This is a genomic window from Streptomyces sp. NPDC001536 (assembly GCF_042894505.1).
Lineage (GTDB): Bacteria > Actinomycetota > Actinomycetes > Streptomycetales > Streptomycetaceae > Streptomyces.
The window spans coordinates 1-90,322 of record NZ_JBIAVQ010000025.1 but is presented as its reverse complement, the minus strand read 5'-3'; the positions used below and the strand labels follow the sequence as shown (position 1 = coordinate 90,322).

Annotated in this window: 89 protein-coding genes, 1 rRNA gene, 2 pseudogenes and 1 riboswitch; of the genes and pseudogenes, 40 read left to right on the top strand and 52 right to left on the bottom strand. The window is 70.7% G+C overall.

All coding sequences use genetic code 11. From position 1 onward, the window contains the following. Positions 1-182: 182 nt before the first annotated feature. The 4 genes from ACFY0U_RS43005 to ACFY0U_RS42990 form a co-directional block, all read right to left on the bottom strand. A complete protein-coding gene (locus tag ACFY0U_RS43005; RefSeq protein ID WP_388645606.1) occupies positions 183-827 on the bottom strand; it encodes a DedA family protein in 645 nt (214 codons plus the stop codon). A gap of 65 nt (positions 828-892) precedes the next feature. Continuing rightward, positions 893-2,455 (bottom strand): carboxylesterase/lipase family protein, encoded by a 1,563-nt coding sequence (locus tag ACFY0U_RS43000; protein ID WP_388645604.1) that lies wholly within the window; start codon positions 2,453-2,455, stop codon positions 893-895. Positions 2,456-2,605: 150 nt separating this feature from the next. After that, the gene (locus tag ACFY0U_RS42995; RefSeq protein ID WP_388645603.1) at positions 2,606-4,447 is read right to left on the bottom strand and encodes an RICIN domain-containing protein; all 1,842 of its coding nucleotides are present in this window, start codon (positions 4,445-4,447) and stop codon (positions 2,606-2,608) included. Positions 4,448-5,112: 665 nt separating this feature from the next. Next, positions 5,113-5,550, bottom strand: a complete 438-nt coding sequence (locus tag ACFY0U_RS42990) for a DUF4442 domain-containing protein (protein ID WP_388645609.1) — start codon at positions 5,548-5,550, stop codon at positions 5,113-5,115. Positions 5,551-5,636: 86 nt separating this feature from the next. Here ACFY0U_RS42990 and ACFY0U_RS42985 point away from each other — a divergent pair, with 86 nt between their 5' ends. The 4 genes from ACFY0U_RS42985 (at position 5,637) to ACFY0U_RS42970 (ending at position 10,045) form a co-directional block, all read left to right on the top strand. Beyond that, positions 5,637-6,533 (top strand): hypothetical protein, encoded by an 897-nt coding sequence (locus ACFY0U_RS42985; protein WP_388645601.1) that lies wholly within the window; start codon positions 5,637-5,639, stop codon positions 6,531-6,533. 66 nt (positions 6,534-6,599) lie between these two features. After that, positions 6,600-7,619: a hypothetical protein gene (locus ACFY0U_RS42980; protein ID WP_388645599.1), complete on the top strand. Its 1,020-nt coding sequence runs from the start codon at positions 6,600-6,602 to the stop codon at positions 7,617-7,619. Positions 7,620-7,690: 71 nt separating this feature from the next. Then, positions 7,691-8,668, top strand: a complete 978-nt coding sequence (locus ACFY0U_RS42975) for a hypothetical protein (RefSeq protein WP_388645597.1) — start codon at positions 7,691-7,693, stop codon at positions 8,666-8,668. Between the two features lie 78 nt (positions 8,669-8,746). Further along, on the top strand, positions 8,747-10,045 hold the full coding sequence (locus ACFY0U_RS42970; RefSeq protein ID WP_388645596.1) for an MFS transporter: 1,299 nt from the start codon (positions 8,747-8,749) through the stop codon (positions 10,043-10,045). On the opposite strand, the gene ACFY0U_RS42965 is transcribed toward ACFY0U_RS42970, so the two are convergent. The 3 genes from ACFY0U_RS42965 to ACFY0U_RS42955 all read right to left on the bottom strand — a co-directional run bounded on the left by ACFY0U_RS42965 (position 10,007) and on the right by ACFY0U_RS42955 (position 13,097). After that, positions 10,007-10,852: a spermidine synthase gene (locus tag ACFY0U_RS42965; protein WP_388645594.1), complete on the bottom strand. Its 846-nt coding sequence runs from the start codon at positions 10,850-10,852 to the stop codon at positions 10,007-10,009. The genes ACFY0U_RS42970 and ACFY0U_RS42965 overlap by 39 nt on opposite strands. A gap of 98 nt (positions 10,853-10,950) precedes the next feature. Beyond that, entirely contained in the window at positions 10,951-12,120 is a 1,170-nt protein-coding gene (tuf, locus tag ACFY0U_RS42960) for an elongation factor Tu (protein WP_388645593.1), read from the bottom strand. A gap of 254 nt (positions 12,121-12,374) precedes the next feature. Further along, entirely contained in the window at positions 12,375-13,097 is a 723-nt protein-coding gene (locus ACFY0U_RS42955) for a DNA alkylation repair protein (RefSeq protein ID WP_388645592.1), read from the bottom strand. Between the two features lie 49 nt (positions 13,098-13,146). Between ACFY0U_RS42955 and ACFY0U_RS42950 the strand changes: the two genes are divergently transcribed. Then, the gene (locus tag ACFY0U_RS42950) at positions 13,147-13,914 is read left to right on the top strand and encodes a TVP38/TMEM64 family protein (protein WP_388645590.1); all 768 of its coding nucleotides are present in this window, start codon (positions 13,147-13,149) and stop codon (positions 13,912-13,914) included. A 90-nt stretch (positions 13,915-14,004) separates the two neighbouring features. Here ACFY0U_RS42950 and ACFY0U_RS42945 read toward each other — a convergent pair whose 3' ends face one another. Further along, on the bottom strand, positions 14,005-15,174 hold the full coding sequence (locus ACFY0U_RS42945) for a thiolase family protein (protein WP_388645588.1): 1,170 nt from the start codon (positions 15,172-15,174) through the stop codon (positions 14,005-14,007). Between the two features lie 109 nt (positions 15,175-15,283). Between ACFY0U_RS42945 and ACFY0U_RS42940 the strand changes: the two genes are divergently transcribed. Further along, the gene (locus ACFY0U_RS42940; RefSeq protein WP_388645586.1) at positions 15,284-15,754 is read left to right on the top strand and encodes a winged helix-turn-helix transcriptional regulator; all 471 of its coding nucleotides are present in this window, start codon (positions 15,284-15,286) and stop codon (positions 15,752-15,754) included. Between the two features lie 13 nt (positions 15,755-15,767). Here ACFY0U_RS42940 and ACFY0U_RS42935 read toward each other — a convergent pair whose 3' ends face one another. Genes ACFY0U_RS42935 through ACFY0U_RS42920 form a run of 4 tightly spaced genes read right to left on the bottom strand, consistent with a single transcriptional unit; the run spans position 15,768 to position 19,410 of the window. Further along, positions 15,768-16,556 (bottom strand): alpha/beta fold hydrolase, encoded by a 789-nt coding sequence (locus tag ACFY0U_RS42935; RefSeq protein ID WP_388645584.1) that lies wholly within the window; start codon positions 16,554-16,556, stop codon positions 15,768-15,770. 52 nt (positions 16,557-16,608) lie between these two features. Beyond that, a complete protein-coding gene (locus ACFY0U_RS42930; RefSeq protein ID WP_388645582.1) occupies positions 16,609-17,316 on the bottom strand; it encodes a cupin domain-containing protein in 708 nt (235 codons plus the stop codon). A 25-nt stretch (positions 17,317-17,341) separates the two neighbouring features. Beyond that, the gene (locus ACFY0U_RS42925; RefSeq protein ID WP_388645580.1) at positions 17,342-18,268 is read right to left on the bottom strand and encodes a PmoA family protein; all 927 of its coding nucleotides are present in this window, start codon (positions 18,266-18,268) and stop codon (positions 17,342-17,344) included. Continuing rightward, positions 18,265-19,410 carry a Gfo/Idh/MocA family protein gene (locus ACFY0U_RS42920; protein WP_388645579.1) on the bottom strand — a complete coding sequence of 382 codons (1,146 nt, stop codon included), beginning with the start codon at positions 19,408-19,410 and terminating at the stop codon, positions 18,265-18,267. Before ACFY0U_RS42920 ends, ACFY0U_RS42925 begins: the two co-directional genes overlap by 4 nt. 271 nt (positions 19,411-19,681) lie before the next feature. On the opposite strand from ACFY0U_RS42920, the gene ACFY0U_RS42915 reads away from it, so the two are divergent. Next, positions 19,682-20,557 (top strand): undecaprenyl-diphosphate phosphatase, encoded by an 876-nt coding sequence (locus ACFY0U_RS42915; protein WP_388645577.1) that lies wholly within the window; start codon positions 19,682-19,684, stop codon positions 20,555-20,557. 114 nt (positions 20,558-20,671) lie between these two features. After that, positions 20,672-20,851 carry a hypothetical protein gene (locus ACFY0U_RS42910; RefSeq protein WP_388645575.1) on the top strand — a complete coding sequence of 60 codons (180 nt, stop codon included), beginning with the start codon at positions 20,672-20,674 and terminating at the stop codon, positions 20,849-20,851. A 15-nt stretch (positions 20,852-20,866) separates the two neighbouring features. Here ACFY0U_RS42910 and ACFY0U_RS42905 read toward each other — a convergent pair whose 3' ends face one another. Continuing rightward, entirely contained in the window at positions 20,867-21,448 is a 582-nt protein-coding gene (locus ACFY0U_RS42905) for a hypothetical protein (RefSeq protein WP_388645573.1), read from the bottom strand. 50 nt (positions 21,449-21,498) lie between these two features. On the opposite strand from ACFY0U_RS42905, the gene ACFY0U_RS42900 reads away from it, so the two are divergent. Beyond that, positions 21,499-22,068: a chloramphenicol phosphotransferase CPT family protein gene (locus tag ACFY0U_RS42900; protein WP_388645572.1), complete on the top strand. Its 570-nt coding sequence runs from the start codon at positions 21,499-21,501 to the stop codon at positions 22,066-22,068. 9 nt (positions 22,069-22,077) lie between these two features. Here ACFY0U_RS42900 and ACFY0U_RS42895 read toward each other — a convergent pair whose 3' ends face one another. Then, complete coding sequence (locus tag ACFY0U_RS42895; RefSeq protein WP_388645570.1) at positions 22,078-23,325, bottom strand: hypothetical protein; 1,248 nt, start codon at positions 23,323-23,325, stop codon at positions 22,078-22,080. Positions 23,326-23,534: 209 nt separating this feature from the next. On the opposite strand from ACFY0U_RS42895, the gene ACFY0U_RS42890 reads away from it, so the two are divergent. From ACFY0U_RS42890 to lnt, 3 genes are all read left to right on the top strand, one after another. Continuing rightward, on the top strand, positions 23,535-24,713 hold the full coding sequence (locus tag ACFY0U_RS42890) for an FAD-dependent monooxygenase (protein WP_388645569.1): 1,179 nt from the start codon (positions 23,535-23,537) through the stop codon (positions 24,711-24,713). Positions 24,714-24,774: 61 nt separating this feature from the next. After that, entirely contained in the window at positions 24,775-25,254 is a 480-nt protein-coding gene (locus ACFY0U_RS42885; RefSeq protein ID WP_388645568.1) for a nuclear transport factor 2 family protein, read from the top strand. A 78-nt stretch (positions 25,255-25,332) separates the two neighbouring features. Continuing rightward, a complete protein-coding gene (gene lnt, locus ACFY0U_RS42880; protein ID WP_388645566.1) occupies positions 25,333-26,898 on the top strand; it encodes an apolipoprotein N-acyltransferase in 1,566 nt (521 codons plus the stop codon). On the opposite strand, the gene ACFY0U_RS42875 is transcribed toward lnt, so the two are convergent. Both ACFY0U_RS42875 and ACFY0U_RS42870 read right to left on the bottom strand, forming a co-directional pair. After that, positions 26,822-27,727, bottom strand: coding sequence for a Gfo/Idh/MocA family protein (locus ACFY0U_RS42875; protein WP_388645564.1), 906 nt, complete (start codon positions 27,725-27,727; stop codon positions 26,822-26,824). The genes lnt and ACFY0U_RS42875 overlap by 77 nt on opposite strands. A 12-nt stretch (positions 27,728-27,739) precedes the next feature. Further along, entirely contained in the window at positions 27,740-28,921 is a 1,182-nt protein-coding gene (locus tag ACFY0U_RS42870; protein ID WP_388645563.1) for an FAD-dependent monooxygenase, read from the bottom strand. Positions 28,922-28,996: 75 nt separating this feature from the next. Here ACFY0U_RS42870 and ACFY0U_RS42865 point away from each other — a divergent pair, with 75 nt between their 5' ends. From ACFY0U_RS42865 to ACFY0U_RS42855, 3 genes are all read left to right on the top strand, one after another. Further along, positions 28,997-29,593 (top strand): TetR/AcrR family transcriptional regulator, encoded by a 597-nt coding sequence (locus ACFY0U_RS42865; protein WP_388645562.1) that lies wholly within the window; start codon positions 28,997-28,999, stop codon positions 29,591-29,593. 41 nt (positions 29,594-29,634) lie between these two features. Further along, entirely contained in the window at positions 29,635-30,147 is a 513-nt protein-coding gene (locus tag ACFY0U_RS42860; protein ID WP_388645560.1) for a DinB family protein, read from the top strand. 134 nt (positions 30,148-30,281) lie between these two features. Beyond that, positions 30,282-30,767, top strand: a complete 486-nt coding sequence (locus ACFY0U_RS42855) for a hypothetical protein (RefSeq protein WP_388645558.1) — start codon at positions 30,282-30,284, stop codon at positions 30,765-30,767. Between the two features lie 142 nt (positions 30,768-30,909). Here ACFY0U_RS42855 and ACFY0U_RS42850 read toward each other — a convergent pair whose 3' ends face one another. The 7 genes from ACFY0U_RS42850 to ACFY0U_RS42820 form a co-directional block, all read right to left on the bottom strand. Further along, positions 30,910-31,431 (bottom strand): hypothetical protein, encoded by a 522-nt coding sequence (locus ACFY0U_RS42850; RefSeq protein ID WP_388645607.1) that lies wholly within the window; start codon positions 31,429-31,431, stop codon positions 30,910-30,912. A gap of 111 nt (positions 31,432-31,542) precedes the next feature. Next, positions 31,543-32,226 (bottom strand): uracil-DNA glycosylase, encoded by a 684-nt coding sequence (locus ACFY0U_RS42845; protein ID WP_388645556.1) that lies wholly within the window; start codon positions 32,224-32,226, stop codon positions 31,543-31,545. 89 nt (positions 32,227-32,315) lie between these two features. Then, the gene (locus tag ACFY0U_RS42840; protein WP_388645554.1) at positions 32,316-33,899 is read right to left on the bottom strand and encodes an ABC transporter substrate-binding protein; all 1,584 of its coding nucleotides are present in this window, start codon (positions 33,897-33,899) and stop codon (positions 32,316-32,318) included. A 192-nt stretch (positions 33,900-34,091) separates the two neighbouring features. After that, on the bottom strand, positions 34,092-34,853 hold the full coding sequence (locus tag ACFY0U_RS42835; RefSeq protein ID WP_388645553.1) for an SDR family oxidoreductase: 762 nt from the start codon (positions 34,851-34,853) through the stop codon (positions 34,092-34,094). Positions 34,854-34,864: 11 nt separating this feature from the next. Continuing rightward, entirely contained in the window at positions 34,865-35,626 is a 762-nt protein-coding gene (gene fabG / locus ACFY0U_RS42830) for a 3-oxoacyl-ACP reductase FabG (protein ID WP_388645551.1), read from the bottom strand. Positions 35,627-35,754: 128 nt separating this feature from the next. Further along, positions 35,755-36,171 carry a DUF3037 domain-containing protein gene (locus ACFY0U_RS42825; protein WP_388645549.1) on the bottom strand — a complete coding sequence of 139 codons (417 nt, stop codon included), beginning with the start codon at positions 36,169-36,171 and terminating at the stop codon, positions 35,755-35,757. After that, positions 36,168-36,932 carry a HipA family kinase gene (locus tag ACFY0U_RS42820; protein ID WP_388645547.1) on the bottom strand — a complete coding sequence of 255 codons (765 nt, stop codon included), beginning with the start codon at positions 36,930-36,932 and terminating at the stop codon, positions 36,168-36,170. The genes ACFY0U_RS42825 and ACFY0U_RS42820 overlap by 4 nt, the downstream gene beginning before the upstream one ends. Before the next feature lie 93 nt (positions 36,933-37,025). On the opposite strand from ACFY0U_RS42820, the gene ACFY0U_RS42815 reads away from it, so the two are divergent. After that, entirely contained in the window at positions 37,026-37,445 is a 420-nt protein-coding gene (locus ACFY0U_RS42815) for a Rieske (2Fe-2S) protein (RefSeq protein ID WP_388645545.1), read from the top strand. Here the strand turns inward: ACFY0U_RS42815 and ACFY0U_RS42810 are convergent. Further along, positions 37,411-38,064 carry a cysteine hydrolase gene (locus ACFY0U_RS42810; protein WP_388645544.1) on the bottom strand — a complete coding sequence of 218 codons (654 nt, stop codon included), beginning with the start codon at positions 38,062-38,064 and terminating at the stop codon, positions 37,411-37,413. The genes ACFY0U_RS42815 and ACFY0U_RS42810 overlap by 35 nt on opposite strands. A gap of 139 nt (positions 38,065-38,203) precedes the next feature. On the opposite strand from ACFY0U_RS42810, the gene ACFY0U_RS42805 reads away from it, so the two are divergent. Next, positions 38,204-38,671 carry a pyridoxamine 5'-phosphate oxidase family protein gene (locus ACFY0U_RS42805; RefSeq protein WP_266832694.1) on the top strand — a complete coding sequence of 156 codons (468 nt, stop codon included), beginning with the start codon at positions 38,204-38,206 and terminating at the stop codon, positions 38,669-38,671. A 6-nt stretch (positions 38,672-38,677) separates the two neighbouring features. Here the strand turns inward: ACFY0U_RS42805 and ACFY0U_RS42800 are convergent, their stop codons facing one another. Then, a complete protein-coding gene (locus ACFY0U_RS42800) occupies positions 38,678-39,580 on the bottom strand; it encodes a LysR family transcriptional regulator (RefSeq protein WP_388645542.1) in 903 nt (300 codons plus the stop codon). 74 nt (positions 39,581-39,654) lie between these two features. Here ACFY0U_RS42800 and ACFY0U_RS42795 point away from each other — a divergent pair, with 74 nt between their 5' ends. Beyond that, positions 39,655-40,653 carry a DMT family transporter gene (locus ACFY0U_RS42795; protein WP_388645540.1) on the top strand — a complete coding sequence of 333 codons (999 nt, stop codon included), beginning with the start codon at positions 39,655-39,657 and terminating at the stop codon, positions 40,651-40,653. Here ACFY0U_RS42795 and ACFY0U_RS42790 read toward each other — a convergent pair. Next, the gene (locus tag ACFY0U_RS42790; RefSeq protein ID WP_388645539.1) at positions 40,650-41,981 is read right to left on the bottom strand and encodes an aminotransferase class I/II-fold pyridoxal phosphate-dependent enzyme; all 1,332 of its coding nucleotides are present in this window, start codon (positions 41,979-41,981) and stop codon (positions 40,650-40,652) included. The two genes, ACFY0U_RS42795 and ACFY0U_RS42790, sit on opposite strands and share 4 nt — an antisense overlap. A gap of 48 nt (positions 41,982-42,029) precedes the next feature. Between ACFY0U_RS42790 and ACFY0U_RS42785 the strand changes: the two genes are divergently transcribed. Both ACFY0U_RS42785 and ACFY0U_RS42780 read left to right on the top strand, forming a co-directional pair. Further along, a complete protein-coding gene (locus ACFY0U_RS42785; protein ID WP_388645537.1) occupies positions 42,030-42,713 on the top strand; it encodes a pyridoxamine 5'-phosphate oxidase family protein in 684 nt (227 codons plus the stop codon). Continuing rightward, positions 42,713-43,209 (top strand): annotated as a pseudogene (locus tag ACFY0U_RS42780) (FMN-binding negative transcriptional regulator). Before ACFY0U_RS42785 ends, ACFY0U_RS42780 begins: the two are co-directional and overlap by 1 nt. A 39-nt stretch (positions 43,210-43,248) precedes the next feature. Here the strand turns inward: ACFY0U_RS42780 and ACFY0U_RS42775 are convergent. The 3 genes from ACFY0U_RS42775 to ACFY0U_RS42765 form a co-directional block, all read right to left on the bottom strand. Further along, on the bottom strand, positions 43,249-44,184 hold the full coding sequence (locus ACFY0U_RS42775; protein WP_388645535.1) for a DMT family transporter: 936 nt from the start codon (positions 44,182-44,184) through the stop codon (positions 43,249-43,251). Between the two features lie 173 nt (positions 44,185-44,357). Beyond that, entirely contained in the window at positions 44,358-45,362 is a 1,005-nt protein-coding gene (locus tag ACFY0U_RS42770) for a DMT family transporter (RefSeq protein WP_388645534.1), read from the bottom strand. A gap of 115 nt (positions 45,363-45,477) precedes the next feature. Next, positions 45,478-46,008 carry a Clp protease N-terminal domain-containing protein gene (locus ACFY0U_RS42765; protein ID WP_388645533.1) on the bottom strand — a complete coding sequence of 177 codons (531 nt, stop codon included), beginning with the start codon at positions 46,006-46,008 and terminating at the stop codon, positions 45,478-45,480. A gap of 219 nt (positions 46,009-46,227) precedes the next feature. On the opposite strand from ACFY0U_RS42765, the gene ACFY0U_RS42760 reads away from it, so the two are divergent. Together ACFY0U_RS42760 and ACFY0U_RS42755 are read left to right on the top strand one after the other, a co-directional pair. Next, positions 46,228-46,395, top strand: coding sequence for a hypothetical protein (locus tag ACFY0U_RS42760; protein ID WP_388645531.1), 168 nt, complete (start codon positions 46,228-46,230; stop codon positions 46,393-46,395). Between the two features lie 113 nt (positions 46,396-46,508). Next, positions 46,509-46,937 carry an SRPBCC family protein gene (locus tag ACFY0U_RS42755; protein ID WP_388645529.1) on the top strand — a complete coding sequence of 143 codons (429 nt, stop codon included), beginning with the start codon at positions 46,509-46,511 and terminating at the stop codon, positions 46,935-46,937. A 74-nt stretch (positions 46,938-47,011) separates the two neighbouring features. On the opposite strand, the gene ACFY0U_RS42750 is transcribed toward ACFY0U_RS42755, so the two are convergent. Beyond that, entirely contained in the window at positions 47,012-47,638 is a 627-nt protein-coding gene (locus ACFY0U_RS42750) for a PadR family transcriptional regulator (RefSeq protein WP_095046469.1), read from the bottom strand. Between the two features lie 215 nt (positions 47,639-47,853). On the opposite strand from ACFY0U_RS42750, the gene ACFY0U_RS42745 reads away from it, so the two are divergent. The 3 genes from ACFY0U_RS42745 to ACFY0U_RS42735 all read left to right on the top strand — a co-directional run bounded on the left by ACFY0U_RS42745 (position 47,854) and on the right by ACFY0U_RS42735 (position 50,931). Then, positions 47,854-48,978 (top strand): ABC transporter substrate-binding protein, encoded by a 1,125-nt coding sequence (locus ACFY0U_RS42745; protein ID WP_388645528.1) that lies wholly within the window; start codon positions 47,854-47,856, stop codon positions 48,976-48,978. 100 nt (positions 48,979-49,078) lie between these two features. Continuing rightward, positions 49,079-50,302, top strand: coding sequence for a sensor histidine kinase (locus ACFY0U_RS42740; RefSeq protein ID WP_388645526.1), 1,224 nt, complete (start codon positions 49,079-49,081; stop codon positions 50,300-50,302). Further along, positions 50,299-50,931, top strand: coding sequence for a response regulator (locus tag ACFY0U_RS42735; RefSeq protein ID WP_388645525.1), 633 nt, complete (start codon positions 50,299-50,301; stop codon positions 50,929-50,931). Before ACFY0U_RS42740 ends, ACFY0U_RS42735 begins: the two co-directional genes overlap by 4 nt. 25 nt (positions 50,932-50,956) lie before the next feature. On the opposite strand, the gene ACFY0U_RS42730 is transcribed toward ACFY0U_RS42735, so the two are convergent. Then, the gene (locus ACFY0U_RS42730; RefSeq protein WP_388645523.1) at positions 50,957-52,585 is read right to left on the bottom strand and encodes a thiamine pyrophosphate-binding protein; all 1,629 of its coding nucleotides are present in this window, start codon (positions 52,583-52,585) and stop codon (positions 50,957-50,959) included. Next, positions 52,582-53,367, bottom strand: coding sequence for a cyclase family protein (locus tag ACFY0U_RS42725; RefSeq protein ID WP_388645521.1), 786 nt, complete (start codon positions 53,365-53,367; stop codon positions 52,582-52,584). The genes ACFY0U_RS42730 and ACFY0U_RS42725 overlap by 4 nt, the downstream gene beginning before the upstream one ends. Before the next feature lie 157 nt (positions 53,368-53,524). Here ACFY0U_RS42725 and ACFY0U_RS42720 point away from each other — a divergent pair, with 157 nt between their 5' ends. Continuing rightward, on the top strand, positions 53,525-54,334 hold the full coding sequence (locus tag ACFY0U_RS42720) for a PhzF family phenazine biosynthesis protein (RefSeq protein ID WP_388645520.1): 810 nt from the start codon (positions 53,525-53,527) through the stop codon (positions 54,332-54,334). A gap of 24 nt (positions 54,335-54,358) precedes the next feature. On the opposite strand, the gene ACFY0U_RS42715 is transcribed toward ACFY0U_RS42720, so the two are convergent. Continuing rightward, positions 54,359-55,159 (bottom strand): CPBP family intramembrane glutamic endopeptidase, encoded by an 801-nt coding sequence (locus tag ACFY0U_RS42715; RefSeq protein WP_388645518.1) that lies wholly within the window; start codon positions 55,157-55,159, stop codon positions 54,359-54,361. A gap of 186 nt (positions 55,160-55,345) precedes the next feature. Between ACFY0U_RS42715 and ACFY0U_RS42710 the strand changes: the two genes are divergently transcribed. Then, on the top strand, positions 55,346-57,118 hold the full coding sequence (locus ACFY0U_RS42710) for a substrate-binding and VWA domain-containing protein (RefSeq protein WP_388645516.1): 1,773 nt from the start codon (positions 55,346-55,348) through the stop codon (positions 57,116-57,118). 439 nt (positions 57,119-57,557) lie between these two features. Here the strand turns inward: ACFY0U_RS42710 and ACFY0U_RS42705 are convergent, their stop codons facing one another. Then, on the bottom strand, positions 57,558-59,078 hold the full coding sequence (locus ACFY0U_RS42705; RefSeq protein ID WP_388645514.1) for a glutamate-cysteine ligase family protein: 1,521 nt from the start codon (positions 59,076-59,078) through the stop codon (positions 57,558-57,560). A 127-nt stretch (positions 59,079-59,205) separates the two neighbouring features. Here ACFY0U_RS42705 and ACFY0U_RS42700 point away from each other — a divergent pair, with 127 nt between their 5' ends. The 4 genes from ACFY0U_RS42700 (at position 59,206) to ACFY0U_RS42685 (ending at position 61,959) form a co-directional block, all read left to right on the top strand. Continuing rightward, a complete protein-coding gene (locus tag ACFY0U_RS42700) occupies positions 59,206-59,379 on the top strand; it encodes a hypothetical protein (protein ID WP_388645512.1) in 174 nt (57 codons plus the stop codon). A gap of 253 nt (positions 59,380-59,632) precedes the next feature. Continuing rightward, positions 59,633-60,217 (top strand): hypothetical protein, encoded by a 585-nt coding sequence (locus ACFY0U_RS42695; protein ID WP_388645511.1) that lies wholly within the window; start codon positions 59,633-59,635, stop codon positions 60,215-60,217. Positions 60,218-60,494: 277 nt separating this feature from the next. After that, on the top strand, positions 60,495-60,701 hold the full coding sequence (locus tag ACFY0U_RS42690; RefSeq protein ID WP_388645509.1) for a DUF5999 family protein: 207 nt from the start codon (positions 60,495-60,497) through the stop codon (positions 60,699-60,701). Between the two features lie 211 nt (positions 60,702-60,912). Continuing rightward, a complete protein-coding gene (locus ACFY0U_RS42685; protein ID WP_388645507.1) occupies positions 60,913-61,959 on the top strand; it encodes a LacI family DNA-binding transcriptional regulator in 1,047 nt (348 codons plus the stop codon). 99 nt (positions 61,960-62,058) lie between these two features. Here the strand turns inward: ACFY0U_RS42685 and ACFY0U_RS42680 are convergent, their stop codons facing one another. The 5 genes from ACFY0U_RS42680 to ACFY0U_RS42660 form a co-directional block, all read right to left on the bottom strand. Continuing rightward, positions 62,059-63,102 (bottom strand): endo-1,4-beta-xylanase, encoded by a 1,044-nt coding sequence (locus tag ACFY0U_RS42680; RefSeq protein ID WP_388645506.1) that lies wholly within the window; start codon positions 63,100-63,102, stop codon positions 62,059-62,061. 51 nt (positions 63,103-63,153) lie between these two features. After that, positions 63,154-63,981, bottom strand: coding sequence for a carbohydrate ABC transporter permease (locus ACFY0U_RS42675; RefSeq protein ID WP_388645505.1), 828 nt, complete (start codon positions 63,979-63,981; stop codon positions 63,154-63,156). Then, positions 63,978-64,976 carry a carbohydrate ABC transporter permease gene (locus ACFY0U_RS42670; RefSeq protein WP_388645504.1) on the bottom strand — a complete coding sequence of 333 codons (999 nt, stop codon included), beginning with the start codon at positions 64,974-64,976 and terminating at the stop codon, positions 63,978-63,980. Before ACFY0U_RS42670 ends, ACFY0U_RS42675 begins: the two co-directional genes overlap by 4 nt. A 6-nt stretch (positions 64,977-64,982) precedes the next feature. Continuing rightward, a complete protein-coding gene (locus ACFY0U_RS42665; RefSeq protein WP_388645502.1) occupies positions 64,983-66,278 on the bottom strand; it encodes an extracellular solute-binding protein in 1,296 nt (431 codons plus the stop codon). Between the two features lie 217 nt (positions 66,279-66,495). Then, complete coding sequence (locus ACFY0U_RS42660; RefSeq protein WP_388645500.1) at positions 66,496-67,989, bottom strand: glycoside hydrolase family 43 protein; 1,494 nt, start codon at positions 67,987-67,989, stop codon at positions 66,496-66,498. Between the two features lie 135 nt (positions 67,990-68,124). Between ACFY0U_RS42660 and ACFY0U_RS42655 the strand changes: the two genes are divergently transcribed. The 3 genes from ACFY0U_RS42655 (at position 68,125) to ACFY0U_RS42645 (ending at position 71,480) form a co-directional block, all read left to right on the top strand. After that, positions 68,125-68,388 (top strand): hypothetical protein, encoded by a 264-nt coding sequence (locus ACFY0U_RS42655; protein ID WP_388645499.1) that lies wholly within the window; start codon positions 68,125-68,127, stop codon positions 68,386-68,388. A 278-nt stretch (positions 68,389-68,666) separates the two neighbouring features. Continuing rightward, the gene (locus ACFY0U_RS42650) at positions 68,667-70,625 is read left to right on the top strand and encodes an APC family permease (protein ID WP_388645497.1); all 1,959 of its coding nucleotides are present in this window, start codon (positions 68,667-68,669) and stop codon (positions 70,623-70,625) included. A gap of 327 nt (positions 70,626-70,952) precedes the next feature. Further along, positions 70,953-71,480 carry a hypothetical protein gene (locus ACFY0U_RS42645; protein WP_388645495.1) on the top strand — a complete coding sequence of 176 codons (528 nt, stop codon included), beginning with the start codon at positions 70,953-70,955 and terminating at the stop codon, positions 71,478-71,480. Here ACFY0U_RS42645 and ACFY0U_RS42640 read toward each other — a convergent pair. Further along, positions 71,458-72,054 (bottom strand): DUF1707 domain-containing protein, encoded by a 597-nt coding sequence (locus tag ACFY0U_RS42640; protein ID WP_388645493.1) that lies wholly within the window; start codon positions 72,052-72,054, stop codon positions 71,458-71,460. The two genes, ACFY0U_RS42645 and ACFY0U_RS42640, sit on opposite strands and share 23 nt — an antisense overlap. Positions 72,055-72,157: 103 nt before the next feature. Between ACFY0U_RS42640 and ACFY0U_RS42635 the strand changes: the two genes are divergently transcribed. From ACFY0U_RS42635 to ACFY0U_RS42615, 5 genes are all read left to right on the top strand, one after another. Next, positions 72,158-72,553, top strand: coding sequence for a molybdopterin-binding protein (locus ACFY0U_RS42635; protein ID WP_388645492.1), 396 nt, complete (start codon positions 72,158-72,160; stop codon positions 72,551-72,553). 376 nt (positions 72,554-72,929) lie between these two features. Next, complete coding sequence (gene modA, locus ACFY0U_RS42630; protein ID WP_388645490.1) at positions 72,930-73,754, top strand: molybdate ABC transporter substrate-binding protein; 825 nt, start codon at positions 72,930-72,932, stop codon at positions 73,752-73,754. After that, positions 73,751-74,605 carry an ABC transporter permease gene (locus ACFY0U_RS42625; RefSeq protein WP_388645488.1) on the top strand — a complete coding sequence of 285 codons (855 nt, stop codon included), beginning with the start codon at positions 73,751-73,753 and terminating at the stop codon, positions 74,603-74,605. Before modA ends, ACFY0U_RS42625 begins: the two co-directional genes overlap by 4 nt. A 169-nt stretch (positions 74,606-74,774) precedes the next feature. Next, entirely contained in the window at positions 74,775-75,839 is a 1,065-nt protein-coding gene (locus ACFY0U_RS42620) for an ABC transporter ATP-binding protein (protein WP_388645486.1), read from the top strand. A gap of 26 nt (positions 75,840-75,865) precedes the next feature. Then, positions 75,866-76,285 (top strand): molybdopterin-binding protein, encoded by a 420-nt coding sequence (locus ACFY0U_RS42615; RefSeq protein ID WP_388645485.1) that lies wholly within the window; start codon positions 75,866-75,868, stop codon positions 76,283-76,285. A 58-nt stretch (positions 76,286-76,343) separates the two neighbouring features. On the opposite strand, the gene gcvP is transcribed toward ACFY0U_RS42615, so the two are convergent. Next, on the bottom strand, positions 76,344-79,229 hold the full coding sequence (gcvP, locus tag ACFY0U_RS42610; protein ID WP_388645484.1) for an aminomethyl-transferring glycine dehydrogenase: 2,886 nt from the start codon (positions 79,227-79,229) through the stop codon (positions 76,344-76,346). Positions 79,230-79,403: 174 nt separating this feature from the next. After that, positions 79,404-79,500: riboswitch (glycine riboswitch) on the bottom strand. Between the two features lie 131 nt (positions 79,501-79,631). Here gcvP and ACFY0U_RS42605 point away from each other — a divergent pair. Further along, positions 79,632-80,009 carry a PRC-barrel domain-containing protein gene (locus ACFY0U_RS42605; protein ID WP_388645483.1) on the top strand — a complete coding sequence of 126 codons (378 nt, stop codon included), beginning with the start codon at positions 79,632-79,634 and terminating at the stop codon, positions 80,007-80,009. Here the strand turns inward: ACFY0U_RS42605 and ACFY0U_RS42600 are convergent. The 11 genes and pseudogenes from ACFY0U_RS42600 to rrf form a co-directional block, all read right to left on the bottom strand. Continuing rightward, positions 79,925-81,474 (bottom strand): annotated as a pseudogene (locus tag ACFY0U_RS42600) (DNA polymerase IV). The gene ACFY0U_RS42605 and the pseudogene ACFY0U_RS42600 sit on opposite strands and share 85 nt — an antisense overlap. 57 nt (positions 81,475-81,531) lie before the next feature. Then, a complete protein-coding gene (locus tag ACFY0U_RS42595) occupies positions 81,532-82,179 on the bottom strand; it encodes a MerR family transcriptional regulator (RefSeq protein WP_388645481.1) in 648 nt (215 codons plus the stop codon). Positions 82,180-82,428: 249 nt separating this feature from the next. Continuing rightward, a complete protein-coding gene (locus tag ACFY0U_RS42590) occupies positions 82,429-82,902 on the bottom strand; it encodes a bifunctional nuclease family protein (RefSeq protein WP_004002801.1) in 474 nt (157 codons plus the stop codon). Between the two features lie 78 nt (positions 82,903-82,980). Continuing rightward, positions 82,981-83,718, bottom strand: coding sequence for a MerR family transcriptional regulator (locus tag ACFY0U_RS42585; protein WP_388645479.1), 738 nt, complete (start codon positions 83,716-83,718; stop codon positions 82,981-82,983). 45 nt (positions 83,719-83,763) lie between these two features. After that, a complete protein-coding gene (locus ACFY0U_RS42580; protein WP_388645477.1) occupies positions 83,764-84,657 on the bottom strand; it encodes an FHA domain-containing protein in 894 nt (297 codons plus the stop codon). A gap of 61 nt (positions 84,658-84,718) precedes the next feature. Next, positions 84,719-85,552 carry a DUF881 domain-containing protein gene (locus tag ACFY0U_RS42575; protein WP_388645475.1) on the bottom strand — a complete coding sequence of 278 codons (834 nt, stop codon included), beginning with the start codon at positions 85,550-85,552 and terminating at the stop codon, positions 84,719-84,721. A gap of 5 nt (positions 85,553-85,557) precedes the next feature. Beyond that, entirely contained in the window at positions 85,558-85,890 is a 333-nt protein-coding gene (locus tag ACFY0U_RS42570) for a small basic family protein (RefSeq protein WP_003988855.1), read from the bottom strand. Further along, positions 85,887-86,732 carry a DUF881 domain-containing protein gene (locus ACFY0U_RS42565; protein ID WP_388645474.1) on the bottom strand — a complete coding sequence of 282 codons (846 nt, stop codon included), beginning with the start codon at positions 86,730-86,732 and terminating at the stop codon, positions 85,887-85,889. The genes ACFY0U_RS42570 and ACFY0U_RS42565 overlap by 4 nt, the downstream gene beginning before the upstream one ends. Positions 86,733-86,899: 167 nt before the next feature. Beyond that, positions 86,900-89,395: a sugar phosphate nucleotidyltransferase gene (locus ACFY0U_RS42560; RefSeq protein ID WP_388645472.1), complete on the bottom strand. Its 2,496-nt coding sequence runs from the start codon at positions 89,393-89,395 to the stop codon at positions 86,900-86,902. 115 nt (positions 89,396-89,510) lie between these two features. Continuing rightward, on the bottom strand, positions 89,511-90,119 hold the full coding sequence (locus ACFY0U_RS42555) for a CDP-alcohol phosphatidyltransferase family protein (RefSeq protein WP_388645471.1): 609 nt from the start codon (positions 90,117-90,119) through the stop codon (positions 89,511-89,513). A gap of 108 nt (positions 90,120-90,227) precedes the next feature. Next, positions 90,228-90,322, bottom strand: a 5S ribosomal RNA gene (gene rrf, locus ACFY0U_RS42550); the annotation flags it as partial.

The window sequence follows — 90,322 nt, the reverse complement described above, 5'->3', positions numbered from 1 at the left end:
GCAATACCGGCACGACCTGCTCGACGGCTTCATCGCCGAAACTCAGCTGATCACGACGCCGCCATGACGTCACCCCGAACCGAAAACCTCAGTAGCCAGACCCGCCTAGGGGCGCGGGGCTGTGTCGATGTGCGGCTACCGCCGCGTGGGCGCGACAAGCCACAGACCGCCCGCGCCCGAAATCACTCAGAAGCCCCGACGGTCTCAGCTTCCCGCACCGCACCCTGAGCCTTCGCAGCCTTGCGCTTCAGCACCAGCATCGACGTGAGCCCGATCAGCACGGCGAGCACCAGCCCCAGCCACGAGAACCTCTTCAGCCACGACTCCGCGACGATCCCCACGTAGTAGATGACGGCCGTCGTTCCGCCCGCCCAGAGGATCCCTCCGAGGACGTTGGCGGTGAGGAACTTCCAGTACGGCATCCGCAGCACACCCGCGAGCGGCCCCGCGAAGATCCGCAGCAGGGCGATGAACCGGCCGAAGAAGACGGCCCACATGCCCCACTTCTCGAAGGACCGCTCCGCCGTCGCGATGTGCCCCTCGCTGAAGTGTTTGGGGAACTTCTTGCCCAGCCAGGCGAGCAACGGCCGACCACCCTTGCGCCCGATCGCATAGCCGATCGAGTCACCGATGATCGCGCCCGCGGTGGCGCACGCGCCGAGGATGAACGGGTCGATCTCACCGTGCTGGGAGGCGAGCAGCGCGGACGAGACGAGGATGATCTCGCCCGGCAGCGGAATGCCCAGGCTCTCCAGGCCGATGACCAGGCCCACCAGCAGATAGATGCTGACCGCGGGTACGGACTCGAGCCACTCCTGGACGTGCACCGCCGGTTCCTCCCGTTGTCCTGTGTTCCCGGCGCACGCTCCACGCGAGCGTGCGCCGGGGCAGCCTACCCGTTGAGTGGGACGGCGGCGGAGTCCCACAGGTTGCACTGGTGCTCACGGTGCACGGTCGCACTCAGGGCGTTACCCCCGGCGGACGCCGTCCGCAGCGAGAGCACCGTCCCCGTACCGCTGGGCATCGGAGGCTGCCCGTCCGCCCGCGGCACCCCACCGCGCACAAAGGATCCCCAGTACTGGACCATCTGCCGCGCCAGCACCTTCTGCTCGCTGTTCAGCGGGGACTCGAGGCCGAAGTGCTTGAAGAGGTACTGCACCTCGTTCACATGGGTCGCGCCGAAGTCGAGGTCGGTCCCCAGATTGCGCAGTGAGGCGAACGGCGGGGAGGTGCGGTCGGCGAACTCGTACCCGTAGACCGGTCCGCGCCCGGCGAGCACGTCGTCGAGCCGCAGTGCGCTGCACGCGAAGAGCAGGTCGCCGAGGGCCGTGGCATAGCCGATCGTCGGTGTCGGGTACGCGGAGACCGGGTAGCGCCGCAGCGCCTGCTCGCCGAACTCGTCCCGCATGACCGTCGGATACCGCTCGGCCGTGAGGGGGTTCCCACTGAGGTCGAAGCGGGCGAAGGCGAAGAGCCGGCCCTCGTCCTGGTTGGCCCCGTTCATCACCGGCACCCCGGCGGCGGCCCCCTGGGCGAGGGCGTCCGAGGGCTGCGTGGGCAGGAAGCGCCCGCCGGTCACCGGTCCCCAGTCGAACTCCCCCTGTGCGGCGAGGACTTCGGCGGCGGACTTGCCGCGCAGGCACGCGACCGTCTCGCACCCGAGTGTCCGCGCGAACGCGGCTCCCTGGCTCACGGCCGTCCGCTGGGTGCGGGCGGCGCAGTCGTCGTACGCCCCGCTCTCGATGATGCCCGCCCGGAACAGCCCCTTCGCCGTGGGTGAGGCGAGCTGGGTGCAGACCGAGCGGCCGCCCGCGGACTCACCGGCGATGGTGACGCGGCCCGGGTCGCCGCCGAAGCGGCCGATGTTGGCGCGCACCCAGCGCAGTGCCGACTGCTGGTCGAGCATGCCGAAGTTGCCGGAGACCCCGTCGCGGGCCTCGTCGTCGAGTCCGGCGGTGGCGAGGAAACCCATGGCTCCCAGGCGGTAGTTGACGGTGACCACGACCGTGCCGGTCTGCCGGGCGAAGGTGTCGGGGACGATGTCCTGTCCGGCCCCCGCGGTGAGCCCGCCGCCGTGGAACCAGACCATGACCGCTCGGCGTCCGGCGCCCTCGGGAACGTACACATTGAGATCGAGGCAGTCCTCGGTGTGCGAGGGCCGCTCGTACCCCGGGTCCCAACTCGACGTCTGGACGCACTTTTTGCCGAAGTCCTGTGCCGTGCGCACGCCGTGCCACGGCCGGACCGATCTGGGTTCCCTCCAGCGCAGCGCGCCGACGGGCGGCTCGGCGTACGGGATGCCGAGGAACTGCCGTCCCTCTGCGGTGACTTCACCCCGTACCAGGCCCGCTTCCGTACGGACGACGGGGTCGGGCGAGCCGGTCGCCTGGGCGGGTGCGGGAGTCACGAGCGCGGCCGCGAGTGCCGTCAGGGCGACGGCGACGGTGCGTATCACTGGGTCTCCTCCGGTCGGAATCCAGAAACGCCATGGGCGCGGCGGGAAAGCTATGACCGTTGGTGACTCGTGTCAATGAAGTGAACACAAAGCGGCCGGATGCCGACAAGAACCGAGGGAGGGGGCCGCCTCGGCGAGGCGGCCCCTGGGTCAGTGGAGGACGGATCCGAGTGCGGTGACGACGCTCTCCGCGACCGGCACGTCCTGGAGGACGCCCGGGTCCTCGGGTTCGTCGCGGTGGTCGACCTGAGCCATCCGCGGCTCGTGCTCCTCCGGCTCACCCGGAGCGCGTCCGTCCGTCTCCTCGGAGCGCGGAGGCTCGGCGGTGGGTGACTTCGAGGCGGTGTCAGGGAGTTGGTGACCCCCGCCGTCCTCCTTCTCCCCCTTCTCCGTCGCCCCGCCCTTCTCCGTCCTCTCCTCCTTCCCTTGCTCTTCTTCCGTCTCGCCCTTCTTCCGCGTCTCCGCAGCGGGCGCGTCCGTCGTCTCGAACAGCCACCCCTGGTCCGTGGAGCCGTCGCGCTCGGCCACCACGACGTCGAGGTCCTTGTCGGGGGCGACGACCAGCCCCTTGCCCCAGCGAAGCAGGAGTTCGCCGCGGACGGTGAGGTCGTACTGGACCTCACCGGCGTGCACCAGACAGCCGGCGAGGCGGACCGAGCCCTTGCCGGTGTCGGCGCCGAGGCAGAGCGCGGGGTCGGCGAGGCTGCGCAGCAGACCGTCGTCCTGGTACGACCACTGCTGGGACAGCGCGGAGGAGCAGGCCGCGAGCACCGCCGCGGAGCCGGCCTCGACCCTGTTGCCGCGAATGTCGAGGCAGAGGCCGGCGGTGCGGCTGCGGAGCCTGCCCTGGCCGATCTCCACGGGGTCGCTCGCGGAGGCGGCCGACGGGGAACCATCGGACGTGGACGCCGGGCCGGGGCTGGGAACGACGTCGTTGCCGCTGGGCGCGCCCCAGGTGGCACGGGGGTCGGGGACACCGTTGTCATCGGACCAGCCCTTGGCGACGAGGACCGTCGCGAGCAGGGCGAGGGAGGTCAGGCCCACGACCATCGCCGCCCTGGTGTGGCGTCTGGGTGCGGCGAGCCGTGCGGGCCGGTGGCGGCCGCCGCGCGGACGGGCGGCCGGCGACTGGCTCGAACCGCCGCGGCCGGGCCGGGAGTCGAGATAGCGCCGGGCGCCCCAGCCGAGCACGGTCTCGGCGAGCAGTACCTCCAGGCCGCCCTCGAAATGGCTGAGCTGTTCGGCGGCGTGCCGGCAGTAGCGGCACTCCGTCAGATGCTGCTGCACATCGGGGAGCAGGGCGCCGCCACGGCGAATCGGGACGTCGAGGAGGCGGTTGTAGAAGCGGCAGTCCTTGGAGGGCGCGAGTTCCCGATGGGCCCGTGCACAGCCTTCCCGGAATTGGTCGCGTGCCCGTTCCAACCCGTCCGCCGCCTGAGGGATGTCGACTCCCAGCAGACCGGCGGGTACGGATATGTGCTCGGCTTCGACCTCGACATGCCACAACAGGCATTGCGAGGCACCCGGAAGGGCCTGGAATGCGCGCTCGGCGAGCTGTCGCCTTTCAGGGGTGGCGCTTCGCGCGGCGCGCAGTCCGCGACCGCCGGTCGTCTTGCCCAGTTCCGGCAGTACCGCGGAAATGCGGTCCTGTGCGGCCCACTCCTTCACCGTGTCCCGTACGGCGGACAGGAGTTGGGGCCGCACCGCGCCCCCGCCCGCGCGTCCGAGCACACGATGGAACGCCGCGGCGGCCACGAGCTCCGCCGAACCGGACGAGGAGGCCAGGCAGATGACGGCGTAGTCATGGGTGGCCCGCCAGTGCCGGGCCATCAGCAGCGCGACGGCACGGTCGCCGCCCTCGGCGCCTCCCAATTGGGCGACGAGATGCCGGTCGGTCTCCCCCGGAGTCGCTCCGGGCCGCGGCGGATAGGGGGGCCTTGGGGGGTAAGGGGATTGCACTGAACCATTTCCTTCCAAGCCGCAGGACGGCATGGCTATTGCGCGTCCGTCGGAAAGCAGGTGCGTGATTGGTGCATACCTATGCCGCGTCAGGTACGGTGCGGTCATTCGGGGCGGTCACTTTCGCACACGTGAATCACAGGAAACAAGAAGTTCGAGTGACCGAAGTTCAAAACGCAGCGAATTCAGATAAGTTACCGGCGGTATCCGCACCCGCATTCGAAGCCCCGGGCCAGCCGACCCCAAGTTGTGTGCGAGCAAAGACAGTTGGCACACGAAATCTCCAACTTTCGCGGCCCCACGCCCCACGCTTCCGGCCGCCCGTACGCAAGGCGGTCGTGGAGAAGGCGGCACCGGCCGGTCCCGACGGCGTCCTGATGATCACCGGTCGTCACGAGCGGGCCATCGGGGACCACGTCCACCACGCCTTCGAACTGGAGCAGACCTTGGGCGGCGAAGGGCGGCGCACGGGGTCGTCTTCGAGGGACTGCGCCACGACACCGGCGACAAGGCGGACTGTCTGCGCACGATGGTCCGACTGGCCTGCGACCGGCTCGACCCGGGGCCCGAATGCCACGCCTGGCTCAAGGAGTTCGTCACGGCAGCCGAGAACGGCGTAGCCGACGGCCGACGACTCGCGGCCTGACCACACACCGAAGCCCCGACCGACGGGCCGGGGCCTGGTCAGAACACGTGGCTCAGCCGTTGGGACGCAGCGTCCAGACCACGGTCATCTCACCGGTCACCGCGCCGTCGGCACGGCGGATCTCGATCGTCACCGGGAACTCGGGGCGCTCCCCCGCGTCCAGCTCGGCGACGACGTCGGCGGCGGGGCGGCCCAGGGTCGCGGTGGCGGTGACCGCGCCCATCGCGAGCTTCTTGTACGCGATCTCGGCCCTGACGGCGAGCGGCACGGCGCGGGAGAGCTGGTCCCCGAACGCGGCGAGGACGATGGAGCCGCTGGCGGTCTCGCCGAGCGTGAACATCGCGCCGGCGTGCGGGCCGCCCACGTGGTTGTGGTACTCGCCCTGGTCCGGCAGGGCCACCACGGCCTTCTCCGGCGTCGTCTCCAGGAACTCGAGGTTCAGGGTCCGGGCCATGGGCACGGTGGCGGACAGCATCTCGCCGATCGACATCTGGTCTGCGCTCATGACCGGCATGTTACCCACGAGTAGCCTCGCCTGGCCAGGTCGGTGTGATGATCGTCGTATCCTTACCGCCCATGTGGCCAGGAGAGCGGCCGCCGGGGGACGGAACCGATCCGCAGCAGGACGCGAACCCCTACCGGCAGCCCGGATATCAGCAGCCCAACCCGTACACCGCGCAGCCGGCACCGGCCGGCCCGAACCGACGTACGAGAACCGTCGCCCTCGCCGCGACCGCGGCCGTCGTGGTCGCCGCCCTGGTGACCGGCGCCGTACTCCTCGGAGGCGGCAGCGACGACGCGGCGGCACCGGACCCGACGCGTTCTTCGGCATCGCCGTCCGCGTCCGGCAATCCCCGCACCGCCGACGGACAGAAGCCGACCGTGGCCGGCTGGAAGGTCGTGGTCAACTCGGGCCTCGGCGTCGCCTTCGACGTACCGGCGGACTGGGCGCTGGAGTCGAGGGACTGGGTGTCCTACGTCGCCGAGGACGACGATCCGGACGAGACACCGCTGGTCGCCATGAAGGGCCCCGCCGTCCTCAAGGCGCGGTGGTGCACCTCGGACGACGACAAGGACGGCCAGAGCGACGACACGCCGTTGGCGAGCGTGGGTTCCCGCGGCAACAACGGCGCGCGCAGCACGGAGGAGATCGCCCGCGCGGACTCCGCGGCCTGGGTCTACGGCATGTACACCCAGCCCGACAAGAAGAAGGTCACCACCACGGCCGCCGCCTCCTTCACCACCGCGTCGGGCCTCACCGGCAGCGTCGCCACGTCGACGTCCTCCGGCGTCGAGCGGCAGGACAAGTGCGACACGGACGGCAGGGCGACGACCTTCGCCTTCAAGAACGCCGAGGGCGACTTCGCGTCCTGGTCGTTCTTCGGTGCCGCGGGCGTCGACGAGGAGGTTCCGCAGGCCACGGTCGAGGAGATCCTGAGCACGGTACGGGTGTTCACGCCCGAGGAGTCCTGACTTGCTACGTCCCTGACAAGGGGCGGTGACCGAATCGATGCACGGACGCCACTAAGGTGACTGCCCATGTGGCCAGGACAGCAGCCGCCCGGGGGCGAGCAGAACCCGCAGGACCAGCACAACCCGTACCAGCAGCCGGGGTACCAGCAACCCAATCCGTACCAACAGCCCGGCTATCAGCAGCCCAACCCCTACGGGCAGCAGCCCCAGTGGGACACGCCCCAGCCGCCGCAGCCCGGAGCTCCCGGTGGCGGCGGTGGCAACCGTACGAAGGTCACGGCGATCGTGGCCGCGCTGGCCGTCGTCGTGGCCGCCGGCGTGACCGGCTTCCTGGTCCTGGGCGGTGACAAGGACGACGAGGCGGACGGCGGCTCGGGCAAGCAGACCGGGCAGAGCGCGCCGGCGTCGAAGTCCGCCTCGACCGATCCGTCCGCGTCGGCCTCCGGCTCGGACGACAACCCGCGCGGCGGCGAGGCGGAGAAGGCGACGATCGACGGCTGGAAGGTCGTCATCAACCCCAAGTGGGGCACCGCCTTCGACGTCCCGGCGGACTGGCAGGTCGAGTCGCCGGGCATGATCATCGGGTTCGAGGAGGACGACGCCAAGGCCGGTGACAAGCCCATCATCACCATGTCGGCGCCGGCGTACCTCAAGGAACAGTGGTGCACCTCCGACGACGACAAGAACGGTGACAAGGAGGAGACCGCCCTCGCCACCGCGGGCACCAAGGGCGCGAACGGCGCCAAGAGCACCGACGAGGTCGCGGTCAACCAGGTCGCGTGGTGGGTGTACGGCGGCTACACGCAGCCGGACAAGAAGACCATCACGTTCGACGAGAAGGCCAAGGCGTTCACGACGACGTCGGGCGTCGAGGGCAGCATCGCCTGGGCCCGTTCGAAGAACACGCCCCAGAAGGGCAAGTGCGCGACCGACGGCAAGGCGGTCACGTTCGGGTTCAAGAACTCCAAGGGCGACTACGTGGCGTTCAGCCTGTACGGGGCCACGGGTGTCCCGGACGAGCTTCCGGACGCCACGATCACGAAGATCCTGAGCACGGTGCGGCTGCACGGCGAGCCGACGGGCTGACCCCGAGGGAGGCCGGCCGCTTGCCGGATGTGCCGGGCACCGGCCTCCCCGTCCCCCTAGGGTTACCGGCCATGTGGCCAGAACAGCAGCCGCCCGGGAGCAAGGGGAATCCGTACCAGCAGCCCGGGTACCAGCAGCCCGATCCGTACCAGCAGCCCGGCTATCAGCAGCCGGGTTATCCACAGCCTCCGTGGGACATACCCCAGCCGCCGCAGCCCGGAGGTCCTGGTGGCGGCGGTGGCGACCGCACGAAGATCACGGCGATCGTGGCCGCGCTGGCCGTCGTCGTGGCCGCCGGCGTGACCGGCTTCCTGGTCCTGGGCGGTGACAAGGACGACACGGCGGACGAGGGCGGCGACCCGACCCCGACCGCCACGAGCCCGGCGCCCACCTCGGCGAGCCCGAGCACGGACGACGACCCGCGGGGCGGTGACGGGGCGAAGGCGACCGTCGACGGCTGGAAGGTCGTGGTCAACCCGAAGTGGGGCACCGCCTTCGACGTCCCGGCGGAGTGGCAGGTCGAGTCGCCCGGTGTCTTCATCGGCTACGAGGACGAGAAGAAGGGCGACGGCTCGGCCCTCATCGGCATGTCCGCACCGGCTTACGTCCAGGAGAAGTGGTGCACCTCCGACTCCGACAAGGACGGCACCACCAGCGACAAGGCGCTCGGCACGGCCGGCACCAAGGGCCAGAACGGCGCCAAGAACACCGCCGAGGTCGCCCGCAACGACTCGGCCTGGTGGGTGTTCGGCGGGTACACCGACCAGAAGGACGCCTCCAAGAAGCTGCTCACCATCGGCAAGGCGCAGGCGTACACCACGGCCTCGGGCGTCGAGGGCAGCGTCGCCACGACGTACTCGACGGGCGTGACGAAGAAGGACAAGTGCGACACGAACGGCAAGGCGACGACGTTCGCGTTCAAGAACTCCGCGGGTGACTTCGTCTCCTGGACCTTCCACGGGGTCAAGGGGACCGAGGACGAGGTTCCGGACGCGACCGTCCAGAAGATCCTCGGCACGGTCCGGCTGCACGGCGAACCCACGGGCTGACCAGCGCGTCATGGGCCGGCAGGGCACAGGCCGGGAATCGGTTTGGCAAGTCGGGGGCGGTACGGGGATAGTCGGCCGGTGACCTCCGCCGATGCCCCGATACGCCGCCGCAGACCCGACTGGGCCGGCCGCAACTACAGCCTGCTGACCGCTTCGGCGGTCGTCACCAACCTGGGCAGCCACGGCGCGCTGATCGCCGCCGCGTTCGCCGTCCTGGAGAGCGGTGGCGACGGCGGTGACGTGGGGCTCGTGGCCGCCGCGCGGACGCTGCCGCTGGTGGTGTTCCTGCTGATCGGCGGCGCGGTCGCGGACCGGCTCCCCCGGCACCGGGTGATGGTCGCGGCGAACGCCCTCAACTGTGTGTCGCAGGGCGTCTTCGCGGTGCTCGTGCTCGCCGGGGACCCCCAGCTGTGGCAGATGATGCTGCTCACCGCGCTGGGCGGCACCGGCCAGGCGTTCTTCAGTCCGGCCGCCGAGGGCATGCTGATGTCCTCGGTCTCCGGCGAGCAGGTGAGCCGGGCCTTCGCGGTGTTCCGGATGGCGATGCAGGGTGCGACCGTGGGCGGGGCCGCGCTGGGCGGCGCGATGGTCGCCGCGATCGGCCCGGGCTGGGTGTTGGCGGCGGACGCGGTGGCGTTCGCGGTGGCCGCGGCCCTGCGCTCCTTCCTCGACGTGAGCCACATCGCGCCACGGACGCCGGGCGACGGTCTGCTCGCCGATCTCCGGGAGGGCTGGCAGGAGTTCAGCAGCCGGCCGTGGCTGTGGGGCATCGTCGTACAGTTCTCGATCGCGAACGCGGTGGTGGCGGCGGCCGACGCCGTCTACGGCCCGCTCGTCGCCCGCGACCATCTGGGCGGGGCGGGCCCCTGGGGTCTGGCCCTGGGCTTCTTCGGCGCGGGCACGGTCGCCGGCGCCCTGCTGATGACCCGCTGGAAGCCACGGCGCCTGCTGCTCTGGGGCACCCTCGGGGTCTTCCCCCTCGCCCTCCCCTCGGCCGCCCTCGCGGTGCCGACGTCGGCCGGGGTCCTGTGCGCGGTGATGTTCCTGACCGGTGTGACGGTGGAGGTCTTCGGAGTGAGCTGGATGACCGCACTCCATCAGGAGATCCCGGAGAACAAGCTCTCCCGGGTCTCGGCCTACGACTGGTTCGGCTCCGTCGCCATGGTGCCGCTGGCGACCGCGCTGGCCGGTCCGGCGGAGTCCGCGTTCGGCCGGTCCAACGCGCTGTGGGGCTGCGCGGCGCTGGTCGTGGTGGTGACCGCGGCGGTGCTGGGCGTCCCGGACGTGCGCAATCTCAGACGGCGGACCAAACCGGTGACGCGGTCCGCCGCGAGCGACTCAGCCGATGCCGAACGCCCCGTCGGGGGGCTCGGGTGACGGTACGGCGTCCTCGTCCCGCACGGGCCGAGCGCCGCCGGTGAAGTCCCGCAGGGCCGCCCCGTGCTCGACCCGGGCGGGGAAGGCGTCGGAGGCGGTGAGCCGGGCGAGCGCGGCCGTGTCGAAGGGCTCCCGGGCGGCGACCACCACGGCGTTCCCGAACCGCCGGCCCCGCAGCACCCCCGGCTCGGCGATCAGCGCGAGCTCCGGGAACACCGTGCCCAGGGTGGCCAGTTGGGACCGCAGGAAGGCGAAGGGCGCCGCGTCGGCCAGGTTCGCCAGGTAGACGCCCCCGGCGCGCAGCACCCGGTCGGCCTCCCGGACATACCCGAGGGACGTCAGGTGCGCGGGCACTCGCGAGCCCCCGAAGACATCGGCGACCAGCACGTCCGCGGAGTCGGCCGGAGCAGCCTCCAGCCACGCCCGGGCATCGGCGGCGTGCAGGGCGATGGAGGCCCCCTCGGGCAGCGGCAGATACTCCACGACCAGCCGCGACAGCTCCTGGTCGGCCTCCACGACATCCTGCCGGGACCCGGGCCGGGTGGCGGCGAGATACCGCGGCAGCGTGAGGGCGCCCCCGCCGAGATGCAGTACGTCGAGCGACTGCCCCGGCTCGGCGACGGTGTCCAGGACATGGCCCAGCCGCCGCGCGTACTCGAACTCCAGATGCGTCGGCTCGTCCAGATCGACGTACGACTGCGGCGCCCCGTCGACGGTGAGCAGCCAGGCCCGCGCACGGTCGACGTCGGGCATGAGCTTGGCGAACCCGTGATCGACGGCACGGGCGACGGGGAGGGACTCGGTCACCGTGTCATTGTGCCTGTACCGGAGCGCCCCGAAGGGGCGCGGGGAACCGCGCGACCAGCCACAACGGCCCCGCAGTCCCCCACACACATCAGCCACCCTCACTCGACGGCTGTCACGGTCCCCGCACCGACGGTCCGACCGCCCTCACGGATGGCGAACCCGAGCCCCGGCTCGAGCGGCACGTCCCGCCCCAGCTCGACGGTCATGGTCACCGTCTCCCCGGGTCGGGCGACCGCCACCTCACCGAGGTCGACGTCCCCCACCACATCCGCCGTACGGATGTAGAACTGCGGCCGGTACCCCGTCGAGACCGGCGTCGTACGACCCCCCTCACGCGAGGACAGCACATACACCTGCGCCGAGAACCGCCGTCGCGGCTCGACGCTGCCCGGCGCGGCCACCACGTGCCCACGCCGTACGGCGTCCCGCGGAACGCCCCGCAGCAGCAACGCCACGTTGTCCCCGGCCTGCGCCTCCTCCATGGGCTTGCCGAACGTCTCCACTCCGGTGACCACCGTGTCCACGGCGGCCCCGAGCACGTCGACCCGGTCGCCCACCCGGACCGTGCCCCGCTCCACCGCACCGGTGACGACCGTCCCACGGCCGGTGATGGTGAGCACGTTCTCCACCGGCAACAGGAACGGCGCGTCCAAGTACCGCTCCGGCATGGGCACATACGTGTCCACGGCGTCGAGCAGCGCGTCGATGGACGCCGTCCACCGCGGGTCGCCCTCCAGCGCCTTGAGCCCGGAGACCCGTACGACAGGCACCGCGTCGCCGCCGTACCCGTGCGTGGTGAGCAGGTCACGGACCTCCAGCTCGACGAGTTCCACGAGCTCGTCGTCCGCCGCGTCCGCCTTGTTCAGGGCGACGACCACGTGGTCCACGCCCACCTGGCGGGCGAGCAGCACGTGTTCGGCGGTCTGCGGCATGATCCCGTCGAGCGCGGAGACGACGAGGATCGCCCCGTCGAGCTGCGCGGCGCCGGTGACCATGTTCTTGACGTAGTCGGCGTGGCCCGGCATGTCCACGTGCGCGTAGTGCCGGGTGTCGGTCTCGTACTCGACGTGCGCGATGTTGATGGTGATGCCGCGCGCGGCCTCCTCGGGGGCCCGGTCGATGCGGTCGAACGGGACGAAGGTGCCGGCGCCGCGGTCGGCGAGGACCTTGGTGATGGCGGCGGTCAGGGTGGTCTTGCCGTGGTCGACGTGGCCCATGGTGCCGATGTTCAGATGCGGTTTGGTGCGCACGTATGCCGTCTTGGGCATGGCGATTCCTCGAAGCCTCTTCGTAGGTGATGGGGACCCCGGGGAACTGGCCGACCCTCCCCCTGCGGGGTCCGCCGGACAATCCGGAGAGGGTCAGCTTCGGGCGCCGTCGACAGCGGCCAGGAAGATCTCAACGGCAGCCTTCGGTGCATCCGCGACTGCGGATGCTGCGAAGAGGAAGGCGTGCCGGAACATGACGCCGATCATTGCCGACGCGGTGCCCGGCGTCGAACGATTTTCCGGGGCGGGGGAGTTCAGGCGCCGATGTTCTTGAGCGCTTCCCGCACCGACAGCGGCGCGAAGCGGCCCTTCTCCCGGGCGAGGAAGGCCCGTACGGCCTCCGGGTCGGTCTTGGCGTACTCGCGCAGCGCCCAGCCGATCGCCTTGCGGATGAAGAAATCGGGGTGCCCGGACTGACGCAGGCAGTAGGTGAACAGGCGGTCGGCGTCGGTGTGTTCTTTGTAACGCAGTTGGTGGAGCAGGGCGGTACGGGCGATCCACAGGTCGTCGTCGACGATCCAGGCGTCCATGTCGGCCGTGAGCTTCGGATCGGCGGCCACCATCGCGCCCACGACGTGCGCGGCCAGCAGGTCGACGGTGTCCCACCAGGGGACCGTGGAGACGAGGTGCCGGGCCACGGGCAGGAAGCCGGACGGGAGCACGCGCGCGTGGCGGCGCAGATAGTCGACGGCGAAGTACTGGTACTCGCGCTCGGGCAGTGCCCAGCAGCGCAGCGCGATCGCGGTGCAGTCGGCCTCGTCGGGACGGGGCGTGCCCTCCAGGACGGTGCGGGACAGGGCGCGGCGCACGGGCGTGGTGAGGCCGAGGAAGGGGGCCACGTCCTTCATGTACGCGCGCATGGGCCCGGCCCGCTCGGGGTCCGCCGCGCCGCCGTAGACGGCGGTGAGCCGCTCCAGCACGGTGTCCGCGAGAATGCTGTGCGGCAGTGAGGGAGATCCCACACCTGTGACGCTCATGAGACGAACCATACGGCGATCACACACATTGGTCGGTTAGTGTCACCGGATGCTCGATGCCACCACCCGCTCTGGGGGCACCGCCACGGCCACTCCCCCGGCCACCGCCACGGAGCTCGCCCTCGCCGCCCCCGTCCCGGCCGGTCTCGCCGCCCGCTGCTCCAGAGTGCTGCTCTCGCCCTGGTCGCGGCTCTCCCTGCTCGTGGCGCTGCTCGTGGCGGCCGGTTCGACCGTGCTGCTCCTGGAGCCACAGCGGCTGCTGGCCGACGGCTGGCCACCGGAGCTCGGCGGCGCGGCGGCCGCCCTGGTGTACGCGGTGGCGTACGGGCTGTGCGCGGTGGCGTTCGTGCCGCGCCCCCTGCTGAACCTGGCCGCGGGCGCCCTCTTCGGCTCGCAGCTGGGCATCGGGGCCGCGCTGGCGGGCACGGTGCTCGGCGCCGGCATCGCCTTCACGCTGGGCCGGGTGCTGGGCCAGGACGCCCTCCGCCCGCTGCTGCGCGGTCGCCTGCTCCAGGGGGCGGACGGCCAGCTCAGCCGCCACGGTTTCCGCTCGATGCTGGCGATCCGCCTGTTCCCCGGCGTCCCGTTCGCCGCCGCCAACTACTGCGCCGCGGTCTCACGGATGGGCTACCTGCCGTTCCTCCTGGCGACGGCGCTCGGCTCGATCCCGAACACCGCCGCGTACGTCGTGGCGGGCGCACGTGCCTCGACACCGACGTCCCCGGCGTTCCTGATCGCGATGGCGGCGATCGCGGTGCCGGCGCTGGTAGGGGCGGCGGTGGCGTGGCGCAAGCGGCACCATTTGAGAGGGCGGTGAGCTGAGCGGCCCCGTTAGGGGCGCGGGGCGGTGTCGATTTGCGGCTCCGCCGCGTGGGCGCGACCAGCCCCCACCGGCCCGCAGCCGCAATCAGACCCTTTCGAGCACCATCGCGTTGGCGAGCCCACCGGCCTCACACATCGTCTGCAACGCGTAACGCGCCCCACGCTCCTGCATGGCATGCACAAGTGTCGTCGTAAGACGCGTCCCACTCGCCCCCAGCGGATGCCCAATCGCAATGGCTCCCCCGTGCACGTTCACCTTGCCCAGATCCGCCCCCGTCTCCTGCTGCCAGGCCAGCACCACACTGGAGAACGCCTCGTTGACCTCGAACAGATCGATGTCATCAAGGGTCAACGAAGCCCTCCGCAACACCTTCTCCGTAGCCGGAATGACACCGGTGAGCATCAGCACCGGGTCAGACCCCGTGACGGCGAAACTGTGCAGCCGGGCCAGCGGCCGCAGGCCGAGACGAGCCGCGGTCTCACTCGACGTGATCAGCACAGCCGACGCCCCGTCGTTGATCGGGCTCGCATTCCCCGCGGTGACGTTCCACTCGATCTGCGGGAAGCGTTCGGCGAAGGCCGGGTCGTAGTACGCGGGCTTGAGGCCGCCCAGAATCTCGGCCGTGCTGGACGGCCGTACGCACTCGTCGCGCGCCACACCCTCCAGCGGCGCGACCTCCGCGTCGAACAGCCCCTTCTCCCAGGCCTCGGCCGCCTTGAGATGGGAGGACACCGCGAAGGTGTCCATCTGCTCGCGCGCGATCGACCACTTCGCCGAGATGAGCTCCGCGCTGATGCCCTGCGGGACGAGTCCCTCCGGGTAGCGCTCGGCGACTCCGGGGCCGAAGGGATCCTTGCCGGGCGGCACGTTGGACCACATCGGCACCCGGCTCATCGACTCGACGCCACAGGCCACGACGAGGTCGTAGGCGCCGGAGATGACGCCCTGGGCCGCGAAGTGCACGGCCTGCTGGGAGGAGCCGCACTGGCGGTCCACGGTGGTCGCCGGGACCGTCTCCGGGAAGCCCGCCGACAGGAGGGCGTAGCGGGTGGTGTTCATGGCCTGTTCGCCGACCTGGTCGACGGTGCCGCCGATGACGTCGTCGATGAGGGCCGGGTCGACGCCGGAGCGTTCGACGAGGGTGCGCAGGGTGTGGGCGAGGAGTTCGACGGGGTGCACGTGCGCGAGGGCACCGTTCGGCTTGCCCTTGCCTATCGGGGTGCGTACGGCTTCGACGATCACTGCGTCACGCATGGGATGCGGCCTCCAGCACTGGGAAAGCGACCCTACCGGTCAGTAGGAAATCCAAACTCACCATAACTCCGTGGGTTGGAAAATCAAACCCTCCCCTAGAATCGGCCCCATGGCCGCCACCAAAGATCCGCGCCCCTGTTCCATCGCCGACGCCCTGGCGCTCGTCGGCGAGAAGTACTCCTTCCTCGTCCTGCGCGAGGTCTGCCTCGGCAACGGTCGCTTCGACCAGCTGGTGCGCAACATCGGCGCCCCGCGCGACATCCTCGCTACACGTCTGCGCCGGCTCGTCGACGCCGGGATCCTCACCAAGCGGGCCTACAGCGAGCGGCCGCAGCGCTTCGAGTACCGGCCCACCGCCGCGGGGCTCGAACTGGAGCCGGTCCTGATCACCCTCATGGCCTGGGGCGACCGCCACCTCCGCACCGACGACGACCGTCCCATGGTGGTCGAGCACGTCTGCGGCAACGAGCTGGCCCCGGTCGTCACCTGCGCGGAGTGCGGCGAGCAGGTCCGGCACGAGGACCTCACGGCCCATCCGCAGACACCCGGCTGGACGGTGGCGGGGCCGTCGGCGGCGTAACCGCCCTCAGGGCTCAGGCGTGCGCGCGGCAGAACGCCCGGACCGCCTGGTTGAACTCCTGCGGACGCTCCAGGTTGCTGACATGCCCCGCGCCCGGGATGACCACCAGTTCGGCACCCGGAATCGCCGCATGGAACGCGTGGGCGACGCTCAGCGGTGAGCGCGCGTCCAGCTCTCCCCAGAGCAGCAGCGTCGGCACTGTGATGTCCGGCAGCAGGTCGTTCTGGTCGGTCTCGGCCATCATGAAGAGCTGTGCCCCGAGCGTCTGCGGACGCACGTCGCGCGCCATGGCGTCGAGCAGCGGCACGAACTCGGCGGGCGGGTCGCCGGCGAACAGCCCCGGCAGCGTCGGATCGAACTGGTCCCGGGGCGCGGCGAGCATCCGCCGTGTCCCTTCGACGCGGGCCGCCACCTCCTCCGGGGGCAGCGATCCCTTCCAGCCGGCATACGTGTCGACCAGGAGGAGTGTCCTGACGACCTCCGGATGACGGCGGTACAGCTCCAGCACGACCGTCCCACCCCAGGACAGACCGGCGACGTGGGCCGGCCCGAGCCGCAGCTCCTCGATCAGCGCGGCGAGGCAGTCGGCGTAGTCCGCGAGACCGAACCCGGCAGGGATGCCCGACGAACGCCCGGACCCCGGCTCGTCCCACGCCACGACCGTGAACTCGTCGGCCAGTCCGGAGAGTTGCGGCTGCCACATGCGGGCGTAGACGGCCGCGCCGTGCACCAGGACCAGAGGCGGTCCCTGCCCGACGCGCTCGTAGGCGATCTCGAGCCCGCCCACCTGCACCGTGGCCATGCCCCCAGGCTAGACGCACCCGCGAACGGTGTCCCCTCGACCGAGGCGCGGCTCAGTCGCCCGGGTAGACGTCCAGGCGCCCGCACATCCCGAACCTGCCGTGCTCCGAGGGCTGTTCGGAGCGCACGACGGCGTCGGCGAGGTGGGAGAAGTCGCCCTGTTCGAGACGGTCGAGCTGCTCCCCCGTCGCCGCGGCGGCGGCCGCCGCACCGTCGCGCCAGCGCTCCCGCCACTCGGCCAGTCGCGGCCGTACGAGCGCGGCGGCCGCGCGATGGAAGTCGGCCAGCCCCTCGGGAGCCTCCCGCAGCACCCGGTAGCCCTCCAGGGCGAGGTCGCGACGGGCCCGCGCGATCCGCTCCCGCTCCTCCTCGGGCGCGTGCGCGGGAACGGTGGTCACGGCGGCGTACGTCTCCGGGTCGGCCAGATACTCCGGGGGCAGCGTGAGCACCGCGTCCCCCGCCTCCGGCAGCCCGCTGTTCTGCATCAGGACGGTGATGCGCAGCTCGTCCTCGTTGACCAGCCGGTGGATGGTGCCCGGCGTGAACCGGGCGAGCGTGCCGGGCACGAGGGGCGTGACCTCGTACCCGGATGTCGTGAGGGTCTGCACCGAACCCCGGCCGCCGGTGACGACGTACGCCTCCGAACAGGTCAGGTGCATATGGGGGGTTCCGCCGGAGACGCCGTCGGCGGCGGGCCAGTCGTACACGCACAGGTGCGAGACGGCGACCCCGCCGGGGAGCCCTTCGAAGGCGGTCGTCACGGACGGGCCTCCCCGCGCTCGGCGGTCACCACGGGTGCGCCTCCAGGTACTTGGCGATCTCCTCCCGCTCCCAGGCGCCGTCGACGACGACGACGCGGTAGCGGCGGGTGAGGGTGTCTCCGGGGGCGAGGGCGAACTCGTCGTAGAAGGCCCAGGAGGGGGCCATGCCGGCGAAGGGCTCGTTGCGGACGAACCAGTGGGCCGGGTGGGTGCCCTCGGCGCCGAGGTGGTCGTTCTCCGGGGCGTGCTCGATGACGAGGGTGGCGTGGCCGTCCGTGCCGTCGTGCTCGCCGGAGAGGGCGAGCCAGGGCGCCTGTTCGCCCAGCAGGCCGGGGCCTTCGGCGTCCGGCGCGATGATGCGACCGTCGCGGAAGGCGCGCGGGCCGCGCCAGAACAGGCCCGTGTACCCGGCGAGTTCGCGTCCGGCGGTGGTGGGGCTGCCGAAGACCAGCGGCTCGTCGCGCCGGTTGGTGATCGCGCTGGTCCAGGTCAGCGCCCAGGAGCCGGACTCCTGGTCGACGTCGTGGATCTCGATCCGGCGCTCCTCGTCGGCCCACAGTTCCCCGCTGTACGGGTGCCAGGTGAGCCGCTCGGCGATGACGACCCGGTCGCCGTCCGCGGAGACCTCGTCGAAGCCGACGTGTGCCATCGAGCCGACGCGCTCGGGGAGTTCGAGGTAGCCCTCGCCGTGCACGTAGGAGTTGCCGCCCCACAGGTTGGCGCCCGACAGGTGCGAGGCGGTCAGGGACAGGCCCTTGTGCCAGCGGTGGTCGTTGGGCCGGTAGTCGGTGACGATGTCGCCGGCCAGGGTCCGCAGCGGGTGGATGTACGGCCTGGGCGCCTCCCAGGCCGCCTCGGGCCGGTACACGTAGGCGAGCAGCTCGACGCCGGTGGCCGGGTCGGTCACGGTGATGCGGTCGCCGTGCGCGTGGACGATGCGCAGCCCGGTCATACGGGCACCTCCTCGCTGACGACGGGGGCCCAGCCTGGCGCGTTCCCGTGCATGGCCGTGTAGAACGGGTCACCCGGGCCGATCTCGCCCGCCCGCACCGTGACATCCGTGAACGCCGACTTGTACAGCGCGGCGATCAGCTCCAGGCTGCCACGTCCGTCGGCACCGCTGCTGCGCGGCCGCTCCCCGGCGCGCATGCTGGCGACCAGCTCGCGCAGCTGCTCGGTGTGCGAACTGGGCACGTCCGCGCCGAAGTCCCGCCAGGCTGCGGCCTGTTCGTCCGGGACGCCGGGTGCCGGGGTGATGGCCCAGTTCTCGTTGCCGTGACCGTACAGATGAGTGAGTTCGACGGTCGCGCGCTCGCAGTCGATGCGGATACGGCTGACCTCGTCGGGGCTCAGCACGCTGTTGACGACGGTCGCCATCGCGCCGTTCTCGAAGCGGACCAGGGCGGTGGAGACGTCCTCGGTCTCGACGTCGTGCACCATCCGCCCGGCCATGGCGCGCACCTCGCTCCACGGGCCGAGCAGGTCCAGGAGGAGGTCCATCTGGTGGATGCCGTGGCCCATCGCCGGGCCGCCGCCCTCGGTCGCCCAGCGGCCGCGCCAGGGCACGGCGTAGTACGCGGTGTCGCGGTACCAGGTGGTCTGGCAGTGCGCGACGAGCGGGCGGCCCAGCTCCCGCCCGTCGAGCAGTCCGCGCACATGCCGGGTGCCGGAGCCGAAGCGGTGCTGGAAGACGATGGCGGCGTACGGGCCGCCGTCCTTGCCCTCCTGCGCCTCCACGGCGTCGAAGTCGGCGAGCGTGGGCACCGGCGGCTTCTCGCACCACACCCAGGCCCCGGCGCGCAGCGCGGCGACGGTCTGGTCGCGGTGCAGGGTCGGCGGGGTGCAGATGCTGACGAGGTCGGGGCGCTGCTCGCGCAGCATGCGGTCCAGGTCGGTGTAACCGTGCGGGACCCCGCCGGCCGCGCAGAACTCCTCGACGGCCCTGGCATCGATGTCAACCGCCGCGACCACCTCGACCTCGCCCTCCGCGGCGAGTGCGCGGAACGCGGTCAGGTGGGAGCCCCGGGCGATGGCGCCGGTACCGATGACGGCGACCCGGATGCGACGGCCGTCGTAGGGAGTGGTGGGTGACATGGACGCGATCAGCACTCCTCGAACGAACGGCGGTCAGCGCCGACACCCGCCATCGGAGCAGCAAGCGCTTTCTCTCCGCAGCAACCTAAGCGGCCGCACCCTGGCCGGTCAACAGCCCGCACACCCCGCTGACCACCGCTCGGCCCGCACCCTGTGGCAGGCCTGTCACCGGAGGCCGCTAGGCTGCCCTCCACACCTGTGATCACCGCGCCCGTACGGCTCGGTGTGCCCGTTACTCCTCCCCCGATCAGCGCTTGGACTCCCTACCTTCATGTCTTGGTTTGAATCCTTCATCCTCGGACTCGTCCAGGGGCTGACCGAGTTCCTCCCCGTCTCCTCCAGCGCGCATCTGCGGCTGACGGCGGCCTTCGCCGAATGGAAGGACCCCGGCGCGGCCTTCACCGCGATCACGCAGATCGGCACCGAGGCGGCCGTGCTGATCTACTTCCGCAAGGACATCGGGCGGATCATCTCGGCGTGGACCAGGTCGCTGTTCAACAAGGAGATGCGCAGCGACCACGACGCCCAGATGGGCTGGCTGGTGATCGTCGGCTCGATCCCGATCGGTGTGCTCGGCGTGACGCTCAAGGACCAGATCGAGGGACCGTTCCGCGATCTGCGGATCACGGCGACGATGCTGATCGTGGTGGGCATCATCATCGGCATCGCCGACCGGCTGGCGGCCCGCGACGAGAGCGGCGGCAAGCACCGGGCCGCCAAGCAGCGCAAGGGCCTGGAGGACCTGGGCGTACGGGACGGCCTGATCTTCGGCCTCTGCCAGGCCTGCGCCCTCATCCCGGGCGTCTCCCGCTCCGGCGCCACCATCAGCGGCGGCCTGTTCATGGGCTACAAGCGCGAGTCCGCGGCCCGCTACTCGTTCCTGCTCGCCATCCCCGCGGTCCTCGCGTCCGGTCTCTTCGAGACCAAGGACGCGATGGACGGCGGCCATGTGGACTGGCCCCAGACGATCTTCGCGACGATCATCGCGTTCATCGTCGGATACGTGGTCATCGCGTGGTTCATGAAGTTCATCTCGACCAAGAGCTTCATGCCGTTCGTCTGGTACCGCATCGCGCTCGGCATCGTGATCATCCTGCTGGTGACGTTCGGCGGGCTGAGCCCGCACGCGGCGGAGTCGGCCGGCTGACGCGTACGACGGCGAAGTCAACACGTTCACACAGCGAACTCCGTGACCCATCACATACGTTGTGTGTAGCCGTTCGGTAGCGCAGTGTCAGTTCCTGCCCTTAGGCTTGTCCGCATGCCCCCCTATTCCGTGGCCTCTGGTTCCGTGCGGTCTGCTGCCGAAGTGAACGAGCAGATCCGTGCGCTGTGGCTGCGGGCGGGCGGATCGCTGTCGGCCCAGGAGCGCGAGGAATACGAGTTGTTGGTGGTCGAGTGGGCCGCCGCGATCCGGGGCACCGTCATCAAGGCGGCCTGAACGACGGCCTGCGGCTCAGTCGTTGGCGGGGCCGTAGTGCAGGGCTCCCCCGCTCGGCACCAGATATCCGACGCCCCGCTTCTCGGGCAACTCACCGGCCAGTGACGCCGCGTCGATGCAACCGGAGACCTCCCAGCCGACGACGGCACAGCTGAAGGGCGCGCTGCGGAACGCCTCGGTGCCGATGGCGGCCAGCCAGTCGTCGATCAGCGCGGAGCGGTAGAAGGGCCGCCCGTCCCAGTAGGCGACACCGGCGGCGTCCAGCGCACTGTCCGGCACATAGAAGTCCAGCCAGTCACTGCTGTCGTCACCGCCGCGCACCGCCATCACCCCGCACACGACGAGATCCCCCGAGGGCAGCCGGACGCGGCCGTGGAGATGCCCGAACTCCTCCAGCGAGGCCACCGTGCACGGCACCGCCTCCTGCTCCTCCGGCTCCCGGTCCCCGTGCCCGTAGCACCCCTGCACATCTGCCGCGGCCCACACCGCGCCCAGCACGGCCTGAAGCCCGGCGTCGTCCGTCGAACCGACCTCGATGCCCAGCTCGTAGAAGCCGCCGGACCTGAACTGGTGGCGGAAGGAAGCGGCGTGTGTCATCGCACGATGATCGCTCACCGGTCGCCCAAACGCCTCCTAAGATCCACCCCATGGAGCGTCTCGAGAGCGTCCCCCCGCGCCAGGGGCTCATCATCTTCCTGAACGGCACCTCCAGTTCGGGCAGGTCGACCATCGCGGCCGAACTGCTCCAGATCCTCGACGAGCCGTACTTCCACATGCCCGTGGACGCGTTCCACGCGATGCGGTCGAGGGTCCACGTGCCGCCGGACCAGCTGGGCACCCTGCTGCACCGCACCTGGCAGGGCTTCCACCGGGCGGTCGCGGGGATGGCGGCCGCCGGGAACAACGTCGTCGTCGACCATGTGCTGAGCGCCGAATGGCGGCTCCACGACTGTCTCTCGCTGTTCGCACCCCGGGACGTGGTGTTCGTCGGAGTGCACTGCCCGCCCGTGGAGCTGGCGCGCCGGGAGCGTGAGCGGGGCGACCGGCCGCCCGGGCTCGCGGAGCGCCAGCTGGCGCAGGTGCATTCCCACGGGATCTACGACGTCGAGTGCGACACGGCCGACGCGACCCCGCGGGAATGCGCCCTGCGGATCAAGGAGTTCCTGCCGGACCGTCCGACGCCGACGGCGTTCGAGCGGCTGCGCGCAGACCTCTGAGGTGACGGATCACCCGTCCAGCACCTCGCAGGCCTCGCGGAAGTCGTCGTAGGCCTCGCCGTACTGACGGGCGGCGAGCAGGAACATGGAACGGTCCGTCAAGGCCCGGCCCACCTCCTCCCGTTCGGCCAGGCGACGGGCGAGGGCCACCCTTTCGTTGAAGACCGGGCGGAGTGGCTTCAGGATGCGGTAGTCGCAGCGCTCCCTGTACACGGCGGTGCGGATGGTGAGTCTGCGGTGCAGGGCGACCAGTTCGGGGAGAGAGGCGGACGGGTCCTGCCGTAGCGCCTCGACCTGTTCCTCAAGCGGCCCCAGGCCGTCGAGGTACGCCTTCCTGACATCGGGCGACCACTGATGAAGTGCCACACCGAACGCGGGCCCCGGCGCGGCCGCGGACGGTGCGGGCTCCGCCGACCGCCCCGACACGGACAGCAACGTGCTCCACCACGACAGGATGTTGCTCCAGCTCTTGGGTTCCCCGGTGAGGTCCAGCTCGGTCAGGTGAGCGAGGGCCTCCTGCCGGGCCGCGCCGGCCTCGTCGCGGCGCCCGGCGGCGTCCAGCATCCCGGCAAGATGGACCAGTTGCCAGACCTGGATCGCCAACGCCGTGCTCGTCGCGGCGACTTCCGCCCGGGTGACCTCCACCAGCTCCGCGAAGGCGTCCAGAGACTCCTCCCGCCGTCCGGCGGCGTCCAGTTCGGCCGCCCAAGCGACCATCGACCAGAAGGAGTTGTCTGCCGGAGTCAACGGGCGCTCCGCGTCGGCCTGCCTCCCGCAGATCTCCGCCGCCTCCCCGTGCCGCCCCTCCTCGGCCAGCGCCACCGCCAGCTGCCAGTGCCCGTACGCGGGGCTCTTCACCTGACCGTGCTCGTAACCCCACCGACCGGCCTCGGCCATCTCCTCGCAGACGGCCCGCGCCTCCGCCCGGCGCCCGAGCTCGTACAGGCCGAACCGGTACGCATCCAGGACCCGGACCAGCAGCTCGGTCCGCTTCGGTTCGCCTTCGTCCACACGTCGTGCCGTGTCCACCGCCTCCGCGCGCCAGGCCAGCTTCGCCTCCGGCAGGTCCCGGATCTCCGACGCGTACGAGGCCGACAACAGCGCCTCGGCCAGTTTCGGCATATAGGTCAGCGGACTCACCACCGACAGCACTTGGTACGCCTCGACCTGCCGGGCCACGCTCAGCCGGCCCGACTCCAGCAGCATCGTCCGCGCCCTCAGTACCGCATCCTGATCGACCTTCTCCGCGTGATCCATGACGGCGATTCTGAGAGGCCGGACAGGGGTCCAACAAGGCTGCTGAGCAGTGCTGTTCGTCCTACGAAAACGGCCTCCGACCTGTCATGATGGAGACGTCTTCACCCCGTCGAGGCGAAAGGCGGCGCACCGCAAGCCCTCGGCTGTGGTCGCACCAACGCCCGAAATCCCCCGTACGGCACCGGAGTTCCCCTCGCTACCGTCGTGCCATGCGAGCCATCGTCATCGGCGCGGGCATCGGAGGGCTGACCGCGACGCTGAGTCTGCGTCGCGCCGGGCACGAGGTCACGCTGGTCGAGCAGTTGCCGCGGTTCACCGAGGCCGGCGCCGGAATCCAGCTCGCGCCCAACGCCACGCGGGTGCTGCGGCGCCTGGACCTGCTCGACGCGGTCGCCGCGCAGGCCGCCCCGCCGGGCCCGCTGAGCTTCCGTACGTGGTCCGACGGGACGGAGATCTGCCGCTACGCGCTGGGCCGCGAGGTCGACGACGCGTTCGGGGCGCCCTATCTGCAACTGCACCGGGCCGATCTGCACCAGGCGCTGGCCGCCGCCGTACCGCCCGAGTCGGTGCGGCTGGGCACCCAGGTCGTGGGTTTCGGCCAGGACGAGAAGTCCGCGCAGGTGACGACGGCCGCCGGCGAGCGGCTGACCGCGGACCTCGTCGTGGCCGCGGACGGCATCCGCTCCGCGGCCCGCCAGTGGCTGTTCGGTGCGGACGAGGCCGTGTTCTCGAAGACCGCCGCGTACCGCGCGCTCCTCCCGGCCGAGCAGGTCGCCGATCTGGACCTGCCGGACACCGGGGTCTGGCTCGGCCCCGGGCGGCACTTCGTCCACTACCGGGTACGCCGTGGCGAACTGCTCAACGTCGTGGCCGTGTTCGGGACGCGGACGGCACAGGAGTCGTGGACCGCCCTCGCGGTGCCCGGAGAGCCGCTGCGCGCCTTCGAGGGGTGGGACCCCCAGATCGTGCGGGTCCTGGAACGCGCGGGACGGATGTACCGCTGGGGCATCCACACCCGTGCACCGCTCACCCGCTGGAACTCCGGCCGGGCGACCCTGCTGGGCGACAGCGCCCACGCGATGGTGCCGTTCCAGGCCCAGGGCGCCGCCCAGGCGATCCTCGACGCGGCCGTGCTCGGCGACTGCCTCACGGACGCGGGCCCGGCCGACGTACCCGCCGCGCTCGACCGGTACGTACGCCGCCGGCTGGCCACCGCCACGCACATGCAGGCCCGTTCCGCGCACGCGGGCGACGAGTTCCACCTCCCGGACGGTGCCGCGGCCGCGGCACGCAACGCCCGCATGGCGGCGCACGCGGCCGAACACAGGTTCCTGCCCGTGGCGACCGCATGGGCGGCGGACGTCCTCGACGAGCAGGCGGCGCCGTGAGTGGCCGGAATGTCACCGCACGCCTCTTGGCCCCGCCCGCCCCATGCCCAACACTGAGCCGATGACGCAGCGTGTGGAGCTCGCCACCGTGATGGACCGACTGGCCGTCGACGAACTGATCACCGAGTACGCGGTGGCCGTGGACGACGGCGACTGGGAGGGATACCGGAAGCTGTTCACCCCGGACGGACGCGCGGACTACCGCTCGGCCGGCGGTGTCGAGGGGGATGCCGGGCAGGTCGCCACCTGGCTCGCGGAGAGCCTGCGGGTGTTCTCGATGCGACAGCATCTGATCGTCAACCGGCGCATCACTTTCGGCCAGTGGGAGCACGACACGGGCGACACGGCCCGCGTCCAGGCCGACTACGTCAATCCGATGCGTATCGACCGGGACGGCGACGGATCCGGCGCGGCCCCGGACTTCATCTGCGGCGGCCGCTACGCCTTCGGCCTGCTGCGCACGTACGACGGCTGGCGGCTGCGCGAGGTCGTCGTACAGGAGAAGTGGCGTCGCCTCCCTGCCCCCGCCCCACGTCCATGATCAACTGAGGCGACGCCCTCTGTCCCCGGGGCGTCCGCACAGCGCACACTGGAGGACGCACGGGGTAGGAGTCGCCGTATGAAGACGCTCGGCCACTGGCTCACCTCCCCCTGGCGGCGTTCCGCCGTCGCCGCGCTCGCCGGCGCCCTGCCCGTGCTCGCCTTCCCCGCCCCGTCCCTGTGGTGGTTCGCCTACGTCGCTCTGGTCCCCTGGATCGCCCTGGTCCGCTCCGCCCCGACCGCGAAGCGGGCGGCGTACGACGGCTGGTTCGGCGGGCTCGGCTTCATGCTGGCCATGCACCACTGGCTGCTGCCGAGCCTGCATGTGTTCACGTTCGTCATCGCGGCCCTTCTCGGTGCGCTGTGGGCGCCGTGGGGCTGGCTGGTCCGCCGCTTGCTCGCCGGGACGCCCTCGCGTCGCCGGATCTGCGGTGCCCTGCTCGTCCTGCCCTCGGGCTGGCTGCTGGTGGAGCTCGTCCGTTCCTGGCAGGGGCTCGGCGGGCCGTGGGGGATGCTCGGCGCCAGTCAGTGGGAGGTGGCGCCGGCGCTGCGGCTGGCCTCGGTGGGCGGGGTGTGGCTGATCAGCTTCCTGGTGGTGGCCGTGAACGTCGCGGTCGCGGTGCTGGTCACCGTCCGGCAGTCCCGCGTTCCCGCGACGGCCGCTCTCCTGGCCACGGCCGCCGCCGGCTCGGCGGTCTGGATGTGGTCGCCGCGCCCGGACGCCGACGGCAGCGTACGGATCGCCGTCGTGCAGCCGGGCGTCGTCGAGGGCGGCGACCGGCGGCTCGCCCGCGAGGAACAGCTCACCCGTCAACTGGCCGGGCAGGGCGTCGACCTGGTCGTGTGGGGCGAGAGCAGTGTCAGCCTCGACCTCGGCGACCGGCCCGACGTCGCCCGCAGGCTCGCCGCGCTCTCGAGCGAGACCGGCGCCGACATCCTCGTCAACGTGGATGCCCGGCGCTCCGACAAGCCCGGCATCTACAAGAGTTCGGTGCTGGTCGGCCCCGCCGGGCTCACCGGCGACCGCTACGACAAGATGCGGCTCGTGCCCTTCGGGGAGTACGTCCCCTTCCGCTCGCTGCTCGGCTGGGCGACCTCGGTCGGCAAGGCGGCGGGCGAGGACCGCAGGAAGGGCTCCGAGCAGGTCGTGATGGACGTCGGCCACGGGCTGAGGATCGGTCCGATGGTCTGCTTCGAGTCCGCGTTCCCCGACATGAGCCGGCATCTCGCCGAAGACGGCGCCGAGGTGCTGGTCGCCCAGTCGTCGACGTCCACGTTCCAGCACAGCTGGGCCCCGGCGCAGCACGCCTCGCTCGCCGCCCTGCGTGCCGCCGAGACGGGCCGCCCGATGGTCCACTCGACGCTGACCGGCGTCTCGGCCGTCTACGGCCCGGAGGGACAGCGGGTCGGCTCATGGCTCGGCACGAGCGCGAGCGCGACGGCGGTCTACGAGGTGCCGCTGGCCACGGGTGTCACGCCGTACGTCCGCTTCGGCGACTGGGTGCCCCGCGCGGCGCTGCTGATCGTCGCCGTCTGGTGCGCGGGGCAGGGTGTGCGGGCCCTGTGGCTCAGGCGGCCCGCTCCTGGACCGCGCGTACCACCCGCTCGCACAGCTCATGGGTCGCCAGCGCATCCCGGGCGCTGAGCGGCTTCCCCGCGCGCACGGCGTCCAGGAACGCCATCACGACCTGCTCGATGCCCCGCTGCCGGGCGACCGGCACCCAGTCCCCGCGCCGTCGCACGGTCGGCTGCCCCTTGTGGTCGATGACCTCGGCGAGGTTGACCACCTGGCGCTTGGTGTCCTGCCCGGACACCTCCAGGATCTCCTCGGCCGAGCCGCTGAGCCGGTTCATCACCCCGAGCGCGGTGAAGCCGGCGCCGCTGAGCTGGAGCACCACGTGGTGCAGCAGTCCGTCCTCGACCCGGGCGCGCACGGTCACGTCGTCGACCGGGCCCGGCGCCAGGAAGCGCAGGGTGTCGACGACGTGGATGAAGTCGTCGAGGATCATCGACCGCGGCTCCTCCGGCAGCCCGATCCGGTTCTTCTGCATGAGGATCAGCTCGCGCGGATGGTCGGCGCACTGCGCGTACCCGGGCGCGTAACGCCGGTTGAAGCCGACCGCGAGGGACACCTCCCGCTCCTCCGCGAGGGCCACCAGCCGCTCCGAGTCGGCGAGTTCGTACGCCAGCGGCTTGTCGACGTACGTCGGTACGCCCGCCTCCAGCAGCCGCGTCACGATCTCGGGGTGCACGACGGTGGGCGCGTGCACGAAGGCCGCGTCGAGCCCCTCGTCGAGCAGCGAGTCGAGGTCCTGATGGCGCCGGCCCTCGGGCAGATGGAGGCCGTCGGCGACCCGGGCGAGCGTGGCCGGTGTGCGGGTCTGGAGATGCAGTTCGACGTCGGGCAGACCGCCGAGCACCGGCAGATAGGCCTTCCGGGCGATGTCGCCGAGTCCGATGCAGCCGACCTTCACTACTGGCTCTCCCTACCGCTTGCCCGCGCCTGACACGACGGAAGCATACGGCTGCTGCGGCGGCCGCCAGTCGGCGATGCCGTCGAATCCGCGCAGGAAGAGGGCCGGGCCGGCCAGCGAGAGCGCGGCGATCGCGCAGTCGCGTACGGCCATGAGGGCGCGGTTCGGCGTCATGTTGAGGCGGCCGATCCTGACGGCCTGACGGACGACGGCGGTCGTACGAGGCAGGCGGGCCGCCGAGTAGGCCGCGAGGTCGTCGCAGTGGTGGGCCAATACCACCGCGTCCTCGATCGCCTGGTTGCCGCCCTGGCCGAGGGTCGGGGGCATGGCGTGCGCGGCGTCTCCGAGGAGGGCGACCCGGCCGAGGTGGAAGGCGGGCAGCGGGTCGGCGATGTGGTGGACGTCGTGGCGCAGGACGTCCTCGGGGCGGGCGGCGGCGAGCACGGCGGGGACCGGGTCGTGCCAGTCGCCGTAGCGGCGGACGAGTTCGGCCCGCTCGTCCGGGGCCCGCTCCCCCGCGGGCCCCAGGGCGGCGGCGTACGCGTAGACCCTGCCGTCCTTGAGCGGGTGGGTGCCCCAGATGCGACCCCGGCCCCAGGTCTCGTGCGAGGCGAACTCCGCGCCGGGCACGGGGATCACCACGCGCCAGGTGGTGAATCCGGAGTAGACGGCGCCGGGGTGGTCCGGGAACAGCGTGCCGCGTACGGCGGAGCGGACGCCGTCGGCGGCGACGACCAGGTCGGCCTCCAGCTCACCGTCGGGCGTCCGCACCCGCGCCGGGCGGCGGGCGTCGCCGGGGTCGAGGAGGGTGCTCTCGGCGGCCGTGCGGATGGTGTCCGGTGGGAGCAGGGCGGCCAGGCTGGTGATGAGGGTGGCCCGGTGCAGCAGGACGAGCGGGCCGCCGAAGCGCTCGGCCGCGGCGGCGGCGCTGGAGCGGGAGAGCCAGCGCCCGCCGGGGGTGCGCAGACCGCCGTCGCCCGACCAGGCGGCGAGGTCGCGGATCTCGTCGCCGATGCCGAGGACGTCCAGGGCGCGCAGGGAGTTGGGGGCCAGGGAGATGGCGGCGCCGACCGGTTCCAGGGAGCCGGCCCGCTCCAGGACGGTGACCTGCCGGCCGCTCAGGTGCAGGGCGGCGGCTGCCGTCAGGCCGCCTATGCCGCCGCCGATGACGACCACGCGCCGGGGCTGTGTCATGACCACTCCTCACTACAGATGTAGTTACACCGACCACGTTACTACAGCTGTAGTGCGCCGGGTAGATTGAGCTCCATGCCCGCACGCACCGAACCGGCCCCGGCCTCCCGTACCGATCTCGTCGCCGACACCGCGCTCGCCCTGCTCGCCGAGCGCGGTATGCGCGGGCTCACCCATCGGGCCGTCGACGAGGTGGCCGCGCTGCCCCAGGGCTCCACGTCGAATCTCGCCCGCACCCGGCAGGCGCTGCTGGAGCTGGCGGTGCGCCGGCTGGCCGACCGCGAGGCGAAGGTGCTGGCCCTCGACGAGATGCCCGACCCGCGGGCCGGCCTCCCCGCGCTGGTGGAGGCCCTCGCCCTGGCGACGCACCGCGCCCTCACCCGCAACCGCGAACTGACCCTGGCCCGCTACGAACTGGCCCTGGAGGCCACCCGCCGCCCCGAACTGCGGGCCTACTTCGACGCCACCGGCGCCCGCTTCCGGGACCAGCTCGCCGTCCTCCTCACGGCCATGGGCTCCACCGAACCGGACCGGCATGTGCTGTCGCTGGTGGCCTGGGCGGACGGGCTGATGTTCTCCTGCGTGGCCGGCTCGTTCAGTGCCCGGGTGCCGGGCCCCGAGGAGGTGCGTGCGGGGCTGCGGGAACTGCTCGACGGGATGCTCGGCGCCTGAAATACGTGGCCGGAGCCGGTGGATTGGGACACGATGCGGGCATGACGACGCAGCGCAGTGAACCCGCGACCGACGCCGACGAGCGGACCATGCTGGAGGGCTGGCTCGACTACCACCGGCAGACCCTGGCCTGGAAGTGCGAGGGCCTGACCGACGCCCAGCTCAGGACCGCGGCCGTGGAGCCGTCCGAGTTGTCCCTGATGGGGCTGGTGCGGCATCTCGCGGAGTGTGAGCGGGGCTGGTTCCGCAAGGTCCTGGCCGACGACGATCAGGGGCCGCTCTACTACAGCGACGAGGACCCGGACGGCGAGTTCCATCTCGCTGAGGCGGACACCTGGGAGGAGGCGTACGCCACCTGGCAGGCCGAGATCGAGGTGGCCCGGCGCAACGCGGCCGGCTTCGGGCTGGACGACATGTCCGCGGGCAAGCACCGGCGCACCGGTGAGCGCTTCAACCTGCGGTGGATCTACACCCACATGATCGAGGAGTACGCCCGCCACAACGGTCACGCCGACCTGATCCGCGAGCGCCTCGACGGCGCGACCGGCGACTGAGGACGGCCGCCGGGGAGGCGACCGTCACCCGGGCGGGGGCCGCGCCCTCCGTACGGGGCCGGAGATCACCCGTGCGGGGCAACCTCCGCTTGTCCGCTGTCCCAAACCCGGCGCGACCCAGCAGAGTTGCGCGGGTGCATCGAACGACGACGACCGCAACGCTCCTGGTCACCGTGGCTGTCTCGGCCCTCTCCGGCTGTGTGACGGTCCAGCACCCATCCGTCGCCCCGGGTCCACCGGTGGCGCCGTCCCAGCCGTCGGCGCCCCGGCCCGACGGCCGGGCGGAGCCGCAGGTCGTACAGGCACCGGCCCAGGAGGCCCTGCAACTGATCGAGTCGTCCCGCAAGTCGAGACGGAGCGCACCCCAGCCGACGAAGGCACCCCCCTCCTCCCCCGCCGCCCCGGCCCCAGGACACCAGGCACCGCGCTCCCAGCCCCACACCCGCCCGGCCCACCCCCACGCCGAGGCCCCGAAGCCGCAGCACCCCCACGTCGAGATCCCCGACGTCGCCGCCCACGTCCCGAAGAACCCGGACGTCTGCAAGCTCGGCAAGCAGTACGGCGGATGGCGCAAGGACAGCCCGGAGGCGCTGATCTGCGAGGGGACGTACGGGCGGTAGCCGGACCGGCGCGGCGGGCGGTGGCCGAGGCGCCCGGCAGGCGGTGGTCGGGCCCACGGGTGCCAGCCGGACCTGCGGGGCGCTGGCCAGGCCTCGTGGGGGCGCCGGGCCGGCGGATCGCCGCCCTACCCGCCCCGCCGCCTCACGGCCGCTGGCGCGGCGGGCCCCAGCCTCCGGTGCCGGAGGGGCCGTCTTCGCCGAGGCGCAGCTCCAGTCGGTGGATCGCCGCCCGTACCCCGTCCCCGTAGGTGTCGTCGGCGAGTGTTTGCGCCGCCCCTCGCGCTCGGCGCAGATGGGTGCGGGCGGCGTCGGAGCGGCCGAGCTTCACATAGTCGGCCGCCAGGTTCAGATGCAGCGAGGGGTACAGGGCCCGCACCGCGAGCGCGCCCTCGTGCTCCGCGAGACGGTCGTCCGTGAGTTCCTCGGCGGCCGTCAACGCTCTCAGGTCCCACGCGAGTTCGTCCGAGGGGTCGTCGTGGGTGTCGGCCATGTAGTGGGCGAGGGTGCAGCGGTGCAGCGGGTCACCGTCCTCGCCGATCTCCGCCCACAGGTCCAGGAAGCGGTGCCGGGCCTCCTCGCGGTCCCCCGCGTGATGCAGCATGACGACCTGCCCGATCCGCGTCATCACGGCATCGGGCACCGTCTGCTCCTGTCGCTCCGCCACCGCGTCCTCCGGGCACTCGTCGGTCAACACCACCCGACGCTAACGGCCCCCACCGACAATCCCGGTCAGGCGGCACCGGGCCGGTCCGACGGGGAACCGGCCCGGCGGCAGTCAGCCCAGGTCCGGGATCGTCCAGTCGATCGCCTCGTGGCCCTGCTGGGCGACCGCCTCGTTGATCTGCGTGAACGGACGGGAGCCGAAGAACTTCTTCGCCGACAGCGGCGAGGGGTGCGCGCCCTTGACCACGATGTGCCGGGTCTCGTCGATCAGCGGGAGCTTCTTCTGGGCGTAGTTGCCCCACAGCACGAAGACCGCCGGGTCGGGCCGGTCGGCCACCGCGCGGATGACCGCGTCGGTGAACTTCTCCCAGCCCTTGCCCTTGTGCGAGTTCGCCTCGCCGGCCCGCACGGTGAGCACCGCGTTGAGCAGCAGGACCCCCTGTTCGGCCCACGGCAGCAGATAGCCGTTGTCCGGGATCGGAGTGCCCAGCTCCTCCTTCATCTCCTTGTAGATGTTCCGGAGGGAGGGCGGGGTCTTCACCCCGGGACGCACCGAGAAGCACAGGCCGTGGCCCTGACCTTCGCCGTGGTACGGGTCCTGACCGAGGATCAGGACCTTCACCTTGTCGTACGGCGTCGCGTCCAGCGCGGCGAAGACCTCCTCGCGCGGCGGGTAGACGGGACCCTTCGCCCGCTCCTCCTCGACGAACTCGGTCAGCTCCTTGAAATAGGGCTGCTGGAGCTCGTCGCCCAGGACCCCGCGCCAGGACTCGGGCAGCATGGCGATGTCGGTCACGTCAACGTCCTTATGTCGTGCGGTCACTTCAGGTCTCAGAACCTACAGGCGACCACTGACATCGCACTCCGCTCCCCGGGAAACCCCGCCTACCAGCTGGTCTTCCGGTACAGCTCCCACATCGTCATCATCGTCGCCGGGTCGATGACGTTCTCCAGACCGCCGACCTCCTCGTCCGCGGCCACGTACTGCTTGCCCTGCCACAGCGGCAGCAGCCGCGCGTCGTCCACGAAGATCTGCTGGGCGTCCTCGATCTGCTGGGTCACCGCCCCGCGGTCGCTCTCCGCGCGGGACTCCGGCAGCAGCTTCCCGGTGATCTCGGGGGCGTCGTACGGGGTGCCGAGCGCGTTCTGCTCACCCACGAAGGGCGCGATGAAGTTGTCGGCGTCGTTGAAGTCGGGGAACCAACCGCGCCCGAACACCGGGTACTCGCCCTTCTGGTAGCCCTCCACGTAGGTGTTCCACGGGCGGCTCTTGAGGGTGATCGTGAACAGGCCGGAGGCCTCCAGCTGCTTCTTCAGCTCCTCGAAGGCGGGCTTGGTCGTCGAGCCGTAGCGGTCGGTGGTGTACCAGAGGGTCAGCGGGACCTGCTCGGTGATCCCGGCCTGCGTGAGGATCCGCTCGGCCTTGGCCACGCTGGGGTTCCCGAAGTCGTCGAAGAAGCCCGTGGTGTGGCCGGTGACTCCGGCCGGGACCATCGAGTACAGCGGCTGGACGGTGTCCTTGTAGACCTTGTGCACGAGCGCCGGGCGGTCGACGATCTGGGCGATGGCCTTGCGGACCGCGGGCTTCGCGGCCCAGGGGTCGCTGGGGTTGAACACCAGGTAGCTGATCTCGGAGGTGGCGTTCTCGACGAGCTGGAGCCCCTCCTTGCGCTGGTTCTCCTCGATGTCCACGGTGTCGGAGGCGGCGAGACCGCGGTAGACGACCGAGATGTCCTTGCTCCTGAGGGCCTTGACCATGTCGTCCGACTGCTGGAAGTAGCGGATGGTGACGGCGCTGTTCTTGGGGTCCGCTATGCCCTTGTAGTTGCCGTTGCTGACGAGTTCGGCCTTGTTGCCCTCGTCGTAGGCTTCGAGGGTGTAGGGCCCCGAGCCGGTGATCTCGCCGTCCTTGCGGATCTCGGTCGCGGAGTACTCCTCGGGGTCCACGATCGACATGGCGGGCGTGGTGAGCACCAGGGGGAACGTGGCGTCGGGCTGCTTGAGGTGGAAGACGACCTCGAGATCGCCCTTCACCTGCACCCGGGAGAGAGTGCCCAGCAGGCCCGCGGGGCCGCCGTTGACGTTGATCTTCTTGATCCGGTCGATCGAGTACTTGACGGCCTTGGCGTCCAGGGTGTGCCCGTTGGAGAACTTCAGGCCCTCGCGCAGCGTGCAGCTGTACTCGGTGCTCGACGTGTCCGTGAACTCGCAGCTCTCGGCGGCGTCGGGCTCGGGGTCGGTGCCACCCGGGGAGTAGTTCAGGAGCGTCTGGTAGACGTTGCGGAACAGCTCCCAGGAGTTGTCCCAGGAGGCCGCGGGGTCCAGCGTGGCCGGGGCGCTGGTGGTTCCGACGACGATCGGGTCCCCGCCATCGGAGGAATCCGAGGAGAACACACCACATCCGGCCACCAGCGACGATATGGATGCGATGGCTGCTATCCGCCGAAGGCCTCTGATCCGGTTGAACACGCGCACGCTCCTCGAGCTGCCATACCAAGGGTTGGCAGACCATACCGCAGCTTTACCCGACCTGAACCGGGTCCTCCGGCTTGTGGACAGGAGGTGCCGCTGTGTCGGCCTTGTCGACGACCTGTGCGGGTGCTGTAGACGGACACGGGCGCCCCTGGTGACCAGTGGCGCCCGTGGTGCGTGCGAGGCCGGTCAGCCGACGCCGGCGTTGAGGAAGATGCCGCCGTCGATGACGAGGGTCTGGCCGGTGATCCAGTCGGACTGCGCCGAGGTGAGGAACGCCGTGGCGCCGCCGATGTCGGACGGCACACCGAGCCGGCCCAGCGGGTAGGACGCGGCTGCCTCGGCCTCCCGGCCCTCGTACAGGGCCTGCGCGAACTTGGTCTTGACGACCGCCGGGGCGATCGCGTTGACCCGCACCTTGGGCGCGAACTCGTGGGCGAGCTGCGCGGTCAGGTTGATCATGGCGGCCTTGCTGACGCCGTACGCGGCGATGAAGGGCGAGGGCGCGACGCCCGCGACGGAGGCGATGTTGACGATCGCGCCGCCGTTGTCCTTCTGCCAGGCGTGCCAGGTCTTCTGCGCGAAGCCGAGGGCCGAGATCACGTTGGTCTCGAACACCTTGCGGGCCACGTTCAGGTCGAGGTCGGCGATCGGCCCGAACACCGGGTTGGTACCGGCGTTGTTGACCAGGTAGTCGACGCGGCCGAAGCCCTCCATGGCGCGCGCGACGGCGACGGCCTGGTGCTCCTCGTCGTGGGCCTTGCCGGCGACGCCGATGACCCGGTCGGCGCCGAGCTGCTCGACGGCCTCCTTGAGGGCGTCCTCGTTGCGGCCCGTGATGACCACGCGGTCGCCGCGGGCGACGAGCGCCTCGGCGATGCCGTAGCCGATGCCCCGGCTGGCGCCCGTGATGAGCGCGACCTTGCCGGAGAGCTCAGGAAGTTCAGTCATGTCCGCGATCCCTAGTCGAGCGGTCCGCCGGCCACGTACAGCACCTGGCCGGAGACGAAGCCGGCGGCCTCGTCGGTGAAGAAGGCGATGGCGTTGGCGATGTCGTCGGGCTCGCCCACGCGCGCGACGGGGATCTGGGTGGCGGCGGCGGCCTTGAACTCCTCGAAGCCCATGCCGACGCGGGCCGCGGTGGCGGCGGTCATGTCGGTGGCGATGAAGCCGGGGGCGACGGCGTTGGCGGTGATGCCGAACTTGCCGAGCTCGATGGCGAGGGTCTTGGTGAACCCCTGGAGACCGGCCTTGGCGGCGGAGTAGTTGGCCTGCCCGCGGTTGCCGAGCGCCGAGGAGGAGGACAGGTTGACCACGCGGCCGAAGCCGGCGTCGACCATGTGCTTCTGGACGGCCTTCGTCATCAGGAAGGAGCCGCGCAGGTGGACGCCGAGGACGGTGTCCCAGTCCGAGACGCTCATCTTGAACAGCAGGTTGTCGCGGAGCACGCCCGCGTTGTTGACGAGGATCGTGGGGGCGCCGAGCTCGGTGACGACCCGGGCGACGGCGGCCTCGACCTGGGCCTCGTCGGAGACGTCCGCGCCGACGGCGACGGCCTTGCCGCCCGCCGCGGTGATCTTCTCGACGGTGTCCTTGCAGGCGGCCTCGTCGAGGTCGATCACGGCGACCGCGCGGCCCTCGGCGGCCAGTCGTACGGCGGTGGCGGCGCCGATGCCCCGGGCCCCGCCGGTGACGATGGCTACCCGCTGCTCAGTGGTGGACATTGCTCGTTCTCCTCGCCCTTGAAGAATGTGCGGCCCAATCGGTGAGCGACCGCTTAGTACCTTCGGCAGACGTGACGCTAGAAGCCCTGGCACTCGGTGTCAACGTCACTCGGCCCTGGTGTGATCCATTACCTGACCAGGAGGTCCAGCAGACGTTCGGGCTCGGCCGCCGGATCGGTGGTGAGTCCGGTGTGCACCGGGCCCGGCTGGACCACGGTCGAGCGGGGCGCGATCAGCCAGCGAAAGCGCCGCCCGGCATCGTCGGCCGCGGCCTGACCCGCCGCTTCCCCGCCCGCGCAGACTCCCTCGACGGCACGCAGCGCGGCCCGGACGCCGGTCACGTCCGCCTCCGGGTCGAGCATCAGCAGTCTCGCCTCGTCGAGATGGGTGCGTACGCCGACGTACGCCTTGGCACGGCAGTAGACCAGCACCCCGGCGTTGATGCATTCGCCGCGCTCGATGCGGGGTACGACCCGCAGCAGCGCGTACTCGTAGACGTCCCGGTCGTTGCGGTCGCTGCCCCGGATGATGTGGCGCTCGGTCACGTGGTTCCCTCGATGCCGTTGATGCGGTCGTGGATGACGGCGGCACGGGCGTGCAGCGGGCGGGCGTAGGCGTGGCGGAGGTCGTCCGGGGTGTCGAAGCCGGGTTCGCCGGTCAGCCAGACGTCCGGGATCTCGGCGGTGACCTCGGCGAGGAGGTCCTCGGTGACCAGGGGGGCCAGTTGTGCGGCGGCCGCTTCGACGTCCGGCCGGAAGCGCGCGAGGGCGTGCTCGGTGGCGTCGTACGGGCGGGCCGCGGAGGCCTCGGCGCCGGGCCAGTTGTGGTGCCAGATCATGGTCGCGCCGTGGTCGATGAGCCACAGATCGCCCTGCCACATCAGCAGGTTGGGGTTGCGCCAGGAGCGGTCGACGTTGTTGACCAGCGCGTCGAACCAGACGATCCGGCCGGCCTCCTGCGGGTCCACGGTGAAGGCGAGCGGGTCGAAGCCGAGGGCGCCGGAGAGGAAGTCCATCCCGAGGTTGGCGCCGCCGCTGCCCCGCAGCAGGTCCTGCACCTGCTGCTCGGGCTCGCCGAGGCCGAGCACCGGGTCCAGGGCGAGCGTCACGAGGCGGGGTACCCGGAAGCCGAGGCGGCGGGCGAGTTCACCGACGACGACCTCGGCGACGAGCGTCTTGCGGCCCTGCCCGGCGCCGGTGAACTTGATGACGTAGGTCCCGAGATCGTCGGCCTCGACGAGCCCCGGCAGCGAGCCGCCCTCGCGCAGGGGCGTGATGTAGCGGGTCGCGATGGCTTCCTTGAGCATCGCCCCAGGTTACCGAGGGGTGTCTGAACAACGGGCACGCCGGGTCCGTACCCCTGGGCAGTTCACGAGATATCCGTGGAAGGGGACGTGACCATGTCCAGCGAATCGCTTCATCCCACCTCGGCACCGAGTCGGCGCACCGTCGTGGCGGCGGTGGGGGCGGCGGGGCTCGCCATCACGCTGAACGCGTGCGGGTCCGACGACGACGGGTCCTCCTCAGCCTCCGGCAGCGCGCTCGCGAAGACGTCGGAGATACCCGAGGGCGGCGGCAAGATCTTCAAGGACGCGGGCGTGGTGGTCACCCAGCCCGCGGCGGGCGAGTTCAAGGCCTTCTCGTCGAAGTGCACCCACCAGGGATGCGCGGTGACGGGGATCTCCAACGGGGTCATCACCTGTCCGTGCCACAAGAGCGAGTTCTCGGTGACCGACGGCAGCGTGAAGCAGGGGCCCGCCACCCAGCCGCTGCCCGAGCAGAAGATCACGGTGAGCGGCGACTCGATCGCGCTCGCGTGAGAGCGGCCACCACCTCGGCCGTGGTCGCCAGGCTCGCCACCAGGGCGAGGGTGTTGCGGATCATCGCGGGGGTGTAGTCGGAGGGCACCCCGGCGATGGCGTCCGTCGGGACGACCACCGTGTAGCCGCGGTTGACCGCGTCGAACACGGCGTTGGGGATCGCCACGTTGGCGGAGACACCGGTGACGACGAGCGTGCGGCAGCCCAGGTTGCGCAGCAGCGGGTCGACGTCGGTGCCCTGGATGGGCGACAGGCCGTGCAGCCGTCGTACGACGAAGTCCTCCTCGGTGACCTCGATCGGCGCGGCGACCCGGACCGCGGTGGTGCCGGACAACTGCTGGACGGGGAGCCGTTCGGCGGCACGGAACAGCCGGGCGTTGCGGTTGGCGCCGCGGCCGTCGGGGCGGCGTTCGGCGAGGGCGTGGATCACCTGGATCCCGCTCTCGTGGGCGGCGGCCACCAGCCGGGCGACGTTGGCGAGGGCGCCCGACGAGCGTGCCTCCTTGGCCAGTTCGGGCAGTGCGCTGTCCGGGCCGACGACGCCCTGCTGGCACTCGACGGTGAGCAGCACGGTGGAGTGCGGGTCGAGGAGTTCGCTGAGCTGTTCGTTCGACGGCACGGTCGCTCCCTGGTCGCCGACGGTGGAGCCGGGAGCGTAGCCACCATTGCGTGGGGACGGAAGACGCCGCATCCTTTTCTGACGTGATGTCAGAGGATCTCTCCTCTGGCACGACGTGGGAGAAGGAAGAGGGGGCCGCATGACCGTCACTCAGCGCCGGGGCCGGAAGATCATGATGACGCCGGGCGAGCTGGACGAGTTCCTCACCAGCCAGCGCACCTGCCGGGTCGCCACCGTGTCCACGGGCGGCGCCCCGCATGTCAGCACGCTCTGGTTCGCCTGGGACGGCACCTCGTTGTGGCTGTACTCGGTGGTGAAGAGCAAGCGCTGGACCGATCTGCGCCGCGATCCGCGGGTCGCGATCGTGGTCGACACGGGTGAGGAGTACGACGAACTGCGCGGTGTCGAGCTGTCCGGGGCCGTGGAGTTCGTGGGCGAGGCCCCGCGCGTCGGGGATCTGTACGCCGAACTCGACGTGCCGGAGACGTTGTTCGCGCGCAAGAACTTCGGACTCGACGAGATGCCGCACGACGGACGGCACGCGTGGATGCGGCTGACGCCGGACAAGATCGTGTCCTGGGACTTCCGCAAGCTCGCCGCCCTGTAGGGCGGTTCAGCCCAGCTTCGCCGCGGCCTCGCGCAGCGCCTGGACCGCCGCCCTGATCGACGGGCGGCGGTCGGCGTCCGCGCGCCAGACGACGTACACATGCCGCCGGACCCGCTGCTTGAGCGGGACGGTGACCACGCCTTCGGGCATCGGATGCCGGCCCAGCAGCGGGGCGATGCAGATACCCAACCCGGCCGCGACGAGCCCGAGTTGGGTGTGGGTCTCGGCGGCGCGGTGGCCGACGATGGGCTCGATGCCCTTGGAGCGCAGGGTGAACATCAGCCACTCGTGACAGAACTCGCCCTCCCCCCAGGTGATCCACTCGTCCCCGGCGAACTCGGCCAGGTCCACCTCGTCACGGCCGGCGAGCCGATGCCCGACCGGCATCGCGACATCCGCCGGGTCGTCCAGCACGGACGCCTTGACCAGGCCGTCCGGGAGCGGCATCGGCTTGTTGTACCAGTCCAGGACCACGGCGAGGTCGAGGTCGCCGCGGACCACGCCCGCGATGCCGAGCTCCGGTTCCAGCTCGCACGAGCGGACCCGCAGCGCGGAGTGCTCCGCCTTGAGTGCGGCGAGCGCGGCGGGGAACAGTCCGCGTGCGGCGGTCGGGAACGCCGAGATCCTCAACTCACCGACGACCTGTCCGCGTTGGGCCTCCAGATCGGACTGGGCGAGCTCGACCTGGGACAGGATGCGGGCCGCGTGTTCGGCGAGCAGCCGCCCTGCGTCCGTGAGCCGCACACCCCTGCCGTTCTTGGCGAGGAGCTGCTGGCCGACCTCGCGCTCCAGCTTGGACATCTGCTGCGAGACGGCCGAGGTCGTGATGTGCAGCCCCTCGGCGGCGCCGCTCACCGAGCCGTGCCGGGCGAGGGCGTCGAGGGTGCGCAGGCGCTCCAGGTTCAACATGTAAGCAATGCTACGAGATACCGGGGTGAAAATCTCGATTGTGCTACGAGGTGTTCGCCGCCAGGGTTGTCCCCATGACCACCGCCCTCCGCACCCGGCCCGGCACCCTCGACTGGCGTCTGCGCTTCGCCGCCCTCGCCCTGATCTGGGGCTTCAGCTTCCTGCTCATCAAGGTGGGCACCGAGGGGTACGCGCCCTTCCAGGTCACGCTGGGCCGGCTGCTGTTCGGGACGGCGGTCCTCGCGGCAGCCATGGCCGTGAAGCGGGAGCGGCTGCCGCGCGGGGCGCGCACCTGGGGCCATCTCACGGTGGCCGCGTTCCTGCTCAACGCCCTGCCCTTCTCCCTCTTCGCCTACGCGGAGCTGACGATCCCGTCCACGCTCGCGGGCATCTGCAACGCGACCTCGCCGCTGTGGGGCATGGCCCTGTCGCTGGTCGCCCTGTCGGAGGACCGCCCGACCCGCACCCGCGTCGCCGGTCTCGGCCTCGGCTTCCTCGGCGTCCTGACGGTCCTGGGCGCCTGGCAGGGCTTCCACGGCCTGGACGCCCGAGGCACCGCGATGGCCCTGCTGGCCTCGCTGAGCTACCCGGTCGGCTGGATCTACGTCCGCCGCACGCTGGCCGGCACGAGCCACTCCCATCTGTCCATGACCGGCGCCCAGTTGCTGCTGGCGACCCTGCAACTGGCGGTCGTGACCCCGCTCTTCACCGGCATCCCGTCCCACCTCTCCCTGACGCCCCTGCTGGCGATCGCGGCGCTGGGCACCCTGGGCACGGGCCTGGCGCTCCTCATCCAGTACGGACTGGTGGCGGAAGTCGGCCCGACTACGGCTCAGATGGTCACGTACTTCATCCCGGTCATCGCCACGGCGGCGGGCGTGGCGATCCTCGGGGAGACGCTGAGCTGGTCGACGCCGGTGGGAGCGTTGGTTGTCCTGGCGGGCGCGGCTCTGACCCAGGTGCGGGGTAGCGCCCCTTCAGGGGCGCGGGGCTGTATCAATATGCGGCTCCGCCGCGGGGCGCGATCAACCCCCACCGGCCCGCGCCCTGATCACGACCTTGCGACCCCCTAGACGTACCCCCGCGCCGGCCCCGTTCCCACCGCCGCGGCAATCGCCTCCGCCAACGGCACCGTCTCTTCCTCAGCCAATGTCGACACCGTGACGCGAATGCCAGGCGAGGCACTCATACGGAAGCGGGCCCCCGGGGCAACAGCCCACCCCGCATGCAACAACCGGGACACCGCCCCGGTCTCGTCCGGAACCGGGATCCACACATTCATGCCGCTGCGGCCGTGCGCGGTCACACCCAGCTCGGCAAGCGCGGCAATCAGCAGATCCCGCCGCCCCGCATACGCCGCCGCCACCGCCTTCGGATCAACCGCCCCGTCGGCCAACAGCCGGGCAAACGCCCGCTGACCGATCCGACTGACCCACCCGGGGCCCAACCGCTGCCGCCCCCGCACCCGGTCGACGGTCACGGCATCCCCCGTGAACACGGCAAGCCGCAGATCCGGCCCATACGCCTTGGCCGCCGACCGCACAAAGGCCCAGCTACGGGTGACGCCGGCCAAGGGATGCAGCGGCAGATCCACGATCCCGTGCCCATGGTCGTCCTCGATGAGCAGCACCTCCGGGTACTCCTGAAGCACCGCCCGCAGCTCCCCCGCCCGCGCCGCACTCACCGCCGCCCCGGTCGGATTCTGCGCCCGATCGGTCACGATCAACGCCCGCGCCCCCGCCTCCAACGCCCGACGCACGTCACCCGGCAGCGGCCCCTCGTCGTCGACGCCGACCGGAGCCGTACGCAGCCCCACGGCCGGGACGAGGTCGAGGAGGCTGCCCCATCCCGGGTCCTCGACCGCGACGGTGTCCCCCGGCTTCAGATGGGCCGCAAGAACCCGCTCGATCACATCCAGCGAACCCGAAGCCACCTCGACAGGCCCGTCCGGAACCCCGTCGGCGTCCAGCGCGGCCCGCGCCAGGCGGGCCAGTTCCGGCTCCACCGCGGCATCCCCATAGAGAACCGGTTCCCGATCGTTCCGCTCGGCGGCCGCGGCGAAGGCCGGCGCCAGGGACGGCAGCAGCCCGGGATCCGGATTGCCGTTCGCCACGTCCCGCACCCCCTGCGGGACCTCGACCCGGATGTACTCGCGCCCGGTCGTGGCCGGCCGGGGCCGCACCCTGCTGCCCCGACGCCCCGCGGTCTCGATGACCCCGCGCTCCCGCAGGATGCGGTACGCGGCCGCGACGGTATTGGGATTCACGTCCAGCTCGGTCGCCAACTCCCGCATCGGCGGCAGCAGTTGACCCGGTTCCAGCTCGCCGGAACCCACCGCGCGCTCGACGCTCGCCGCGATCTCAGCTGCGCGACGCCCTTGGATCTTGTATCCTCCTAGCACAAAGTAGATTGTGCACTAGTACAAAACGAATCGCAAACGGAGAGAGCCATGCAGGGGACCCAGCAGCCGACGCCACAGCCGACCGCCTACCCGGCGACCGACCGCACGGTCCCCACCCGCTCCCCGAACCGGGCGTCGTACGACAAGGAGGTCGTGCACGCGATACTCGACGAGGCCTATGTCTGCCACCTCGGCTTCGTCCGGGACGGCGCGCCGGTCGTGCTGCCCACGCTCTACGGCCGGGTCGGCGAACGGCTCTATGTGCACGGCTCGACGGGCTCGCGCCCGCTGCGGATGACCGGCCAGGCCGACCCGGGGCTGCCGGTGTGCCTGACGGTGACGCACGTCGACGCCCTGATCCTGGCCCGCTCGGCCTTCCACCACTCGATGAACTACCGGTCGGTGGTGGTACACGGCACCGCGTACGACGTGACGGACCCCCAGGAGAAGCTCCTCGCCCTGGACGCGCTCGTCGACCACGTCGTGGCCGGCCGCTCCAAGGACTCGCGGCCCGCCAACAAGAAGGAGCTGGCCGCCACCGCCGTGATCCGGCTCGACCTGAACGAGGTCTCCGCGAAGATCCGCACGGGCGGCGTGAACGACGAGCCCGAGGACCTCGACCTCCCCCACTGGGCCGGCGTGGTCCCGCTGCGCAAGGGCTACGAGACCCCGGTCGCCGACCCGCTCCTGGCCCCCGGGACCGAACTCCCCGACTACCTCGGCGCCCTGTGATGCTGATCCACCCCTGGGACGCGCCCCGCGACGACGCCGAGTGGCAACAGTGGCTGGCCGTCCACGACTTCGGGCAGCTCGTCGTCAACGGCCTCGACGGCGAACCGCCGTTCGTCCAGCCGCTGCACTTCGCCTACGACGCCGGGCGCGGCGAGGTCCTGACCCATCTGGCCCGGCCGAACCCGATGTGGGCCGCGCTGCTGGCCATGTCGTCGACGACCCGGCGGAGAAGGCCGCGCTGCTCAACCGCCAGGTCGGCCATTTCCAGCCGGAAGGCGGCTCGGCCGAAGTGGCGGTCGGCGAGGTGCCGTTCGGCCGGCTGCTGCCCGGCCTGCGGGGCATACGCCTCGAAGTCACGGGTGTACGCGCGAAGTTCAAGTACGCCAACCATCGGACGCCGGAGGTCCAGGACCGGGTTCTGGAGAAGCTGGCGGAACGGTCCGGGCCCGGTGACGCGGCGGCGCGCGAGCATCTGCTGCGCCGCCGCGGAGCCTGAGCGAAGGGGCCCTCACCCCCTGGCGAGGGCCCCTCGGCGTCAGGCCGCCGGCCGTCGCGCGCCGCGTGCCTCCGTCACCGCGAGCCCGGTGACAGCCCCGAGCATGAGCAGGGTGCCGGCGAGGGTCGGCGCCGTCAGCCGCTCGCCGAGCAGGACGACGGCGAGGACCGCCGCGCCGACCGGTTCGAGCAGCATGATCACGGACACGGTGGCCGACCGCACGGCGGCCGCGCCCGCGAAGTAGAGGGCGTAGGCGAGGGCCGTGGGGACGGCCGCGAGGTAGGCCAGCAGCCACAGCAGCAGACCGGGTCGCGCGGTGTGCGGCACCAGGCCCTCGGCCAGGGCGAACGGCAGCAGCAGCACACTGGTGACCGCGAACACCCCGACGCACGTACGGGCGGCGTCCGCCCCGCCGTCACGGCCCCAGCGCCGCGTGAGCAGCGTCATCGCGGAACCTCCGGCCGCCGACAGCAGTCCGAGCAGCACACCCCACGGTCGGACGGTCGTCCCCTGGCCGCCCAGCATCAGCACCCCGAGACCGGCGAGCGCGCCGACGACGGCGACGGCCCCGCCGCGCCCCAGCCGCTCGCCCAGGGTCAGTCGTGCGCCGAGCGCGACGAGGACGGGCCCCGCGCCGAGCGTGACGACGGTGGCCACGGCGATTCCGGTGGCTTCCACGGCCGCGAAGTATCCGGTCTGGAACACGGCGAGCCCGAGGCCCGTCGCACCCGCCCGCAGCGACCTGCGGCGGAGCGGTTCCCGTACGGCGGTCCGGGGCCGCGGGCGCACCAGGCGTACGGCGGTGAGCAGGACGAGCCCGGAGGCGCAGCGCCAGAAGGACAGGGCGACGGGTCCCAGATCGCTGACCCCGTAGGCCAGCGCGGCGACCGCGCCCGCGGTGCCCCAGGCGGCACCGGCGATGATCAGACAGAGCAGGCCTCGCCCGATGGGCAGGCCGGAAGCAGCGTTCGACACTTGTCGTCTCCGCAGACATGGGGAAGTGAGGGACCCGGCTCAGCGGGGTCCGTGGACTTCGTCTGCGGGCAGCACCGTGCCGCCCGGCACGCAGCCGGGCGGGGTATTCGGAGGGCCCGCCTCAGGCGGCGGGCGGCGGTGCGATGACGCGGTGCGGATGCATGATCGGCAGCCTAGGAGGCGCTCGACCGGGCGGACAACTCCCTTTCCGGGACGCCGCTCGCCACCGGCTCCGGGGCGGGGTGCGCGGGGGTGGAGGACTGCGCGATGAAGGCGCCGGCCAGGACGACCGCGCCGCCGATGATCTGCGGGGCGGACAGGTGCTCACCGAGCAGGACCCAGGCCAGGACCGTCGCGATGACCGCTTCGAGACAGGCGACGACGCCGGCGACCTGCGGGGAGAGGCGGCGCACGGAGACCACGCCGGTGATGTAGGCGACGACCGTGGCGATGAGGACGATCCAGGACAGCAGCAGGGCGGCGGCGACCGGGGTGCCGTTCATCTCCGCGGTGCTGCCGAGGACGGACCAGTCCATCGTCCAGGGGCGGGCGACGACGGTGAGCACCGCGGCGCCGACGAGGAGGCCGTACGCGATGACGCCGAGCGGGTCGGGGGCGCCGGCGCCGGAGTCGCTGCCCTGGTCGGACAGGACGAAGTAGCCGACCTGGCAGCAGGCGGCGCCCAGCGCCAGGAGCAGGCCCACCGCGTCGAAGCTCAGCCCGGACCAGACCTCCACGACACAGGCGAGTCCGCCGACCGCGAGGACCACCCCGAGCGCGGCGGCCCGCGTGACCGGCCGCCGCTGCACGAAGCGGACCCAGCCGAGGACGAGGGCGGGGGCGAGGTACTCGACGAGCAGCGCGACACCGACGGGTATCCGGGAGATCGAGGCGAAGTAGAAGGCCTGGACGCCGGCCACGCCCAGCAGTCCGAACCCGGCGAGCAGAGCGGGCCGGCTGCGCAGCAGCGCACGGTGACGGATGGCGAGCGGCAGCATCACGAGGGCCGCGCCGGTCACGCGCAGCCACACCACATGGAGCGGGTCGAGCCCCGCCTCGATCAGCGGCTTGGCCGCGACACCGGATCCTCCGAAGGCGACCGCCGACGCGAGCGCGAGCCCGAGCCCGACGCCCCTTCCGCGGTTGCCGCCCCTGCTGTCAGTCGTATGCACCGACACATGATGACAGGCGATGACAGGAGCGTCACCCCCGATGACACCTGTCTCAGCGGCTGGACCGGCGGGACCTGGGCAAGGAGGTGCCGTGGGGGTGGGACAAGGGGGCCTGCCGGACTCAGGAAGTGCTCTCCACACGAGCCTCGATCCGGCCCAGCACCGCCCCCGCGTCGATCCCCGCGCGGGTGAGGACCTCGACGGCGCGGGCCTGTGGGTCGACGACGAGGGCCGCCAGCAGGTCGGTCCCGTTGGCGCGGTCGCCGCCGCGGTGGGCGGCGCGCTCACCGGCGTACTCCATCGCGCCCGCGGCCAGCGGCGAGAAGCCCTCCGCCTCGGTCACCACGGGGACCGCGCCGGAGTCCTCGACGCTGCCCTGCCAGCGCAGTCCGTAGCCGATGCTGCGCTGCACGAGATAGCCGAGCAGCCGGGCGAGCTGCGGGCCGTCGTCGAAGACGGCGCGCACCTCGGGGTCGTACTCCAGGAGCGAGTGCAGCAGATGGGCCGTGTCGATCTGCCGGTCCCCGTCCCGGACCGATCGCCGGCGCGCTCCGGAGACCACCGTCGCCAGCTCCTGGCCGAGCCTGGCATCGATGTCCGCGCGGTTGCTTCCCGGCTCGTTCACGGACTGCCGGGGGATACGGGGTGGCACATCCCCCACCCCATCAGCCACGCCGACACGGGTCATCCCCGGAGGGAACCATTTTCGCGTCCCACACAGAGTGGACCCCGATGGCCGGAATCTCCTCCTTACGGATGAGATCAGGCCCCTCACCCCGCAGCGGCGCGCGTCTCCTCGCCTCGCGCCCCGCGCGCAACCGCCGTGCCCCCTCGTTCGTCCAACACGGACATGGAGAGCAGGTGCTGGCTGGTGGCTCTGCCGGCCATCGACGGCAGGCAGTACGTGTACCGGGTGTACGCCCCGGAGGACGCGCTGCTCGCCGACCTGTTCTGGGAGGCGTGGCACTGTCACGACGAGAGCGCCTTCCCGCGGGCCTGGGACCTGTTCGACGCGGCGGTGATACGGCTCGTGGCCTGAGCGGCGCCCCGGTCCGGGGTCTCCACATTTTCTGACGGTTCATCAGCATTGAATGTTTCAGGCCCTGCGGCTACGTTCCGCGACACCGTAGCCGGAGTCGAAGGGGTGGTCGCATGGCCGAAGTCAGCGCGGAGGCACGCATCGAGGCACCGGCCGAGAAGGTGTGGGCGCAACTCACGGACTGGCCCGCGTACGGCGAGTGGAACGCCACCCACACCAGCTTCCCGCAGGGCGGCCCGACGGCCCTCGAAGTGGGCGCGACGTTCCAGGAGAACATGAAGCTGATGGGCTTCCCCGCCGAGGTCGAGTGGACCGTCGAGGAACTGGAGCCGGCCCGGGTGCTGGCCATCCGCGGCAAGGGCCCGATGGCGGTGACCGTCGCCAACCGCTACACCCTCACCCCGGACGGCGACGCGACGGCGGTCCGTGTCGACGGCGAGTTCACGGGCGCCGCGGTGGCGCTGATGGCGGGCAAGCTCAAGGACTCGGCGACGGCCGCGCTCAACGAGTCGCTGCGCAAGCTGGCCGGGCTGGTGACCTGACGGCAGAGCGGCGGCACACACGAAGGCGCCCCGCGGATCGCTCCGCGGGGCGCCTTCGCACGGTCCTGTGACCGTCAGTCCTCGTCGGCGAGGATCAGGTACAGCTTCTTACGGGCGTCGGTGATGACCGCGAGGGCCTTCTCGCGCTGCTCCTTGCTGCCGGTCTTCCAGACCTGACCGAAAGCCTCCATCAGGCCGAAGCCCGCCTGGCGGATCTCATTCAGCGCCTCGAAGTCGACGCCGCGGGAGGCTTCCTCCCAGGGCGCGTCCGGGCCTTCCTCGGCCGCGGTGCGGCCCGCCTCGGTGAGCGCGAACAGCTTCTTGCCGCCCTCGCTCTCGCTGGCGATCAGGCCCTCGTCCTCCAGCAGCTGGAGGGTGGGGTACACCGAACCCGGGCTGGGCTTCCATGCCCCGCCGCTGCGCTCGGCGATCTCCTGGATCATCTCGTACCCGTGCATGGGCCGGTCCCTGAGCAGGGCCAGGATCGACGCGCGTACATCGCCGCGCCGCGCCCTCCCCCTCGGTCCGCCCCGCCCTCGGGGCCCCCAGGGCCCCGGGCCACCGAAGCCCGGTCCGCCGAAACCACCGGGGCCACCGCCCGGCCCGAAGGGGCCGAAGGCGCCACGCCGTCCGTCGAAACCGCCTCGGCCGCCGCGGGGGCCGGGTCCACCGTGTCCACGTTCGAATCCATGGGAACGCATGGCAATCACTCCATCCATCGTTGATCTGTCGCGATGCGTCAACGATATATCGGAATAGTTCGCCTGGCAAGCCTCTGCCGAAAGGCCTGGTCAATCGTTCGGTTGAACCGCGGTTACCACTCCAGCGCGCCCGTCGCTCCGTGCGGACGACGCGGACGCCTGCCGGGAACGCGCAAGCTGCGTACGTCACCCCCCAGCAGAGAGGTCTCCGCAGCATGTCCAGCTTCCCCAGCAGACGACGTGTGCTCGCCACCGGCGCCGGTGCGGCCATCGTCGGCGCGCTCGGCGTCAACTCGGCCCAGGCCGCCCCCGCCGCGCGGGCCGACGGATCCGAGGAGACCAGGTCCCTCGACGAGCTCTACCAGGCGGCTCTGGCGGAGGGCGGGAAGCTCGTCCTCTACGCCGGCGGGGACACCCCGACCCAGCAGGACTTCACCAAGGCGGCGTTCCTCAGGCGCTTCCCGGACATCGACCTGACCCTGGTCGTGGACTACAGCAAGTACCACGACGTCCGCGTCGACAACCAGCTCGCGACCGGCACCCTCGTCCCCGACGTCGTACAGCTCCAGACCCTCCAGGACTTCACGCGCTGGAAGGAGCAGGGCAGGCTGCTGCGGTACAAGCCGGCCGGGTTCTCCCAGGTGTACGACAAGTTCAAGGACCCGCAGGGCGCCTGGGTCGCCATCGGGGCGATCGGCTTCAGCTTCATGTACGGCACCTCGGCGGTCGGCTCGGACGCCCCGCGCACGCCGCTGGACCTGGTCGACCCGAAGTGGAAGGGCAAGATCGCCTCGTCCTACCCGCACGACGACGACGCGGTCCTCTACCTCTACTCCCTCTACGTCCAGAAGTACGGCTGGGAGTGGGCGGCCAAGTTCGCCGCGCAGGACGTGCGCTTCGCCCGGGGCAGCAACTCCCCCGGCGAAGCGGTCCGCGCCGGCACCCACGCGATCGGCGTCGGCGGCTCGGGCGCCCCGCTCTCCACCGGGCCCGTGAAGTGGGTCGTCCCGGACAGCGCCCCGTTCATGGCCTGGGGCCAGCGCGCGGCGATCCTCAAGCAGGCCGCGAACCCGACCGCCGCCAAGCTGTACCTCAACTGGCAGCTGTCGCTCCCCACCCAGCAGGGGTCCTTCAACGGCTGGTCCGTGCGCACCGACGTCACGCCCCCGACGGGCCTCAAGCCGGTCTGGGAGTACCCGAACGCCCACGTGGACGGCTTCCCCCGCTTCATGGCCGACCGCGCCGCGATCGAGCGCTGGAAGCAGACCTTCGCCCTGTACTTCGGCGAGGTCAAGGGCGACCCCACGCCCGGCTGGCTGGGCCTGCACCCCGGCGCGTAGAGGCGGGCAGCCTGCCACGATTCTTCACATCAGTCATACAGACCCCGGATAGACTCGGACGCCCTGTCCAAGTGGATCAGTGAGTCCAAGGGGATCTGCCGTGACCGACCGCGCTCCCGTCCCCGGCAGCCGACACGCCCTGGAACACGCCCCGCACCTCGTGTTCTTCCTGGTCGTCGGTGCCGCCGCCGTGCGGCTCTTCGATCTCAACAGCCCGCTGTGCTGGCACATGGTCGGCCTCAGCGGGCTGCTGGCCGTGGTGTACGGGGCCGGTCTGGGCCTGTGGAGCCGGCTCGGGCCCGTCCTCCGGCTCGCCTGGATCACGACGCTTGTCGGGCTCTGGAGCTTCCTCGTGTTCCTCGCCCCGGCGCCGCTGACCTGGGCGTACGCCTGGTGCGGGGTGCCGCTGGCATGCGCGGCGCTGCGGGCGCTGGGGAAGCGGGCGGCGCTGGTCGCGGTGGCCGCGATCTCCGTCGTGCTGGGCTGGCGGCTGATCGGTTCGACCGGCCGGCTCGACCTGGAGATGGCACTCATCCCGGTCGCCGCGGTCTGGGGCACCGTGGCCCTCTACCGGACGCAGCAGCGGGACGCCGCCGAACGCCAGCGCCTCCTCGACGAGTTGCGGAGCACTCGCGACACCCTCGCCGAACAGCAGCGCCAGGCGGGCGTGCTGGCCGAACGCACCCGGATCGCCCGCGATCTGCACGACACGCTGGCCCAGGAACTCGCGGGCAGCCTGATGCTGCTCCAGGCGGCCGAGCGGGACTGGGACCGGCGGCCGGACGCGGCCCGTACCCGGGTGCGCGCGGTGGCCGACGGCCTGGACGGCAATCTCGCCGAGACCCGCCGGATCATCCACGACCTCACGCCGTCCGCCGTCGCCGAGGCGGGACTCGAAGGCTCGCTGCGGCTGCTGTGCGCCCAGGCGGAGCAGGAGGGATCGGCCGCCCAGGTGCGGTTCCGGTCCGTGGGTGAGCCCCGTCCCGTCCTGGACGAGCAGGCGGCCGCCACCCTGTTCCGGGTCGCGCAGGGCACGCTGGCGAATGTCCGCGAGCACGCCCGCGCGGTGAACGTACGGGTCACCCTCCACCACGAGGCGGACCGGATCGAACTCGACGTACAGGACGACGGAGTGGGCTTCGACCCGGCGGGCGCCGGGACCGCCGCCCGGCCGACCCGCGGCTTCGGCCTCCCCGCCGCCCGCGCCCGGCTCCGCGAGTGCGGCGGTGATCTGCGGGTCACCAGCGCACCCGGCCGGGGCACCCGGGTCCGGGCCGTGCTGCCGGCGGCGGTTCCCCGTCTCACCTCGACGGTCGCCGGATGACCGTACGGCTGGTGATCGCGGACGACCACGCCGTCGTACGCGCCGGGCTGCGGGCCCTGCTGGAGGGGGAACCGGATCTCACGGTGATCGCGGAGGCGGGCAGCGGCGACGAGGCCGTACGGCTCGCCGTGGAGCTGAAACCGGACGTCGTGCTGATGGACCTGCGGTTCGCCGGTTCCGCCGTCGACGGCATCGAGGCGGTGCGCCGACTGACCGCCGAGGCCCCGGCGGTGCCCGCGCTGATGCTGACGAGCTTCTCCGGGCGGACCGACGTCGTGCGGGCGCTGGAGGCGGGCGCCCGGGGATACGTGCTGAAGGCCGGACCGCCCGAGGAGCTCTTCCGGGCCGTCCGTGGCGCCGCCGCCGGCGCCCTGGCTCTCGCCCCCGAGGTCGTCGGCAAGCTCGTCGGCCAGGTGGTCAGCCCCGACGTGGAGCTGACCGGGCGCGAGGCCGAGGTCGTACGGCTCGCGGCGGAGGGGCTGAGCAACCGGGCCATCGCCCAGGCCCTGTTCCTCAGCGAGGCGACCGTCAAGACCCACCTGGTGCGGATCTACCGCAAGCTGAAGGTGGAGAACCGCGCGGCCGCCGTGACGGAGGCCGCGCGCCGGGGACTCATCCAGCTCGACTGACGGCTCGGGGCAGCCGGACCGGCCCTCAGTGCCCTCGGAAGGCCTCCTCCAGCCACCAGGCCCCGTGTTCGCCCGCCACCTTGGCGTCGACCAGCAGCGGCGCCGACCGCGGCCCTGCCACCCAGTCCTCGACCGCCTTGAGATCGGCGCGCGACCGCACGGTCACCGCCTCGAAGCCGTAGCCGCGGGCGAGGGCGGCGATGTCGGTCGGCGGGAAGGTGACGGTGTCCAGCGGGAAGCCGTCCGGCCCGAAGTGGTGCACCTCCGCCCCGTATCCCTCGTCGTTGTAGACGACCACCACCATCGGCAGCCCCAGCCTGCGTACGGTGTCCAGCTCGGCCGCGCCCATCAGCGCGCCGCCGTCGCCGAGCACGGCCACCGGCAGCCGGTCGGGCCGGGCCAGGGCCGCGCCGATCGTGGTCGCCAGGCCCAGGCCGATCGACTGGAAGGCCTGGGTGAAGCAGAAGCCGTCCTGGTCGGGCACCGACAGATAGGCGCTCGGATAGCCCATGAAGTTCCCGGAGTCCACGCCGACGACCCGTTCCGCCGGGAGGATGTCGTCGAGCGCGATGCTCAGCGTCCGCGGGTCGATGCGGTCCCGGGTGCTCTCGTCCTCGTAGGGCACGTCCCGCCGGCGCACCCCCGTACCGAGGGCCGCGCCGCGGTATCCCTCCCGCCGTGTGCCGCCCGCGTCGAGTGCGCGCCGGGCGGTGCGGGCCACGTCGCCGACGACTGCGAGGTGGACCTCGCGGTGGGCGCCGAGGGCCGACGCGTCGTCGTCGACCTGGACGACGGTGGTGTCCGGGCCGATGAGACGGCCGTGCCGCATGGTCCACATGTTCAGGGCGCAGCCCCAGCCGACGATCAGGTCGGCGCCCCGGATCAGTTCGGCCGTCAGGTCGGACGCGAAGCCGCCGGAGATGCCGAGCGACCAGGGGTCGTCGTGGAACAGGCCGTGGGCCACGGCCGAGGTGGCGAGCAGTGCGCCGTGGTGGTCGGCGAGCGCGGTGAGGGCGTCGCGGCCGCCGGGTGAGCGGGCGCCCCGGCCGGCCACGAAGACGGGGCGACGGGAGCGTTCGAGGGCGGACACCAGGGCCGCCACATCGGACTCCGACGGTTCGACGGCGGCCCGCGCGGGTGGCGGGGCGGCGGCGATCGCGGCGGTGTCGGGCAGGTCCAGGGCCTGCACGTCCAGGGGGAGGTTGAGCAGGACGGTACGGCGCTCGTGCAGGGCGCGTCGTACGGCGTCGCAGGCCTGTTCGACCGCGGAGTGCGGGGAGGTCACGCGCTCGGTGACCGCGCCGACCGCCTGGGCCAGCGCCTCCTGGTCGACGTAGAAGTTGGAGGTGGGCTGCGTCGCCTCGGCCGCGAGGACCAGGAGGGGCGTACGGCTCTTGGCGGCTTCGGCGATGCCGGTCAGGGCGTTGGTCAGCCCGGGCCCCTGGTGCACGCTCAGCGCGGCGACGCTCCCGCTCATCCGCGTGTAGGCGTCGGCCATGGTGGCCGCTCCGCCCTCGTGGCGGGCGGCGACGTAGCGGGCGCCGGTGGCCACCATGGCGTTGGTGAGGTGGAAGTTGCCCGAGCCGACCACGCCGAACACATGGTCCACGCCGGCCGCGCTCAGTGCCCGGCCGACGGCTTCGGCGACCTTCATGACCGCTCCACCAGGGCGAGGACGCGGGCGGGTGAGCCGGAGCCCTTGAGGATCGGCAGCGGGCCGGCGATGACGACGGCACCGGTGGCGGGCAGTTCCGCGAGGTTCTGGAGCTGGGTCAGGCCGTACTTGTCGTTGCCCATCAGGTAGGAGTGGCACGGGAAGGCCGGGTCGAAGGAGTGGGCGCCGCCGGCGTCGGTGCCGACCGTCTCGGTGCCGAGGCCGATCACCGGCGACTCCTCGGCGACCCAGCGGGCGCACTCCGGGGACAGGCCCGGGGTGTGCGGGCCGTTCTCGTCGGCGTTGAGGAACTCCTCCTGCGAGTGCGAGCGCGCGTCCCAGCCGGTGCGCAGCAGCAGCCACCCGCCCTCGGGCAACGGGCCGTTCTCCGCCTCCCAGGCCTTGATGTGGTCCACCTCGACGAGGAAGTCGGGGTCCTTGGCGGCGAGCGCGGAGAAGTCCAGCACGGCGGCGGGCGCGATCAGCCGGCTCACCGGTACGGAGGCCACGTCGGCGAGGTCCTTGCCGGTCACCCAGTGGTTGGGCGCGTCGAAGTGCGTACCCGTGTGCTCACCGGTACGGAAGTTGTTCCAGTACCAGGCCGGCCCCCGGTCGTCGTACCGGCTGATCTCCTCCAGCTCGAACACCTGCGTCTGCCCGAACCCCTCCGGCAACTGGATCACCGGCGTCTGCGACGACAGGGTGGACGTCAGGTCGACGACCTCGATCGAGCCGCTCCGCAGCCCGGACAACAGCGCGGCGAGAACGGACGGCTTGGTCATGACGGCCTCCTGAACTGATCTGAACACGGGACGCGTTGACGACGGTCGCACCACCTCAGGGGGCGCGTCCAGATGTGGCGTCGGCCGTCCCCAAATCGGTCCAGTGACCCGGAATTGGCCTTGGCCTGCGGCTTCGTGTCGACCTAGCGTCGGCGTCATGCGTATCCGAATCGTCGACGCCTTCACCGACCGGCCCTTCGCCGGCAACCCGGCCGGAGTCCTGCTGCTGGACGCCTTCCCGGACGACAACCGGCTCCAGAACATCGCCGTCGAGGTCAATCACGCCGAGACGGCGTTCGCCCACCGCCTTCCCGAGGGCGGCGAGGCCGACTGGGCGCTGCGGTGGTTCACGCCTGCCGCCGAGGTCACCATGTGCGGGCACGCGACGCTGGCCACGGCCCATGTGCTGCACACCACCGGCGCCCACGCGGGGCCGGTGCGGTTCGCCACGCGGAGCGGTGTGCTCATCGCGACGCCCGGTGCGGACGGGTCGATCACCCTGGACTTCCCGACCGCGCCGCTCACCCCGGTCGAGGTCCCGGAAGGGGTCGCCGCGGCCCTCGGCGCCGAGCCGTCGGCCGCTTTCGACACCGGCCCGAACGTGGGCGACCTGCTGGTCGAGCTGGCCGACGAGAAGACGGTCCACGCCCTGCGCCCCGACCACAAGGCCCTCGGCGCCTACTCGGAGCGCGGCATCATCGCCACCGCCCGCGCCGAGAACCCCGCGCTCGGCTACGACTTCGTCTCCCGCTGCTTCTTCCCGAACGTCGGCATCGACGAGGACCCGGTCACCGGCAGCGCCCACACCGCCCTGGCGCCCTTCTGGTCCGAGCGCCTGGGCCGTAGCGAACTCACCGGCCTCCAGGCCTCGCCCCGCTCCGGCCGCGTCCGCACCCGGCTGGTGGGCGACCGCACGCTGCTCACCGGCCGCGCGGTCACCACCATCGACGGCGACCTGCTCGTCTGACCCTCGCGGCAGGCTGTCGGCGGCTCACGCCGTCGGCAGCCAGTCCACCTTTCCCGCCAGCAGCGCGTAGCCGACGAACGCCCCGATGTCGAGCAGCGAATGCGCCACCACCAGGGGACCCACCCGCCCCCACCGGCGGTAGAGGTAGACGAACACCACGCCCATCGCCATGTTGCCGATGAAGCCGCCGATGCCCTGGTAGAGGTGGTACGAGCCGCGCAGTACGGAACTGGCCATCAGCGCGGCCCCGGGCGTCCAGCCCAACTGGCCGAGCCGGCGCAGCAGATAGCCGACGACGATGACCTCTTCGAGGATCGCGTTCTGCATCGCGGACATGATCAGCACCGGGTACTTCCACCACACCTCGGGCAGCGCCTCCGGCACCACCGTGAGGTTGAAGCCCAGCCCGCGTGCGGCCAGGTAGAAGGCGATCCCGGTGCTGCCGATCACCGCCGCGATCGCCGCCCCGCGGCCGAGATCGGGCCACGGCCGGGTGCGGTCGAAGCCGAGCGTGCGCAGGCTTCCGCCCTCGCGCAGCAGGAAGTGCGCGACGAGCAGGACGGGCACCAGGGACGAGGCGATCCCGAAGAGCTGCCAGGCCAGATCGAGCCAGGGACGGCCCGGTGCGGCCGAGGCGTTGAGGGTGGCCGCCTGGTCCTTCAGTCCGCCCGGTTTGGTGACCGATCCGACAAAGCTGATCAGGGCGGACACTCCGCTCGCACCGAGCGAAAGCCCCAGAACGAGCAGCGTCTCATCACGGAGGATCCGCCGCGAAGACCCCTCCACTGGAAAAGAATCGGCCACGCGGCCCGCCTCTCCCTGCACACCTGACTCCAATTCAGTAATCCCGTCCCATCCCCATCGCCGCCCCGCTAGGGTCTCGAAAGAAGTTGCGAAGATCGTGCGCGACAGGCCGTTGGGGGACGGACACCGTACGGGGCTGACCTCCCCTTTGCATGCCATACGGCCGCGAAACCGGCAGAAGGTACAACAGGGAGGGGCACCACTGTCATGGGACGTCACAGCTTGCCCGATCAGTATGGGGCGGGCGGCAGCGACCCCCGCCCACGCACCCGCCGCCGTACGGTGGCCATCGCGACCGTGCTCGTCCTGACCGTGGCGGGCGGCACGGCGGCCGCCGTCCAGAGCGGACTGCTCTCCTTCGGTTCCTCCTGCCAGGACGACGCGGTGGACCTCAAGCTCGCCGCCTCGCCGGACATGGCCCCCGCCCTGCGCGCCGCGGCGAAGCGGGCCCGTGACATCAGCCTCACCTCCGACGGGCGCTGCGTCGACGTCGAGGTGACAGCGCAGGACTCGTACAAGCTCACGGACACCCTGCTGGCCGGCAAGGAGACCGACGTCCAGGTGTGGGTGCCCGACTCGGAGCTGTGGGTCCAGCGGATCTCGGCGGACACCAAGGCGACGGAGGTGACCCCGGTCGGCGGCTTCGCCTCCAGCCCGGTCGGCGTGGCCATGGTCCCGGAGGCCGCCAAGTCGCTGGGGTGGCCGAAGAAGTCGTACAGCTGGATCGAGCTGGTCGGCGCCACCATGCGGGACGACTCCCTCAAGCTCGGCGCGGCCGATCCCTCGCGCAGCGCGACCGGGCTGCTCGCCCTCACCCAGCTGGGCAGCGGCGCCGCCAAGATCGAGGGCGGGGACACCCAGGCCGCGGCCATGATGAAGACCCTGTCGCAGCGCACCTCCGACAGCGACACCCAGGTCCTGGACACGCTGCCGCGCGACGCCTCGGGCACCGAGCAGGGCAACCCGAAGCGGAACCAGGCGCTGATCCTCAGTGAGCAGGCGGCGTTCACGTACAACACCGCGGCCGACGGCGACGGGCTCGACCTCTTCTATCCGAAGGACGGCTCGCCCCGGCTCGACTATCCGTACTCGCTGGTCGACCAGACGTCGCTGAGCACGGACGAGAGCCGGGCGGCGCTGAAGTTCATGAACTATCTGCGCAAACCCGAGCAGCGCCGGCTCCTGGAGAAGTACGGGTTCCGCACCGACACCGACGAGGTCACGCAGACGCTGGTGACGCGGGCCGGCGGCAGCAAGCCGCAGCCGTACGCGCAGGACGCCCTGAAGCCGGCCTCGGAGGTGGCCCTCCAGGAAGCCCTCGGCACCTGGACGATCACGGTGCAGAACGCGCGGGTCACCACGGTCGTCGACGCGTCCTCCTCCATGTCCGAACCGGTCCCGGGCACCAACCGGTCACGCATGGACGTGACCAAGGCGTCCCTCCTCCAGGCGCTCGCCACGTTCACGCCGGAGGACGAGATCGGGCTGTGGGAGTTCTCCACCGAGCTGGACGGCGACAAGGACTACCGCGTCCTCGTCCCGACCGGGCGTCTCGGCGCCACCAAGGACGGCGGAACCCAACGGGACAAGCTGTCGGCGGCCTTCAGCGAACTGGCGCCGGTGCCCAACGGCGCGACGGGCCTGTACGACACCACGCTCGCCGCGTACAAGGAGGCCACCGCCTCCTACGCCAAGGGCAAGTTCAACGCCCTGGTCGTGCTGACCGACGGCGTCAACCAGGACCCCGGCAGCATCTCCCGCGGCACACTCATCAGCCGCCTCCAGCAACTCACCGACCCCGACCGCCCGGTCCCGCTCATCATGATCGCCGTCGGCCCCGACGCCGACCGCGAAGAGGCCCAGCAGATAGCGAAGTCCACCGGCGGCACGGGCCAGGAGGTCTCCGACCCGTCCCAGATCCACGAGGTGATCCTCAAGGCGATCGTGGCGGCGGGCGCGGAGGGAGGCACCCAGGACTGACGCCACGAAGCAGCCCACCCGGCGACGTCACGCACCGGGCACCCACTCCGCCGCAACGGCAGTCACCCCGACGACACAGCCTGATCACCCACTCCGTCGCGGCGCCGCTCAGCCACGACGCCCCGAGCCGTCTGCCCACTCCGGCACAGCGCCACTCAGCCCCCGAGGGCACCGCCCGGCGACCCACTCCACCCCAGCGGCACGCAGCCACGACGACCCGGGCCGTCTCCCACTCCGGCACAGCGGCACCCAGCCACCACGGCCCAGACCAGCTACCCGCCCCGCCCCAGCGGCGCTCAGCCACGACGCCCCAGAGCGGCTGCCCACTCCGGCACAGCGGCACTCAGCCACGACGACCCGGACCGGCCACCCGCTCCGTCACAATCGCACGCGGCCACTACGGCCCGGACCGGCGGTTCACGACTGCCCCGCCCGCCGCTCACCCCAGCGGCACCCGTTCCGGCAAGCCCACCGGCCAGGTGTGCACCGGCTCGCCGAGGTGCATCAGCTCGGCGTAGCGGCGGGTCGTCGCGGCGAGGGCGGCGGCGCGGTCGAGGCCTGACTCCAGGGCGCGGTGGAAGGTCGCGGACTGCCAGGTGGCCCCGTTGGCCCGGCGCCGGCAGCGCTCGTCGATCACGCCCAGGTACAGGTCGCGGTCCGCGGGTTCGACCCCCCACGCGTCCAGGCCGGCCGACGCGAGCGGCAGCAGTTCGTCGCGTACCAGGGTGACGGCGTCGACCTGGGTCAGCCCGCCCCCGTAGCGTCCACGCCGCGGCCAGTCGAAGCGGGCGTCGATGCCGTGCTCGCAGGCCGCGTCGAAGTTGGCGGCGGCGGCCTCGAAGGGCAGCCGGGTCCACACCGGCCGGGACTCCTCGGCGAGGGCGCGGACGACGCCGTAGTAGAAGGCCGCGTTGGCGATGACGTCGGTGACGGTGGGCCCCGCGGGCAGGACCCGGTTCTCCACGCGCAGGTGCGGGACGCCCTCGGCGATGCCGTACACCGGCCGGTTCCAGCGGTACACGGTGCCGTTGTGCAGGACGAGTTCGGCGAGCGAGGGCACGCCCCCCTCGTCCAGCACCTGAAGCGGGTCCTCCTCGTCACAGATCGGCAGCAGCGCCGGGAAGTAGCGCAGGTTCTCCTCGAACAGGTCGTACGCCGAGGAGATCCACCGCTCCCCGAACCACGTCCGCGGCCGCACCCCCTGCGCCTGGAGCTCGGGCGGCCGGGTGTCCGTGGACTGCTGGAACAGCGGCGGCCGCGACTCACGCCACAGCTCACGCCCGAACAGGAAGGGGGAGTTGGCTCCTACGGCGATCTGCGCGGCGGCGACGGCCTGCGCCGCGTTCCACACGTCGGCGAACCGGCCCGGCGTGACCTGGAGATGCAACTGCACGGAGGTGCAGGCCGCTTCCGGCGCTATGGACTTCGAGGTGCAGACGAGATGCTCGACCCCGTCGATGTCCAGCACGAAGTCCTCGCCCCGCGCGGCCACGATCTGCTCGTTGAGCAGCGCGTAACGGTCGACGTCGGAGAGGTTGGAGGAGACCAGGTCGTCCCGGTCGAGCGTCGGCAGAATGCCGATCATCACGATTCCCGCGTCGAGCTCGCCCGCTTTTCGATGGGCATATGCCAGCGAGGTCCGGAGTTCTTCGGCGAGCCGGTCGAATACCCGGCCGCCCAAGGGATGTGGGGCTATGTTGACTTCCAGGTTGAACATGGCGAGTTCTGTTTGGAAATCTCGGCTCGCGATACGTTCGAGAACCTGCGCATTCAGCATTTTCGGCATACCGTCGGCACCGGCGAGATTCAATTCGATCTCTAGCCCCATGAGGTTCTTCGGGCGATCGAACCGCTTCTCGGCCAGCAGCCGCTCCAGCCCCGTCAGGCACTTGCGGAGCTTGCCGCGGTAGAGCTGCCGATCGGACAGGTCGAACCGACCTGCCGCGACCTTCTCCCCCATCGAAGCGTCCCTCCTCGGATGGGCGGACCGAAGATCCGGCCGCCGGTGTCGGGTCACGTGGGATGATGCCCAGTCGAGACGATCGATAACGTCCCGCGCGGCCTTGGCGCCCGCTACGCTGTCGCAAGTGACCGGCGGCACATTCACCGGGCATGCGGCACCGTGCAGTTTCGAGTTCCCCACATGCCTCGTGAAAAACGCCGACGAGAATTGGCCGACCGCGCCCCCGGTATTCATCGAGGTCATCGCCGTGTTGTCGCCCGAGAATCGGGATGATTCCCACGTATCGCCGACTGAATGAACCCTTGCCGTTCACGTCGGAAACGGGTAGACGAAACACCGTCTGAACACGTGTCGTATAAACTCCGCGAACGAGGCAGAAGGTTGGCGCCGACGGTCTGTTGATCCTGTCGTCGAGGTGACGTACGACAGGTCTGAAGTACACCCCACGCACCCATGACCCGCGGTCCCCGCCTCTCTGACCCCGCGAGCTGACAGCGCCGTCCGCCCACGCCCTCGCGCCACTGTGCCTGTCGAATGAGAGGCGACCCACTATGCCGCTGCATGTCCCCCCGGCTCCCGCGCCCGCACTTCGCTCCGTCCTCACTGCGCTCGGTTCGCCCACCGCGGTCCGCGAGGCGCGGACTCCGTCCCTGCGCACCGCCCAGGGGCCCGCGACACCCGAACTGCCACTGCCCGTCCACGTACTTGACGAGATCACCGCCGCGGGCGCCTCCGCCACCCGGCTGACCGGGTGGCGGTTCCTGATCCGCTGCCAAGAGCGTGCGGTGGCCGCCGCCGAGACCCGGCTGACCCCGGACGGCTGGGCCTTCTCGCACTTCTTCGAGGGCCCCTACATCGCCTCCACCGAGCGTGCGCTGCGCCAGGCCGAGACCATGCAACAGCCCTATCAGCCGCGCCTGTTGTCGGTCCCGGGCCTCTACATGCTCACCCTCTGGCTGCACGGCGACCTCACGGCCGACGGCGCGACCGGCCACCCCGCCGCCACCGATCTGCTCGTCCCGCTCGCGCCCGCACCGCCCGGTATCGCCGCCCACCGGCCGCACCGCGTCGCCGAACTGCTCCCGGTGCTGACCCATCGGGCGACTCCGGCCCCGCTCCTGGGACAGCCGGCCTGACGTCCATGGATTTGGCTCGTACGAGCGAATCGCGGCTCGTACGAGCCTTTTCCATGCCCGCGCCCCGTACGGACTAGCCCCATCCGACCATCTCGAACCACCCGAAGAGACAGTGCAGTTGGAATGAACCGTCCGCGCGGGTGATGCGTCATGAACCTGTGAGTAGCGGTGCTGCCAAATCCCTGCGGATTGACGCCCGTGGGGCAACACTGGTTCCGAACGACTTATCACAACGGGGGCAGCGATGAAAACCACGACAAAGCGAAAGATCCCACCAATGTGCCAGCACCAGCCGCCGTGTCCGACCGCCGAATCCGCCGACCGGGAGGGCGCCCGCCTCATGGCGCACCACCCGGAGCAGGGATGGAGCCTGCTGTGCAACGGCGTTCTGCTCTTCGAGGACACCGGTGAGCTCCTGCCCGACGGCAAGATCATCGCCCCGCACCGCCCACTGGGCACCGAACAGGTGATGACCGCCGCCTGAGGCGAACACAGGGCGGTGGGACCGACCGCCCGGTGACTTGAGGGGCCGGCCCGCAGACCTGCGCTGCGAACCGGCCCCGACGCATGTCCGGGATCGATCACTCCCCGTAGTCCCGCATGCGGAATGCGCTCTCCTCTCTGACGCACTTCCCATGGACACCCGTTTTCCGGAAGACTCCTGGAAGTTTCGATCCGTCGACGGAGGTGGGGAGTTGGCAGCACACGAGGTCGACACCGAGGGGGCGCCCGCGACCGGGGGCCGGGTCACGATCACCGAGATCGCCCGCCAGGCCGGCGTCTCCGTGCCGACCGTCTCCCGGGTGGTCAACGGCCGCTCCGACGTGTCGCCCAGGACCCGGGCCCGCGTGGAGGAACTGCTGCGCCGGCACGGCTACCGCAAGCGCGCCAGCACCTCCGCCAGCGGCGCCGCCCTGCTCGACCTGGTCTTCGACGACCTCGACAGCCCCTGGGCGGTGGAGATCATCCGCGGGGTCGAGGAGGTGGCGCACGCGGCCGGCGTCGGCACTGTGGTCTCGGCGATACACGGCCGCTCCGGCGACGCCCGCGAGTGGATGCGCAATCTGCGGGCCCGCGCCTCCGACGGCGTCATCCTGGTCACCTCGGTCCTGGAGCCGGTGCTGCACGAGGAGTTGCGCATCCTCGGCGTCCCGCTGGTCGTCGTCGACCCGGCGGGCTCCCCCGCCCTCGACGCCCCCACGATCGGCGCCGCGAACTGGTCGGGCGGCATGGCGGCCACCGAGCATCTGCTGTCGCTGGGCCACCGCAGGATCGGCCTGATCGCGGGCCCGCCCCGGCTGCTGTGCTCCCGGGCCCGCTTCGACGGGTACCGGGCCGCCCTGGAGGGCAAGGGGCTCACGGTCGACGACTCCCTCGTGGTGCCCGGCGACTTCCACCCCGAGTCCGGCTTCGAGGGCTGCAACGCGCTGCTGGACCTGCCCGAACCGCCGACGGCGATCTTCGCGGCCAGCGACCAGATGGCGCTCGGCGCGATCGAGGCCCTGCGCAGACGCGGACTCAGGGTCCCGGAGGACATGAGCCTGGTCGGTTTCGACGATCTTCCGGAAGTCCGCTGGTCCGCCCCGCCCCTGACCACGGTCCGTCAACCGCTCGCCGACATGGGCAAGCTGGCCGTCCGTACGGTGCTCAAGCTGGCCCGCGACGAACAGCCGGACTCGCCGAGGGTGGAGCTCGGCACCGAACTCGTGGTCCGCGCGAGCACCGCACCCCCGGCGCGCTGACCCGGCACCGGCCCGGCGGTGAGCCACACCGCCGGGCCGGGCCGCATCCCGGCGGACTCCCCTCCTTGCCCAGCCGCCGGGCGTCTGACCGCCGTACCGCTACTTCTTGAGTGCCTCCTTGATCGCGAAGTAGGCGGGCTTCGGCTGGAGTTGCTCGTCCCACGGCAGCGCCGCGCCCTGGCCCTCGAAGAACGCCGGGATCCAGCTGTATTTGTCCGTGTAGTCCCACAGCGTGATGCCGACGCAGCGACGCACCGCGAGGCAGGCCTCGGTCAGATCCCGGTACCACTGGGCCTGTGTGGCGAGCTTGGCCTCGTCCGCGGGCAGGATCATCCGGACGTCGACCTCGGTGAGCGCGGTGTCGAGCCCGAGCTTGGCGAAGCGCCGCAGGTTGTCCTCGAGAGTGGTCGGATAGCCGTACTGGAGCGCGAGATGCGCCTGGAGGCCGAAGCCGTGCAGCGGGACGCCCTGGGCCTTGAGGTTCTTGGCCAACTGGTAGTAGGCGTCGCTCTTGGGGCCGACCGCCTCCACGTTGTAGTCGTTGAGGTAGAGCTTGGCCTTCGGGTCGGCCTGGTGGGCCCAGCGCAGCGCGTCGGCGATGTAGCCGGGGCCGAGCGTCTTGTAGAAGATCGTCTCGCGGTAGGTGCCGTCCTCGTTGAAGGCCTCGTTGACGACGTCCCAGGCGTAGATCTTGCCGCGGTAGTGGCGTACCTCGGTCTGGATGTGCTTCTTCAGCACGGCCCGCAGCTCGGTCGCCGTCCACTCGCGGCTGGTGAGCCAGTCGGGCAGCTGGCTGTGCCAGACCAGGGTGTGACCGCGTACCCGCTGGTGGTTGGCGCGGGCGAGGTTGACGATCTCGTCGCCCTCGGAGAAGTCGAAGACACCCTGCTGGGGCTCGGTGGCGTACCACTTCTGGCCGTTGCCGGGGGTGATCATGTCGAACTCGCTGCCGAGGATCGCCTTGTAGGGCTCGTCGACGAGTTCGGGGTTGTCGGTGGCGCTGCCGTAGTAGCGGCCGTGCTGCTGGGCGAGTTCGGCGAGTGTGGTCGGCTTGTCGTGCGCCTGGGCGGGTGCGGCGAGGCCGGCCCCGGTGATCAGGGCGGCCGCGAAGGCGCCGACGAGTCTCAGACGGTTCGTGCGCATGGTGCGACTCCTCACGTGCGGGTGTGTGGGCGAGCCGTACGAACCCCGGCGCTATCCCTTCGTGGCGCCGGCGGTGAGGCCGCCGACGAGCTGGCGCTCGGCGACCGAGTAGAAGGCGAGGGCGGGAACCATCGCGAGGACGAGATAGGCGAAGACACGGGCGTACTCCGCGGAGTACTGGCCCTGGAACTGCTGGACGCCGATGGGCAGGGTCCACCAGGTGTTGTCGGTGAACACCAGCAGCGGCAGCATGAAGTTGTTCCAGCTGGTGACGACGGCGAGCACCGAGACGGTGCCGAGCGCGGGCCGGGCCATGGGCAGCAGCACCCGCCAGAAGAAGCCGAAGGAACTGCACCCGTCGAGGGTGGCCGCCTCCTCCAACTCTCCCGGGATCTCCCGGAAGAAGGCGCGCAGGATGATGATGGTCATCGGCAGCCCGAACGCGGCCTGCGGCAGGATCACGCCCAACGGGTTGTCGAGCAGGCCGAGATAGCGCAGCAGCAGGAACAGCGGCAGTGCGGCCACCGCGAAGGGGAACATCAGCCCCATCGTGAAGAAGGTGAACAGCACCTCCCGGCCCCGGAAGGCGAACCGGGCGAAGGAGAAGGCCGCGAGCGCGGACACCGCGACGACGAGCACGGTCGTGGCGATCGCGATCAGCGTGCTGTTGCCGAGCAGCTTCCAGAAGTCGCTGCCCCCGAGGATGTCGGTGTAGTTGCCCGTCAGCCAGCGCTTCGGAAGTCCGAAGGGGTTGCTGGAGAGTTCGTCGGTGGACTTGAAGCCGGACAGGACGGCGTACACCAGGGGGACGATCATGACCACGCCGACGGCGACGAGGATGAGGTGCAAGGGCAACGTGCGAGCGTTCCGGCGACTCATTTCCCGGCCCCCCTCATCGTGGTGGTGGCCCCTTCGAGGTCGCGGCGGAGCACGAACCGCTGGTAGGCGAGGGCGAAGACGAGGCAGATGCCGAACATGACGACGCTGATCGCGCTGGCGTAGCCGACCTGGTAGCGCTTGAAGCCGTACTGGAACATGGTCACGGCCATGGTCTCGGAGTGGTGGTCGGGGCCGCCCTGGGTGATCACCCACACCAGGTCGAAGAGCTGGATCGAGCCGATGACGGCCAGGAAGACGCTGATGCGGATGGTGGGTGCGAGCAGCGGCAGGGTGACGCTGCGGAAGCGCTGCCAGGCGCTCGCGCCGTCGATCAGCGCCGCCTCGGTCAACTCCCGGGGCACGGACTGGAGTCCGGCCAGCAGGAGCATCATGTGGAAGCCGAAGTACTTCCAGGTCATGACGATGAACAGGGTCGCCATGACGTACGACGGATCGGCGAACCACTCACCGCCGACGCCGTCCAGGCCGATGCTGCCCAGGAGGTGGTCGGCGAGGCCGTCGTCGGGTGCGAACACCATGCTGAAGAGCACGCCGGTGATGGCCTCGGACAGCACGTAGGGCGCGAAGAACAGCATCCGGTAGACGGCCCGGCCGCGCAGCCGCTGGTTGAGCAGGACCGCCATGGCGAGCGCGAACGGCAGTTGGAGCGCGAGCGTGAGGAGGACCAGGACGAGGCAGCGCCACAGGTCGCCCAGGAAGACCGGGTTGTCGAAGAGGTCGGTGAAGTTGTCGACACCGACGTAGTCCTCGGGCATCCCGAAGCCGCCCCAGCGGAAGAAGGCGGCGTACAGGGCGAACAGCATCGGCAGCAGCACGAGTCCGGAGAAGAGGACCAGGGCGGGGAGCTGGAAGCCCATCGCGGTGAGCCAGTTGAGGACGCGCCGCCGGGCCCGCCCCCGGGCCCTGACGGTGTCCGGGGGCGGGGCGTCGGCGCCGGGGCCGCTCCGCTTGTCTGCGAGGAACGTGGAGGTCATCGCCTGCTACTGCTCTTCCTTCGCGGCCTTCGTGATCGACTCGGCGACCTGTTCGGGGGACTTGGACCCGGCGATGAGCGCGGCCACGCTGTCGTTGACCTCCTGGCCGACGGCGGGGGCGTACGCCTGGTCGAGATAGAGCTGGAAGCCGGTGGCGGCGTTCAACTGCTCCTGTACGGCCTTGATGTTGGGGTCGGTGATGGCGCTCTCGGCGCCGGGGACGACCGGGAGGGTGCCTGTCTTCTTGACCAGTTCCAGGTCGGTGGCCTCGGAGGCGAAGAACTTCAGGAAGTCGACGGCGGCCTGCGGGGCGCCCCTGCGCAGTGCGTGTCCACCGCCGCCGCCGAACACCTCGGTGATGGTGCCCTTGCCGCCCTCGACCGCGGGGAACGGGAAGAAGCCCAGGTCCTTGCCGAGGCCCTTGCCGGAGTCGGCCTGCACGTTCGGTGCCCACTGGCCCATGAGCTCCATGGCCGCCTTGCCGTTGCCGACGGTGGCCGCCTGGCCCGTCGGGGTGGAGTAGGCGGCGTTGAGGTAGCCCTTCTGGAACGGCTGGAGATCGACGAGGGTCTTGAGGTGGGCGCCCGCCTCGATGAACTCGGCGCCGGTGAAGTCCTTGTCGTCATAGGCCTTCTGGAGGGCGCTCGCACCGGCGGTGCGCATCGCGAGGTAGGCCCAGTAGTACATTCCGGGCCACTTCTCCTTGCCCGCGAGGGCGATGGGCGTGATGTTCTTCGACTTCAGCTTGCTGACGGCTTCGAGGAACGCGCCCCAGGTGGTGGGGGGTTCGCTGATGCCGGCCTGCTTGAAGAGCGCCTTGTTGTACCAGAAGCCGATCATGCCGATGTCGAACGGTATGCCGTACACCTTGTCGTCGAGGAGGTAGGCCTCCTTCGACACCTTCAGCAGACCGTCGGCCCATGGCTTCGTCCGGTCGGTGAGGTCCTCGACGAGTCCCGCGTCGACCTGCTGCTTGAGGACGCCGCCGCCCCAGGTGTGGAAGATGTCGGGGAGCTTCCCGGAGGCGATCAGTGCCGTCATCTTCGACTTGTAGGCGTCGTTCTCCAACTGCACGATCTTCAGCTTGACCTTGGGGTTCTGGGCCTCGAACTTCTTGGCGAGGGCCGCCCAGACACCCTTGGCCGGCTCGGTGGTGGAGATGTTCCACCACTCGACGGTGGTCGTCCCGTCGGACGACCCCTCTTCATCCGAGTCACCGCAGCCACTCAGTGCGGTCATGCCCAGACCGGCCGCGGCGGACGCCGCCAGGAAGCCGCGGCGGGACAGTGCCGGGTCGCCCATGGTGTGCTCCTTGGGTACGGGACGGGGTGTCTACGCCCGCCCACTGGACCGAAAGTTTCGGAGTTGATCCAGAAAGGTTCGTTGTTGCCGCACCCTAGAGACAGCTGACAAACGGTGGCAACCCCTTGTACGCGGTGAATCTGCGGCCGACTTCCCTGCGGTCCGGGCCGGTTGGCACCGATCGGCCCGGACCGAGAGTTTCCGAACCTTTCCGGAACTAGGGCTGCGGCTCAGGCACGTACTCGAACCAGTCGAAAGCCGCGCTGCCCTCGGTGACGTACATCCCGATCACCCGCCCGGTGAAGCCACCGGCGACCTGCGTGGACAGATAGCGGCCGTCGAGCTCGGCCAGCCGTACGCCGTCGAGCCCGAGCGCCACCACGTCGGGGCCGCCCGCGCGAACTCCCGCCCCCTCCTGCCCGGTCGGGGAGACCGGCGAGTCCGTGCGGACCTCCACGGTGAGCGTGACCGGCCCCGGCTCCACCGTCCGCCGCGCGAGGCACTGCCGCACCGGGCCGATCCGGGCGAACACGGCCGCCTCGCCCTGGGCGACCTCGATGTCGTAGTGATGCGCCTCGTCGAGGCGGACGGAGAGGCCGGCACGCCCCGCCCCGGGGTCCAGCCGGGCCGCGAACCGGCAGTCGTGGTGCTGCTGGCGGCGCCCGACGAAGGTGTGTCCGGGCCGGTCGAGACTGGCCCCCGTGGCCCGCAGGGTCAGCCATCCCGGCCGCTCCTCCAGCGACCAGGACTCCTCCGGCCTGCGGCGCGGGGAGATCCAGTGCGGGGCCAGATCGGAGGCGTCGAAGTCGTCCCGCGCGGGCGGGAGTTCGACGGGGTGCCAGGCGGCCGGCGCCGGGTGTTGCTCCCGCACCGGCCCCGCCGTCGGCCAGCCGTCGACCCACTCCACCGGGGCCAGGAACGTCTCGCGGCCGAGCACATGGAAGGACGGGAAGTACCCGCGCGGACGGGTGCCGAGGAGCACCATCCACCAGGTGCCGTCGGCCGCCTCCACCAGGTCGGCGTGGCCGGTGCACTGGATGGGCAGGCCGGTGCTGCGGTGGGTCAGGATCGGGTTGGCCGGGGCCGCTTCATAAGGCCCGCGCGGCGACCGCGCCCGGGCGACCGAGACGCTGTGCCCATAGGCCGTACCGCCCTCGGCGACCAGGAGGTACCACCACTCACCGACGCGGTAGAGGTGCGGCGCCTCGGGGTCCTGCATGCCCGACCCGGACCACACCGGAAGCGGGCCCTCCAGCACCTTGCCGGTGTCCGGGTCGATACGGGCGACCGCGCAGCCGGCGACGGCGACCCAGCAGGAACCGTCCTCGTCCCAGGCCAGGTCGGGGTCGATCCCGGCCAGGTCGAGCCATACGGGGTCGGACCACGGCCCCTCGGGACGTTCGCCGGTGACGATGAAGTTGCCGCGGGCCCCGACATTGGTGGTGATCAGATAGAAGCGGCCGTCGTGATGGCGCAGGGTGGGCGCATAGATCCCGGCCGAGGCGGGCAGGTCGTCGGGCAGCTCCAACTGCCCAGGCCGGTCAAGGACGTTGCCGATCTGCCGCCAGTGCACCAGGTCACGGCTGTGGAAGAGCGGCACGCCCGGAAAGTACTCGAAGCTGGAACAGACGAGGTAGTAGTCCTCGCCCACCCGGCACACACTCGGGTCCGGATGGAACCCGCCGATCACAGGGTTGTCGTACGTCCGCATGTGCGTCAGTCCCTTCGAGCGTCGCACGATGGCGAAACTTTCGGATGATCTGGCGAACGTTACGGAGTGGCACTGTAGGTGGCCAAGGGGTCGGCGACAAGACACCGGGGCCACAGGCTCTCGGAGCTCGACACCATGGGACACCGCAACGAGGCTCGACGCGAGCAGGCCTCAGCAGGGGAGGTGTACGACCGCCACTGGACGGCTGACCTGGGCAGCTCGGTCCGCTGCTCGTCGGTGCTCCTCGCCCTGCTGCTCCTCGCCGTGCTGCACCCACCCCGGGTGCGGGCCGACCGGCTGGTGTCCGTGCGCTGCCGGGACGGGGTCGCCCAACGGCTGGTGCTGCGCGTCGGCCGCGAGACGGCCGAGCGTGTGCTCCGCACCTCGGGACTGGAGTGACGCCTGCCCCCTGGACGTATCCCAGGCGTACGACATGACGCTGGGTGTCCGCCCCCACCGACCCGCGCTCTCGCCCCCCAATTCGCTGCAAACCGCACCAAACCCGCCCCCACACTCCCCTCTCGCCGTCCCGTAGACATCCCCAAAGCCAGTCTTAACGGAAGCTTGACGCCTCCAGCCCCCTCATCCGTGGGCCCTGACATCACTCTCCGCTTACGCTGATGCCGCCGTCCGTGTGATGGCCGGAACCGCACGCTGAGCCGCACACAGGAGCCCCGATGGCCACCACCGAACACGCGCCGCCCAGTCGGCTGCGCGCCTGGATGCTGGAAGGCCTGTCCGACATGGGCAAGGGCAACCACGGCCGACCGGCCCAGCCGACCGAGCCCAAGGCGGAGCCCGAGGGCCAGCCGTGGTGGCGGGTCATGTGCCTCACCGGCGTCGACTACTTCTCGACCCTCGGCTACCAGCCCGGCATCGCGGCCCTCGCCGCCGGTCTGCTCTCCCCGATCGCGACCATCGTCCTGGTGATCGTGACACTGGCGGGCGCGCTGCCCGTGTACCGCCGCGTGGCCGAGGAGAGCCCCCACGGCCAGGGCTCGATCGCGATGCTGGAGCGCCTGCTCACCTTCTGGAAGGGCAAGCTCTTCGTCCTGACCCTGCTCGGCTTCGCCGCCACCGACTTCCTGATCACCATCACCCTGTCGGCCGCCGACGCCTCGACCCACCTGGTCGAGAACCCGCACCTGAACAGCGCCCTGCACGACAAGCAGCTCCTGATCACCCTCATCCTGGTCGCCCTGCTCGGCGCGGTGTTCCTCAAGGGCTTCCTGGAGGCGATCGGCGTCGCGGTCGTCCTGGTGGGCATCTACCTCGCGCTGAACGTCGTCGTGGTGATCGTCGGCTTCTGGCACGTCATCACCGCCGGCCACGTGATCACCGACTGGTCGACCGCCCTGACCAACGAGCACGGCAACGTCTTCGTGATGATCGGCGTGGCCCTGATCGTCTTCCCAAAGCTCGCTCTCGGCCTCTCCGGCTTCGAGACCGGTGTCGCGGTCATGCCCCATGTGAAGGGCGACCCGGGCGAGACGGATGCCAACCCGGTCGGCCGGATCCGCGACACGAAGAAGCTGCTCACCACCGCCGCCGTGATCATGAGCTGCTTCCTGATCGCCACCAGCTTCATCACCACCCTCCTGATCCCGGAGAAGGAGTTCGAGTCCGGCGGCCAGGCCAACGGCCGCGCCCTCGCCTTCCTCGCGCACGAATACCTGGGTGGCGCCTTCGGCACGGTCTACGACGTCTCGACGATCGCCATCCTGTGGTTCGCCGGCGCCTCCGCGATGGCCGGCCTGCTGAACCTGATGCCGCGCTACCTGCCCCGCTACGGCATGGCCCCGCACTGGGCCAGGGCCGTCCGCCCGATGGTCATCGTCTTCACGCTGGTCGCCTTCCTGGTCACATGGATCTTCGACGCCGACGTGGACGCGCAGGGCGGGGCGTACGCCACCGGCGTCCTGGTCCTGATCAGCTCGGCAGCGATCGCGGTCACCATCGCGGCACGGAAGGCCGGCCAACGGAACTGGACGATCGCGTTCGCCGTGATCTCCGCAGTCTTCCTCTACACGACGGTCGTCAATGTCATCGAGCGCCCGGACGGCGTGAAGATCGGCGCCTGCTTCATCGCCGGCATCATCCTGGTCTCCCTGCTCTCCCGGCTGGCCCGCGCCTTCGAGCTCCGCGTGACGAGCGTGACGCTCGACCCCATGGCGGAACGTTTCATCCGAGACATCGCCAGCCGCAAGATCCGCTTCATCGCCAACGAGCCCGACCAGCGCGACAAGGCCGAGTACCGCGACAAGATCGAGCAGATCCGCGAGGACAACGACATCCCCGGCCAGGAGGACTTCGTCTTCGTCGAGGTCACGGTCCTGGACCCCTCCGAATTCGAGGCGGGCCTGACGGTACGCGGCGAGGTCCTCCACAACCGCTACCGCGTCCTGACCCTGGAGTCCTCCTCCATCCCCAACGCCCTGGCCGCGCTGCTGCTCCACGTCCGCGACACCACCGGCTGCACCCCCCACATCTACTTCGAGTGGACCGAGGGCAACCCCTTCGCCAACTTCCTCCGCTTCTTCCTCTTCGGCCAGGGCGAGGTGGCCCCGGTCACCCGAGAGGTCCTCCGCGAGGCAGAACCGGACAGGACCCGCCGCCCGAGGGTCCACACGGGCTGACGCCTGACGCCTGACGGCTGACGGCTGACGGCTGACGGCTGACGGCTGACGGCTGACGGCTGACGGCTGACGGCTGACGGCCAGCACTACCCGACGGCCGCCGACGGCGCTCAACCCCCACAGGGGCCACCCGCACCCGACAACGAAAGCAGCACGGGCGGTGCGGGTGGGAAAACAGATCCGGCCGAAGGCCGGAACCCCACAACGCACCCGCACATGGCACCCGCAACCGCACCGCCATCAAATTCGCGTCAATCTTCAACAGAACGACGACAGAGCACCGTCAGCGACCACCCACCCACCCCCGTCTCGCCCTACCGTCGACTCATGCGACCGAGCGGACGGAGCAACCCCCCACCCCCGGCCGACGACCGCCACTGGCGCGGCACCGTCCGCCTGGCAGCCGGCCTCTCCCTCACCTTCGCCGCCCTGACCCTGTTCGTCGACTGGGACATGGGCACCCTGACCCTCACCCGCGCCCTGCTCTGGCTCACCCTGTCCGCCACGGTCTTCGCGGTCCTCTTCCCCCAACGCATCACGGCAGGACCGGGCTGGCTGGAAGTACAGGGCCTCACGGGCCACCACCGGGTCCACACGGACGCCCTGGTGTCAGTACAGCTCTACGGCCAGATCTCCTCGCACCTGATCCTCCGCGACACCCACGGCAACCGCCTGGAACTCGACCCCCGCGTCCTGACCACCAACCCCTTCCTCTGGCACGAACTGGACACGGGCGTACGCCACTCACTCGCACACGGCACCCTGCGCCAGAGCACGGACGCCCTACGCCACCTCGGCCAGGAGCTCGACGACGAGACCGCCCTGTCGGTCCTCAGGGCGTCCGGGATCTCCTGAGGAACCCCCGCCGCCCCCGAGCCACGACCTTGCCGTACCTCAGCCGCCCACCGACCTCCACCCGCAGCACGACAGGCGTGCCGGAGTCACCGGCTGGACGCGTCTTCACCTGGGCGTACTCGACGACGAGCGAGTCGGTCTCCACCACGACGCCGGGCCGCGTCACCAGCCGCAGCGTCCCGCCCCGCATGTCGAGGTCGACGTAGAGCGTGTCGTACGTGATCACCGCGTCGGTGAAGTCCAGCGTCACGTCACCCCAGGACGACTCGACCTCCAGCCGACGGGGCACCACCCACCCGTCGCCGCGCACGGCCGACCCGCCCTGCTGCTCGATCCGGACGACGTCCTTGACCTCACCGGCCGCGTCCACCGGGAGGTCCGCGGTCAGCACGGCCAGCTCCCCCAGGGTGCGGGCGGACAGGGCGGCCTCCAGACGCTCGTCGAGCTCCTCGGCGGTCAGCCGGCCGTCCCCCGCCGCGATACGCAGTACGTCCACGACCCGGTCCCGGTCCGCATGCGAGGCCCTCAGCCCGACCGGTGCGCTCACACCGCCCCGTACAACCTCACCCGACATGCCCTCACTCCGATCCCAGCGACCGACTAAAGCTATATCGCGTTATACCCAACGCTCAACCCCGCACCCTCCGTTCCCCGTTGATGCCCCTATCGTGATCCGCATGCAGTCGTACACGATCGGCCAGGCGGCCCGACTCCTGGGCGTGAGCCCCGACACCGCCCGCCGCTGGGCGGACGCGGGCCGGGTGGCCACCCACCGCGACGAGGCCGGGCGCCGGCTCATCGACGGCCAGGACCTGGCCGCGTTCTCCGTCGAGCTGGCCAGAGGCGACACCGGCGACGAGGAACCGTCGTACACCTCGGTCCGCAACGCCTTCCCCGGCATCGTCACCGCCATCAAGCTCGGCGATGTCGCCGCCCAGGTCGAGATCCAGGCCGGCCCGCACCGCCTGGTCTCCCTGCTGACCCGCGAGGCCGTCGAGGAACTGGGCCTGGAGGTCGGCATGGAGGCCACGGCCCGCGTGAAGTCGACGAACGTACACATCGACCGCACCTGAGACCCACCAGGCCCCACCACCCGCCCCCCCGGGCGCACGCCCGTCAGACCCGGCCCCTTCAGCCTCACCCCCCCGGCGCTGCGCCCAGCGCAGCAGGTCCGGCACGGTCAGCCGGACCGGACGGGCGAGATCCCCGCTCACGGCCAGTTCGGCAACCAGCTGCTGCACGAGACACCACCGCCGGCAGGACCGTACCCGCGCGGCAGTCCCGTAGAAACGCACATGCGCACCCCACCCCGCAATGAGGCCGGATCATGCAATGCAACAGGAGACTTACGCCTTGCATGTGCGGCAGTATCATCGCCGCACGGTCTTCGACAGGCCGCTGCCGGGCCCCAGCGGCCCATGCCCGAAGAACGTGAAGGAGCAGACCGTGATGACCCGTTCCGCGCGCCGGACCCGCCGGACCCTGCAGCTGGCCGGTGCCGGAGCCGCCGCGCTGCTGGCGCTGACCGCCTGCTCCTCCTCCGACCCGGACTCCGACTCCGCCGGCTCCGACACCTCGGCCTCCGGGTCGGCGAAGCTGTCCGGCACGGTGAACGTCTTCGCCGCGGCCTCGCTGAAGGAGAGCTTCACGACCCTGGGCGAGGAGTTCGAGAAGGCCCACCCCGGCACCAAGGTCACCTTCAACTTCGGCGGCAGCGACACCCTGGCGGCCAGCATCACGGGCGGCGCCGGCGCCGACGTGTTCGCCGCGGCCAGCCCCAAGACGATGAAGATCGTCACAGACGCCGGAGACGCCACGGGTACGCCCGCCACCTTCGTCCGCAACCAGCTGGAGATCGCCACCCTGCCGGGCAACCCGGACAAGATCGCCTCCTTGAAGGACCTCACCAAGTCGGGCCTGAAGGTCGTGCTGTGCGACGCGGAGGTCCCCTGCGGTGCCGCCGCTCAGAAGGCCCTGGACGCCAGCAGCCTCAAGCTCACCCCGGTCTCCTACGAGCAGGACGTCAAGAGCGCCCTGACGAAGGTCGAGCTCAAGGAGGCCGATGCCGCGGTGGTCTACAAGACCGATGTGAAGGCCGCGGGTGACAAGGTGGAGGGCGTGGACTTCCCCGAGTCGGCCGACGCCATCAACGACTACCCGATCGCCCTGCTCAAGGACGCCCCGAACGCCGCCGCGGCGAAGGCGTTCATCGAGCTGGTCCAGTCAGCCGAGGGTCAGAAGGTCCTGACCGCGGCAGGGTTCCTCAAGCCGTGACGTCCCTCGACACGACCGGCACCGCGGACACCCTCAAGGGCGGTCCGCGGCGCCGCCGCGCCCGGTCGACGGTCAGGGGCGTACCGCTCCCCCTCCTCCTCCCGGCTCTGCTGGGCCTGGCGTTCCTGATCCTCCCCCTGGTCGCCCTGCTGGTCCGGGCTCCCTGGAGCACCCTCCCGGAGCAGCTGACCAGCGCCGAGGTGTGGCAGGCGCTACGCCTGTCCCTGGTGTGCGCCACGGCCGCGACCGCCCTCAGTCTCCTGATCGGCGTCCCCCTGGCCTGGCTCCTGGCCCGCACCGACTTCCCCGGCCGCGGCCTGGTCCGCGCCCTGGTGACCCTCCCCCTGGTCCTCCCCCCGGTGGTGGGCGGTGTGGCCCTCCTGATGGCCCTGGGCCGCAACGGCATCGTGGGCCAGTGGCTGGACTCCTGGTTCGGCGTCACGCTCCCCTTCACCACGGCAGGCGTCATCGTCGCGGAGACCTTCGTGGCGATGCCGTTCCTGGTCATCAGCGTGGAGGGCACCCTGCGCGCGGCGGACCCCCGCTACGAGGAGGCGGCCACCACCCTGGGCGCCTCCCGCTTCACGGCCTTCCGGCGCGTGACCCTCCCCCTGATCGCCCCCGGCATCGCAGCCGGCGCGGTCCTCGCCTGGGCCCGGGCCCTGGGCGAGTTCGGCGCCACGATCACCTTCGCCGGCAACTTCCCCGGCCGCACCCAGACCATGCCCCTCGCGGTCTACCTGGCCCTCCAGAGCGACCCGGCAGCGGCGATCGCCCTGAGCCTGGTGCTCCTGGCGGTATCGATCGCGGTACTGGCGGGCTTGCGGGACCGCTGGATGACGGCGTCATGACGAGCCCGGCCGGCCAGAAGCCGACGAACATCCCTTGGACGAAGATCTGATGCCGAACACCCACCCCGCGGCCGCCGACGGCGCTCAACCCCCACAGGGGCCACCCGCACCCGACAACGAAGGCAGCACGGGCGGTGCGGGTGGGAAAACAAATCCGGCCGAAGGCCGGATGCCCACCCCCCACCCGCACTCACCCGACGGCCTCCACGCCCACCTGATCGTCACCCACCCCACCTTCCACCTCGACATCACCCTCACCGCACCCCCCGGCGAGGTAGTAGCCCTCCTCGGCCCCAACGGCGCAGGCAAGACCACCGCCCTCCGCGCCCTCGCCGGCCTCACCCCCCTCACCGCCGGTCACCTCCACCTCGACGGCACCGACCTGAACCGCACACCCCCCGAATCCCGCCCCGTAGGCGTCGTATTCCAGGACTACCTCCTCTTCCCCCACCTCACCGCCCTGGACAACGTCGCGTTCGGCCCCCGCTGCCAGGGCGCCACAAAGGCAGACGCCCGCCGCCAGGCAACCGAGTGGCTGACCCGCATGGGCCTCACCGACCACGCCACGGCCAAACCCCGCAGACTCTCCGGCGGACAGGCCCAACGCGTCGCCCTGGCCCGCGCCCTGGCCACCCACCCCCGCCTGCTCCTCCTCGACGAGCCTCTCGCCGCCCTGGACGCCCGCACCCGCCTGGAGGTCCGCTCCCAACTCCGCCGCCACCTTGCCGACTTCGAGGCAGTCGCCGTCCTGGTCACCCACGACCCCCTGGACGCGATGGTCCTGGCCGACCGCCTGGTCGTGATCGAGCACGGACGGATCGTCCAGGAGGGCACCCCGTCCGACATCGCCCGCCATCCCCGTACGGACTACATCGCCCAGCTCGTCGGCCTGAACCTCTACAAGGGCCGGTCGGAAGGCCACACGGTCCGCCTGGAGGCCGGCCCCGACATCACCACCACCGAGGACCTCACGGGAGAGACCTTCGTCGCGTTCCCCCCGTCCGCCGTGACCCTCTACCGCGACCGCCCCACCGGCTCCAGCGCCCGCAACCTCTGGCGCTGCGAGGTCGCCGGCCTGGAGACCCACGGCGACCAGATCCGCGCCGACCTCACCGGCGAACTCCCCCTCGCCGCGGACCTCACCACGGTCGCCGCGGCCGAACTGGACCTGCACCCGGGCGCGGAGGTCTGGGCCACGGTGAAGGCGACGCAAACGCACGCATACCCGGCGTAAGACGCCAACGCCCATAGGTTGATGCCATGACGTTGAGCATCCGCAACCAACTCCCCGGCACCGTCACCGAGGTCACCCCCGGCGAGGTGATGGCCACGGTCAAGGTCCATCTCTCCGGCGGCCAGAACCTCACCGCCGCGATCACCAAGGAGGCGGCCGAGGACCTGGCCCTCGCGGCGGGCTCCGCCGTACGCGCCCTGGTGAAGTCGACGGAGATCTCCCTGGCCACGGGCCGCGTCGACGGCCTCTCGATCCGCAACCGGCTCCCCGGCACGGTCACCGCCGTCACCACCGGCCCCGCCATGGCAGCCGTCAAGCTGACGGTCGACGGCACCGAACTGACCGCCGCCATCACCAAGGACGCCGCCGAGGACCTGGCCCTCACCGCCGGCACCCCGGTCGTAGCCCTGATCAAGTCGACCGAGGTCTCCCTCGCGACCGAGTGAGCCGCCCGGGACATGAAAAGGGCCCCGCCGAAAGCGGGGCCCTTCTTCCACTACCGGCTCAGTCCTCGTACGCGTCCAGCGGCGGGCACGAGCACACCAGGTTCCGGTCGCCGAAGGCCTGGTCGATCCGGCGCACCGGCGGCCAGTACTTGTCCGCGACCGACACCCCGGCCGGGAACACGGCCTCCTCGCGCGTGTACGCGTGCTCCCACTCCCCGCCGAGCGCGCGGGCCGTGTGCGGCGCGTTCCGCAGCGGGTTGTCGTCCGCGGGCCACTCGCCGGAGCCGACCTTCTCGATCTCCGCGCGGATCGCGATCATCGCGTCGCAGAACCGGTCGAGCTCGATCAGATCCTCGGACTCGGTCGGCTCGATCATCAGCGTCCCCGCCACCGGGAACGACATCGTCGGCGCGTGGAACCCGTAGTCGATGAGCCGCTTGGCGACGTCGTCGACGCTCACTCCGGTCGCCTTGGTCAGCGGCCGCAGATCGATGATGCACTCGTGCGCGACCAGCCCGCCGGGGCCGGTGTAGAGCACGGGGTAGTGCGGTTCGAGCCGCTTGGCGATGTAGTTGGCACCGAGCACCGCCACCTGCGTGGCGCGCTTGAGCCCCTCACCGCCCATGAGCCGGACGTACGTCCACGAGATCGGCAGGATCCCCGCGGACCCCCACGGCGCGGCCGAGATCGGCCCGACACCCGTCTCCGGCCCGGCCTCGGGCTGCAGCGGGTGGTTGGGCAGATACGGCGCCAGGTGCGCACGCACACCGACCGGCCCGACGCCCGGTCCGCCACCGCCGTGCGGGATGCAGAAGGTCTTGTGCAGGTTCAGGTGCGAGACGTCGCCGCCGAAGTGGCCCGGCTTGGCGAGCCCCACCAGGGCGTTGAGGTTGGCGCCGTCGACGTACACCTGCCCGCCGGCCTCGTGCACCTGTGCGCAGATGTCGGCGACATGCTCCTCGAACACACCGTGCGTCGAGGGGTACGTGATCATCAGCACCGACAGCTCGTCGCGGTACTGCTCGATCTTCGCCCGCAGATCCTCGACGTCGATCTCGCCGTCCTCGGCGGTCTTCACGACGACGACCTTCATCCCGGCCATGACCGCGCTGGCGGCGTTGGTCCCGTGCGCGGAGGACGGGATCAGACACACGGTCCGCTGCTCGTCCCCATTGGCCCGGTGGTACCCGCGTACGGCGAGCAGTCCGGCCAGCTCACCCTGCGACCCGGCGTTGGGCTGAAGGCTGACCTTGTCGTACCCGGTGACCTCGGCGAGACGTTCCTCCAGCTCACGGATGAGCGTGAGGTAGCCCTGGGCCTGCTCGGCGGGCGCGAAGGGGTGCAACTGCCCGAACTCGGGCCAGGTGACCGGCTCCATCTCGGTGGTCGCGTTGAGCTTCATGGTGCAGGAGCCCAGCGGGATCATGCCGCGGTCGAGCGCGTAGTCCCGGTCGGCGAGCCGGCGCAGGTAACGCAGCATCGCCGTCTCGGAGCGGTGCTGGTGGAAGACCGGGTGCGTGAGGAACTCGTCGCCGCGCAGCAGCGCGGCCGGCACGGCGTCCTCGGTGACGGCGTCGAGCGCCTCGATGTCGCCCTCGACCCCGAACGCCTGCCATACGGCGCTCAGCTGGGCCCGCGTGGTCGTCTCGTCGCAGGCGGCGGAGACCCGGTCGGCGTCCACGAGGCACAGGTTGACGCCGTTCTCGCGCGCGGCGGCGACGACCTCGGCGGCCCTGCCCGGCACCCGGACGGTCACCGTGTCGAAGTAGGCGCCGTGCACGACCTCGACACCACCGGCGGTGAGCCCCGCGGCGAGGATGCTCGCGTAGCGGTGGGTCCGCCGCGCGATGTCCTTCAGCCCCTCGGGCCCGTGGTAGACGGCGTACATCCCGGCCATCACGGCGAGCAGCACCTGCGCGGTACAGATGTTGCTGGTCGCCTTCTCACGGCGGATGTGCTGCTCTCGGGTCTGCAGGGCCAGCCGGTACGCCTTGTGCCCGGCGGCGTCCACGGACACGCCCACGAGCCGCCCGGGCAGGCTGCGCGCGAACTTCTCGTGCACCGCCATGTAGCCGGCGTGCGGCCCACCGAAGCCCATCGGCACACCGAAGCGCTGTGTGGTCCCGACCGCGATGTCGGCCCCGAGCTCACCGGGCGACTTCAGCAGCGTCAGCGCGAGCAGATCCGCGGCGACGGTGACCAGTGCTCCGAGCTCGTGCGCCTGCTCGATCAGGGGCTTTATGTCCCGTACGACACCGGAGGCGCCGGGGTACTGGACGAGCACGCCGTTGATCTCCCGCCCGGCGACATCGGCCGGAATGCCGTCGCTGAGGTCGGCGACCACGACCTCCACGCCGGTCGGCTCGGCACGGGTCTCGATCACGGCGATGGTCTGCGGAAGCGCGTCCGCGTCGACCAGGAACAGCCCCTTCTTGTTCTTGCCCATGCGCCGGGACAGCGACATCGCCTCGGCGGCCGCCGTGCCCTCGTCGAGCAGCGAGGCGCCGGAGGTGGGCAGCCCGGTCAGTTCGGCGACCATGGTCTGGAAGTTGAGCAGGGCCTCCAGCCGTCCCTGGGAGATCTCGGGCTGGTACGGCGTGTAGGCGGTGTACCAGGCCGGGTTCTCCATGACATTGCGCAGGATGACGGGCGGCGTGAAGGTCCCGTAGTACCCGAGTCCGATCATGGAGCCGAGAACCTGGTTCCGGTCGGCGAGCGAGCGAAGCTCGGCGAGCACCTCGGCCTCGGTGCGTGCGCCGGGCAGGTCGAGGTCATCGGCGTTCTTGATCACATCCGGCACCGCGGCGGCGGTGAGCTCGTCCAGCGAGCCGTAGCCGACCTGCGCGAGCATCTTGGCCCGCGCCTCGTGGTCGGGCCCGATGTGGCGCTGTTCGAAGGGGATCCCCTGCTCGAGTTCGGTGAGCGGAGTGCGGTGGGCGGTCATTACGGAGGCCTCCTGGTCTGACACGACCTGCGAGGGGCACCACGGCACGGGTACCCGGACGGCCTCCCCCTCTGTCATCTCAACCTGAGAGCTTCACCGGGACGCCCGAGGACTCCCGGCTTTCACCGTCGGTGAGAGCGGAAGCCGTACTCCCGCTCTGCTTTCCAGAGTGGCCTCGTCCGTGCGGTACGTGTGCCTGAGAGATTCCGGGGAGGATTTGCTCCTTCGGCGCCTCCGAACGGTGTCCGGAGGACTCTCCCGCACAGGGTCGGCAGCCGCTTGTCAGCCTAGCAGCGAGGTCAACGCGGATCCCTCGAGATCCCCTCGAGTGGCCACCTCCCCCAATGTGCTCTTTCGTAGTTCCTACGGATGCGTTGCGAGTCGCGACCTAGTGGAGGGCCCGTGCATACCGACATCGATCCTCGGAACCTGATCGGCCGCAAGGCCTTCGACCGCAACGGCACCAAGATCGGCACGATCGACGAGGTCTATCTCGACGACGCGACCGGTGTGCCCGAATGGGCGGCCATACGCACCGGCCTCTTCAGCAGGGACGCCTTCGTCCCCCTGGAACCCAGCGAACTCCTCGACGGCACCCTCCGAGTCCCCTTCGACCGCGCCCTGATCAAGGACGCCCCGGACTTCGGCGTGGGCCGCCACCTGTCCCCCGACCAGGAACTCCAGCTCTACCACCACTACGGCCTGGACGTGGCCCCACCACCCCCCTTCCCGGACCACGACTTCGGCAAGCTGGCGGGCACGGAGGACGCGGAAGCCTGACGCGGCAGGCGCACAGACCCGCAGCCGCCGACGGCGCTCGGCCACCAGGGGCCACCCGCACCCGACAACGAAACCGTCACGGGTGGTGCGGGTGGGAACCCAGATCCGGCCGAAGGCCGGATGCCCCACACACAACCGGCACCAACGGCAAAGGCTCAGCCACCGCCAACGCAGCATCGTCCACCGAAAACGTCCGCACCCGCCCCGGCTCGGAATCCGGTGTCTCGAACCGCACCGTCACCCTCCCCAGCCCACTCCCCTGCACCCACCCGTGCCCGAACTCGTCATGCCGCACATCGTGCCCCGACACCCACCGCCGCTCGACAGGAACGACCGGCGTCTCCTCAGCCACCTCGCTCCCCGGCTCCTCCTCCGCAAGCTCCCCCCGCTCCCCCGCGGCCTGCGCGAACAGATCCTCCTGCGTGTAATCGGCAAGCCCACTCACTCCGACCCCCAGCAACCGCACACCCCCGGTCGTATCCACGGAATCCAACAGCCGAGCCGCAGCCTCCCGCACGACAGCGGGGTCATCGGTGGGCCCCCGCAACGTCTCGGACCGCGTCAGCGTGGAGAAGTCGTACCGCCGCACCTTCAGCACGATGGTCCGCCCCGACAGCCCGGCCCCCCGCAGCCTCCGCACACACCGGTCCGCCAGCCGCTGCACCTCCAGCCCCACCCGCACCCGGTCGTGGATGTCCACGTCATACGTGTCCTCGACCGACACGGACTTGGTCTCCCGCTCGGCGACCACGGGCCGCTCGTCGTAGGCCATCGCCATCGCGTACAGCCCGTGCCCATGGGCCTTCCCCAGCAGCCGTACGAGCTCGTCCTCCCCCGCCTCCGCGATCTCCTCGACCGTGTGGATCCCGGCCCGCCGCAGATGGTCCCCCGTCGCCGGCCCCACCCCCGGCAGGATCCGCACCGACTTGGGCCCCAGCAGTGCCCGCTCGGTCCCCGGCTCGATCAGGACCAGCCCGTCCGGCTTGGCCTGCTCGGAGGCGATCTTCGCGAGCATCTTGGACGCGGCGAGCCCCACCGACCCCGTGAGCCCCGTGACGGCCCGTATGTCGGCCCGCAGCTTGGCCCCGGCCAGCCGCGCCGACTCCTCGTCCCAGGCCGCGCCCCCGGCCTCCAGATCCACGAACGCCTCGTCGAGGCTGAGCGGCTCCACCAGCGGCGACAGCGCCCGCAGCAGCCCCATCACCTGATCACTGATCGACCGGTAGAACGCAAAGCGCGGCACGAGATACGCGGCGTTCGGCGCGAGCCGCCGCGCCTGAGCCATCGGCATCGCGGAATGCACGCCGAACACCCGGGCCTCGTACGAGCAGGTGGCCACCACGCCACGCGGCCCGAGCCCGCCCACCACGACGGCCTTCCCCCGCAGGCTCGGCTTGGACGCCTGCTCCGCCGAGGCGAAGAAGGCATCCATGTCGAGATGCAGGATCGTGGGCGTGGTTCTCACATCTCCGATGCTGCCCTACGCCACTGACAATGCCCCGTCGCGAGCGCGGAGCGGCTCTCAGACCGCCCGGTTGCGCCGCCGCGCCAGCTCGTCGGCCGGGTTGTGCCCGACGAGGGTCTCGCCGGTGTCGATCCGCTCCCCGTGCAGCTGGGACAGGGCGCTCTCGACGTCCCGCCACACGACACCCACGGCGATCCCGAAGACGCCCTGACCGCCCTGGAGCAGCGCGTGGACCTCGTCGGGCGAGCTGCACTCGTAGACCGTGGCGCCGTCGCTCATGAGCGTCATGCGCTCCAGGTCCCGGAATCCGCGCTCCCGCAGGTGCTGCACGGCGGTGCGGATGTTCTGGAGCGACACCCCGGTGTCGAGGAACCGCTTGACGATCTTCAGGACGACGACGTCCCGGAAGCTGTACAGGCGCTGCGTCCCCGACCCGTGGGCGGGCCGCACGCTCGGCTCCACGAGCCCGGTGCGCGCCCAGTAGTCCAGTTGCCGGTAGGTGATGCCGGCAGCGGCACAGGCCGTCGGACCGCGGTAGCCGATCTCCTCGGACGCCATGGACGTCGCCCCTCCGCCGCTGCTCGGCACAGCCGCCGGTCGCTGCGGAACGTGATCGGCCGCGCTGCTGTGAAGCGGGTACGGGCCGCTCGCCCCCAGACTGCGTCCGGGAGCACCCCCAGCCGTACCGTCGCCGCTGCTTCTCACGCCGACCTCCGTCCTTGACCTGCCTTCTCGACGGTAGGCAGTCACCCGGGGTGCGTCAACGATCGCCACACTCGGCACGCCGAGTGATAATCACCCTAGGAGTGGTTTCCCGTACCCCACCGCGGGGAAAGGCTAGCCGAATGCGCTCGGGACGGGCCGCAGGACGCTCTCACACGCCGCTGGCAAATGCCGGCATTTCCGTGGTCACCGGACACGGGCGCCCCGTCAGACGGTGAGTCCGGCCGTGCCTCACTGGCTGCTGGTGCCGAAGTCCTCGGGCGAGATCTGGTCGAGGAACTCGCGGAACTTCTCCACCTCGTCCTCCTGCTCGTCCGGGATCGCGATACCCGCGTCGTCGAGCACACCGTCGCTGCCGTAGATGGGCGTCCCGGTACGCAGCGCCAGCGCTATGGCATCGGAGGGCCGGGCACTCACCTCGACCCCACTGGCGAAGACCAGCTCCGCGTAGAAGACGCCCTCCCGCAGATCGGTGATGCGCACTTCGGTGAGCTCCTGGCCGACGGCTTCCAGCACGTCCTTGAACAGGTCGTGGGTCAGCGGTCGCGCGGGGGCCATGCCCTGCTGGGCGAAGGCGATCGCCGTCGCCTCCCCCGGCCCGATCCAGATGGGGAGGTAGCGGTCGCCTCCCACTTCACGCAGGAGCACGATCGGTTGGTTGGAGGGCATTTCGACCCGGACACCTACGACATCGAGCTCGTTCACACAGCAACCCTAGGCCGTGCCCGGGACGTTTGGGTAGTCGGGCCGGAAACGGGGGGACGGATCCGGCGTCCGAGGCCCTCAGGGCAGCCGCACACCGAGGGCGGTCTGCACCAGCGCCGCGTGCAGCTTCACCGTGAGCCCGGCCAGCTCCTTCGTACGGGCTTCCGCGTGCGCCCTCGTCTGCGGATTGCGGTGCCGCCTCAACGGCGCCACCACCTGGTCCACCAGACCGGCCTCCCGGTCGGCGGCGGCCTTCATCACCCGCAGATGCCGCGGCTCGATCCCGAACCGCCCCAGCTCGACGACGAGCGCCGCCACGGTGACCGTCTCGGCGTCGTACGCCCCGTCCGGCAGTGGGGCGATCAGCCCGTACGACTCCCACTCCTCGAGCTCCCGCTCACCGATCTCGGCCGCGACGAGCAGCTCGGCCCGCCCGATCCGGGCGGCTGTGGGCGCCTCGAAGGAGTCGGGCAGCGTCTCTCCGTCCCGTTGACGCCCCACAAGGGGCAGCGCGACGGCCTCGCCCCGCTCCATCGCGTCCAGGTGCTCACGGATCACCTTGAGCGGCAGATAGTGGTCCCGCTGCATCCGCAGCACGTGTCCGAGGCGCTCGACGTCCTCCGGGCTGAACTTGCGATACCCCGACGGGGTCCGCTGCGGCTCGATGAGCCCCTCCGACTCCAGGAAACGGATCTTGGAGATGGTGACTTCGGGGAACTCGTCACGCAGCGCGTTCAGCACCGTGCCGATGCTCATCAGCCCACTGTCCGCGGCGGCGGCACCGTCCCGGGCACCGCCGCTCGGTGTTTGAAGCATGGACCTTCCCTGGGGGTGTCCCCCCGGACGGAGCCCGGGGGCGGGTCAGTAGCCCCGCTGGCTCGCGTAGAAGACCAGCCGGTACTTGCCGATCTGCACCTCGTCGCCGTTGTGCAGCGGCACCGAGTCGATCCGCTCACGGTTCACGTACGTGCCGTTGAGGCTGCCCACGTCGGCGACGGTGAACGAGCCGTCCGGTTGGCGACGGAACTCCACATGCCGGCGCGACACCGTCACGTCGTCCAGGAAGATGTCGCTCTGCGGATGACGCCCGGCCGTGGTCAGCTCGCCGTCCAGCAGGAAGCGGCTGCCCGAGTTCGGACCGCGGCGCACCACCAGGAGCGCGGAACCCAGCGGCAGCGCGTCGACGGCCGCCTGCGCCTCCGGGGAGAGCATCGGCATCTGCGTCTGGCCGGTGACCTCGGAGTCGTAGGCCTCGAGACCGGAGATGGAGATCGTGGAGGTTGTCTCCGACGGGCGCTCGGGGGTACCGCGCAGGGGCGCACCACAGTTGGAGCAGAAGCGGCTGTTCTCCGCGTTGCGGTTACCGCACCTCGTACACACCAGGGCCGACATGGAAAACTCTCCACCCGTACTCGAGGTTGACGGTTGCCCGAAACCTATGCCGCCGGACTGGGCAGGGTCAACAGACTGCGCGCCCTGACCTCCGGGAACGTCGCCGCCCACCTGGTCCCGGAACAGCGGGCGCTGACCCTCCGCGTCTGGCTGTGCGCGATGACGAGCGGTCGCGTTCGCGTTGTCGCTACCCTCTCGCGCGCTCTTGCCGAACAACTTCGCAAACAACTTCACGGGCGATTCCCCTTGACCGAAACAGACCCGCCCGTGGGGCAGGACGAACCCTGATTGCATACACCGGCCGACCCGGACATCCTCACAACGTCCGTATCCACCTGACAGTTTCCACCACGCACCACCCAATCGGTGCGCCGACCCCCCGCAACCTCATGCCCTGGCCGGACGTCCCCCATGCACCCGCGGTTCACTGGGAGGACGACCGAGCGTAGTCAGGCTGCTTCGCCGCTCGCAAGGCGTCCACGACGATCTTGGCGGACCGCTCGACGGTGACGGTGGCCTGCTCCTTCTCGAGAGTCTGCACCACCCCTCCAGGAATGTTGAGCGCCGGTTCGAGATCCTGCGGCTTGCCGATGACCTTGAAACGATAGGGAGCGTTGATCTTGTTCCCGTCGACACTGACGCTCTTGCCCGAGTCGGTCAGATAGGTGCCCGCGACCACGCGTACCCCGTTCACCTGGATCGCCTCGGCACCGGCCGCACGCAGTTCCTGGATCGCGTCGAGCAGCATGTCCGCCTCGACCGTCCCCTTCGTGTCGTCGATCGTCATCGTGATACCGGGCCCCTGCGCGGCCACCGTGCCCGCCAGGATCCCGAGCTGCCTCTCCTTCTCCAGCGTCTGCTTGCGGGCCTCCTCGGCCTGGTCCGAACTGTTCTCCAGCTCGTCACGCTGCTTCTCGAGGCCCGCCTTCTCGTCTTCAAGACGCTGAGTACGGTCATCCAGTTCATCGAGAATGCGCACAAGATCTTCCTGACGCGCGCCGCGCAGGGCGCTGTCACCGTCGCTGTTCGAGGCCACCTGCACGGCCAGCCCGAAGCCGAGGCCGAACAGCAGCACGGCGACGATGAGTTGGGCCCGGGTCACCCGCGGCGGCCACAGCCCCTGCGCCAGCCGCTGGCGGCCGGTCAGCTTGGGTTCCTGCTCCCCGGCCGGTTCGGCGGCCTCGGCGGCCGTCGCGGGCACCTCCTCGGGCAGCTCCTTGCGCAGCCTGTTCTCCGACGTCTCGTCCTGGTTGCTCATCGGCCTCACGCCCGGAACACGTGTCGGCGGATCGCCGCGGCGTTGGAGAAGATGCGGATACCGAGGACGACCACGACACCCGTGGACAGCTGGGCCCCCACGCCCAACTTGTCGCCCAGGAAGACGATCAGCGCGGCGACGACCACGTTGGACAGGAACGACACCACGAAGACCTTGTCGTCGAAGATGCCGTCGAGCATGGCCCGCAGCCCGCCGAAGACGGCATCCAGCGCCGCCACGACGGCGATCGGCAGATAAGGCTCGACGACCGCCGGAACCTCAGGCCGGACCAAGAGGCCGGCCACGACTCCCACGACGAGGCCCAGTACGGCGATCACGATGTGCCCTTCTCACTTTTCTCGATGCTCGGCTGTGCTGTACGTACGATCACACTCGGTGCGGCGGGCAGCCGGAGGTCGTCCTCCGTGGAGATGCTCGTCCGGATGCCGTAGTTCTCCTGCAGGGCGTGCAGATACAGCCCGTCGGCGCTGTTCTGGAACCTGGTGCTCAGCCGCTGCCCGTCCCCCACCGCGAGCACCGTGTACGGCGGTACCAGCGGCCTGTTGTCGACCAGTATCGCGTCACCCGCGGCCCTGATCGCCGAGAGCGCCGTCAGCCGCTGCCCGTTGATGGAGATGGCCTCGGCGCCCGACTCCCACAGCCCGTTGACGACACGCTGCATGTCCCGGTCCCGCACCCGCCCGGTGTCGGAGAACCCGGAGGTCTCGCGCGGGTCCCCGTCACCGCCGGTGGTGGCTTCCTTGGCGTCGTTCACCACCAGCTTCACACCAGGGCCGTGCACCGCGGTGGCCCCCGACAGGATGCCCACCAGGTCGGCCTGGCCGCTGCCGCCACTGTTCCTGAGCGCCTCGCGCTGGCGCGCGCTCACCTCGTCGCGCAGCTCGTCGACGCTGTCCTCGAGCTTGTCCGCCGCGTCCGTCTCACGGTCGATGCGGTCGATGAGCTCCTCGCGCTCCTTGGCCACGACAGGCGCCGCCACCCGCGCCTGCGCCGCCCCGACGGTCACGACCAGCGCGGCCAGCACCAACCCGGCGGCCAGCCCGAGCTTCGCCCGGAGCGTCTTCGGCATCCCACTGTCGCCGGCGGCCTTCTTCCGGGCGGCCGCCTCGGCGTACCCGTCGTCGAGGCTGTGGTCCATGACGTTGGTGAGCAGCGACATGGACGCGTCCGGGCGCGCGGGGCGCGTAGGGGTACTCCGAACGGGGGGCTGCTGCGGCATGCCGCACATCGTCGCACGTCGCGACCACTACCTCCGAATGGCCCCACCGACGTGCCGGACAGGCCCCCTTGGGGACACCTGTCCGGCACGCACGCGTGCTGCGACTTTCAGCGCCCGGCGCTGTCCACGACCGCCGACCACTCGTCGAGCAGCGCCTGTGCGGACGCGTCGTCCGGCCCCTCCGCCCACAGATGGGTGACGGCTTCGGCGGGGTCGGGCAGCACCATCACCCAGCGCCCGTCGGTCTCCACGACCCTCACACCATCAGTCGTGTCGACGAAGCGATCCCCGGCCGCCTCCACGACCCGCCGCATCACCAGACCCTTGACCGCCCACGGAGTCGCCAGGTCCCGCTTGAGCACATGCGCCCGCGGAATCCGCGCATCGATCTGGCTGAGGGTCAACTGCGTCCGCGCCACCAGCCCGATGAGCCGTACGAACGCCGCCGTACCGTCAAACACACTGCTGAACTCCGGCACGATGAAGGCACCCTTGCCATCACCACCGAAGATGGTGGAATCATCGCGCCCGACCCGCGTCAGGTCGTCCGGCGACGTGGTCGTCCACTCCACCTGCGTCCCGTGATAGGCCGCAACCTGCTCGGCGATCCGCGTCGTGGTCACCGGCAGCGCCACGCGCCCGCTACGCCGCTCCGCCGCCACCAGATCCAGCATGACGAGCAAGGCCCGGTCGTCCTCGACGATCCGCCCCTTCTCGTCGACCAACGACAGCCGCTCACCGACGGGGTCGAATCGCACCCCGAACGCGGCCCGCGACGACGCCACGATCTCACCGAGCCGCACCAGCCCCGAGCGCCGCACATCCGCGGTCTCCGTCGGCCGCGACTCGTCCAGACCCGGATTGACGGTCAGCGAGTCCACACCGAGCTTCCCCAGCAGACTGGGCAACACCAGCCCGGCACTGCCGTTCGACGCATCGACGACGACCTTCAGCCCGGACTCGGCGATCCCCGTCGTATCGACATTCCGCAACAGCGATCCGGTGTACGAGTCGAAGACACTGGCCGGGAAATGCAGATCCCCGATCTCACCGGGGAACGCACGTCGGTACTCCTGCCGCGCGAAAACCCGGTCCAGCTTCCGCTGACTGCCCTGCGACAGGTCGGCACCGCGCCCGTCGAAGAACATGATGTCGACGGAGTCCGGCACCCCAGGCGTGGTCCGGATCATGATCCCGCCCGCACTGCCCCGCGCGGTCTGCTGCCGGGCAACGGGCAGCGGTACGTTCTCCAGATCCCGTACGTCGATGGCGCTGGCCTGCAGCGCGGAGATGACCGCCCGCTTCAGCGCACGCGCACCACGGGAGTGGTCGCGGGCCGTGGTGACGGTGGAGCCCTTCTTCAACGTCGTCGCATAGGCGCCGGCGAGGCGCACGGCGAGTTCGGGCGTGATCTCCACATTCAGGATGCCGGACACCCCACGGGCGCCGAAGAGATGCGCCTGGCCCCTGGACTCCCAGATGACCGAGGTGTTGACGAAGGCGCCCGCCTCGATGGTCTTGAACGGGTACACCTTCACATTGCCCTGCACGATCGATTCTTCACCGATGAGGCACTCGTCGCCGATGACGGCACCGTCCTCGATCCGCGCCGCACGCATGACGTCGGTGTTCTTGCCGACGACACAGCCCCGCAGATTGCTCTGCTGCCCGACGTACACGTTGTCGTGCACCACGGCCTTGTGCAGGAAGGCCCCGCTCTTCACGACCACGTTGGAGCCCACGACCGTGTGCTCCCGGATTTCGGCGCCGGCCTCGACCTTGGCGTAGTCCCCGATGTAGAGGGGGCCACGGAGTACGGCATCGGGATGCACCTCGGCGCCCTCGGCCACCCACACCCCGGGCGAGATCTCGAAGCCGTCGATGTCGACGTCGACCTTGCCTTCCAGGACATCGGCCTGCGCCTTCACATAGCTCTCGTGGGTGCCGACATCCTCCCAGTACCCCTCGGCCACGAAGCCGTAGATCGGCTTGCCTTCCTTCATCAACTGCGGGAAGACATCGCCGGACCAGTCGACGGGCACATCTGCCTCGACATAGTCGAAGACTTCGGGCTCCATCACATAGATACCGGTGTTCACCGTGTCGGAGAAGACCTGGCCCCAGGTCGGCTTCTCAAGGAAGCGCTCGACCTTTCCTTCCTCATCGACGATGGTGATGCCGAATTCCAGAGGATTGGGTACACGCGTCAGGCAGACGGTGACCAGCGCGCCCTTCTCCTTGTGGAAATTGATCAGCTCGGTGAGGTCGAAGTCGGTCAGGGCATCGCCGGAGATAACAAGGAAAGCATCGTCCTTCAGCGCCTCTTCGGCGTTCTTGACGCTTCCGGCGGTACCGAGTGGCTTCTCCTCATTGGCATAGGAGAGCTCCATTCCGAGCTCTTCGCCGTCACCGAAGTAGTTCTTGACCAGAGAGGCCAGGAACTGGACAGTTACGACGGTCTCGTTGAGCCCATGCCTTTTGAGCAGCCGTAGCACGTGCTCCATGATCGGGCGGTTCACCACCGGCAGGAGCGGCTTGGGCATGCTTGAGGTCATAGGGCGAAGGCGCGTGCCTTCGCCTCCGGCCATCACGACGGCCTTCATGTCGGAAGCGTCCTCCTCTAAGAGATGACGGTCTAGCCGACTTCACCCGCCTGATTGTCCCGCACTTTCTCACCGCGGGCCATCGAGCCACTGTGGGCCGCGCCTACCGGCGAGTTCAATCGGCCATGGTGTCCGCACGGACCAGGCGGCGGACTTGTACCACGTAGAGGACTCCTGCCCACCAGTACAGCGTTGTACCCCATCCGGCGAACGCCCATCCGAAAATAGCAGCGAGTGACGGGAGCCAACCACTTCCGTCACTGAGCAGCAGCAACGGGAAGGCGTACATCAGGTTGAACGTGGCGGCCTTGCCAAGGAAGTTCACCTGCGGAGGCGGATAGCCATGACGTCTGAGGATGCCCACCATCACCAGCAGGACCAACTCGCGCGCCAAAAGTACAGCCGTCAACCAGATGGGCAGAATCTCGCGCCACGTGAGCCCGACCAAAGTCGAGAGAATGTAGAGCCGGTCTGCCGCCGGATCCAAGAGCCGGCCGAGGCTGCTGATCTGGTTCCAACGCCGCGCGAGCTTGCCGTCCAGGTAGTCGCTGACCCCGCTGAAGGCCAACACCAGAAGAGCCCAGCCGTCACTCTTGGGGCCTCCGAACTCAGGCCTCAGAATCAGCCACAGGAAGACGGGCACACCAACGAGTCGCGCCATGCTGAGGATGTTGGGGATGGTGAGGACTCGATCCGTCTGGACGCGAGTCTCCTGGACCTCCACCCGGGGGCCTCCTGTGGGAAACGTGCCAATGATGCTCCCTGACCCTACCTCAACGCAAAATAGCTCTGGCTCTTGGGCGGTTGCCCAAGAGCCAGAGCTATAAAAGGAGTTCGGCGGCGTCCTACTCTCCCACAGGGTCCCCCCTGCAGTACCATCGGCGCTGTAAGGCTTAGCTTCCGGGTTCGGAATGTAACCGGGCGTTT

Coding starts and splice junctions, on each gene's coding strand:
- ACFY0U_RS42995 (WP_388645603.1), bottom strand. CDS start 4,447: ATGCCGTCCTGCGGCTTGGAAGGAAATGGTTCAGTGCAATCCCCTTAC.
- ACFY0U_RS42990 (WP_388645609.1), bottom strand. CDS start 5,550: ATGTCGATCGGCGAGATGCTGTCCGCCACCGTGCCCATGGCCCGGACC.
- ACFY0U_RS42985 (WP_388645601.1), top strand. CDS start 5,637: ATGTGGCCAGGAGAGCGGCCGCCGGGGGACGGAACCGATCCGCAGCAG.
- ACFY0U_RS42980 (WP_388645599.1), top strand. CDS start 6,600: ATGTGGCCAGGACAGCAGCCGCCCGGGGGCGAGCAGAACCCGCAGGAC.
- ACFY0U_RS42975 (WP_388645597.1), top strand. CDS start 7,691: ATGTGGCCAGAACAGCAGCCGCCCGGGAGCAAGGGGAATCCGTACCAG.
- tuf (WP_388645593.1), bottom strand. CDS start 12,120: ATGCCCAAGACGGCATACGTGCGCACCAAACCGCATCTGAACATCGGC.
- ACFY0U_RS42955 (WP_388645592.1), bottom strand. CDS start 13,097: ATGAGCGTCACAGGTGTGGGATCTCCCTCACTGCCGCACAGCATTCTC.
- ACFY0U_RS42950 (WP_388645590.1), top strand. CDS start 13,147: ATGCTCGATGCCACCACCCGCTCTGGGGGCACCGCCACGGCCACTCCC.
- ACFY0U_RS42945 (WP_388645588.1), bottom strand. CDS start 15,174: ATGCGTGACGCAGTGATCGTCGAAGCCGTACGCACCCCGATAGGCAAG.
- ACFY0U_RS42940 (WP_388645586.1), top strand. CDS start 15,284: ATGGCCGCCACCAAAGATCCGCGCCCCTGTTCCATCGCCGACGCCCTG.
- ACFY0U_RS42935 (WP_388645584.1), bottom strand. CDS start 16,556: ATGGCCACGGTGCAGGTGGGCGGGCTCGAGATCGCCTACGAGCGCGTC.
- ACFY0U_RS42925 (WP_388645580.1), bottom strand. CDS start 18,268: ATGACCGGGCTGCGCATCGTCCACGCGCACGGCGACCGCATCACCGTG.
- ACFY0U_RS42920 (WP_388645579.1), bottom strand. CDS start 19,410: ATGTCACCCACCACTCCCTACGACGGCCGTCGCATCCGGGTCGCCGTC.
- ACFY0U_RS42915 (WP_388645577.1), top strand. CDS start 19,682: ATGTCTTGGTTTGAATCCTTCATCCTCGGACTCGTCCAGGGGCTGACC.
- ACFY0U_RS42910 (WP_388645575.1), top strand. CDS start 20,672: ATGCCCCCCTATTCCGTGGCCTCTGGTTCCGTGCGGTCTGCTGCCGAA.
- ACFY0U_RS42905 (WP_388645573.1), bottom strand. CDS start 21,448: ATGACACACGCCGCTTCCTTCCGCCACCAGTTCAGGTCCGGCGGCTTC.
- ACFY0U_RS42900 (WP_388645572.1), top strand. CDS start 21,499: ATGGAGCGTCTCGAGAGCGTCCCCCCGCGCCAGGGGCTCATCATCTTC.
- ACFY0U_RS42895 (WP_388645570.1), bottom strand. CDS start 23,325: ATGGATCACGCGGAGAAGGTCGATCAGGATGCGGTACTGAGGGCGCGG.
- ACFY0U_RS42890 (WP_388645569.1), top strand. CDS start 23,535: ATGCGAGCCATCGTCATCGGCGCGGGCATCGGAGGGCTGACCGCGACG.
- ACFY0U_RS42885 (WP_388645568.1), top strand. CDS start 24,775: ATGACGCAGCGTGTGGAGCTCGCCACCGTGATGGACCGACTGGCCGTC.
- lnt (WP_388645566.1), top strand. CDS start 25,333: ATGAAGACGCTCGGCCACTGGCTCACCTCCCCCTGGCGGCGTTCCGCC.
- ACFY0U_RS42870 (WP_388645563.1), bottom strand. CDS start 28,921: ATGACACAGCCCCGGCGCGTGGTCGTCATCGGCGGCGGCATAGGCGGC.
- ACFY0U_RS42865 (WP_388645562.1), top strand. CDS start 28,997: ATGCCCGCACGCACCGAACCGGCCCCGGCCTCCCGTACCGATCTCGTC.
- ACFY0U_RS42860 (WP_388645560.1), top strand. CDS start 29,635: ATGACGACGCAGCGCAGTGAACCCGCGACCGACGCCGACGAGCGGACC.
- ACFY0U_RS42835 (WP_388645553.1), bottom strand. CDS start 34,853: ATGACTGAACTTCCTGAGCTCTCCGGCAAGGTCGCGCTCATCACGGGC.
- fabG (WP_388645551.1), bottom strand. CDS start 35,626: ATGTCCACCACTGAGCAGCGGGTAGCCATCGTCACCGGCGGGGCCCGG.
- ACFY0U_RS42820 (WP_388645547.1), bottom strand. CDS start 36,932: ATGCTCAAGGAAGCCATCGCGACCCGCTACATCACGCCCCTGCGCGAG.
- ACFY0U_RS42815 (WP_388645545.1), top strand. CDS start 37,026: ATGTCCAGCGAATCGCTTCATCCCACCTCGGCACCGAGTCGGCGCACC.
- ACFY0U_RS42805 (WP_266832694.1), top strand. CDS start 38,204: ATGACCGTCACTCAGCGCCGGGGCCGGAAGATCATGATGACGCCGGGC.
- ACFY0U_RS42800 (WP_388645542.1), bottom strand. CDS start 39,580: ATGTTGAACCTGGAGCGCCTGCGCACCCTCGACGCCCTCGCCCGGCAC.
- ACFY0U_RS42795 (WP_388645540.1), top strand. CDS start 39,655: ATGACCACCGCCCTCCGCACCCGGCCCGGCACCCTCGACTGGCGTCTG.
- ACFY0U_RS42785 (WP_388645537.1), top strand. CDS start 42,030: ATGCAGGGGACCCAGCAGCCGACGCCACAGCCGACCGCCTACCCGGCG.
- ACFY0U_RS42755 (WP_388645529.1), top strand. CDS start 46,509: ATGGCCGAAGTCAGCGCGGAGGCACGCATCGAGGCACCGGCCGAGAAG.
- ACFY0U_RS42750 (WP_095046469.1), bottom strand. CDS start 47,638: ATGCGTTCCCATGGATTCGAACGTGGACACGGTGGACCCGGCCCCCGC.
- ACFY0U_RS42745 (WP_388645528.1), top strand. CDS start 47,854: ATGTCCAGCTTCCCCAGCAGACGACGTGTGCTCGCCACCGGCGCCGGT.
- ACFY0U_RS42735 (WP_388645525.1), top strand. CDS start 50,299: ATGACCGTACGGCTGGTGATCGCGGACGACCACGCCGTCGTACGCGCC.
- ACFY0U_RS42730 (WP_388645523.1), bottom strand. CDS start 52,585: ATGAAGGTCGCCGAAGCCGTCGGCCGGGCACTGAGCGCGGCCGGCGTG.
- ACFY0U_RS42725 (WP_388645521.1), bottom strand. CDS start 53,367: ATGACCAAGCCGTCCGTTCTCGCCGCGCTGTTGTCCGGGCTGCGGAGC.
- ACFY0U_RS42720 (WP_388645520.1), top strand. CDS start 53,525: ATGCGTATCCGAATCGTCGACGCCTTCACCGACCGGCCCTTCGCCGGC.
- ACFY0U_RS42710 (WP_388645516.1), top strand. CDS start 55,346: ATGGGACGTCACAGCTTGCCCGATCAGTATGGGGCGGGCGGCAGCGAC.
- ACFY0U_RS42705 (WP_388645514.1), bottom strand. CDS start 59,078: ATGGGGGAGAAGGTCGCGGCAGGTCGGTTCGACCTGTCCGATCGGCAG.
- ACFY0U_RS42695 (WP_388645511.1), top strand. CDS start 59,633: ATGCCGCTGCATGTCCCCCCGGCTCCCGCGCCCGCACTTCGCTCCGTC.
- ACFY0U_RS42690 (WP_388645509.1), top strand. CDS start 60,495: ATGTGCCAGCACCAGCCGCCGTGTCCGACCGCCGAATCCGCCGACCGG.
- ACFY0U_RS42680 (WP_388645506.1), bottom strand. CDS start 63,102: ATGCGCACGAACCGTCTGAGACTCGTCGGCGCCTTCGCGGCCGCCCTG.
- ACFY0U_RS42675 (WP_388645505.1), bottom strand. CDS start 63,981: ATGAGTCGCCGGAACGCTCGCACGTTGCCCTTGCACCTCATCCTCGTC.
- ACFY0U_RS42670 (WP_388645504.1), bottom strand. CDS start 64,976: ATGACCTCCACGTTCCTCGCAGACAAGCGGAGCGGCCCCGGCGCCGAC.
- ACFY0U_RS42665 (WP_388645502.1), bottom strand. CDS start 66,278: ATGGGCGACCCGGCACTGTCCCGCCGCGGCTTCCTGGCGGCGTCCGCC.
- ACFY0U_RS42660 (WP_388645500.1), bottom strand. CDS start 67,989: ATGCGGACGTACGACAACCCTGTGATCGGCGGGTTCCATCCGGACCCG.
- ACFY0U_RS42655 (WP_388645499.1), top strand. CDS start 68,125: ATGGGACACCGCAACGAGGCTCGACGCGAGCAGGCCTCAGCAGGGGAG.
- ACFY0U_RS42650 (WP_388645497.1), top strand. CDS start 68,667: ATGGCCACCACCGAACACGCGCCGCCCAGTCGGCTGCGCGCCTGGATG.
- ACFY0U_RS42645 (WP_388645495.1), top strand. CDS start 70,953: ATGCGACCGAGCGGACGGAGCAACCCCCCACCCCCGGCCGACGACCGC.
- ACFY0U_RS42640 (WP_388645493.1), bottom strand. CDS start 72,054: ATGTCGGGTGAGGTTGTACGGGGCGGTGTGAGCGCACCGGTCGGGCTG.
- ACFY0U_RS42635 (WP_388645492.1), top strand. CDS start 72,158: ATGCAGTCGTACACGATCGGCCAGGCGGCCCGACTCCTGGGCGTGAGC.
- modA (WP_388645490.1), top strand. CDS start 72,930: ATGACCCGTTCCGCGCGCCGGACCCGCCGGACCCTGCAGCTGGCCGGT.
- ACFY0U_RS42620 (WP_388645486.1), top strand. CDS start 74,775: ATGCCCACCCCCCACCCGCACTCACCCGACGGCCTCCACGCCCACCTG.
- ACFY0U_RS42615 (WP_388645485.1), top strand. CDS start 75,866: ATGACGTTGAGCATCCGCAACCAACTCCCCGGCACCGTCACCGAGGTC.
- gcvP (WP_388645484.1), bottom strand. CDS start 79,229: ATGACCGCCCACCGCACTCCGCTCACCGAACTCGAGCAGGGGATCCCC.
- ACFY0U_RS42585 (WP_388645479.1), bottom strand. CDS start 83,718: ATGCTTCAAACACCGAGCGGCGGTGCCCGGGACGGTGCCGCCGCCGCG.
- ACFY0U_RS42575 (WP_388645475.1), bottom strand. CDS start 85,552: ATGAGCAACCAGGACGAGACGTCGGAGAACAGGCTGCGCAAGGAGCTG.
- ACFY0U_RS42565 (WP_388645474.1), bottom strand. CDS start 86,732: ATGTCGCTGCTCACCAACGTCATGGACCACAGCCTCGACGACGGGTAC.
- ACFY0U_RS42560 (WP_388645472.1), bottom strand. CDS start 89,395: ATGAAGGCCGTCGTGATGGCCGGAGGCGAAGGCACGCGCCTTCGCCCT.